Source organism: Neorhizobium sp. SOG26, from assembly GCF_003491345.1.
Taxonomy (GTDB): domain Bacteria; phylum Pseudomonadota; class Alphaproteobacteria; order Rhizobiales; family Rhizobiaceae; genus Neorhizobium; species Neorhizobium turbinariae.
Window position 1 is genome coordinate 3026361 of record NZ_CP025512.1, and the last position, 93640, is coordinate 3120000.

80 protein-coding genes (2 of these 80 only partly in view) are annotated in these 93640 nt (G+C 61.6%); 38 read left to right on the plus strand and 42 right to left on the minus strand.

Features of this window, described 5'->3' with window-relative positions:
- Positions 1-170: the start of a pyridoxal kinase PdxY gene (pdxY, locus tag CYG48_RS14925; protein WP_118851094.1), read on the minus strand. 706 nt of this gene lie to the left of the window's left edge; the window shows 170 of its 876 coding nt (coding positions 1-170); its start codon is at positions 168-170; its stop codon lies off the left edge, out of view.
- Between the two features lie 190 nt (positions 171-360).
- Here pdxY and CYG48_RS14930 point away from each other — a divergent pair, with 190 nt between their 5' ends.
- Entirely contained in the window at positions 361-5121 is a 4761-nt protein-coding gene (locus tag CYG48_RS14930) for an NAD-glutamate dehydrogenase (protein ID WP_118851095.1), read from the plus strand.
- Positions 5122-5155: 34 nt separating this feature from the next.
- Positions 5156-6541 carry an MFS transporter gene (locus CYG48_RS14935; RefSeq protein WP_118851096.1) on the plus strand — a complete coding sequence of 462 codons (1386 nt, stop codon included), beginning with the start codon at positions 5156-5158 and terminating at the stop codon, positions 6539-6541.
- 43 nt (positions 6542-6584) lie between these two features.
- Here the strand turns inward: CYG48_RS14935 and purH are convergent, their stop codons facing one another.
- The 4 genes from purH to htpX form a co-directional block, all read right to left on the minus strand.
- On the minus strand, positions 6585-8204 hold the full coding sequence (gene purH, locus CYG48_RS14940; RefSeq protein WP_118851097.1) for a bifunctional phosphoribosylaminoimidazolecarboxamide formyltransferase/IMP cyclohydrolase: 1620 nt from the start codon (positions 8202-8204) through the stop codon (positions 6585-6587).
- An 86-nt stretch (positions 8205-8290) separates the two neighbouring features.
- Entirely contained in the window at positions 8291-9973 is a 1683-nt protein-coding gene (locus CYG48_RS14945) for a heparinase II/III family protein (RefSeq protein WP_118851689.1), read from the minus strand.
- A 98-nt stretch (positions 9974-10071) separates the two neighbouring features.
- Positions 10072-11475 (minus strand): RsmB/NOP family class I SAM-dependent RNA methyltransferase, encoded by a 1404-nt coding sequence (locus tag CYG48_RS14950; RefSeq protein WP_445304341.1) that lies wholly within the window; start codon positions 11473-11475, stop codon positions 10072-10074.
- Complete coding sequence (gene htpX, locus CYG48_RS14955; protein WP_118851690.1) at positions 11466-12455, minus strand: zinc metalloprotease HtpX; 990 nt, start codon at positions 12453-12455, stop codon at positions 11466-11468. The genes CYG48_RS14950 and htpX overlap by 10 nt, the downstream gene beginning before the upstream one ends.
- A 119-nt stretch (positions 12456-12574) precedes the next feature.
- On the opposite strand from htpX, the gene CYG48_RS14960 reads away from it, so the two are divergent.
- Positions 12575-12793, plus strand: coding sequence for a DUF1674 domain-containing protein (locus CYG48_RS14960; RefSeq protein WP_118851691.1), 219 nt, complete (start codon positions 12575-12577; stop codon positions 12791-12793).
- Between the two features lie 52 nt (positions 12794-12845).
- Positions 12846-13292 (plus strand): thermonuclease family protein, encoded by a 447-nt coding sequence (locus tag CYG48_RS14965; protein ID WP_118851099.1) that lies wholly within the window; start codon positions 12846-12848, stop codon positions 13290-13292.
- 35 nt (positions 13293-13327) lie between these two features.
- On the opposite strand, the gene acs is transcribed toward CYG48_RS14965, so the two are convergent.
- Positions 13328-15280, minus strand: a complete 1953-nt coding sequence (acs, locus tag CYG48_RS14970) for an acetate--CoA ligase (protein WP_118851100.1) — start codon at positions 15278-15280, stop codon at positions 13328-13330.
- A 229-nt stretch (positions 15281-15509) separates the two neighbouring features.
- On the opposite strand from acs, the gene CYG48_RS14975 reads away from it, so the two are divergent.
- Positions 15510-16220 carry a DUF1013 domain-containing protein gene (locus CYG48_RS14975; RefSeq protein ID WP_118851101.1) on the plus strand — a complete coding sequence of 237 codons (711 nt, stop codon included), beginning with the start codon at positions 15510-15512 and terminating at the stop codon, positions 16218-16220.
- A 60-nt stretch (positions 16221-16280) separates the two neighbouring features.
- Here CYG48_RS14975 and CYG48_RS14980 read toward each other — a convergent pair whose 3' ends face one another.
- Together CYG48_RS14980 and CYG48_RS14985 are read right to left on the minus strand one after the other, a co-directional pair.
- Positions 16281-18212 carry a propionyl-CoA synthetase gene (locus CYG48_RS14980; RefSeq protein WP_118851102.1) on the minus strand — a complete coding sequence of 644 codons (1932 nt, stop codon included), beginning with the start codon at positions 18210-18212 and terminating at the stop codon, positions 16281-16283.
- A 93-nt stretch (positions 18213-18305) separates the two neighbouring features.
- A complete protein-coding gene (locus tag CYG48_RS14985) occupies positions 18306-18965 on the minus strand; it encodes a YggS family pyridoxal phosphate-dependent enzyme (RefSeq protein ID WP_118851103.1) in 660 nt (219 codons plus the stop codon).
- A gap of 174 nt (positions 18966-19139) precedes the next feature.
- Between CYG48_RS14985 and leuS the strand changes: the two genes are divergently transcribed.
- From leuS to holA, 3 genes are read left to right on the plus strand one after another with little or no spacing between them, the layout of a single operon-like run.
- A complete protein-coding gene (leuS, locus tag CYG48_RS14990) occupies positions 19140-21770 on the plus strand; it encodes a leucine--tRNA ligase (protein WP_118851104.1) in 2631 nt (876 codons plus the stop codon).
- Complete coding sequence (locus tag CYG48_RS14995) at positions 21760-22314, plus strand: hypothetical protein (protein WP_118851105.1); 555 nt, start codon at positions 21760-21762, stop codon at positions 22312-22314. Before leuS ends, CYG48_RS14995 begins: the two co-directional genes overlap by 11 nt.
- Positions 22302-23333 carry a DNA polymerase III subunit delta gene (holA, locus tag CYG48_RS15000; protein WP_118851106.1) on the plus strand — a complete coding sequence of 344 codons (1032 nt, stop codon included), beginning with the start codon at positions 22302-22304 and terminating at the stop codon, positions 23331-23333. Before CYG48_RS14995 ends, holA begins: the two co-directional genes overlap by 13 nt.
- Before the next feature lies 1 nt (position 23334).
- On the opposite strand, the gene CYG48_RS15005 is transcribed toward holA, so the two are convergent.
- The 8 genes from CYG48_RS15005 to hemE form a co-directional block, all read right to left on the minus strand.
- Positions 23335-24216 (minus strand): ParB/RepB/Spo0J family partition protein, encoded by an 882-nt coding sequence (locus CYG48_RS15005; protein WP_118851107.1) that lies wholly within the window; start codon positions 24214-24216, stop codon positions 23335-23337.
- A gap of 27 nt (positions 24217-24243) precedes the next feature.
- Positions 24244-25035: a ParA family protein gene (locus CYG48_RS15010; protein ID WP_118851108.1), complete on the minus strand. Its 792-nt coding sequence runs from the start codon at positions 25033-25035 to the stop codon at positions 24244-24246.
- A 19-nt stretch (positions 25036-25054) separates the two neighbouring features.
- On the minus strand, positions 25055-25666 hold the full coding sequence (gene rsmG / locus CYG48_RS15015; RefSeq protein ID WP_118851109.1) for a 16S rRNA (guanine(527)-N(7))-methyltransferase RsmG: 612 nt from the start codon (positions 25664-25666) through the stop codon (positions 25055-25057).
- Complete coding sequence (gene mnmG, locus CYG48_RS15020; protein ID WP_118851110.1) at positions 25666-27546, minus strand: tRNA uridine-5-carboxymethylaminomethyl(34) synthesis enzyme MnmG; 1881 nt, start codon at positions 27544-27546, stop codon at positions 25666-25668. Before mnmG ends, rsmG begins: the two co-directional genes overlap by 1 nt.
- 34 nt (positions 27547-27580) lie before the next feature.
- A complete protein-coding gene (gene mnmE, locus CYG48_RS15025) occupies positions 27581-28876 on the minus strand; it encodes a tRNA uridine-5-carboxymethylaminomethyl(34) synthesis GTPase MnmE (protein ID WP_118851111.1) in 1296 nt (431 codons plus the stop codon).
- 93 nt (positions 28877-28969) lie between these two features.
- A complete protein-coding gene (gene rho, locus CYG48_RS15030; RefSeq protein WP_118851112.1) occupies positions 28970-30235 on the minus strand; it encodes a transcription termination factor Rho in 1266 nt (421 codons plus the stop codon).
- Between the two features lie 179 nt (positions 30236-30414).
- Entirely contained in the window at positions 30415-30969 is a 555-nt protein-coding gene (gene hemJ, locus CYG48_RS15035) for a protoporphyrinogen oxidase HemJ (protein WP_118851113.1), read from the minus strand.
- The gene (gene hemE, locus CYG48_RS15040; RefSeq protein WP_445304342.1) at positions 30957-31919 is read right to left on the minus strand and encodes a uroporphyrinogen decarboxylase; all 963 of its coding nucleotides are present in this window, start codon (positions 31917-31919) and stop codon (positions 30957-30959) included. Before hemE ends, hemJ begins: the two co-directional genes overlap by 13 nt.
- A 471-nt stretch (positions 31920-32390) precedes the next feature.
- Here hemE and CYG48_RS15045 point away from each other — a divergent pair, with 471 nt between their 5' ends.
- Genes CYG48_RS15045 through dnaQ form a run of 5 tightly spaced genes read left to right on the plus strand, consistent with a single transcriptional unit; the run spans position 32391 to position 36017 of the window.
- Entirely contained in the window at positions 32391-33212 is an 822-nt protein-coding gene (locus CYG48_RS15045; protein ID WP_118851115.1) for a pyruvate, water dikinase regulatory protein, read from the plus strand.
- 29 nt (positions 33213-33241) lie between these two features.
- Positions 33242-33850, plus strand: coding sequence for a Maf-like protein (locus CYG48_RS15050; RefSeq protein ID WP_256371643.1), 609 nt, complete (start codon positions 33242-33244; stop codon positions 33848-33850).
- On the plus strand, positions 33843-34700 hold the full coding sequence (locus CYG48_RS15055) for a shikimate dehydrogenase (RefSeq protein ID WP_118851117.1): 858 nt from the start codon (positions 33843-33845) through the stop codon (positions 34698-34700). Before CYG48_RS15050 ends, CYG48_RS15055 begins: the two co-directional genes overlap by 8 nt.
- Entirely contained in the window at positions 34700-35305 is a 606-nt protein-coding gene (gene coaE, locus CYG48_RS15060) for a dephospho-CoA kinase (RefSeq protein ID WP_118851118.1), read from the plus strand. The genes CYG48_RS15055 and coaE overlap by 1 nt, the downstream gene beginning before the upstream one ends.
- Positions 35298-36017 (plus strand): DNA polymerase III subunit epsilon, encoded by a 720-nt coding sequence (gene dnaQ / locus CYG48_RS15065; RefSeq protein WP_118851119.1) that lies wholly within the window; start codon positions 35298-35300, stop codon positions 36015-36017. The genes coaE and dnaQ overlap by 8 nt, the downstream gene beginning before the upstream one ends.
- A gap of 31 nt (positions 36018-36048) precedes the next feature.
- On the opposite strand, the gene secB is transcribed toward dnaQ, so the two are convergent.
- Positions 36049-36525 (minus strand): protein-export chaperone SecB, encoded by a 477-nt coding sequence (gene secB / locus CYG48_RS15070; protein WP_118851120.1) that lies wholly within the window; start codon positions 36523-36525, stop codon positions 36049-36051.
- 75 nt (positions 36526-36600) lie between these two features.
- A complete protein-coding gene (locus CYG48_RS15075) occupies positions 36601-37146 on the minus strand; it encodes an FxsA family protein (protein WP_118851121.1) in 546 nt (181 codons plus the stop codon).
- A 125-nt stretch (positions 37147-37271) separates the two neighbouring features.
- Here CYG48_RS15075 and CYG48_RS15080 point away from each other — a divergent pair, with 125 nt between their 5' ends.
- The 5 genes from CYG48_RS15080 (at position 37272) to gyrB (ending at position 42602) form a co-directional block, all read left to right on the plus strand.
- Positions 37272-37967, plus strand: coding sequence for a Tim44/TimA family putative adaptor protein (locus CYG48_RS15080; protein ID WP_118851122.1), 696 nt, complete (start codon positions 37272-37274; stop codon positions 37965-37967).
- Positions 37964-39082 carry a murein transglycosylase A gene (gene mltA / locus CYG48_RS15085; protein ID WP_118851123.1) on the plus strand — a complete coding sequence of 373 codons (1119 nt, stop codon included), beginning with the start codon at positions 37964-37966 and terminating at the stop codon, positions 39080-39082. The genes CYG48_RS15080 and mltA overlap by 4 nt, the downstream gene beginning before the upstream one ends.
- Positions 39079-39678 carry a Smr/MutS family protein gene (locus tag CYG48_RS15090; protein ID WP_118851124.1) on the plus strand — a complete coding sequence of 200 codons (600 nt, stop codon included), beginning with the start codon at positions 39079-39081 and terminating at the stop codon, positions 39676-39678. The genes mltA and CYG48_RS15090 overlap by 4 nt, the downstream gene beginning before the upstream one ends.
- The gene (locus CYG48_RS15095; protein WP_118851125.1) at positions 39675-40040 is read left to right on the plus strand and encodes a helix-turn-helix domain-containing protein; all 366 of its coding nucleotides are present in this window, start codon (positions 39675-39677) and stop codon (positions 40038-40040) included. Before CYG48_RS15090 ends, CYG48_RS15095 begins: the two co-directional genes overlap by 4 nt.
- A 126-nt stretch (positions 40041-40166) precedes the next feature.
- Entirely contained in the window at positions 40167-42602 is a 2436-nt protein-coding gene (gyrB, locus tag CYG48_RS15100) for a DNA topoisomerase (ATP-hydrolyzing) subunit B (RefSeq protein WP_118851126.1), read from the plus strand.
- Between the two features lie 91 nt (positions 42603-42693).
- Here gyrB and CYG48_RS15105 read toward each other — a convergent pair whose 3' ends face one another.
- A complete protein-coding gene (locus tag CYG48_RS15105) occupies positions 42694-43293 on the minus strand; it encodes a nitroreductase family protein (RefSeq protein ID WP_118851127.1) in 600 nt (199 codons plus the stop codon).
- Positions 43294-43442: 149 nt separating this feature from the next.
- Between CYG48_RS15105 and CYG48_RS15110 the strand changes: the two genes are divergently transcribed.
- The 9 genes from CYG48_RS15110 (at position 43443) to CYG48_RS15150 (ending at position 52817) form a co-directional block, all read left to right on the plus strand.
- A complete protein-coding gene (locus tag CYG48_RS15110) occupies positions 43443-44285 on the plus strand; it encodes a fumarylacetoacetate hydrolase family protein (RefSeq protein WP_118851128.1) in 843 nt (280 codons plus the stop codon).
- 266 nt (positions 44286-44551) lie between these two features.
- Entirely contained in the window at positions 44552-45790 is a 1239-nt protein-coding gene (locus CYG48_RS15115; RefSeq protein ID WP_118851129.1) for a polyhydroxyalkanoate depolymerase, read from the plus strand.
- Between the two features lie 153 nt (positions 45791-45943).
- Positions 45944-46366 carry a DUF2852 domain-containing protein gene (locus CYG48_RS15120; RefSeq protein ID WP_118851130.1) on the plus strand — a complete coding sequence of 141 codons (423 nt, stop codon included), beginning with the start codon at positions 45944-45946 and terminating at the stop codon, positions 46364-46366.
- Positions 46367-46474: 108 nt separating this feature from the next.
- Positions 46475-47236, plus strand: a complete 762-nt coding sequence (locus CYG48_RS15125) for a M48 family metallopeptidase (RefSeq protein ID WP_118851131.1) — start codon at positions 46475-46477, stop codon at positions 47234-47236.
- A gap of 531 nt (positions 47237-47767) precedes the next feature.
- On the plus strand, positions 47768-48424 hold the full coding sequence (locus CYG48_RS15130; RefSeq protein ID WP_118851132.1) for a phosphoribosylanthranilate isomerase: 657 nt from the start codon (positions 47768-47770) through the stop codon (positions 48422-48424).
- Between the two features lie 12 nt (positions 48425-48436).
- Positions 48437-49657, plus strand: coding sequence for a tryptophan synthase subunit beta (gene trpB / locus CYG48_RS15135; RefSeq protein WP_118851133.1), 1221 nt, complete (start codon positions 48437-48439; stop codon positions 49655-49657).
- A 1-nt stretch (position 49658) separates the two neighbouring features.
- Positions 49659-50498, plus strand: a complete 840-nt coding sequence (gene trpA / locus CYG48_RS15140; protein ID WP_118851134.1) for a tryptophan synthase subunit alpha — start codon at positions 49659-49661, stop codon at positions 50496-50498.
- Positions 50499-50539: 41 nt separating this feature from the next.
- The gene (accD, locus tag CYG48_RS15145) at positions 50540-51436 is read left to right on the plus strand and encodes an acetyl-CoA carboxylase, carboxyltransferase subunit beta (RefSeq protein ID WP_118851135.1); all 897 of its coding nucleotides are present in this window, start codon (positions 50540-50542) and stop codon (positions 51434-51436) included.
- Between the two features lie 28 nt (positions 51437-51464).
- Positions 51465-52817, plus strand: a complete 1353-nt coding sequence (locus tag CYG48_RS15150; RefSeq protein WP_199925155.1) for a bifunctional folylpolyglutamate synthase/dihydrofolate synthase — start codon at positions 51465-51467, stop codon at positions 52815-52817.
- Positions 52818-52881: 64 nt separating this feature from the next.
- Here CYG48_RS15150 and trxA read toward each other — a convergent pair whose 3' ends face one another.
- The 12 genes from trxA to CYG48_RS15210 all read right to left on the minus strand — a co-directional run bounded on the left by trxA (position 52882) and on the right by CYG48_RS15210 (position 70554).
- A complete protein-coding gene (gene trxA / locus CYG48_RS15155) occupies positions 52882-53202 on the minus strand; it encodes a thioredoxin (RefSeq protein WP_118851136.1) in 321 nt (106 codons plus the stop codon).
- A 70-nt stretch (positions 53203-53272) separates the two neighbouring features.
- Positions 53273-56830: a double-strand break repair helicase AddA gene (addA, locus tag CYG48_RS15160; protein ID WP_118851693.1), complete on the minus strand. Its 3558-nt coding sequence runs from the start codon at positions 56828-56830 to the stop codon at positions 53273-53275.
- The gene (addB, locus tag CYG48_RS15165; RefSeq protein WP_118851137.1) at positions 56823-60032 is read right to left on the minus strand and encodes a double-strand break repair protein AddB; all 3210 of its coding nucleotides are present in this window, start codon (positions 60030-60032) and stop codon (positions 56823-56825) included. The genes addA and addB overlap by 8 nt, the downstream gene beginning before the upstream one ends.
- 4 nt (positions 60033-60036) lie before the next feature.
- The gene (locus tag CYG48_RS15170; RefSeq protein WP_118851138.1) at positions 60037-60768 is read right to left on the minus strand and encodes a nucleotidyltransferase family protein; all 732 of its coding nucleotides are present in this window, start codon (positions 60766-60768) and stop codon (positions 60037-60039) included.
- Between the two features lie 12 nt (positions 60769-60780).
- Positions 60781-62292, minus strand: coding sequence for a tRNA (adenosine(37)-N6)-threonylcarbamoyltransferase complex ATPase subunit type 1 TsaE (gene tsaE, locus CYG48_RS15175; protein WP_118851139.1), 1512 nt, complete (start codon positions 62290-62292; stop codon positions 60781-60783).
- A complete protein-coding gene (locus tag CYG48_RS15180; protein WP_118851140.1) occupies positions 62289-64868 on the minus strand; it encodes a PAS domain-containing sensor histidine kinase in 2580 nt (859 codons plus the stop codon). Before CYG48_RS15180 ends, tsaE begins: the two co-directional genes overlap by 4 nt.
- A gap of 229 nt (positions 64869-65097) precedes the next feature.
- On the minus strand, positions 65098-66498 hold the full coding sequence (gene ahcY / locus CYG48_RS15185; protein ID WP_118851141.1) for an adenosylhomocysteinase: 1401 nt from the start codon (positions 66496-66498) through the stop codon (positions 65098-65100).
- A 157-nt stretch (positions 66499-66655) separates the two neighbouring features.
- Positions 66656-66934, minus strand: a complete 279-nt coding sequence (locus CYG48_RS15190; protein WP_118851142.1) for an HPr family phosphocarrier protein — start codon at positions 66932-66934, stop codon at positions 66656-66658.
- 13 nt (positions 66935-66947) lie between these two features.
- The gene (locus CYG48_RS15195; RefSeq protein WP_118851143.1) at positions 66948-67349 is read right to left on the minus strand and encodes a PTS sugar transporter subunit IIA; all 402 of its coding nucleotides are present in this window, start codon (positions 67347-67349) and stop codon (positions 66948-66950) included.
- A 122-nt stretch (positions 67350-67471) separates the two neighbouring features.
- Positions 67472-67936 carry an HPr kinase/phosphorylase gene (locus tag CYG48_RS15200; protein WP_118851144.1) on the minus strand — a complete coding sequence of 155 codons (465 nt, stop codon included), beginning with the start codon at positions 67934-67936 and terminating at the stop codon, positions 67472-67474.
- Complete coding sequence (locus CYG48_RS15205) at positions 67933-69741, minus strand: sensor histidine kinase (RefSeq protein WP_118851145.1); 1809 nt, start codon at positions 69739-69741, stop codon at positions 67933-67935. Before CYG48_RS15205 ends, CYG48_RS15200 begins: the two co-directional genes overlap by 4 nt.
- Positions 69742-69822: 81 nt before the next feature.
- A complete protein-coding gene (locus CYG48_RS15210; protein ID WP_118851694.1) occupies positions 69823-70554 on the minus strand; it encodes a response regulator transcription factor in 732 nt (243 codons plus the stop codon).
- A gap of 330 nt (positions 70555-70884) precedes the next feature.
- Between CYG48_RS15210 and CYG48_RS15215 the strand changes: the two genes are divergently transcribed.
- The 3 genes from CYG48_RS15215 to CYG48_RS15225 all read left to right on the plus strand — a co-directional run bounded on the left by CYG48_RS15215 (position 70885) and on the right by CYG48_RS15225 (position 73674).
- Positions 70885-72498 (plus strand): phosphoenolpyruvate carboxykinase, encoded by a 1614-nt coding sequence (locus CYG48_RS15215; RefSeq protein ID WP_118851146.1) that lies wholly within the window; start codon positions 70885-70887, stop codon positions 72496-72498.
- Positions 72499-72612: 114 nt separating this feature from the next.
- Entirely contained in the window at positions 72613-73047 is a 435-nt protein-coding gene (gene arfB, locus CYG48_RS15220) for an alternative ribosome rescue aminoacyl-tRNA hydrolase ArfB (protein ID WP_118851147.1), read from the plus strand.
- A 15-nt stretch (positions 73048-73062) separates the two neighbouring features.
- Positions 73063-73674, plus strand: coding sequence for an alpha-ketoglutarate-dependent dioxygenase AlkB (locus tag CYG48_RS15225; RefSeq protein ID WP_118851148.1), 612 nt, complete (start codon positions 73063-73065; stop codon positions 73672-73674).
- 31 nt (positions 73675-73705) lie between these two features.
- Here CYG48_RS15225 and coaA read toward each other — a convergent pair whose 3' ends face one another.
- Genes coaA through hisB form a run of 7 tightly spaced genes read right to left on the minus strand, consistent with a single transcriptional unit; the run spans position 73706 to position 78375 of the window.
- Complete coding sequence (gene coaA / locus CYG48_RS15230) at positions 73706-74695, minus strand: type I pantothenate kinase (RefSeq protein ID WP_118851149.1); 990 nt, start codon at positions 74693-74695, stop codon at positions 73706-73708.
- A gap of 13 nt (positions 74696-74708) precedes the next feature.
- Positions 74709-75029, minus strand: a complete 321-nt coding sequence (locus CYG48_RS15235) for a phosphoribosyl-ATP diphosphatase (protein ID WP_118851150.1) — start codon at positions 75027-75029, stop codon at positions 74709-74711.
- Between the two features lie 15 nt (positions 75030-75044).
- Positions 75045-75821: an imidazole glycerol phosphate synthase subunit HisF gene (gene hisF, locus CYG48_RS15240; protein WP_118851151.1), complete on the minus strand. Its 777-nt coding sequence runs from the start codon at positions 75819-75821 to the stop codon at positions 75045-75047.
- Entirely contained in the window at positions 75818-76561 is a 744-nt protein-coding gene (gene hisA, locus CYG48_RS15245) for a 1-(5-phosphoribosyl)-5-[(5-phosphoribosylamino)methylideneamino]imidazole-4-carboxamide isomerase (protein ID WP_118851152.1), read from the minus strand. Before hisA ends, hisF begins: the two co-directional genes overlap by 4 nt.
- Before the next feature lie 32 nt (positions 76562-76593).
- Positions 76594-77244, minus strand: coding sequence for an imidazole glycerol phosphate synthase subunit HisH (hisH, locus tag CYG48_RS15250; protein WP_118851153.1), 651 nt, complete (start codon positions 77242-77244; stop codon positions 76594-76596).
- Positions 77244-77720 carry a DUF2628 domain-containing protein gene (locus CYG48_RS15255; RefSeq protein WP_118851154.1) on the minus strand — a complete coding sequence of 159 codons (477 nt, stop codon included), beginning with the start codon at positions 77718-77720 and terminating at the stop codon, positions 77244-77246. The genes hisH and CYG48_RS15255 overlap by 1 nt, the downstream gene beginning before the upstream one ends.
- Positions 77721-77754: 34 nt before the next feature.
- Positions 77755-78375: an imidazoleglycerol-phosphate dehydratase HisB gene (hisB, locus tag CYG48_RS15260; RefSeq protein ID WP_118851155.1), complete on the minus strand. Its 621-nt coding sequence runs from the start codon at positions 78373-78375 to the stop codon at positions 77755-77757.
- A 207-nt stretch (positions 78376-78582) separates the two neighbouring features.
- On the opposite strand from hisB, the gene hslV reads away from it, so the two are divergent.
- The 7 genes from hslV to CYG48_RS15295 all read left to right on the plus strand — a co-directional run bounded on the left by hslV (position 78583) and on the right by CYG48_RS15295 (position 87865).
- Positions 78583-79110, plus strand: coding sequence for an ATP-dependent protease subunit HslV (gene hslV, locus CYG48_RS15265; protein WP_118851156.1), 528 nt, complete (start codon positions 78583-78585; stop codon positions 79108-79110).
- The gene (locus tag CYG48_RS15270) at positions 79103-79618 is read left to right on the plus strand and encodes a GNAT family N-acetyltransferase (protein WP_118851157.1); all 516 of its coding nucleotides are present in this window, start codon (positions 79103-79105) and stop codon (positions 79616-79618) included. The genes hslV and CYG48_RS15270 overlap by 8 nt, the downstream gene beginning before the upstream one ends.
- On the plus strand, positions 79618-80925 hold the full coding sequence (gene hslU, locus CYG48_RS15275) for an ATP-dependent protease ATPase subunit HslU (protein WP_118851158.1): 1308 nt from the start codon (positions 79618-79620) through the stop codon (positions 80923-80925). The genes CYG48_RS15270 and hslU overlap by 1 nt, the downstream gene beginning before the upstream one ends.
- Before the next feature lie 207 nt (positions 80926-81132).
- Positions 81133-82068: a DUF1402 family protein gene (locus tag CYG48_RS15280; protein WP_245450351.1), complete on the plus strand. Its 936-nt coding sequence runs from the start codon at positions 81133-81135 to the stop codon at positions 82066-82068.
- 58 nt (positions 82069-82126) lie between these two features.
- Entirely contained in the window at positions 82127-83545 is a 1419-nt protein-coding gene (locus CYG48_RS15285; RefSeq protein WP_118851159.1) for a cytochrome P450, read from the plus strand.
- A gap of 52 nt (positions 83546-83597) precedes the next feature.
- Positions 83598-85601, plus strand: coding sequence for a hydantoinase/oxoprolinase family protein (locus tag CYG48_RS15290; RefSeq protein WP_118851696.1), 2004 nt, complete (start codon positions 83598-83600; stop codon positions 85599-85601).
- A gap of 92 nt (positions 85602-85693) precedes the next feature.
- Positions 85694-87865 (plus strand): malate synthase G, encoded by a 2172-nt coding sequence (locus tag CYG48_RS15295; RefSeq protein ID WP_118851160.1) that lies wholly within the window; start codon positions 85694-85696, stop codon positions 87863-87865.
- A 107-nt stretch (positions 87866-87972) separates the two neighbouring features.
- Here the strand turns inward: CYG48_RS15295 and CYG48_RS15300 are convergent, their stop codons facing one another.
- Positions 87973-88638 carry a L,D-transpeptidase gene (locus tag CYG48_RS15300; RefSeq protein ID WP_118851161.1) on the minus strand — a complete coding sequence of 222 codons (666 nt, stop codon included), beginning with the start codon at positions 88636-88638 and terminating at the stop codon, positions 87973-87975.
- Between the two features lie 177 nt (positions 88639-88815).
- On the opposite strand from CYG48_RS15300, the gene CYG48_RS15305 reads away from it, so the two are divergent.
- Positions 88816-89304: an MmcB family DNA repair protein gene (locus CYG48_RS15305; protein ID WP_118851162.1), complete on the plus strand. Its 489-nt coding sequence runs from the start codon at positions 88816-88818 to the stop codon at positions 89302-89304.
- Here the strand turns inward: CYG48_RS15305 and CYG48_RS15310 are convergent, their stop codons facing one another.
- From CYG48_RS15310 to hrpB, 3 genes are all read right to left on the minus strand, one after another.
- Entirely contained in the window at positions 89305-89880 is a 576-nt protein-coding gene (locus CYG48_RS15310; RefSeq protein WP_118851163.1) for an ActR/PrrA/RegA family redox response regulator transcription factor, read from the minus strand.
- Between the two features lie 43 nt (positions 89881-89923).
- The gene (locus tag CYG48_RS15315; RefSeq protein ID WP_118851697.1) at positions 89924-91264 is read right to left on the minus strand and encodes an ActS/PrrB/RegB family redox-sensitive histidine kinase; all 1341 of its coding nucleotides are present in this window, start codon (positions 91262-91264) and stop codon (positions 89924-89926) included.
- 80 nt (positions 91265-91344) lie between these two features.
- Positions 91345-93640 carry the 3' portion of an ATP-dependent helicase HrpB gene (gene hrpB / locus CYG48_RS15320; RefSeq protein WP_118851164.1) on the minus strand. The gene runs 179 nt beyond the window's last position, so 2296 of the gene's 2475 nt are visible here — the last part of the coding sequence; its start codon lies beyond the right edge, outside the window; it ends in the stop codon at positions 91345-91347.

A 93640-nucleotide genomic window follows, 5' to 3' on the forward strand; every position in this document is an offset into this window, starting at 1 on the left:
GTCAACCGAGTAGAAGGTCCATGACCGGGATGCCACGGAAGAACCACGGTCGGCATTGCCCAGACGGGAAAACCAAGCGTTTCCAGCGCGAAAACGGCTGCGCGATTTCCCACCGAACCTCGCACCACATGGCTGGAAATGACGATGACGGCCTTGCTGCTGTCTTGCATGTGTTTCGCTTCCGGCTTGGCTGGAATGTCAGCTACGTAGGGCCGTTGATCGGTTTTTCGCCTCGGCATGTCAACACGACATCAACGAGGGAGGCAAAGGTTCGCGCTCCGCCCAAGAGCGGCCACCTTGCCACCGCATAAGCAAGACTGCACAAAAGCAATACGACGATAGACCGACCGGGAGGAAAAAGTGGCGGCCAGACAGAATCCGAAGCGGGAAAAGCAGCTCGAAAAGGCACGCCAGCTTTTGGCGGGCAATGAAGGGCCAAGCCTCGACCCCGTCATCCTGTTCGGTCGCGCCAGCGAGGATGACCTGGAGAACTACCCGCCGGAAATGCTGGCGCTGGCTGCCAGGCATGCCGGCAAGAGGCTTCAGGCCTGGAGCCGTATCAATCCCGACGTGACGGTCGAAACCGTCGAAGGTGTCGAGCCGAACGGCCAGCAGGTCTGCATCCTCACGGTTGTAGACCGGAACATGCCGTTCCTGTTCGATTCGGTGATGGGCGAAGTCGCCGCGAGCCACCGCGACCTGCTGATGGCGGTCCACCCGATCCTCACCCTTGAGCCCGGCAAGGAGCCGGTGCTTCGCTCGAAGGAAAAGCCGAGCAATCCGGCCCACCATGTCAGCCTGATCCAGATTCACATCGCTCTTCTGGGTGAGGAGCAGGCGAACCATCTCGTCGAGCGGATCCGCTACATTCTCGACCAGGTGCATCTGTCGATCACCGACTGGTCCTCCATGCTGGAGGTTCTCGACGGCGCACAAAAGCAGCTTTCCAGCGCCAAGGGCCGCCGCCAGACCGACCGTGATGAGGCGCTCGCCTTCCTCGACTGGCTGCGGGACGACAACTTCACCTTCCTTGGCATGCGGGAATATGTGTATTCCGGCAAGGGTGCCAACGCCACGGTCGAGCGAGGCAAGGGTCGCGGCCTCGGCATCCTCTCCGACCCGGATGTCCTGGTTCTGCGCCTCGGCAAGGATCAGGTAACAACGACGCCGGAAATCCTGGAATTCCTGGATGGTCCGGATTTCCTCATCGTTACCAAGGCGAACGTCAAGTCCGTCGTCCACCGGCGCGTCTACATGGACTATGTCGGCGTCAAACGCTTCGACGAGAAAGGCAATGTCGTCGGCGAGTTGCGGATTGTCGGCCTGTTCACGGCAACGGCCTATACCCATTCGGTCCGCGAAATCCCGCTGCTGCGCGCCAAGGTTTCCCGTGTCGAGAGCCATTTCGGCTTCGACCCAGACAGCCATTCCGGGCGCATGCTGCAGAACACGCTGGAATCCTATCCGCGCGACGACCTCTTCCAGATCGACACCGACCTGCTTGCCCGCTTCTGCGAGCAGATCATGGAATTGAGCGAGCGCCCGCGGGTCCGCGTCCTGCCGCGCATCGACCATTTCGACCGCTTCGTGTCGGTTATCGTTTATGTCCCTCGTGAGGACTACAATTCCATCGTCCGCGAGAAGATCGGCACCTATCTGGCCGACGTGTTCGACGGTCACGTCTCAGCCTATTACCCGGCCTTCCCGGAAGGCACGTCCGCGCGCGTCCACATGATCATCGGTCGGCGCGGTGGCAAGACACCGCGCATCCCGCAGCCAAAGCTTGAGGAAGCGATCCGGCTGATCGCCACTCCGTGGGAGGAACGCTTCGCAGCGCTTGCTGACGCTGGCCCGCGACTTTCCGTGACCAACGCCTTCCAAGAAGCCTTTACGCCGGAAGAAACCTTCGAGGACCTGCCGGACATCGCCGCCTGCGCGGATGGTGAAACGATCCGCATCAATTTCTACCGTCGTCCGACCGATGCCGCCGATACGATCTCGCTGAAGATCTTCCATGCCGAGCGCCACCTGTCGCTGTCGCGCCGCGTGCCGCTTCTCGAAAATCTCGGTTTCCATGTCGTCAGCGAGCAGACCTTCGAGATCCATGTCGGGCCCGAGGCCCGGCTTGTCGTCCTGCATGACATGGAGCTGCAGCTCGGCAACGAGCGCGCCGTCGATCTCCTGCGCGATGGGCCTCTGCTGGAGGAAGCCTTCCTCTCGGCCTTCAATGGCCTCATCGATAACGACAGCCTCAACCGGCTCGTGTTGCTCGCTGGTCTTTCCGCCCGCGAGATCACGGTGCTGCGCGCTTATTCACGATACCTTCGCCAGACGGGCATCGTGTATTCGCAGACCTATATCGCGGACGTCCTCAACAAGTACCCGGGCATCTCTGCCTCGATCTTCCAGCTCTTCCGCGAAGGCTTCGACCCCAAGATCGCAGAGAAGGCACGTACAAAGAAGCTGACCGAACGCCACGCCGAGATAGAGGAAGCGCTCGGCCAGGTGCCGAATCTCGATGAGGACCGCACGCTGCGCCGTTTCGTTAATGCGGTGGATGCCACGCTACGCACCAACTACTTCCAGCACGACGAAAACGGCCAGCCGAACAGGATGCTGGCCTTCAAGCTCGACCCAAAGCTGCTCGATGGCCTGCCCGAACCCCGGCCGTTCCGCGAGATCTATGTCTATGGCACGGAGGTCGAAGGCGTGCATCTTCGCTTCGGCAAGGTGGCGCGCGGCGGCCTGCGCTGGTCGGATCGCGGCGAAGACTACCGCACCGAGATCCTCGGCCTCGTGAAGGCACAGCAGGTCAAGAACGCCGTCATCGTTCCCGTCGGCGCCAAGGGCGGCTTCTTCCCCAAGATGCTGCCGGTGGGCGGCTCGCGCGATGCCTTCTTCAACGCCGGCAAGGAAGCCTACAAGACCTTCATCCGCACGCTTCTTTCGATCACCGACAACATCGTCGGCACCGAGGTTGTCGGCCCGGACAACACCGTCCGCATCGATGGCGACGATCCGTATTTCGTCGTCGCGGCCGACAAGGGCACCGCAACCTTCTCCGACACCGCCAACGGGCTGGCGCAGGAAGCTGGATTCTGGCTCGATGACGCCTTCGCCTCTGGCGGTTCGGCCGGTTACGACCACAAGAAGATGGGCATCACCGCCCGCGGCGCCTGGGAGGCGGTCAAACGCCACTTCCGGGAGAAGGACATCGACATCCAGACGACGCCGTTCACGGTCGCCGGTGTGGGCGACATGTCCGGCGACGTTTTTGGCAACGGCATGCTGCTGTCGCGCAAGATCCGCCTTATCGCCGCCTTCGACCACCGCGATATCTTCATCGATCCCGATCCGGACATGGAGAAATCGTTTGCGGAGCGCGAGCGGCTGTTCAACCTGCCGCGCTCGAGCTGGCAAGATTACGACCGCTCGGCCCTCTCCGACGGCGCGATGATTATCTCCCGGACGGAAAAGTCGGTGAAGCTGACGAGCCAGGCCGCTGCCGCAATCGGACTGGAGAAGACGGCCGCCACCCCGTTTGAGATCATGACAGCGATCCTGAAGGCCCCGGTCGACCTGCTCTGGTTCGGCGGCATCGGCACCTATATCAAGGCCGCATCGGAAACCGATGCGGAAGTCGGCGACCGCGCCAATGACGCGATCCGTGTCAACGGCACCGAAGTTCGCGCCAGCGTCATCGGCGAAGGCGCCAATCTCGGCGTTACCCAGAAGGGCCGCATCGCCTATTCGCTGAATGGCGGGCGCTGCAATTCCGATGCGATCGACAACTCCGCAGGCGTCAACTCCTCTGACGTCGAGGTCAACATCAAGATCGCCCTGAACCGGGCGATGCAGGACGGCCGCCTGACGCGCGAGAAGCGCAACCAGTTGCTTGCTTCGATGACCGATCAGGTTGCCAATCTGGTGTTGCGCAATAACTACCTGCAGCCGCTTTCGATCTCCCTCGCGGAAAAGAAGGGCACCGGCAATCGGGAAGAACTATCGCGCCTGATGTCCGTGCTGGAGTCCCAGGGCCAGCTGAACCGCCTGGTGGAAACGCTTCCCGATGACGCGGAACTGGCCGAACGCTACCAGTCTGGCCGGCCGCTGACCCGGCCGGAGATCGGCGTGCTCTTGTCCTATTCGAAGATCGTCCTCTTCGACGCCCTCATCGACAGCACCGTCCCGGATGATCCCTACTTCTCAGCCGTCCTGAAGGATTACTTCCCGGCCAAGATGCAGAAGGCGCATGCGGCCGATATCGAAAACCATCGATTGCACCGCGAGATTATCGCCACGACGCTTGCCAACGAAGCTATCAACCGCGGCGGACCCGGCTTCGTGCAGCAGATCAGCGACATGACCGGCGCTACCGCTGCCAATGTCGTGAAGGCTGCCTTCATTGCCCGCGACGGCTTCGACCTGCCCGCCCTCTGGTCTGCGATCGACACGCTCGATGGAAAGATCTCAGGCCAGGTCCAGAACGACCTTTACGCCGCCGTCAGCCGTGTCTTCGTTGGCGCAACCTATCTCATCCTGCAGACCCAGGCGGGTGCCGGCGCCATGGCCGAAACCATTGCCCGGCTGAAGGCGGCACTCAAGGGCATGCGCAGCGCGATCGGCACCCGGGAGATGGTGGAGAATGCCGCCCGCGCCTCCGAACTCGAAGCCCAGGGGGCTCCGGCCGAGCTTGCCCGCGAGATCCTGCTCCTGCCGACCCTGGTACTGGTGCCGGAAATCATGCTGATCGCCGAACGTACGGGCGAAACCTTGGCACGCGCCGCCGACAGCTACTTCGCCGTCACCGAGAAGCTCCGGGTCGATCGCCTGATCAGTGCCGGCGAGCGCATCACGACCTCCGAACACTATGAAAGCCTGGCGCTCTCCCGCAGCCTGCAGCAGATCGGTTCAGCACGCCGCGACATAGTCATCGCCGCCTTGTCCAGCCATCCGAAGGAAAAGAAGCCGGTGGAGGCATGGCATGCGGCGGACCGCATCCGCGTCAATCGCCTCGGTGCCGAGATCGTCGCGTTGAGCGACGGAAGCGACCTCACGCTGCCGAAGATCACCGTCGCCGCCGGCCTTCTCAACGATCTTGCGCACCGAACGGCGATGTAGGACAAGAGCCGCACAAGCACGGCTGGAGGGTGGGATGGTCGCTCGCGTTGAGGATGTGCCGACGACCGCAAGCCGGCGCGGCATCTGGGGCTGGATGTTGTTCGACTGGGCAGCCCAGCCCTTCTTCACCGTTGTCACCACCTTCATCTTCGGGCCCTATTTCGTGGCCCGCCTCACCGAGGATCCAGTCTCCGCGCAGGCAGCGTGGAGCAACATGGCGACGATCTCCTCGATCATCATCGCCGTCTTCTCGCCGATCCTTGGCTCGATCGCCGACCAATCCGGCCCGCGCAAGCCATGGATCGCCGCCTTTGCGGTGGTGAAGATCACCTGCCTTGCCGCCCTCTGGTTCGCCGAACCCGGCTCGCCGATCATCTGGCCGATGATCTTCATGATCCTCGCCTCGATCGCCGCCGAGTTCTCGACCGTCTTCAACGATTCCATGATGCCGCGCCTCGTGTCGAAGGATGAGGTCGGCCGGATCTCCAACGTTGCCTGGGGGCTGGGTTACCTTGGCGGCATGATCGTGCTGATCGCCGTTGTGACGCTGCTCGCCGCCAACCCGGATACCGGACGGACGCTGATCGGCATTCCGCCGCTCTTCGGGCTCGACCCCGCCCGAGGCGAGGATGCACGCATCACCGGCCCGCTCGCGGCCGTATGGTTCTTCCTGTTCATCCTGCCGATGTTTTTCTTCACGCCGGATGCCAAGCAGGGCCTGCCGCTGGCCAAGGCCGTGCGCAGCGGCCTTTCCGAGCTCAAGGGCACGCTGGACGAGTTGCGCCAGCGCAGCAGCATCACTAGGTTTCTCATCGCCCGCATGTTCTACCAGGATGGCGTCAACGGCGTGCTGATCCTCGGTGGCGCCTTCGCGGCCGGCATGTTCGGCTGGGCGACAATCGAGATCGGCATCTTTGGCATTCTGATCAATGTCGTGGCGATCTTCGGCTGCATCGTCGCCGGCGCGCTCGATCGCCGGATGGGCTCAAAGACGGTCGTTGTCATCAGCCTGGTGATCCTGGTCGCCGCGACGCTCGGCATCGTCTCCACCGGACCGGGCTATACCTTCTTTGGCCTGTGGCAACTGCCCGGCGCGGACGCCGGCGGGCTGTTCGGCACTGCCGCCGAAAAGGCCTATGTCGTGTTTGGGTTGCTGATTGGCCTATCGTTTGGGCCAGTGCAGGCGTCGTCGCGGTCCTATCTCGCCCGCAGCGTCGCGCTGGATGAAGCCGGGCGTTATTTCGGCATCTACGCCCTGTCAGGTCGGGCAACAAGTTTCCTCGCCACCCTCGCCTTTTCGGCCGTCACCTATGCGACCGATTCAGCCCGCCTTGGAATGTCGACCCTGCTGGTCTTCCTCCTCGGGGGGCTGCTGCTCCTGCTTGCAACACCCTATCCCGCGGATCGTCCCGCGAGATAAATCCTTCTCCCCGCACCCGGGGAGAAGCTGGCTTGAGAGGCGCTTAGTGCCGGAAGTGGCGCATGCCGGTGAAGACCATCGCCACGTTGTGTTCGTTGGCAGCGGCGATCACCTCATCATCGCGCATCGAGCCACCCGGCTGGATGACGGCCGTGGCGCCCGCAGCAATGGCGGACAAGAGGCCGTCAGCGAAGGGGAAGAAGGCTTCCGAAGCAACTGCCGAGCCCTTGGTGAGCGGCTGCGCCCAGCCCATGGCCTTGGCCGCTTCCTCGGCCTTCAGGCCGGCGATGCGTGCGGAATCGATGCGGCTCATCTGGCCGGCGCCGATGCCGGCCGTCTGGCCATCCTTGGCGTAAACGATGGCGTTCGACTTCACATGCTTGGCAACCTTGTAGGCGAACTTGAGGTCGGCGAGTTCGGTTTCGGTCGGTGCACGCTTGGTAACCACGCGAAGATCGATGTCCTCGATCATGCCGTTGTCACGGGTCTGCACCAGCAGGCCGCCGGCAACGGTCTTGGCGGTGAGGCCGCGCGAGCGCGGGTCAGGCAGGCCACCTGTCACCAGCAGGCGCAGGTTCTTCTTGGCTGCGATGATTCGCTGCGCCTCAGGCGAGACGTCGGGCGCGATGATGACTTCGGTGAAGAGCTTGACGATCTCTTCAGCCGTTTCGGCATCCAGCAACTGGTTGAGCGCGATGATGCCGCCGAAGGCCGAGGTGGAATCGCAGGCCAGCGCCCGCAGATAGGCGTCCTTCAGCGTCGGCCCGACAGCCACGCCGCAAGGGTTGGCATGTTTGATGATGGCGCAGGCCGGACCACTGGTTTCCGGCGCAAACTCGCCGATCAGTTCGAAGGCGCCATCCGTGTCGTTGATGTTGTTGTAGGAAAGCTGCTTGCCCTGCAGGAGCCTCGCCGTCGCAACGCCCGGGCGGTTTTCGCCCGTCACATAGAAGCCGGCGCTCTGGTGCGGGTTCTCGCCATAGCGCATTTCTTCCTTCAGGATACCGCCGATGGTGCGGTAGCGCGGGATCTCGATATCGAGCGCCTCGGCAAACCAGTTGGAGATCGCCGTGTCGTAAGCGGCCGTGCGGGCATAAGCCTTGGCGGCAAGCTTCTGGCGGAAAGCATACGCCGTCTGGCCGTCGTTGGAACGCAGCGCTTCGATGAGCGACGGATAGTCGGAAGGATCGGTGACGATCGTCACGTAGGCATGGTTCTTGGCTGATGCGCGGATCATCGCCGGCCCGCCGATGTCGATGTTCTCGACGGTCGTCGGGTAATCTCCGCCCGCTGCACGCACTTCCTCGAACGGATAGAGGTTGATGACGGCAAGATCGATGCCTTCGATGCCGTGCTCCTTCATCGCCGCAACATGTTCGGCATCATCACGGATCGACAGCAGGCCGCCATGCACGTTCGGATGCAGCGTCTTGACGCGCCCGTCCATGATTTCCGGGAAACCGGTGACCTCCGAAACGTCGGTTACCGCAAGGCCCGCCGCCGCAATCGCCTTGTGGGTGCCGCCGGTCGACAGCAGCTTTACGCCCTGCTCGATCAGCGCCTGCGCCAGTTCAATGATGCCGGTCTTGTCCGAAACGGAAAGCAGGGCGGTGCGAACTTTCACATGATCGGGAGCGGGGATTTTTTTGGAAGCGACAGCCATTGCTCTCTCCTGAAAGGCACGGGGCAATATCCGTGCGCGAGCTACGATGGGGCCGGTTACCATAGCTTGGGGAAAGAGGAAACGCCCTATTCGCCGCGGCGCAGCATCCAGCGGATGTCGGTGGTCTCCGGAAGCGTCAGCTCGATCACCAGTTGCTGGCTCGGCCGCACGCCGGAAACATCCGCAAAGAAGATATCCTCATCGATCATCACATGCAGCCCGGGCGCGGTGAAGATCCAAGTCTCGCCGTCCGGCGCGCGCATGCGAACGCTCTCGTTGTCCTGGCGGGAAAGAGCGATTGCTGGATGGATATGGAAGCGTGCTGCAGCGCTCAGGATCTCGTCGCACTGAGGTTTTCCTTCCGGCACGAGAAGCCGGTCATGTCCCTTGATCTTGTTGCCCTTGGCAGCCAGCCCGATCTCGCGTTGATGGAGATATCCGAACTCGTTCAGGTAACCGTCGTGGCTTGCCCGCAGCCAGTCGTTACCGTGTGGATCCTCCCATCGCTCGACCTGCACGTCCGACACGCCGCCGATGATCAACGGGCCCGTGAGACGTGACTTTGAGAAACGGCTCGACGAGGTTTCGTTCAGCGTGACGGTGGAATGCGCCGCCGTGGAGCGAGCCGCGTCGCGGTAGCTGCGCGAGCCATTTTTCGGCGTGCCGGAATTGATGATGAAGCGGTGCCGGCCGGACGACATCTCGAACGACAGGCAGCCGGCATTGGCGCCACGTGACAGGTCGCTCGAGGAGGGGTGGCCGGTATCGACGATGATCGTCGTTCCTTCGGTCGACAGGCGCTGGTAGTTCATGTGCGGCAGCGCCTTGAACGGCTTGCCTGCCGTCTCGTCGTAACGCAGCACGGAGATGAGCTCGCTGGCTGGCGTCGCCGTCGCCCCGTTGAACAGGGCAAGATCGCCGCCCTGGTGGCGGAAGAAGCGCAGCGCCGGATACATGCGGTCGATCGCTGGTATCAGCTTCTGCGGCAGGTCGTGCCCGAGATTGATATAGGTCTGGCGCAACGGCAGCAGGTCGATCAACAGGTCGAGAATGGCGCGCGGATTGCGCGAAACATGACCGCCATCGGCAAGGATCTGCCGCTCCAACTCGCGGTCCAGCCGGTTGCCCTCGCGGCGGATATAGGCGGCGCGCGTCGGCATGGAGATCGACGCCATCGCAAGTGCGATGCGCATGCGCAGCCGCGCTTCCCCCGCTGGCGTGCATCCGATCAGCTTTCTCAAGTACCGCACCTGGTAAGCGAGGCTTTTCATGAAGCGGCGATAGAAGCCGGCCTCGGCCCCCTGCAGGATCACGGTGGAATGCGACAGCCAGGCGATCACCCGCTCGGCAAGCACGTTGGCCTCCCAGGCCACACCCCGGCGGCGTTTCCCATGCCTGGCGATCCATTCGCCAACCAGCTGGCGGGCGTGTGCACAGGCCGCTTCCGTCTTGTTGGCACGGATATGCCTCAGCCATGCGAAGGAATGCAGCCGTTCGGCGAAGGAATGCGATGGCAAGTCGACGGTAAATGGCGAATGGCCAAGGGTTTCGAGCACGCGTCCGGCCAGCAGGTAGCGCCCTTCGAGCATCTCTTCGGCCACGAAGGGATCAAGCGCCCTCAGGTCCGTCGGCGCAACGATCAGCCGGTCGGGCACCTGGAGCATGGAGGAAGTGACGGCCAGCCGAAATCCGACGCTGCGCCGACAAAGGCGCCGTCCGATCTCCCGCAGGCCGGAAGAGAACATCCTCCGGCGGTCGGCGAGCCGCATCATCAATCTGAATCACTCCACGATGGCTCGACCGGAGGCCGAGACCGGAATCAATTTTAGCTAAAGCGAAATGGTGCGCTCTTATGGTGAATAAAAGCTTACGAAGCGACCCAGATGACGCTGGCGAAGAAGCCGTCCATGCCACCGGCAAAACGCTCGTCGCCCGGCAGCATGGCCGGCGTTGTGCGGAATTCCCCAAGCTCGGTGACCGCCGTCTCAAGGCCCGGCCAGTCCTTTGCGTCCACCGGCACGCGCTGCAGGTGCGGGTTGTCGGCAAGCACCCGTTCGACCAGGTCCTCACCTTCGGCCGGATCAAGCGAGCAGTTGGAAAACACCACCACACCCCCCGGTTTTACCAGCGTCACCGCATGGCGCAGCATCCGCTCCTGGAGCGCGGCAAGCTTGGCGATATCCTCCGGACCCTTCGTCCAGAGCACATCCGGATGCCGGCGCGTCGTTCCGGTCGAAGAACAGGGCGCATCGAGCAGCACGCCGTCGAGAAGCGTGTCCGGCTTGTAGTTGAAGAGGTCGCCACCAATCAGTTCTGCCTGCATGCCGAGGCGCGCGAGATTCTCCTTCAGGCGCGCAAGACGGTTGGGCGACTGCTCCACGGCGGTGACTTTAGCACCACCGGCGATCAGCTGTGCCGTCTTGCCGCCGGGTGCGGCGCAAAGGTCGGCAATCCGCTTTCCCTTGAGCTCGGCAAACAGCTTGGCGGGAATGGACGCGGCTGCGTCCTGCACCCACCATTCACCGTCACCATAACCTTCCAACCCCGAGACGGCCCCCTCGAAGGATGCGAGGCGTACGCTGCCGGTCGGCAGCACCTTTCCGTCCAGCTTCTCTGCCCAGCCCTGTGGGTCCGACTTGACGGTGAGGTCGATCGCAGGCGGCACGAGCTGCGCCTCGGCAATCCGCGCTGCTTCATCTACGCCATAGGCAGCCGTCAAACGCTTGGAATACCAGGCCGGCACCGGAGAAACAGCGGCCGTCGCTGCCAGCACCTCATCCTTCTCGCGCACCAGCCGGCGCAGTACGGCGTTCACGAGCTTGGCGAAACGCCGGTTGCGCGGATCACGGTTCGCCTGTTCGACCGCCAGGTCGACGGCGGCATGCGACGGCACGTCGAGATGCAGGATCTGCGCGGCCGCCACGACCAGCACATGATGCAGCGCCCGTGCGCCTTCCGGCAGCGGCGAACCGATCAGCGAGGCTATGGCTGCTTCCAGACGCGGAAGGTGGCGAAGCGCCGTCGTCAGGATCGCGCGCGTCAGCGCCCGATCCGCGTCACTCAGCGCTTTATACGCAGGGTTACCGTGGGTGAGGTCCAGCATGCCGTCGAGGGAAATCTTCCGCTCGACAACGGCGGCCAGCAGCTTGGCGGCCGTTGCCCGCACTTCGAGGCCGGGCTTGAGCGCCGGCCGGTCTGGCCGAGCACCCTCGGTCTTCTTTTTCGGCTTGAAGTTGGACGAGGTGTTGTTTTTCTTTTCGTTCAAGACCAGGGCCCTTTGCGCGGTTCATCCCGACCGCGGCCCCAGGGTGAGTTGTCACCCGTATTTGGTACGGAACGCGCAGTGCGCTGCGGTCTAGCAGCACGGCGGCTTCCCGTCGACCCACCGCCTCCAAAGCCGCTGGAGAAGCCGCCAGCCATCTGCTGGAGCGCCGCGATACGGTTTTCCGTGTTGGGATGGGTCGAGAACAGGTTGTCCATGCGCTCGCCTGAAAGCGGATTGATGATGAACATATGCGCCGTGGCCGGGTTACGCTCCGCCTCGTAGTTCGGGATCACCTGAGCCGAGCCGGCAATCTTGGCAAGCGCCGAGGCAAGCCACAGCGGGTTGCCGCAAATCTCCGCGCCACGACGGTCGGCCGAATACTCGCGCGTGCGGCTGATCGCCATCTGCACCAGCATCGCGGCAAGCGGCGCCACGATCATCGCCACAAGCACACCGATGAAACCGAGCGGATTGCCGTTGTTCTCGCGGTTGCCGCCGAAGAAGAAGGCGAAGTTGCCGAGCATCGAGATGGCACCGGCAAGCGTCGCCGTGATCGTCATGGTCAGCGTGTCGCGGTTCTGGATGTGCGCCAGCTCATGCGCCATTACGCCCGCCACTTCCTCATGGCTCAAGCGCTGCAAGAGCCCGGTCGACGCCGCCACCGCCGCGTTCTGAGGGTTGCGGCCGGTCGCGAAGGCGTTCGGCTGAGGGTTGTCGTAGATATAGACCTTCGGCATCGGCAGGCCGGCATTGGCAGCCAGGTCGCGAATCATGTTGTAGAATTCCGGTGCCGTGCGCGCATCGACCTCCTGCGCATGATAGGCCGACAACACCATCTTGTCGGAATTCCAGTAGGAAAACAGGTTCATGCCCGCCGCAATCAGCAGCGCGATCATCATGCCGCCCCTGCCGCCGATCAGGAAGCCAACGCCCATGAACAGGGCCGTCATGAAGGCCAGAAGCATGGCGGTGCGCATTACATTCATCGTCATCTCTCCTATGCCGGTCTTCAAGAAATCGTCAGGGGTTTTCTGAAGGTCGGGAACGTCCTAAATATGTGGTCTGATCCATCATCCTTTTCAATAAACTTCCAGTGATCTTGACCATGCAGAACGCAGACAATGATAACGGCGCCACGGCTCAAGACCAGGCCGCAGAGCCAAAGGTCCTGTCACCGGCTGCGCAGCGTGCGCTGAAGGAAGCGGAAGAACGTCGGCAGGCCGAAGCCAAGACCGCCATGCCGGAAGAATTCGGCGGACGCGGCGGTGCAGATCCGGCCCGCTTCGGCGATTGGGAAATCAACGGCCGCGCCATCGATTTCTGAGAAGGCATAAATTCCTATTGACGTGATCTCATAATTGGAATTTATTCCTTGCATGACTCGCGCCCTGCTGCTCGCACTCGTCCTTGTTGGCGTTGCCTCCGCCCCTGCCTTGGCGCGGGAGGAAGTGGCAGGTCCCGTCGCCGCCGAGATCCTGCGCGTAATTGACGGGGACACTCTGCTGGTGGAGGCCCGGCCCTGGCCGCAGCAGAAGATGGAGGTCTATGTCCGCATCCGCGGCATCGACGCGCCGGAGATCAAGTCGAAGTGCGCGCGGTTTAGCGAGGCCGGCATGAACGCCCGCCAGGCGCTGGAGATCCTTGCCTCGGCCTCGCCGCAGATCCAGCTCACCCATATCTCCGGCGACAAGTATTTCGGGCGGATCGTCGCCGATGTCATTCTCTCGGATGGGCGCAGCGCCGCCGAAGGCCTTCTGCGCGCCGGTTTGGTCAACGCCTATGACGGCGGGCGCAAGCCACGCGAAGCTTGCCCTGTCAACTGAAAAGGCCACCCGTTTTTCCCGGATGGCCTTTCTTGTTAGCTGGTCTTGTTCTGCCGATTGGCGATCAGGTCATCCACCACCGCCGGATCGGCAAGCGTGGACGTGTCGCCGAGAGAGCCGAAATCGTCCTCGGCGATCTTGCGCAGGATACGCCGCATGATTTTGCCGGAACGTGTCTTCGGCAAGCCCGGCGCGAACTGGATCTTGTCCGGCGCAGCGATCGGGCCGATCTCCTGGCGCACATGCTTGATCAGTTCCTGGCGCAGCGCATCGTCGCCCTCATGGCCTGACATCAGCGTGACATAACAATAGATGCCCTGCCCCTTGATGTTGTGCGGGTAACCGACCACCGCGGCTTCCGAGACCAGGTTGTGCGAAACCAGCGCCGACTCCACTTCGGCCGTGCCAAGCCGGTGGCCGGAAACGTTAAGCACGTCGTCGACGCGACCGGTGATCCAGTAATAGCCGTCTTCATCGCGGCGGCAGCCGTCACCGGTGAAATACTTGCCCTTGTAGGTGGAGAAGTAGGTCTGGATGAAGCGCTCGTGGTCACCATAGACGGTGCGCATCTGGCCCGGCCAGGAGTCGGCAATGCAGAGATTCCCGTCTGCCGCACCCTCCAAAATCTTGCCCTCGGCATCAACCAGCTCCGGCTTAACGCCGAAGAACGGCTTGGTGGCCGATCCTGGCTTGAGGTCGGTCGCGCCCGGCAGCGGCGTGATGAGATGGCCGCCGGTTTCCGTCTGCCACCAGGTATCGACGATCGGGCAACGGGCGTCACCCACCACGTTGTAATACCATTCCCAGGCTTCCGGGTTGATCGGTTCGCCGACCGTGCCGAGAAGCCGAAGGCTGGCACGCGAGGACCGCTTCACGAACTCGTCGCCGGCACCCATCAGCGAACGGATCGCCGTCGGTGCGGTGTAGAAGATGTTGACCTTATGCTTGTCGATGATTTCCCAGAACCGACCCTGGTCCGGGAAGTTAGGCACGCCTTCGAACATCAGCGTCGTGGCGCAGTTCGCCAATGGTCCGTAGACGATATAGGAATGGCCGGTGACCCAGCCGACATCGGCCGTACACCAGTAAATGTCCCCGTCATGGTAATCGAAGGTGTATTCGTGCGTCATGGCCGCGAACACCAGATAGCCACCGGTCGTATGCAGCACGCCCTTAGGCTTGCCCGTCGAGCCGGAGGTGTAGAGGATGAACAGCGGGTCTTCCGCCTTCATCTTCACCGGCTCGCAATGCGGTTTCACCGTTGCGATTTCCTCGTGATACCAGAGGTCGCGGCCGGTGGCCCAGTTGGTCTTGCCGCCGGTGCGGCGAACCACCAGCACCTTGTTGACGATGACATGCTGGCGCGCCGCGATATGGATCGCCTTGTCGGTGTTTTCCTTCAGTGGCACCGGCTTGCCGCCGCGCACGCCTTCATCGCAGGTGATCACGAAGGTCGATTGGCAGTCAACGATACGCCCGCCAAGCGCTTCGGGTGAAAAGCCGCCGAACACGACCGAATGCACGGCGCCGATGCGGGCGCAGGCGAGCATCGCGTAAGTGGCTTCCGGGATCATCGGCATGTAGATCGTGACGCGGTCGCCCTTCTTCACGCCATGCTTCTTCAAGACGTTGGCGAGGCGGCAGACCTGCTCATAGAGCTGGTTATAGGTGATCTTCTTGTCGATATACGGATTGTCGCCTTCCCAGATGATCGCCGTGCGCTCGCCATGGGTCTTCAGGTGACGGTCGATGCAGTTATACGAAACGTTGAGGAGCCCGTCCTCGAACCATTTGATCGATACCTTGCCCTTGAACGAGGTGTTCTTGACCTTGGTGTAAGGCCTGAACCAATCGATGCGCTTGCCGTGCTTGCCCCAGAACTTGTCCGGATCCTCGATGCTCTCCTCGTACCATTTCTCGTACTTGTCCTTGTCGATCAGGGCTTTGGCACGAGCGGACTTGAGAACCGGATACACTTTTTCGGACATTAACTCCTCCTTGTGACAAGCAACTGGCGACTCCACCCGTCAGCAGCTTATCGCCCATACAACAGGAGGAACAAGGTCCACAATTAGACGAAGGGGCAATTTGAGACGCCGACACAACGGAAGATTTACATTCTGTGTCATTTCGATTATACGGCGGTGAATTCCCGGAAATTGTGGTTGATACCCACGGCCCGCGACACCGGCGCGGACGGACAGAGGAACTATACCCATGGCCCAACAATTGCTGATGCCGAAAGCCACCGCCGTCTGGCTTGTCGATAACACCGCACTTTCGTTCGACCAGATCGCGCAGTTCTGCAAGCTTCACCCGCTTGAGGTGAAGGCAATCGCTGATGGCGAAGCGGCCCAGGGCATCAAGGGCCTCGACCCGATTGCCACCGGCCAGCTTTCCCGCGATGAGATCCAGCGTGGCGAAAAGGACGTCAACTACAAGCTCAAGCTGCTTGAGCCGAAGGTGCGCGTGCCGGAAACCAAGCGCCGTGGCCCGCGCTACACGCCGGTTTCCAAGCGCCAAGACCGCCCGAACGCCATTCTCTGGCTGGTTCGCAACCATCCGGAACTGAAGGACGCCCAGATCTCGCGTCTCGTCGGCACCACCAAGTCGACGATCGAGCAGATCCGCGAGCGTACCCACTGGAATTCCACCAACCTGACGCCGATGGACCCCGTGACGCTTGGCCTCTGCAGCCAGATCGATCTCGATCTCGAAGTGGAGAAGGCATCCAAGGGCCGTCCGCTGCCGACCGCTGCCGAACTCGGCGCATCGTTGCAGCCGGCAACCGAGACCGAAAACCTCGACTTCAGCTACCGCAGCCCGCGTGAAGAAGAAAAAGAAATCGATGCGGATGCCGTCTTCGCGAAGCTCTCTTCGCTCAAGTCGACCCGCCGCGACGAGGATGAAGACGAAGATCGCTTCTAAGCACCGTCTCCAGGATCATACGAAAGCCGCGGGATCAGCTGATCCCGCGGCTTTTTTGTTTCAGGCGCTCTGCTTCAGGCTGCCGCCGTCCTTCGCATAACCATTTTCCTTCAGGATCGTCGTGATCTCGTCGAGCACCGTCGGATCCTCGATGGTTGCCGGCATCTTCCACGGCATGTTGTCGGCGATCTTCTGCATCGTGCCACGCAGGATCTTGCCTGACCGCGTCTTCGGCAGCTTGTGCACCACCATCACCGTCTTGAAGGCCGCCACAGGTCCGATCTCGCTCCGAACCATGTTGGTCACTTCCTTGGCGATATCAGCTGTTTCCCGTGAAACATGGTTCTTCAGCACCAGGAAACCGCAGGGAATCTGCCCCTTGGTGGCATCGTGGACGCCAATGACCGCACACTCGGCAACATCGGGATGTTTGGCGCAGACCTCCTCCATGGAGCCGGTGGAAAGCCGGTGGCCTGCGCAGTTGATGATGTCATCCGTGCGCGCCATCACGAAGAGATACCCCTCCTCGTCGATCACGCCGGCATCCGCTGTCTTGTAATAGCCGGGAAACTCTTTCAGGCAGGCGTCGCGGAAGCGATCATCCGCGTTCCAGAAGCTGACCAGGCAGCCGGGAGGCAGCGGCAGCTTGATGACGATGTTGCCAAGCATGCCGCGCGGCACCGGCTTGCCCTCGTCATCCAGCACGTCGAGCGCATAGCCTGGCATCGGCTGTGTCGGCGAACCATGCTTGACCGGCATGAGGCCCAATCCGACGGTGTTCGCAACGATCGGCCACCCGGTCTCGGTCTGCCACCAGTGGTCGATCACCGGCACCTTCAGCTTCTCCTCGGCCCAGCGCAGCGTTTCAGAGTCTGCCCGTTCACCGGCCAGGAACAGCGCCCGCATGCCGCTGAGGTCGTAATGCTGAATGAGCTCGCCATCCGGATCATCACGGCGAATTGCCCGGAAGGCGGTCGGTGCCGTGAACAGCACCTTCACGTCATGATCGCGGACGACGCGCCAGAAGGTACCGGCATCGGGCGTGCCCACCGGCTTGCCTTCGAAGATGACGCTGGTATTGCCCGTCAGCAGCGGCGCATAGACGATGTAGGAATGGCCGACGACCCAGCCGATGTCGGAAGCGGTCCAGAAAACCTCGCCCGGCTTCATGCCGAAGATGTTGAACATGCTCCACTGCAGCGCCACCATGTGCCCGCCATTGTCGCGCACGACCCCCTTGGGCTGGCCAGTGGTGCCGGATGTGTAGAGAATGTAGAGGGGATCAGTTGCCTTGACCGGCACGCAATCGACCTGCTGGCCGCGCGCCTTGGAAACGGTTTCTGCAAAATCGAGCTCGCCTCGTTCGGCGCTGAGTTCCGCCTGGAGCTGCGGTCGCTGCAGGACGAGGCAGTTCTTCGGCTTGAGGCGCGCCATCTCCACCGCCTGGTCGAGAAGTGGCTTATAGGCAACCACCCGCCCCGGCTCGAGGCCGCAGCTCGCGCTGATCACCAGTTTCGCTTCCGAATCGTCCAGGCGGGCGGCGAGCTCCTGCGCGGAAAACCCGCCAAAGACGACGGAATGCACCGCACCAATTCGAGCGCAGGCCAGCATGGAAAACACCGCCTCGGGCACCATCGGCATGTAGATGACGACGCGGTCGCCCTTTTGAATGCCGAGGTCAAGCAAGGTGGCAGCAATCGCCTGAACCTCGACAAGCGTTTCCGCATAGGTGAAGGTGCGGGTCTCACCTGTCATGGCGCTGTCGTGGATGAAGGCCCGGTGGTTGCCGCGGCCGGCGGCCACGTGCCTGTCGAGACAGTTATAACAGGTATTGGTTTCGCCCCCGACGAACCAGCGCCCATAAACGCCTTGCTCGGGATCGAAGATCTTCTCCGGCTGCTTGAACCAGTCGATTGCCTCGGCGGCTTTCCCCCAGAACCCTTCCGGATCCTGCTGCCAGCCACCGTACACCTCGAAATAGCGGCTCTGCATCTGCTCCTCCCGTTACACTGCGCTGCCTAGATGCAGCTAATCTAAAGTGTCTAGAAGGGCGGGGGAAGCCCGACCAAGGGCTAGTAGCTCGCGTCAGCGCGACCCGAAGATAGCCGAACCGACGCGCACACTGGTTGCGCCGAACTCAACAGCTGTTTCAAAGTCGCCCGACATGCCCATTGAAAGCTTCTCCACGCCACACTCTTTGGCGAGCTTCTGCAGCAGCGCAAAATGTGGTCCAGGGTTCTCTTCGGCCGGGGGGATGCACATCAGCCCTTCGATCGCGAGCCCCAGGTCCTTGCGGCAAAATTCCATGAACTGCACGGTTTCCTTGGGATCAATCCCCGCCTTCTGCGGCTCAAGCCCGGTGTTCACCTGCACGTAGAGCTTCGGCGCCCTGCCCTGCTTCTTGATCTCCTCACCAAGTGCCCGGGCGATCTTCTCGCGGTCCACCGTTTCGATGACGTCGAACAGCGCCACGGCATCGGCTGCCTTGTTGGATTGCAACGGGCCGATCAGGTGCAGCTCGATATCCGGCGTCTCCGCCTTCAGCTCCGGCCACTTGCCCTGGCTTTCCTGCACGCGGTTTTCGCCGAACACGCGCTGGCCGGCGGCAATGACCGGCCGGATGGCATCGCCGTCGAAGGTCTTTGACACCGCCACAAGACTCACCGAACCTGCTGGACGCTTTGCGTATCTCTCCGCCTTTGCGATCCGCGACCTGACATCCTGTAGCCGTTCTTCGACGCTCATGATCAACCGCCTTCCACTATTTCTTGCAAGCTGCGGGCTTAGCGCTCATATAGGCTGGTGCCAAGGGTCTTTGCCTTGAACCTGCCGCTCTCCCGCCCTCAAAACTTGACGCTTGCAGGGTTTCGTGGTGAAGGTCACCCAACTTTTTCCTGCTTTTCCCGGAATTTCATCGAAATGGCGACTGAACGTTATAACCCGCGCGATGCCGAACCTCGTTGGCAGCAGAAGTGGAACGAGGCGAAGGTTTTCGAAACCGACAACAGCGACCCGCGCGAGAAGTACTACGTCCTCGAGATGTTCCCGTATCCGTCGGGCCGCATCCACATGGGCCATGTGCGCAACTACGCGATGGGTGACGTCGTTGCCCGTTACAAGCGCGCCCGCGGCTATAACGTCCTGCATCCCATGGGTTGGGACGCTTTCGGCATGCCAGCCGAAAACGCCGCACGCGATAACAAGACCCACCCGAAGTCCTGGACCTACCAGAACATCGAATCGATGAAGAAGCAGCTGAAGGCCATGGGTCTTTCGCTGGACTGGTCGCGCGAATTTGCTACCTGCGATGTCGAATATTACCAGCGCCAGCAGCACCTCTTCCTGGAAATGATGGAAAAGGGCCTGGTCTACCGCAAGCAGTCGAAGGTCAACTGGGACCCGGTCGACCAGACGGTTCTGGCCAACGAACAAGTTATTGACGGCCGCGGCTGGCGCTCTGGCGCGCTGGTTGAACAGCGCGAACTGGTGCAGTGGTTCTTCAAGATCACCGAATTCAGCCAGGATCTCTTGGACGCGCTGGATGATCTGGACCAGTGGCCGGAAAAAGTGCGGCTGATGCAGAAGAACTGGATCGGTCGCTCCGAGGGTCTGACGATCCGCTGGGAAGTCGTGCCATCCACCGCGCCCGCCGACGAAAGCGAGATTACCGTTTATACCACGCGGCCGGACACGTTGTTCGGCGCCTCCTTCCTGGCGATTGCCGCCGATCATCCGATCGCCAAGGCAGCCGCGGCGAAGAATCCGGCTATCGAAGAGTTCGCGGAAGAATGCCGCCGCCAGGGCACCTCGCTTGCCGCGCTTGAAACGGCTGAAAAGAAGGGCATCGACACCGGCATTCGGGTCAAGCATCCGCTGGATCCCTCGTGGGAACTGCCGGTATATGTCGCAAACTTCGTGCTGATGGACTACGGCACGGGGGCCATCTTCGGCTGCCCCTCGGGCGACCAGCGCGACCTGGACTTCGCACGCAAATATGGCCTCCCGGTCGTACCGGTTGTGATGCCGGCCGATGGTGATGCGGCAAGTTTCACGGTGGGCGACACCGCCTATACCGACGACGGCGTGATGATCAACTCGCGCTTCCTGGACGGCAAGACCACCGACGAAGCCTTCCAGATCGTCGCCGACAAGCTGTCCGGGACCATGCTCGGCAACATGCCGCAGGGCGAGCGCAAGGTGAACTTCCGCCTGCGTGACTGGGGTATCTCGCGCCAGCGTTACTGGGGTTGCCCGATTCCGGTCATCCATTGCGATGACTGCGGTGTTGTGCCGGTGCCGAAGAAGGATCTGCCGGTTCAGCTGCCAGACGATGTCACGTTCGACCTGCCCGGCAACCCGCTCGACCGCCACCCGACCTGGCGCCATGTGGCCTGCCCGCAATGCGGCAAGGACGCCCGTCGCGAAACCGACACCATGGACACCTTTGTCGATTCGAGCTGGTACTTCACCCGCTTCACGGCGCCGTGGCAAGATGATCCGACGGATCCGGCCGCTGCCAACCATTGGCTGCCGGTGGACCAGTATATTGGCGGCATCGAGCACGCGATCCTGCACCTGCTTTATTCCCGCTTCTTCACCCGCGCGATGCGCGAAACCGGCCACGTGGACGTCAAGGAGCCGTTCAAGGGCCTCTTCACGCAGGGTATGGTGGTTCACGAGACCTACCGCCGTGGTGCAGGGCAAGCGGGCGAGTGGGTTTCTCCAGCCGAAATCAAGATCGAGGAGGTTGACGGCAAGCGCCGCGCCACGATGTTGAACACCGGCGAGGAAGTCACCATCGGCTCGATCGAGAAGATGTCCAAGTCGAAGAAGAACGTGGTCGACCCCGACGACATCATCGCCTCCTATGGCGCCGATACGGCTCGCTTCTTCGTGCTGTCGGATTCGCCGCCGGATCGTGACGTGATCTGGTCGGAAGCTGGTGTTGAAGGGGCGCACCGCTTCACGCAGCGCCTGTGGCGCCTGATTTCGGAAGCCTCCGCAAACCTGAAGACGGTTGAGCGCAAGCCGGCTAAGGAAGGCGAGGGGCTTGCCATCTCGCAGTTGGCCCACAAGACGCTGAAGGCCGTCCAGGCCGACTTGGACAAGCTTGCCTTCAACAAGGCCGTGGCACGCATCTATGAACTGGTGAACGCGCTGGCCGCCCCGCTGACGGACGTTGCTGCAGGCAAGGGTGACGAGGCCTACCGCGCCGCTGTTCGTGACGCAGCCGAGATCCTCATCCAGATTGTGGCACCAATGACGCCGCATCTGGCCGAGGAGTGCTGGGCGGCGCTTGGCAACCAGAACATGCTCGCGCATGCCGCATGGCCGCAGTTCGATGAGGCGCTGACGGTTGAAAACGATGTAACGGTGCCTGTGCAGATCAACGGCAAGAAGCGCGCTGAATTGACAATCGCACGCGACGCGGATCAAACTGCTGTGGAAGCGGCGGTTCTCGCGCTGGATGCGGTAAAGGCGGTTCTTGAAGGCCGCGCGCCGAAGAAGATCATCGTCGTCCCACAGAGGATCGTGAATATTGTCGTCTGACCGTTCGTTCCGCCGCCTCGGGCTCGCCGCTGGTCTTGCCGTTCTGACGCTTCTGGGCGGCTGCCAGGTTCGGCCGCTTTATTCCGAATCAGCCGGCACTGGCGAGCGCCTTGCTGCGGTGAGCTTCGCGGCGCCGAAGGGCAGGGTGGAGCAGGTGGTTCGCAACCACCTCGTTTTCCTCAGCACCGGTGGTTCAGGCCCGGCCGAACGGCCGGCCTATAACGTCACACTCGATGTCACGAGCACCGCCTCGAGCATCATTGACGACGAGGATGAAGACAACGTCTCGCCGAGCGGCATTCCTGTACCCGGGCGTGTCCAGGTGTCGGGCACCTATACGCTTACCCGGATCAGCGACGGTCAGGTCCTGAAGTCGGCCAAGCGCGAAGTCGTGGCGCAGATGGACGTCTCCGGTCAGGGTTTTGCCAAGGTTCGCGCCATTCGTGACGCAGAAAACCGCGCCGCGCGGGAACTGGCGGAATTCATCCGCGCGGAGATCGCCATCGTTCTGGCACGTGAGTCCCAGGCGGCATGGTCGAAATAAAGTCCCACGAGTTCGACCGCTTCGCCGAGCGGAGCAGCGATCTCTACCGGATTTTCGTGATCTACGGGCCCGACCGTGGGCTCGTCTCCGAACGCGCGAAAGTCATTGCCGGCAAGACGGGTGTCTCACAGGACGACCCGTTTGCGATGCTGAAGCTTGATGTTTCCGATCTCCAGGGCGATCCCGGGCGGCTGCTTGACGAGGTGAACTCGCTTGGGCTGTTTGGCGGCTCGAAACTCGTTTGGCTTCGGGGCGCGGCGAACGAAAAGCCGCTGCTGGACGCCGTCCAGGTGCTCGCATCCGGCCCATCACCCGCCAACATCCTCATCATTGAGGCGGGCGACCTGAAGAAGGGCAGTGGCCTGCGCAAGATTGCCGAGCCCGCCAAGGGTATCGCCGTCATTCCCTGTTACGCAGATGACATCCGCTCGCTCAACGCCCTGATCGATACGGAACTGGCGGGGGAGGGGCTTCGCATCAGCGCCGATGGGCGCGAACGGCTGCTTGAATTGCTTGGGGGCGACCGCGTCGCCTCACGCAACGAGATCCGCAAGCTGGCTCTCTACTGCCGCGGAGCCGGGGTGATTGAGGAACAGCATGTCGATGAGATAATCGGCGATGCCAGCGCCATCTCCGCGGACGAGGCCGTTGACGCAGTGCTGACCGGTGATCTGGCCGCGCTTCACCGCACGATGCAAAAGATTTCGACATCCAAGACGCCGCTCTTCCTGGTGCTCCAGTCCTGCCTCAAGCAGTTCCAGCTTCTCGACTTGATGAAGTCCGAGATGGAGGAAAAGAAGCTGCCGCCGGCGCAGGTGATGATGACGCTCGGCCGGCATATCCACTTCAAGCGGAAGCCGCTGGTCGAGAAGGCTCTGCGGACTTGGAACACGACCGCATTGGCGCGCGAGACCGAGCGGCTGCAGAACGCCATCCTCTCAAGCCGCCAGAAGCAGAGCCTGGAAGCAAGTGTGGTTTTTCACGCGCTTCTGGCCGTCGCGGTGCAGTCGGGCCGGTAGGTTATCGGCGCTCCAGCAACCGACAAACCTCTTCCAATTGTTCCAAGCTGCGGTAACCGATTCGGATGTGACCGCCACCGTTCTTGTGGTTGATGCGGACATCAAGGCCCAGTGCGTCAGACAGCGTACGCTCCAGCGCCAGGGTATCCGAATCCTTTTCCTCCTTGCGGGAGGCGGAAGCGGGTTCGGATTGAGCTTTGATGTCGTTCTGGGCTAACCGCTCGGCATCACGCACCGACATTCCCTTGGCAACGATGGTGCGCGCCAGCGCTGCGGGGTCGGAGGTAGTGATGAGCGCGCGGGCATGACCGGCGGAGAGACTGCCTGCCGCGACCATATCCCGCACGGGCTCTGGCAGCTTCAACAGACGCAGGCTGTTTGCCACATGGCTACGGCTCTTGCCGATAATCTCGCCTAAATCGTTTTGCGTGTATCCGTGCTCCGCTATCAACTGCTCGTAGCCAAGCGCTTCTTCGAGCGGGTTGAGGTCAGCACGCTGGACGTTCTCGACTATGGCGATCTCGAGCGCCGTGCGATCGTCCACATCACGAACGATAACCGGGATCTCGACCAGTCCAGCCAACTGCGCCGCACGCCAGCGACGTTCGCCGGCGATGATTTCGTATTGGTCACCGCCCTTGTTGCGCACCACGACCGGCTGCACAATCCCATGCTGGCGTATCGAGCTTGCCAGATCCTGCAGGTCGCTTTCGACGAAGTTGCGGCGCGGGTTGCGTGGGTTGCGCGAGATATGCTCGATCGGCACCATCCGGTCAGGATTGACGGTCGGCGCCGGAGCATTCGCCGGCACCGGCTGGTCCATCTCGCCGATCAGCGCGGCAAGACCGCGCCCAAGCCGTCGCTTCGATAGATCATCACTCATTGCTCAACCCTGTGTTTTAGAAGCGCATCAGGCGGCTTTACGCCGACGCTCTCTTTGAATGACTTCCGATGCCAGCTGAAGATAAGCCTGGCTACCGGCGCATTTGAGATCATACAAGATCGCTGGTTTACCATGAGACGGCGCCTCGGAAACCCGCACATTGCGCGGGATCAGCGTATGGTAAACCTTCTCGCCTAGATAGGTGCGTACATCACTGACGACCTGCTGGGCAAGGTTGTTACGGGCGTCGAACATGGTCAGGACGATGCCCTGGATATCGAGCGACGGGTTCACTGTCCGACGAACTTGGTCCACCGTCTCCAGAAGCTGGCTCAGGCCTTCCAGCGCAAAGAACTCGCATTGCAGCGGCACAAGCACGGAATGCGCCGCTGCCATGGCGTTCATTGTCAACAGGTTGAACGACGGCGGACAATCAACGAGAATGTAAGAATAAGCGCGTGCCTCTTGGCTTTGCAGCGCGCGCCGGAGCTTGAATGCACGGTCGGTATCCTGGGCGATCTCCATCTCGAAACCGAGCAGGTCCATTGTCGACGGCACGATCGACAGGTTCGGTACGGCGGTTGCCTGCACAGTCTCCGGAATGGAGTTGAAGCCCATCAACAGGTCATAGGAGGAGAGCTTTCGATCCCGGCGTTCGATACCCAACCCGGTGCTCGCATTGCCCTGCGGGTCCAAGTCGATGATCAGCACCTGCTCGCCGATGGCGGCAAGGGCAGTCGCCAGATTGATCGCTGTTGTGGTTTTACCAACGCCGCCCTTTTGATTGGCGATCGTAATGATCCGGTTCTTGTCGAACATGCTGCACCTTAGTTCAAGGTTACCTGCGCGTCAGGTTGCTGATCTCAAGGATCACCGAGTCCTGCTCAACCGCGCTTCGATGTTCTACCAGATCAAAAGTCCACCGACCATGCGCTTTCTGAATCTCGCTCGCGTAATCCCGCCCTTTATGGAAGAAGGCTTTGGTCGGATTCCCTTTCATCCAAGGTTCCGAAAGCTCCAGAAGCATGTCCAAATCCGCTAGAGCCCGTGCCGAAATCGCATCCGCAGTGGGAATGATGGCGTGTGCGGCATCGATGCGCATGGGTTGAACCGAGCCGCGGGCGCCCGTCTCATTCAGCGCAACCCGCAAAAAGGCGCATTTCTTCTGGTTGCTCTCCACCAGATTCACCCATCCATCTCCCAGTTCCGCAAGAAGAATAGCGGTGATCACACCAGGAAAGCCGCCGCCAGAGCCGAGATCGACCCACTGCTGTGGCTGGGGTGACAGCTGGAAGATCTGCGCACTGTCAGCGATGTGGCGGTTCCAGAGTTCGTCAAGCGTGGACGGCGCCACGAGGTTGATCGTGCGGGCCCATTTAGAAAAAAGCGCCGCAAAATGCTCAAGCCTCTGTTGCGTTTCACGTGAAACACTTCTTCCGTTTAACTTCATCAGGAGACTCGTTTAAGGCGACTATCGGCGCTTTCGCGCTTTTTAAGAAGTGCGAGGATGAGGGCGAGAGCAGCCGGTGTCATTCCATCCACACGAGCGGCTTGGGCGAGATTGGCCGGTGCAGCCTTTCCAAGCTTGAGCTTCAACTCATTGGACAGGCCCGGCAGCGATGAGAAGTCAAAATCGCCCGGGATGATACGCGCTTCATCCTTACGCGTCGCCGAAATGTCCGCAGCCTGCCGCTCCATATAGACCGCGTAAGACGCCTCAATCTCCAGCGCCTCGGCAACCTTTGGAGCCAAGTTGCCCAGCTCAGGCCATACCTTGGATAGACCGGGAAGAGATTGCTCCGGATAAGACAGTAGCTCATATGCCGAGCGACGCTGGCCGTCCTGGTTGATCTTGATACCGTGCAGCTTTGCTTCGTTCGGCGTCAGTGTCATAGTCCGAAGCAATTCGCGGCCTTGTTCAAGATCACGTTGATACCTTTGAAAACGCAGTTCACGTTCAGGTCCGACACAACCGAGCTCGATACCAGCGCCAGTCAAACGGATATCGGCGTTGTCCGCCCGGAGCGAAAGCCTGTACTCGGCGCGCGAGGTGAACATTCGGTATGGTTCCGTAACCCCTTTAGAGGTGAGGTCATCAATCATGACGCCGATATAGGAGTCTGCACGTCCAAAGACGTAAGCCTCTGCGCCACTTGCTTGACGAGCGGCATTTAAGCCGGCAATAAGCCCTTGCGCGGCTGCTTCTTCATAACCGGTCGTGCCATTGATCTGGCCCGCGAGAAACAAGCCATTGATCTTTTTCACTTCCAGCGCCGCCGTTAGCTCGCGCGGATCAACGTGGTCATACTCGATCGCGTAACCAGGCTGGAAGATCTCGACACGTTCCAAACCAGGAATGGTCCTAATAAAAGCTTCCTGAACTGCGGCGGGCAGTGATGTCGAAATGCCATTTGGATAAACAGTCGGATCATCCAGACCTTCCGGCTCGAGGAAGACCTGATGCCCATCGCGCTCGCCGAAGCGGACGATCTTGTCCTCGATGGAGGGGCAATAGCGCGGACCGACGCCCTCAATCTGCCCGGAGTACATCGCCGAGAGACGGATATTGTCGGAGATGATCTTGTGCGTCGCGTCCGTGGTACGCGTAACCCCACATTCGATCTGCGGCGTCGTGATGCGATCAGTCATGAAAGAAAAGGGAACCGGATCTTCATCCGCAGCCTGGCTTCCGATGCTCTGCCAGTCAATCGTCCGTCCGTCGAGACGTGCCGGCGTTCCGGTTTTCAAACGCCCGAGTTTCAATCCGAAGCGCGAAAGGGTGTCGGACAGACCCATCGATGGCGCTTCGCCAACGCGGCCAGCCGGAATCTTTTCGCTGCCGAGATGGATTAACCCACGTAGGAAGGTACCAGTCGTCAAGACAACCGTTACGCATGCGAATCGACGGCCGTCCTTCATGACGACCCCAGCGATGCGATCGTTCTTTATGTCGAGATCAAAGGCATCGCCCTCGATGACATCGAGGTTCGGATGTCCCTCAATCTCACGCTGCATCGCCAGACGGTAAAGCTTTCGGTCCGCCTGCGTGCGTGGTCCGCGAACAGCTGGGCCCTTCTTCCGGTTCAGCAGACGAAACTGGATCCCGGCAGCATCAGCGACACGTCCCATCAATCCATCGAGCGCATCGACTTCACGAACAAGATGGCCTTTCCCCAATCCACCGATGGCCGGATTGCAGGACATGACCCCGATAGTATCGCGGTTATGGGTAACGAGGGCAGTTCTGGCACCAAGACGTGCAGCGGCGCTCGCTGCCTCGCATCCAGCATGACCACCACCGATCACGATAACATCGTAACTCATCTTCATTCCTGTTCGATGAAACCCAAAGGTTTCACGTGAATCACTTCCCGATGCAGAACTGAGAGAATATGACGCCGAGAAGTTCCTCGACATCCACGCGACCCGTAATGCGTCCAAGGGATGTCGCAGCACCCCGCAAATTTTCTGCCCGGACGTCGAGTTCTGTGCCGTTTAGCGCGTCCTGAATAAAATGGGAAGCCTCTTTGAGGTAGCGGACGTGGCGTTGACGACCGGGGACAAGGCCGCCGGACCAGGTTTGTTTCACCTTCGTGGCGATGAGATTGCGGAGTTCGTCCAGGCCGTCGCCTATCTTTGTCGAGATGCAGAGGTCGTAAGCCGTCCGAGGCTCATGCCGATCCAGTTTGGTCCCAACCTTCAAAACTTCAGCATCGCCAGTCGTCGCGAACTGTTGCGGATCCGAATCGATCTCCTGAAGAAGCAAGACAAGATCTGCTTGTTCGAGCGTATCCTTCGCACGCCGCACACCTTCACGTTCCACGACGTCTTCTGTTTCCCGGATACCGGCCGTGTCAAAGAAGCGCACGAGATAGCCATCGATATCAAGATCAACGTGCAGCACATCACGCGTCGTGCCTGCGATGTCCGTAACAATCGCAACATCGCGCTTGGCCAAGGCGTTGAGCAGGCTGGACTTTCCAGCGTTTGGTGGGCCAACGATCGCCACCTTGTAACCGTCGCGGATGATCTCGCCCGCCTTCGCTTCCGCGAGATGTTGTTCAATCTCTAGATAAAGATCCCCGACCTCAGCCCAGACCTGATCCGATACCGAGCCTGGTACATCTTCCTCATCCGCAAAATCGAGTTCGGCCTCGATCAACGCGCGCGCTTTCGTCAGCCGCTGCGCCCATTCCATGTAAAGGGCTGATTGACCGCCAAAACTCTGCTCGACCGCCAAGCGCCGCTGCATTTCCGTCTCGGACGCTACGAGATCTGCCAGCGCCTCGGCTTCCACCAGATCGAGCTTACCGTTCTCGAAGGCCCGCCGGGTGAACTCCCCAGCTTCAGCAAGTCGCAGACCCGGCAGTGCCTCCAGCGCACGATAAACAGCGGCGACAACCGCGCGGCTGCCATGCAGATGAAGTTCGACGCAGTCTTCGCCGGTAAAGGAGGCAGGGGCCTGGAAAACCAGGACGAGCGCCTGGTCGATCATCTGGCCTTGAGCATCCCGAACCGTCCTCAGAACCGCCTTACGCTGCTCCGGCAGAGTGCCAATGAGTGCCACTGCAGCATCGAGTGCTTTAGGACCACTGATTCGCAACACCGCGACGCCGGCTGGAAGCGCTCCGCTGGACAAGGCATAGATCGTATCAGTCATGGCGTGTCCCTTGGCATCTCCATTTATACCGGTCCACCAAACAAAAAACGCCCGGTCTTGCCGAGCGTTCTTCATCTGGAATCCGGCTAAGGATCAAGTGTTCATCGAGTCGAAGAAGTCGCCGTTCGTCTTGGTCTGCTTCAACTTGTCGATGAGGAACTCGATTGCATCCGTGGTACCCATCGGCGCCAGGATACGACGTAGCACGAAGATCTTCTGGAGATCCTGGCGCGGAACAAGCAGGTCTTCCTTGCGCGTGCCGGACTTGAGAATGTCCATGGCCGGGAAGATGCGCTTGTCGGCCACCTTACGGTCGAGCACGATTTCCGAGTTACCCGTACCCTTGAATTCTTCGAAGATAACTTCATCCATGCGGCTGCCGGTATCGATGAGCGCGGTCGCGATGATCGTCAGCGAACCACCTTCTTCGATGTTACGGGCGGCGCCGAAGAAACGCTTCGGGCGCTGCAGGGCGTTGGCATCCACACCACCGGTCAGAACCTTGCCGGAGGAGGGCACAACCGTGTTGTAGGCGCGTCCGAGGCGCGTGATCGAGTCGAGCAGGATCACCACGTCGCGTCCATGTTCAACCAGGCGCTTTGCCTTTTCGATCACCATTTCGGCGACCTGCACGTGACGAACGGCCGGTTCATCGAAGGTGGAGGAGACGACTTCACCGCGCACCGAGCGCTGCATGTCCGTCACTTCTTCCGGACGCTCATCGATCAGAAGAACGATCAGGTAGCATTCCGGATGATTGGCGGTGATCGAGTGAGCAATGTTCTGCAGCAGAACGGTCTTACCCGTCCGTGGTGGAGCGACGATCAGGCCACGCTGGCCCTTGCCGAGCGGTGCCACGAGATCGATGACACGCGGCGAAAGATCGCGGGAGGTCGGAACCTCGAGCTCCATCTTGAAACGCTCATTCGGATAAAGCGGCGTCAGGTTGTCGAAATGAACCTTGTGGCGGATTTTTTCCGGGTCATCGAAGTTGATCGTGTTGACCTTGAGAAGCGCAAAATAACGTTCGCCTTCCTTCGGGCCGCGGATCGGGCCTTCCACCGTATCGCCGGTCTTCAGCGAGAAACGGCGGATTTGCGAGGGCGAAATGTAGATATCGTCCGGGCCCGGCAGGTAGTTGGCATTGGCCGAACGAAGGAAGCCGAAGCCGTCCTGCAGTACTTCCACAACGCCTTCACCGATAATCTCCACATCCTGGCTCGCCAGAACCTTGAGGATCGCGAACATCAGCTCCTGCTTGCGCATCGTGCTGGCATTCTCGACCTCCAGCGATTCCGCGAAGGTCAGCAAATCGGTTGGAGATTTGCTTTTGAGTTCTTGAAGCTTCATTTCAGCCATGAAGGGGACCACACAAGTATTTCGGGGAGATGTAGGCGTGAGGGTGAAATTCGCTACCGCGGAAGATGATCCGGGACGAGGGAAAATACACGCATGCCACGAGATGAGGTGGACGCAAAATAGCGACTCACTTGAGACACCGCAAGAGGCAATTGCAGGTCAGAGGACAAGAAACGGCGTCAGAACGGCTTCACGATCACCAGAATGACGATCAGGATCATCAAAAGCGTCGGCATTTCGTTCATCAGGCGCCAGTAGCGGGCGGTCTTGCGCGGACCATCGGCGGCAAAGCTGCGCACCGCCTTGCTGAACAGCATGTGCACGCCGGTCAGCAACACCACGAGCAGGATCTTGGCGTGCAGCCATCCGCCCTGGAAACCATAGGCTTCGGAGGCGAGGTAAAGGCCGAGCAGCCAGGTGATCATCATCGCCGGGTTCATGATGATCTTCAGCAGTCGCTGCTCCATCATCTTGAAGGTTTCCGACTGGGCTGAACCGGGCTCGGCATCGGTGTGGTAGATGAACAGCCGCGGCATGTAGAGCATCCCGGCCATCCAGGAGATCACGGCGATCACGTGAAACGCCTTGATGTAGAGCAGGAAATTGTCCGGCTGCGCGAGATAGACGCAAAGCAGGATCGCCAGGAACACGCCGAGCGCCACGAAGGCTCTCAGCGCCGATTTGCGGCCGGCAACGGGTCCGGCCTGCTTGTTTTCCGGCTTCACGCCTTCCATCCGCGCACCCGTTCGATCAGCCGCGTCACGTTATCCGGATCCGCTTCCGGCGTAATGCCATGACCGAGGTTGAAGATCAGCGGTCCTTGCCCCAACACCTGCAGGATCGCGTCAACGCCATCATCCAGCGACTTGCCGCCAGCGACGACACGCATCGGATCGAGGTTGCCCTGAACCGGCCCATCCTTCTGCAGTTCCTGCGCAAAGGAAAGCGGCACGGACCAGTCGAGCCCGATCGCATCCGCCCTGGTTTTCTGGCGGTAGGTCTTCAGGTTCAGCCCGGCACCCTTCGCAAAAGCGATGACCTTGGCGCCCGGCCGCGCCTGGCGCACGATCTCGATCATCCGCGCCACCGGCTTTGCGGCAAAAGCATCAAACTCTGTTTCACCCAGCACGCCGGCCCAGGAATCGAAGATCTGCACGGCGTCGGCACCGGCATCGATCTGAGCAATCAGGTACTGCGCCGAAACTTCTGCCAGGAACGACAGGAGCTTTTCGAAAGCTTCCGGATGCCGATAGGCGAAAAGCCGCGCCGGCGCCTGGTCGCTCGTGCCGTGACCGGCGATCATATAGGTCGCAACCGTCCAGGGAGCGCCACAGAAGCCCAAGAGGGTCGTTTCCTGGGGCAGCGCCCCCCGAAGCCGCCGAACCGTCTCCAGCACCGGCTGCAGGTGCGGCAGCACGCCATCGTCCTTCAGCGCCAGGATCTCGCTGACATCGATCGGGTCCATCTGCGGACCCTCTCCCTGCACGAAGCGGACATTACGCTTCAAGGCATCGGGAATGACGAGGATGTCGGAAAACAGGATAGCCGCATCAAAGCCATAACGCCGGATCGGCTGCAGCGTCACTTCGACGGCAAAGTCGGGGGTGTAGCAGAGATCAAGGAAACCACCGGCTTTGGCACGCGTTTCCCGGTACTCGGGCAGATAACGTCCCGCCTGCCTCATGAGCCAGATCGGTGGTGGCGAGACAGTCTTGCCTTCAAGGACGCTCAGGATCCTCCGGGGGGTGCCGGTCAATGGGTTCTCCCTAAACAAAGAAATGATTTTAAAAGAGTTTCTATTTCTTAGAGTCGGTGGGTAGCAAGGATTAAAGTCAAATCACAGGCACGCATCGAAACCGCTGGATATCCCGCAGATGCGCAGATCCAAATGCCGCCCTTTGCCGCATCTGTGGATCATCGCGATTCTGCAAGCCAAATCAGCCACATCTTCCTCCGCAGGATCGGCGTTCGTCTGTGGATATTGGGTGGACGGTGATTCTCTTGTAGTGGTTATCCCCAGAGCCCACAACACGCTTGGAATCCTGTCCGGCTGATCACCGAATGTGGAAAACCCGGCAGTTTTCCCGACCCCCTCCGGCCGCAGCACCCGGGTCGTCATTCTCTCCCCAGTTATCAACAAAGGACCAAAAACAGCGTGGAGAACAAAAGAAACTTCTTCCATCTGCACCTGATATCTGACTCAACGGGCGAGACTCTCATTTCCGCCGGCCGCGCCGCAGCCGTGCAATTCCAGGGCTCGCTGCCGGTCGAACACGTCTATCCCCTGATCCGAAATCGCAAGCAGTTGCTGGCTGTTCTGGAAGCCGTGGATCGGGAACCTGGCATTGTTCTCTACACGCTTGTCGACGAGGAACTCGCAAGCCTCATCGATGAACGCTGCCGCGAGATAGGGCTGCCGAGCGTCAATGTTCTTGAGCCGGTGCTGACAGTTTTCCAGACCTATCTTGGCGCCTTGTCGCGCCGCCGGGTCGGCGCCCAGCACGCGCTCAATGCCGAATATTTCAAACGCATCGAAGCCCTGAACTTCACCATGGATCATGATGATGGGCAGATGCCGGAAGATTATGATGACGCCGATGTCGTGCTGATCGGCATCAGCCGCACCTCGAAAACGCCAACAAGCATCTACCTCGCCAACCGCGGCATCAAGACCGCCAATATCCCAATCGTGCCAGGCGTCGACCTGCCTGAGAGCCTGTACCGCGCCACCCATCCACTCATCGTCGGTCTGGTGGCAACGACAGATCGCATCAGCCAGGTGCGTGAGCATCGCGAGCTTGGCGTGACTCAAGGGTTTGACCGACGTCATTACACCGATCGTGCCACCATCCATGAAGAGCTGAAATACGCCCGCGCGCTCTGCGCCCGCCATAACTGGCCGATCATCGACGTCACGCGGCGATCGATCGAGGAGACGGCGGCGGCGATCGTTGCACTGCGCCCGAAGCTGCGTTAAGCCGATTCACCTGCTTTGGAGCTTTCCTCGTGTCCGTTTCTGCTGAACAAGTCCCCCTCGTTCTCGCGTCATCCAGCCCGTTTCGCCGCATGCTGATGCAGAATGCCGGACTGACGTTTCAGGCCCGGGCGGCGGACATCGACGAGCGCCGCATCGAGGCAGGGTTGGAAGGTGCAGCGCCCGATGAGGTGGCACTGACCCTCGCCGCCGCAAAGGCGATGGAAGTCAGCAACCATTTTCCAGATGCGATCGTCATCGGCTCGGACCAGACCATGTCGCTCGGCAAGCGTGTCTATCACAAGCCGAAGAGCCGTCAGGAGGCGAAGGAAAACCTCCTTTCTCTCTCCGGAAAAACGCATCGGCTGAACAGCGCGATTGCGTTGGCGCGTGGTGGCGATGTCCTTTGGGAGCATGTGTCGCATGCCGATCTCACGGTGCGCACACTCAGTGAGGAGTATGTAGATCATTATCTCGATCGCGTTGGTGAAGCGGTTTTCAGCAGCGTTGGCGCCTACCAATTGGAGGGGGAGGGCATCCAGCTCTTCTCCCGGATCGATGGCGACTATTTCACCATTCTTGGCCTGCCCATGCTGCCTCTGCTGGAAAAGCTTCGCCAGTTAGGAGCCATCCGTGGCTGATTCACGTGAAACATTTGTGGTTAATGCTTTCGTAACGGGCTGGCCCGTCAAGCACTCACGCTCGCCATTGATCCACGGTCACTGGCTGAAGCAGCTCGGCATTGCCGGCAGCTATAGGGCAGAACCAGTTGCCGAGGATGCATTCGCTGCCTTCATCCAGAGCCTGAAAGACGGCAGGTCCAGTTATCGCGGCGGCAATGTTACCATTCCGCATAAGGAGCGCGCCTGCGCGCTGGCAGATCGCCTGGACGATCTGGCGGAAGAGCTGGGTGCCGCCAATACACTCTGGATGGAGGAAGGTCGTCTCCATGCGACCAATACTGATGGCCATGGTTTTACCGCCAACCTCGACCATCAACATCCCGGCTGGGACAAGGCCGATCGCGCCGTGGTATTCGGGGCAGGCGGCGCCAGCCGCGCCGTCGTCCAATCGTTGCGCGATCGCGGCTTGAGCGAAATCTACGTCGTCAATCGCACGGTGTCGCGGGCACAGGAACTGGCGGATCGTTTTGGCGCAAAGGTGACGGCGCATCCGACGGAAGCACTGGCTGAAGTCATGACCAGCGCTGGCCTTTTCGTGAACACGACCTCGCTTGGGATGGACGGTAGCGAAGCGCCACGGATCGATTTCAGCCGCCTGGCCGCTGGCGCGGTTGTCACCGACATTGTTTATGTACCCCTGAAAACGCCGCTCCTCCTCCAGGCTGAACAGCAGGGTTTCGCGACTGTCGATGGGCTCGGCATGTTGCTGCACCAGGCAGCGCCCGGTTTTGAAAAATGGTTCGGCCGCCGTCCGACCGTGGACGATACGCTGCGCAACCTCGTCATCGCCGACATGGACAAACACTGATGATCGTGATCGGCCTCACCGGCTCCATCGGCATGGGCAAATCGACCACGGCCGAGATGTTCTCCGAGGAAGGCATACCGGTCAATGATGCCGATGCCGTGGTGCATGATCTTTATCGCACCGAAGCGGTTGAGCCTGTGGCCAAGGCTTTCCCCGGCACCGTCCGCGATGGCGTCATTGACCGCGGGGAGCTGTCGCGGCAACTCGCAGCCGCGCCTGAAAGGTTTCGCGAACTCGAGGCAATTGTTCATCCGCTGGTACGAGAGCGCGAAAAGCAGTTTCTCGAGCATCATCGAAAGCAGGGCCGTGACCTGGTGCTTCTCGATATCCCGCTGCTTTTCGAGGTGAAGGGCGAGGATCGCGTCGATGTGATCGTCGTCGTGACCTGTGATCCACAGATACAACGGGCGCGGGTGCTTGCACGGCCCGGCATGACGGGCGAGAAGTTGGACATGATTCTTTCCCGGCAGATCGCGGATGCGGAAAAGCGCCGGCGCGCCGACTTCATCATCGATACCGGCCTTGGACTTGAGGCAGCACGGGAAAGGGTTCGGCAGGTCATTGCCGCAATCAGGTCCGGAACCATGGGCGACAATCATGCGTGAGATCATCTTCGATACGGAAACGACGGGTCTTGAAACCAAGCTCGACCGCATCATCGAGATCGGCGGCGTCGAGCTCATCAACAACTTCCCGACCGGCAGGACGCTACATCTCTACATCAACCCGGGCGATCGCAAGGTTCACCCGGATGCGCTTGCCGTGCACGGCATTACCGATGAGTTCCTGAAGGACAAGCCAAGCTTCGCCGACGTCGTCCAGGAGATCATCGACTTCTTCGATGGCGCCAAGTGGATCGCTCATAACGCGACCTTCGACATGGGCTTCATCAACGCCGAGTTTGAACGCCTCGGCCTGCCGCCGGTGCAGTCGGACCGCGTCGTTGATACGCTCGCCATGGCGCGCCGCAAGCATCCGATGGGCCCGAACTCGCTCGATGCTCTGTGCCGTCGTTACGGCATCGACAATGCGCACCGCACCAAGCACGGCGCGCTTCTCGACTCCGAACTTCTTGCCGAAGTCTACATCGAGATGACGGGTGGTCGCCAGGCAGCCTTCGGCCTGACCGACAACGATCGTTCATCGACCGTCATTTCCGTTGAAGAAACGGTGGTAACGATCAGCGGTCGTCCGCGTCCTCTCGCCCCGCGCCTCACACAGGCTGAACTTGAAGCCCACGCCGCGATGGTGGCGACGATGAAGGGCAAGTCCCTCTGGCTTCGTTATGACGAGGCACAACAAAAAAGCCCGGCATGACCGGGCTTTTTTTCTGTCGGAAAGGTCAGAGTTAGCTGTTGAGAGCCTGGACCTTGGCGCGGGCCTGTTCTTCGGCCATGCGCTGCGTGAACATCTGCGCGAAATCGATCGGGTCGATCATCAGCGGCGGGAAGCCGCCGTTGCGCGTCACGTCAGCCACGATCTGGCGCGCGAACGGGAACAGCAGGCGCGGGCATTCGATGAACAGCACCGGCAGCATATGTTCCTGAGGGAAACCTGCAATCCGGAAGACGCCGCCGTAAACCAGCTCGGCCGCGAATACGATCTTCTCGCCTTCGGTCGCCTTGGCTTCGAGCGTCAGGACAACATCGAAATCCGTATCCGAAAGCGGATTGGCGTTGACGTTCACGTTGATGTTGATCGAAGGCGCCTTGTCACGCGACTGAAGTGAGCGAGGCGCACCGGGATTCTCGAAGGAGAGATCCTTGGTGTACTGCGCCAGGATATTGATCGACGGCGCTACCGCCTGTGTCTGTTCGTCTGCCATGAAGATTTCCTCGAACCTTGGAGTTGCTTGGCCTCTAACACTGACGAGCAGGGAGATTCAAGGCTTAATGGCTTTTCAGGACTTGTTGTTTCCGTTCGGGCCGATCCACGGCGAAGATGGATTGCCGCGATTGCCCGGCTCTTCCCGGTGAAAATCCTCCTCGTCGAGATCGACTACCTGACCGCCCGGATTGCCCGGACGGACGGGGCCTCCCGGCTGTCTTGTGTGACTTTCGTAACGATACGTCTGGCTACTGCCTGACCGCACCACCACGACGCGGCGGCCGACAAGCTTCCAGATCGCGCGTCGGATGGAGGGAATGAACAGCGCGATCCCGACGATGTCGGTCAGGAAGCCGGGAAGCAGCAGAAGGATGCCGGCCACCACAATCATTGCGCCATCGACAAGCGCCAGGCCCGGCACGCGTCCTTCGCGGCTTTCGGTCGAGATCTTCTGAAGGATATGCATGCCCTGGCTTCTGAGCAGGATCGTACCCAGCACCGCCGTGCCAATCACCAGCCCAAGCGTCCACCACAGGCCGAATGTGCGGCCCACCAGAACAAATCCGGCAATCTCGGCAAGTGGCCAGAGCAGAAGAAGCGGAAGAAAGAAGAGGCGCATGATCTATTCCCTGCTTGATCGAGCCCGGCGACCGTTGCGCTGACGCCTTCGCTATTTGAATGATGAACGGATGCGGACTATATGAGAAGCTGCAACAAAAAATTAAACGGCAATTGCGGGTTAAGATGGGTTCCAACGACTTGATAACGCTTTTTTTCCTCGTCGCCGCAGTGCTGATCTTCCTGCAATTGCGCAGCGTGCTCGGACGGCGGACCGGTAACGAAAAGCCACCGTTCGATCCCTACAGCCCGCGCGACGTCATGAAGAACCCTGCAGACGACGGCAAGGTGGTGACGCTTCCGCGCCGCGATGTGCAGGACGACGAGCAGCGTTATGCCGATATCGACGCGGTGGCCAAGCCTGATACGCAGCTCAATACGGCCCTTCGCGATCTCCTGAAGTCGGACCCGTCATTCAGCCCCAAGGAATTCCTGAACGGCGCCAAGATGGCCTATGAGATGATCGTCATGGCCTTTGCCGATGGCGACCGAAAGACACTGAAGGGCCTGCTTTCCAAGGAAGTCTTTGAAGGTTTCGATGCAGCGATCACCGAACGCGAAGCCCGCGGCGAAGTCGTCAAATCCACCTTCGTTGGCATCGACAAGGCAGATATCACCCATGCGCTGGTCAAGGGCTCGGAAGCCCAGGTAACGGTGCGCATCGTCAGCCAGTTGATCTCTGCCACCTTCGACAAGGCCGGCGCGATTATCGACGGCGACCAGGAAACGGTGGCCGAGGTCATCGATATCTGGACCTTTGCCCGTGACACGCGCTCGCGCGATCCGAACTGGAAGCTGATCGCCACCGAATCCGAGCAATGACCGAGGCGGCGCCGCAATACCGGCTTCAACGCAAGGAGTTTGCAGATCTTCCGGGCTGGCGGGATGATGATCCGTCAGCCCTTTTCCATGGCATGCGCGCCTGCCTTCGCCAGATCCGCGATGTGAAGCCGTACAAGACGGGCGCTCTCGGTCTGACGGCCGCCGAGCTGGCGGACTTCATCGAAAAAGCCCCGGCAGGTGATCTTGACGCCACCACGGCGCGCGAATTCTTCGAAGCCCACGCCACGCCTTCCCTTGTCTCCCGCACCGATGGCAACCAGGGTTTTGTCACGGCCTTTTATGAGCCGGAGATCGAAGTTTCCCCCACGCGTGACGAAGTCTGGAAGTATCCCTTCTATCGCCGACCGCGGGACTTGGTGGACCTGGACGACCGGAACCGCCCGCCCGGCCTGGATTCCTCCTACATGTTCGGCAGGAAGACCGCCGACGGCATCACGACCTATCCGGAACGCCGTGAGATTGATGAAGGTCTCCTGGAGGGGCAGGGGCTCGAGATCGCCTATGCGCGCTCCAAGGTGGATGTGTTCTTCGTGCATGTGCAGGGCGCGGCCCGGCTGCGGTATCCGGATGGAGCTATCCGCCGCATCACCTACGCCGCCAAGGCGGGCCATTCCTTCTCGGCCATCGGCAAGCTGTTGATCGATCGTCGCGACCTCGATCCCGCCACGGTTTCCATGCAAAGCATCCGCGCATGGCTTGCTTCGAATCCGGCTAAGGTTGATGAAGTCCTCTGGCATAACCGCTCCTATATCTTCTTTCGCGACGCCGAGGTTACGGACGCGGCGCTCGGGCCGATCGCTGCCGCCAAGGTGCCGCTGATCCCGGGGCGGTCGCTTGCCGTTGACCGGCAGATCCACACCTTCGGGTTTCCCTTCTTCATCCATTCGGAAACATTGACGCATCTCGATGACGGCAAGTCCTTCGCGCGGCTGATGCTCGCGCTCGACACCGGTTCGGCGATTGTCGGGCCTGCGCGGGGCGACATCTTTACCGGGTCTGGTGACGTTGCCGGTGAACGTGCTGGAACAGTCCGCAACCCTGCCGACTTCTACATCCTGATCCCGAACACGGCAGCGGGCAGGTACGGCGCATGAAGGGTGGCCGAAAGTTAGATCCCGAAGAACGGATCCTCTGGGGGAAGGTCGCGAAGTCGACCCGCGCCATCCCTGGGCGGATGAAGGAAATCCTGGAGTTCGAAAAGCAGGAAGAAGAGCGGCTGGCGGCCGAGGAAGCGGCCCAGAAGGCAGCCAGGGAAGCCTTGAAGCCGAAGCCGCCACCGCGCCTCATCACGCAGGTCGTGGAGCCGCAGGCTCCGGCGCCGAGCTACCGTCCGCCTGTGCAACATCACCCCTTGGAAAAGCCGGTCAAGAAGAAGCTCGCCAAAGGCCGCCTGCCGATCGAAGCGCGGCTTGACCTGCACGGGCTTTACCAGGACGAGGCGCATGATCTGCTCCTCGATTTCCTGCTGCGTGCGCATGAGCGCGGTCTTCGCCATGTGCTGGTCATTACTGGCAAGGGCAGTTCGATGGGCAGCGAAGGCGCCTTGCGCCGCGCCGTGCCCCTGTGGTTCTCCAAGGCCGAGTTCCGTTTCCTCATTTCATCCTATGAATGGGCGGCGCGCCATCACGGCGGGGAGGGCGCGATGTATGTCCGCCTCGCTCGAAGCCGTACGGGCGGAGGCCTGGAATGACGCCCTTCGGCCACGCGCTTCGCGAGCTGCGCCGGCGCAAGGGGATCACCCAGCGGCAGCTGGCGGAGGCAATCGGTGTCACGCCCGCTTATCTCTCGGCGCTCGAGCACGGCAAGCGCGGCCGCCCCACGTTCGAGCTGCTGCAGCGCATCGCCGGCTACTTCAATGTCATCTGGGATGATGCCGATGAGCTTTTCGAGCTTGCCCATTCCTCCCATCCCAAGGTGGTGCTCGATACCTCCGGTCTTCCACCCGCTTATACCGCCTTTGCCAACCGTCTTGGCAGGGTGATTCGCACTTTGCCACCGCATGTGATAGAAGAACTCGACACGCTTCTGGAGAAAGCCTCCACTCCGACCTGATTTGGGCTTGCATCCACCGCTTTTGCAGGGCTCAAGCTTTAGAATCGGCCTCGGTTTACCTATATATTCGAGGACGAATGGCTGGTGATTCGCTCAACCGGCTCTTGAACGAATTGGAAGATACTGATGACCGATACACCCGTCAGCGAGAATGGCGCGAGTGCCGAATATGGTGCAGACTCGATCAAGGTTCTGAAGGGTCTGGACGCCGTCCGCAAACGCCCCGGCATGTATATCGGCGACACTGACGATGGCTCCGGCCTTCATCACATGGTCTACGAAGTCGTTGACAACGCAATCGATGAAGCGTTGGCCGGCCATGCTGACCTGGTGACGGTTACCCTCAACGCGGACGGTTCGGTTAGCGTCACCGACAACGGTCGCGGCATCCCCACCGACATCCATACCGGCGAGGGCGTATCAGCCGCCGAAGTTATCATGACCCAGCTGCATGCCGGCGGAAAGTTCGACCAGAACTCTTACAAGGTCTCCGGTGGTCTGCATGGCGTCGGCGTCTCGGTTGTCAACGCGCTCTCCGTCTGGCTGAAGCTGCGCATCCGCCGCAATGGCAAGGTGCACCAGATCTCGTTCACTCACGGCGTGGCCGATGCCCCGCTGGAAGTGGTCGGCGAATATGAAGGCCGCTCTGGTACGGAAGTCACCTTCCTCGCAAGCCCCGAAACCTTCACGATGACCGAGTATGACTACAACACGCTCGAGCATCGCCTGCGTGAACTGGCTTTCCTCAATTCGGGCGTTCGAATCCGGCTAACGGACAAGCGCAAGCCCGACATACGCGAAGAAGAAATGCTCTACGACGGCGGTCTGGAAGCCTTTGTGCGTTATCTCGATCGCTCCAAGAAGCCGCTCGTTGACAAGCCCGTCGCGATCCGTGGCGAAAAGGACGGGATCACCGTCGAAGTCGCGATGTGGTGGAATGACAGCTACCACGAGAACGTGCTCTGCTTCACCAACAACATCCCGCAGCGCGATGGCGGCACGCATATGGCCGGCTTCCGTGGCGCCCTGACGCGCCAGGTGACCTCCTATGCCGACACCTCCGGCATCACCAAGAAGGAAAAGGTGACACTGCAGGGCGAAGACTGCCGCGAAGGCCTCACCGCCGTTCTCTCCGTAAAGGTTCCGGATCCGAAGTTCTCATCGCAGACCAAGGACAAGCTTGTGTCCTCTGAAGTGCGTCCCGTCGTGGAAAGCCTCGTCAACGAAGCGCTGAGCACCTGGTTCGAGGAACACCCGACGGAAGCCAAGATCCTCGTTGGCAAGGTTGTCGAAGCCGCCGTAGCCCGCGAAGCGGCCCGCAAGGCGCGTGAACTGACCCGCCGCAAGGGTGTGCTCGACATCGCCTCGCTCCCGGGCAAGTTGGCGGACTGCTCCGAACGTGACCCGGCCAAGTCCGAACTCTTCCTTGTGGAGGGTGATTCGGCTGGCGGGTCGGCCAAGCAGGGTCGTTCGCGTGAAAATCAGGCCATCCTTCCGCTGCGCGGCAAGATCCTTAACGTGGAGCGCGCCCGCTTCGACAAGATGCTGTCCAGCCAGGAAATCGGCACGCTGATCACCGCGCTCGGCACCTCGATCGGCAAGGACGAGTTCAACGCCGACAAGCTGCGCTATCACAAGATCATCATCATGACGGATGCTGACGTCGACGGCGCCCACATCCGCACCCTGCTGCTCACCTTCTTCTTCCGCCAGATGCCGGAACTGATTGAGCGCGGCCATATCTATATCGCCCAGCCGCCGCTCTATAAGGTCAGCCGCGGCAAGTCGGTGCAGTACCTCAAGAACGAGGCGGCGCTGGAAGAATACCTGATCAGCATGGGTCTTGAGGAAGCGACGCTGACCGTCGGTTCCGGCGAAACCCGCGCCGGCCAGGACATGCGTGAAGTCATCCATGACGCGCTGCGCCTGCGCTCGCTGCTCGATGGCCTGCATTCGCGCTACAATCGATCGATCATCGAGCAGGCGGCGATCGCTGGCGCGCTCAACCCGGAACTCACCGACAATCCCGAGCGCGCCCAGCAGACGGCAGACGAAGTCGCTCGTCGCTTGGATATGATCGCCGAAGAGACCGAACGCGGCTGGACCGGTCATGTCACCGGCGAAGGTGGCCTCCGTTTTGAGCGCATGGTTCGCGGCGTCAAGGAAGTCGCCTTTATCGACGTCGCGCTGATAGGTTCTGCTGACGCCCGCTACATCGACCAGATGGCAGGCCGGCTGCAGGAAATCTACCGCACGCCGCCAGTCCTCAGCCGCAAGGAAGGCGACATCGAAGTCTCGGGTCCGCGCGCACTGCTCGACGCGATCTTTGCCTCCGGCCGCAAGGGTCTTTCGATGCAGCGCTACAAGGGCCTTGGCGAAATGAACGCCGAGCAGCTCTGGGAAACGACGCTTGATCCGAACGTTCGTTCGCTGCTGCAGGTGAAGGTCAACGACGCCACAGATGCCGATGGTCTCTTCTCACGCCTCATGGGCGATGAAGTCGAGCCGCGTCGCGAGTTCATCCAGGACAACGCGCTGAGCGTCGCCAACCTCGACATTTAAGCTCAAAGGGCGGCCGTCAGTGCCGCCCTTTCCGTTTCACGTGAATCTCCTGTGGACAGGATTCACGTGAAACACTTTGGTAAGACGTTCGTCAGGCTTCGCTGGTGAAACGGCCTTCGAAGGCGATCTCCGCCACCGGCTTTCGGTTGTTCGGCCTCTCCCGCTCCGCCAGATCCTCAGGCAACAGGCTCCGGTCGCCGATCTTGCCGATTGCCGCTGCCGCTTCTACCCGGTAGCCGTCCGGGATCCCGAGCAGTTCGACCGCCTTCTCCTTGTCGAAGCCTTCCATTCCATGCGCGTGGTAGCCGAGCTTCATCGCCTGGCAGATCACGGAGAACCAGGCAGCACCCGTGTCATAGGAATGAGTATAGGCGGTGCGGCGCTCGCCCGTACTCGTCAGCCGGTAAGTCTTGGAGATGACGAAGAGCAGCGCGCCCGCATTCTTCGCCCAGCGCTGGTTACCTTCTGTCAGGATCCCAAGCAGCACATCGAAAGCCGGTGTGCCGCGCAGGCCATAGACAAACCGCCACGGCTGGTTGTTGCCGGAGGAGGGCGCCCAATGCGCCGCATCCAGGATCGTCAGCATCGTCTCGCGGCTGACCGGCTCCCCGGTGAAAGCGCGTGGCGACCAGCGGTCGAGGAAGAAGGCATCAATCGGAAATTCTGAAACGCGCGTGTTGCTGCTGGTCATGCCGGTCCTCGCTCACTGGTGGTGCAAGGAAAAGGATAAGCCCGGCGTACCGCTTGGCAAGAGATGCGGGTTGCGCGACAGGCTTTGACGCGCGACAAGGAGGGGAGCATGTCCCATTCTATTTTTCGACGCAAGTGGAGGAACATCCTGTGAAATTGATGCGTGTAGGTCCAGCTGGACAGGAAAAGCCGGCAGCACTCGATAGCGACGGCAAGGTGCGCGACCTGTCGGGTCATGTGCCGGATATCGCCGGTGCGGCCATTTCGCCTGAAAACATCGCCAAGCTCGCGGCTTTGGATCTGAAGAGCCTGCCGGAACTGCAGGTTGATCGCATCGGCCCCTGCGTTGCCGGCACCGGCAAGTTCATCTGCATCGGCCTCAACTATTCCGACCACGCTGCCGAGACCGGCGCGACCGTTCCACCGGAGCCGATCATCTTCATGAAGGCCACCTCGGCCATCGTCGGTCCCAACGATGATGTCGTCATTCCGCGCGGCTCCGAAAAGACCGATTGGGAAGTCGAACTCGGCGTCGTCATCGGCAAGACTGCAAAATATGTCTCGGAAGACGAGGCGATGGATTACGTCGCCGGTTATTGCCTCACCAATGATGTGTCCGAGCGCGCCTATCAGTCGGAACGCGCCGGGCAGTGGACCAAGGGCAAGTCCTGCGACACCTTTGGCCCGATCGGCCCCTGGCTCGTCACCAAGGATGAAGTCGCCGATCCGCAGAACCTTGCCATGTGGCTCACCGTCAATGGCGAGAAGATGCAGAACGGCTCGACCAAGACCATGGTCTACGGCGTCCGCCACCTCGTTTCCTACCTCAGCCAGTTCATGTCGCTGCATTCGGGCGACATCATTTCCACCGGAACGCCCCCCGGGGTCGGCCTTGGCATGAAGCCGCAGCGCTTCCTGAAGCCCGGTGATGTCGTCGAGCTTGGTATCGAAGGCCTCGGCACACAGAAGCAGACTTTCGTCGCCGATCGATAAGATGAACACTCACCTGCCGGTAGCGGACGCCATCGGCAGGTCCTGCATCTCATTTTGCCCAGATGCATGTTGCGGAACCTTAAGCTCTGCATGCGATTGTAGAACTGACCGGTAGCTCTGGTTCAGTCCTGGAGGCAAAGCCGCCTCTGCTTCAATTTGCACTGCACAATAAAATGATGTTAGCCTCACAGTCGCCCGCTGCTGAACCGGTAGGTACAACCTCACCGTTCAATCCATTCCAAGAACTGGCAAAGGGTGGCACATCCATGTTCTACCAGCTTTACGAGATGAACCATGCAGCCGTCGCGCCTTTCCGGGCAGCGGCAGATGCCATGAAGTTCTTCTACAAGAACCCGCTCAATCCGCTGTCGCAGACGGAGTTAGGCCGCAGCATTTCCGCGTCGCTGGAGCTTTTCGAACGCGTCACCCGGCGTTACGGCAAACCCGAATTCGGTCTCCCGCAAACCGTTGTTGATGGCCAGCCCGTTGCCGTTACGGAAGAAATCATCTGGGCAAAACCCTTCTGCAATCTCCTGCACTTCCGCCGCGACCTGCCGGCCTCGCGACCGGCTGATGAAAAGATCCTCATCGTCGCGCCGATGTCTGGCCACTACGCGACGCTCCTGCGTGGCACGGTGGAAGCGCTTCTTCCACATGCCGATGTCTACATCACCGACTGGATCGACGCCCGCATGGTGCCGGTGGGGGAGGGCAGCTTCGACCTCGATGACTATATCGACTACCTCATCGAGATGTTGGCTGTGCTCGGCCCCGGCGCGCATGTGGTGGGCGTATGCCAGCCTTCGGTTCCGGTTCTGGCGGCCGTTGCCGTCATGGAAGACAGCAAGGATCCCGCGCTCCCGGCGACCATGGCGCTCATGGGCGGGCCGATTGATACCCGCATCAATCCAACTGCCGTCAACCAGCTGGCACAGGAACATCCGCTGGAATGGTTCCGCGACAACGTCATCATGACAGTGCCGTGGCCGCAGCCGGGCGTCATGCGCCACGTCTACCCTGGCTTCCTGCAGCTCTCTGGTTTCATGTCGATGAACCTCGACCGCCACCTCACGGCGCACCAGGAATTCTTCCAGCACCTCGTCAAGAACGACGGCGAGTCGGCAGAAAGGCACCGCGATTTCTATGACGAATATCTCGCCGTCATGGATCTCACGGAAGAGTTCTATCTTCAGACTGTGGACACCGTCTTCATCAAGCACGCGCTGCCGAAGGGCGAGATGATGCACCGTGAGACACGGGTCGACACGACCGCGATCCGCAACGTCGCACTGCTCACCATCGAAGGCGAAAACGACGACATCTCCGGCCTCGGCCAGACCAAGGCAGCGCACACCATCTGCACCAACATCCCGGATGAAAAGCGCATGCACTACATGCAACCGGATGTCGGGCATTATGGCGTGTTCAACGGTTCGCGCTTCCGCCGCGAGATCGCGCCGCGCATCATCGAGTTCACCCGCCGGCATGGCGTGAGCAGGACGTAAGCCGCGCGCACCATCCAAGGCCTGAAAACCTCTCCTATTTCAGCATCTTCTTGAATTTAATGTTCCGCCGTCTTGAACGCGGATCGTCGGCTCACCAAATCGAAAATAGTCGGGCTGGCATGAGGCCTTCCCGCTCTAGAACGAGGGTGACCTATGAATCAGTCTGCATTGATCCGTCCGGAATGGACGCCGGCCACCATTGCGCTCATGGTGCTTGGTTTCGTGGTATTCTGGCCTCTGGGCCTGGCCATGCTCGCCTACATCATGTTCGGCGACAGGCTCAACGGCTTCAAGCGCGATGCCAACAACAAGGCCGACCGCTGGTTTGCCGGCTGCCGCCGCGCGACCTCCCGCTACAACACGCATTTCACCACTGGCAACGTGGCTTTCGATGACTGGCGCAAGGCCGAACTCGATCGCCTCGAAGAAGAGCGCCGCAAGCTGGACGAAATGCGCGAGGAGTTCGACAACTACGTGCGCGAGCTTCGCCGCGCCAAGGACCAGGACGAGTTCGACCGCTTCATGCGTGATCGCAAGAACCGTCCCAGCGGCCAGAACCCGGTCGTTGACGTCTGACGGAAGTTGGATTCACGTGAAACAGGCGGAGTCTCTTCGCCAAGCCACCCCCGCCGGCGTTCTTGAACGCCGGCTTTTTTCTGCCCGTGAATCAGCTAAAACACATCCATGTTCGCGCTTCTCAAAAAACCGGTCCGTGCCAAGTCGAAACCGCCTGAAACGGTAAAGCGCACCCTGGACATTGGCAGCCGCACGATGCCGCTGACGATCCGCGAAAACCGCCGCGCCACGCGCATCACGCTGCGCATCGAGCCCGGCGGACGGGCACTTGCCCTGACCGTGCCAGCTGGTCTGCGCAAGCGCGAGATCGATGACTTCCTTGACCGCCACCAGGGTTGGCTGCTCACCAAGCTTGCCAAATTCTCCAGCGACAACGCCTTGAGCGATGGTGGCTTCATCCCGCTGCGCGGCGTTGCGCACCGGATCGAGCATACCGGAAACCTGCGCGGCTTGACCGAAGCGGTTTTGGTCGATGGCCAGCCGGTGCTGAAGGTCAGCGGCATGACGGACCATATGGGCCGGCGCCTCTCGGCTTTCCTGAAAAAGGAGGCCCGTCAGGACCTGGAGGCACTGGTGGCACGACATGCCGCTTCGATCCGCAAGCCGGTGAAGTCGCTCAGCATGAAGGATACCCGCAGCCGTTGGGGTTCCTGTTCCTGGGATGGCAATCTCAGCTTTTCCTGGCGCATCGTCATGGCGCCACCGCTGGTTATCGACTATCTCGCGGCCCATGAAGTGGCGCATCTCAAGGAAATGAACCACGGCCCGCAGTTCTGGGCACTCTGCGGTGAGCTCTGCCCACGCATGGACGAGGCCCGCAAGTGGCTGAAGCAGAACGGCTCGCAGTTGCACGCGATCGACTTCGGGTAGCGAGACTTTTGGACGGATCGCCGGCAGAAAGAGGGGCATCTGCCCCGCAAACATGACCATCCGACCCGTGGAAAATTTCGCATCCTGCCTCCAGCAACCTCAACCACTTAACGGAAAAACACCCCTCGGTTTTCCACGCCTCAACAACCCCCGCCTATAATGGCCTCGTTCCGCTTCGGCTACACCGGTCCGCATAACCGGCGAGGCGGGACCGGTGGTCCGGGAAGGCGCCCTTATGCAGGCGCCCGCCCGGAAGCTGCGCAGAAAATGGTCTGCCCCTGAACAAGGCGTGCGTGTGTCGCACACAACCCGGCCCACCAAGAACAACAAGAGGGGCCGCCGCAGACGGACCGGAGTTGCGCGGAAAAACACACTGAACGGGGCGCTGAGAGGTGTCACATAAAACTAAAACTTAAGAGGCAGCTTTCAGCGCCCCGGCCGAAATCAAAAATCCGAGATCGCCAAGGGTGGAGTCCGCCTGCCGCCTGATTTGCCTCGACTCCAACACGATTTCGTGCCACTCCGACGCCCATGAAGCCCGAAATCAAGATTTGTGGTTTGAAGACGCCCGACGCTGTTGAACGTGCCGTTGCTCGTGGAGCGTCCCACATCGGTTTCATCTTTTTCCCCAAGAGCCCACGCAACATTTCCCCCGAGGATGCGGCAGAACTCGCTGACCGGGTGCGCGGCCAGGTGAAGATCGTGGCCGTCACAGTGGATGCCGGCGACGAGGAACTCGATGATATTGTCTCGCTGCTACGGCCCGACATTCTGCAGCTCCACGGCCATGAAAGTCCGGAGCGGATCCTGCACTTGAAGGCGCTTTACGGCCTGCCGGTCATGAAGGCGTTTTCCGTCCGCGAAGCGGGCGATCTCGACCGGGTGGATCCCTTCATCGGCGTTGCCGATCGCTTTCTTTTTGACGCCAAGGCCCCGGCCGGTTCCGAACTGCCGGGCGGCAACGGCGTTTCCTTTGACTGGAGCCTCATGGCATCGCTTGACGAGAGCGTGGAATACATGCTTTCCGGAGGGCTGAACAAGGACAATGTCGCGTCTGCGCTCAGCTCCACCCGTGCAAGAGGTCTCGACATATCCTCCGGCGTGGAAAGCGCGCCGGGCGTCAAGGATCTTGGCATGATCGATGCGTTCTTTGACGCCGTAAACAGTTCGCGCCGCCAAAGCGCCTGAAGGAGATTGACAGTGAACGAGACGCCAAAACCGAACTCTTTCCGGTCAGGTCCGGACGAAGACGGCCGCTTCGGCATTTTCGGTGGCCGCTTTGTTGCGGAAACCCTGATGCCGCTGATCCTTGATCTCCAGGGCGAATGGGAAAAGGCGAAGAACGACCCGGCCTTCCAGTCGGAACTGGCCGAACTCGGCAAGCACTATATTGGCCGCCCGAGCCCGCTTTATTTCGCTGAACGCCTGACCGAACATCTTGGCGGTGCGAAGATCTATTTCAAGCGCGAAGAGCTGAACCACACCGGCTCCCACAAGATCAACAACTGCATCGGCCAGATCCTGCTCGCCAAGCGCATGGGCAAGACCCGCATCATCGCTGAAACCGGTGCCGGCCAGCATGGCGTTGCCTCGGCAACCGTTGCGGCGCGCTTCGGTTTCCCCTGCGTCGTCTACATGGGCGCAACCGATGTCGAGCGCCAGGCGCCGAACGTGTTCCGCATGAAGCTGCTCGGTGCCCAAGTGGTGCCGGTGAGTTCCGGCAACGGAACGCTGAAGGATGCGATGAACGAGGCCCTTCGCGACTGGGTCACCAATGTCGACGACACCTATTACCTGATTGGCACAGCGGCCGGCCCACATCCCTATCCGGAACTCGTTCGCGATTTCCAGTCTGTGATCGGCAAGGAAGCTCGCGAGCAGATCCTGGAGGCCGAAGGCAAGCTGCCCGACCTGGTGGTCGCAGCCGTTGGTGGCGGCTCCAACGCAATCGGCATCTTCCATCCGTTCCTGGATGATGATGGCGTCCAGATCGTTGGCGTCGAAGCCGGTGGCCGTGGCTTGCAGGGCGTTGAACACTGCGCCTCGATCACCGCCGGTGCGCCGGGCGTGCTGCATGGCAACCGCACCTATCTGCTGCAGGACCACGACGGCCAGATCCTCGAAGGCCACTCCATTTCGGCGGGTCTCGATTACCCGGGCATCGGCCCGGAACACTCCTGGCTGCACGATATCGGCCGCGTCCAGTATGTGCCGATCATGGACCAGGAGGCGCTCGATGCCTTCCAGCTCCTGACTCGCCTCGAAGGCATCATCCCGGCGCTGGAGCCGAGCCATGCGCTTGCCGAAGTGATCAAGCGTGCAGCCAGCATGCGCAAGGACCAGATCATCGTGATGAACCTCTCCGGTCGCGGCGACAAGGACATCTTCACCGTCGCCAAGATCCTCGGAATGGATATGTAATATGACTGCTCGTATGGATGCACGTTTCGCGGCGCTCAAGGCAGAAGGCCGCCCCGCTCTGGTCACCTATTTCATGGGCGGCGATCCGGATTTCGAAACCTCGCTCGGCATTATGAAGGCGCTGCCGGAAGCCGGTTCCGACATCATCGAGCTCGGCATGCCGTTCTCCGATCCTATGGCCGATGGGCCGGTGATCCAGATGGCTGGCCAGCGTGCGCTCGCAGCCGGCCAGACGCTTGCCAAGACGCTTGAGCTCGCCCGCGAATTCCGCAAGACCGACAACGACACGCCGATCGTGATGATGGGTTACTACAACCCGATCTATGTTCACGGTGTCGACAAGTTCCTGGATGACGCTCTGGCAGCCGGCATCGACGGCCTGATCGTTGTCGACCTGCCGCCGGAAATGGACGACGAGCTCTGCATCCCGGCGCTCGAAAAGGGCATCAACTTCATCCGCCTGGCGACGCCGACGACCGATGACAAACGTTTGCCCGCGGTTCTGAAGAACACCTCCGGCTTCGTCTATTACGTCTCGATGAACGGCATTACCGGTTCGGCCCTGCCGGATCCCTCGCTCGTGTCGGGCGCCGTCAACCGCATCAAGAGCCATACGGACCTGCCGGTCTGCGTCGGCTTCGGCGTCAAGACGGCTGAGCATGCAAGAGCGATCGGTGCTGCAGCCGATGGCGTCGTCGTCGGCTCGGCTATCGTTGCCCAGGTTGCCGGCAGCCTCACCAAGGACGGCAAGGCTGGCCCGGATACGGTCGCCTCTGTCGCCACCCTCGTACGTGGCCTTGCCACCGGTGTTCGTGCCGCACGTCTTGTCGCGGCTGAATAACCGGCCAACATAAAGCTAGAACAACAATCGGAGTAGAACCAGTGAACTGGATCACCAATTACGTCCGGCCGCGCATCAACTCCATGCTTGGCCGCCCCAACCGGGATGTTCCTGAAAATCTTTGGATCAAATGCCCGGAAACGGGCGAGATGGTTTTCCATAAGGATCTGGAAGAGAACAAGTGGGTCATTCCCGCCTCCGGTTTCCATATGAAGATGCCGGCCAAGGCGCGGTTGAAGGACCTGTTCGATGGTGGCGAATACGAAAGCCTGCCGCAGCCGAAGGTCGCCCAGGACCCGCTGAAGTTCCGTGACTCGAAAAAATACGTCGATCGCCTGAAGGACAGCCGCCTGAAGACCGAGCAGGAGGATACGATCCTTGCCGGTCTTGGCACCGTCGAGGGGGTGAAGCTCGTTGCCGTCGTGCACGAATTCAGCTTCATCGGCGGTTCGCTTGGCATGGCCGCCGGCGAAGCGATCGTAAAGGCCTGCGAACGCGCGCTTGCTGAAAAGTGCCCGCTGGTCATCTTCCCGGCCTCTGGTGGCGCCCGCATGCAGGAAGGCATCCTGTCCCTGATGCAGCTGCCGCGCACCACGGTTGCCGTCGACATGTTGAAGGAAGCAGGCCTTCCCTATATCGTCGTGTTGACCAACCCGACCACCGGTGGCGTCACCGCCTCCTACGCCATGCTCGGCGACATTCATATCGCGGAACCTGGCGCCGAGATCGGTTTTGCCGGCAAGCGCGTGATCGAGCAGACGCTGCGCGAAAAGCTGCCGGAAGGCTTCCAGACGGCGGAATACCTGCTGGAGCACGGCATGGTGGACATGGTTGTGAAGCGCCACGACATCCCGTCGACGCTTGCCCGCATCCTGAAGATGCTGATGCGCCAGCCGGCCGAGCAAGTAGCTCCGGCTCCGGTCGCCGTGAGCGCCTGAGCGAACGGCGAGATAGGCGGGCGGCGGAATGACGACCATGGGTGAAGCCGCGACGAGCGAAGCCGAACTGGAAATCGAAAGGCTGATGACCCTTCACCCGAAGGGTTTCGATCTTTCACTCGACCGCATCACGCGGCTTCTCGAGGTCCTCGGCAACCCGCACAGGAAAATGCCGCCGGTCATTCATGTGGCCGGCACCAACGGCAAGGGCTCTTTCACGGCCTTCTGTCGTGCGTTGCTTGAGGCGGGTGGATATGCGGCGCATGTCCACACCTCACCGCATCTCGTGCATTGGCACGAACGCTACCGGATCGGCGTCAAGGGCGGCCGCAGCCAGATCGTTGATGATGCGCTTCTGGCAGATGCGCTGCGTCGCATCGCAGCCGCCAACGCTGGCCAGGAAATCACGGTCTTTGAAATCCTGACGGCCGCGACCTTCCTGCTCTTCTCAGAACAGCCGGCCGATGTGGTGATCCTGGAAGTAGGTCTCGGCGGCCGCTTCGACGCCACCAATGTCATCACCGATCCCGCCGTTTCGGTCATCATGCCGATCTCGCTCGATCACCAGGCTTACCTCGGCGACCGCGTTGAACTGATCGCTGCCGAAAAGGCCGGCATCATGAAGCGCGGCCGTCCCGTGGTGATCGGCCAGCAGGAATTTGATGCCGCGCTCGATGTGCTGGTCTCCACCGCCGAACGGCTCGGTTGCCCGATGGTGGTCTATGGCCAGGACTTCTCGGCGCATGAGGAATTCGGCCGACTGATCTACCAGGACGAGTTCGGTCTCAACGACCTGCCGCTGCCGCGCCTGCCGGGCCGCCATCAATATGCCAATGCTGCCGCCGCGATCCGCGCCGTCAAGGCCGCCGGCTTCCCGGTGACCGAGGCGATGATGGAAGAAGCGATGGCGACGGTCGAATGGCCGGCACGCCTGCAGCGGTTGACCGAGGGCAAGCTCATCCAGCATGCCCCCGAAGGCGCCGAGATCTGGCTTGATGGCGGGCATAACCCGGCCGGCGGGGAAGTCGTGGCGGAAGCGATGGCCGCTTTTGAGGAACGCCAGCCGCGGCCGCTTTACCTCATCACCGGCATGATCAACACCAAGGATCCGGTTGGTTATTTCCGCGCCTTCGCGGATCTCGCCGAACATGTCTTCACCGTTCGCATCCGCGACAGCGAAGCAGCCCTTGATCCGGTGGCGTTGGCGCAGTCGGCTTTCGATGCGGGTCTGGTGGCGGAACCTGCCGCATCGGCCGAAGAAGCGCTGAAGGAAATAACCCGTCGCCAGCTGCCGGACGCCATGCCGCCGCGCATCCTGATCGGCGGCTCGCTTTATTTCGCCGGCAATGTGCTGGCAGACAACGGAACGCCGCCAACCTGACGGCACAAAAAAGCCCGGCTACCGAAAGGCAGCCGGGCTTTTTTGATTCGGAAGTCTTGCCTGATCAGGCAGCGTTGGAAATCCACGCAGAAAGCGCGGTCTTCGGAGCGGCACCAACCTTGATGTCAGCCACTTCACCGCCCTTGAACATGGCGAGCGTCGGGATCGAGCGGACACCGTACTGGGCGGCCAGATCCGGGTTCTCGTCGATGTTGAGCTTGACCACCTTCACCTTGCCGGCGAGTTCGGTGGAGATTTCCTCCAGGCTCGGGCCGATCATCTTGCACGGACCGCACCATTCAGCCCAGAAATCCACCACAACAGGCTCGGCGGAATTCAGGACCTCAGCCTGGAAATTGTTGCTGTCGACTTTCACGGTAGCCATGGGGCTCTCCTTAACAATTCTGTTGACCCAAATGTGAGACCGAGCCCCACGCATTTCAATGACCGTCATCTCACTTTGTTTTGAGTTCGGCAAGCGAGCGCGCCATGAGCTCCGGCGAGAGCGATATCACTCCACCGGTTTCGGTATAGACCAGCAGGCATTCGATGTCCTTGCCCGGGTAAAGGGGGCGCAGGATCTCCCGGTAGATCGCAAGCTGTGCCCGATGCGCCAGCGGCACCTGTTCGGCATCGCGCGGCGGCGTGCGATTGGTCTTGTAGTCGAGCACGATCACCCGATCGTCGGTGACCACCAGCCGGTCGATCCGTCCCGAAATGGCGTAATCGCGGCCTTCAAGCGCAAGCGTGCCCATGATCGAGACTTCCGCTTGCCCGCGTTCGGAAAACACCAGGTGAAGCGCCGGGTTGGAGAGCACCGACAGCACGCATTGAACGAGCGTTTCCCGCTCGGCCGCAGGCCAGAAACGCGCTGCCCGTTCCGCGTAACGATAAGCTGCGGCTTCGCGCTCGGCATGGGGGAACTCGGCCAGCATCTGCAGCATGCGGTGCACGAGCCGGCCCTTCTGGGCCGCAAGTCCCGCACGTTCCTTGGTGCTGAACAGCGGCGAGGCGTAGACCAGATCATCCGGCTCGTCATCGATCATGGTGCCGGCACCGGAAGGGCTCAGCGGCCTCGGCAACATCTTCTGCGGCGGCAGCGGCCGAGACAGTGCTGCCGGCAGGGGTGGCGCCGTCACCGGTGCCGTCTCCCTGCTTTCGGCCTTGCTTGCCCGTGTGTCGGATGAAGCCGGGAGCCGCCACTTGAAGCCGCTCCACTGGCCGTCCTTGTCGGTGAAGTCGGTCGGGCTGCAGCGGTACTCGTCCGCCGCCAGGGCCTTCGAGATCATCGACTGCCAGGTGCCCGGATTATCGGTCTTGCCGCGGTAACCGCAAACGATCAGCCGGTCGGCCGCCCGCGTCATGCCGACATAAAGTAGTCGGCGATATTCCTCTTCGGTGGCGGAGCGTATGCGGGTGTCGTCGGCTACGGTGAGTGCATTCGTCAGCGTCTTGCCCGGCACCCAGGCTGGCACTTCCTGCCCATCGATCCGCAGCAGCCGAAGCTTTGCGACATGCGAGGAGATGAAGGCCTTCGAACCGCTGTCGACCAGGAATACCACTGGCGCCTCAAGCCCCTTCGAGGCATGCACGGTCATGATCCGCACTTCGTTGCGGCCGGCATCCTGCTCGCGCTTCACCTCCGGTGATTCGATCTCGAGCGTCGAGATGAAGGCCTGCAGCCCGGGCAAGCCGCTGGTTTCGTGGTCGAGCGCGAAGGTGAGGAACTCATCGAGAATGTCGCCGGCTTCCGTGCCAAGCCTTCCTAGGAATTTGCGACGCCCGCCGTATTGACCAAGAATCCGGGCAAAGAGATCGTGCGGACTGAGCTGCCGCGACAGCGCCAGCAGGTGCTGAAGCCGCTCTGCGGCATCTCGAAAACGCAGCGGCTGATCTTCCGCCAAGCGGTTCAGCGCCTCCCAGGCGCTGGTCTTGTCCGGACGCCGCGCTGCAACCTCGAAGACATCCTCTTCCGACAAGTTGAAGAGGGGGCTCTTCAGCAGGGCGGCGAGCGAAAGATCATCCTGCGGCAGGAGCAGGAAGCGGCCAAGCGCCAGCAGGTCTTGCACCGCGATATGGCTCGTCAGCCTCAAGCGGTCGGCACCGGCCACGGGAATATTGTCGCGCCGTTTCAGCGCCCGCGTCAGCGCATTGACGAAGGCATCGCGCTTGCGAACCAGCACCAGGATGTCACCAGCCTCGATCGGCCGCTCGACACCCTTCTCGATGATCGTCTCGTTTCCGATCATCTCGCCGATGCGGTTGGCGATGCGGGACGCAAGGATCGCGGAGGGCGCCTTGTCGGGCGTTGCGTCGAAGGGTGCGGTCCAGTCTTCGTCCTGGTCGGATGCTTCGGGAACGATGACATCCCAGAGATCCACCGCACCGGGATGACCCATGCGGTTCGAACGGTGCTGCACCGGGTCGCCGGTGGCGCTCAGTCCACGGGCATTGTCCTCCAGCGCAAAAACCTGGTCGACGGCGGCGAGCACATCCGCCGTGGAGCGGAACGAAAGCGGCAGGCGGACAGGATGGAAGGCTTGACCGCTGGCCCGCACCCGTTTTTCTGTCTCGCTCCGCTCTTCGGCAAACCGCTCCGGCCGGGCACCCTGGAAGGAATAGATCGACTGCTTTTCATCCCCGACGGCGAAGATCGTGCGGCGCGTGTTGCGAGCGCTGGCGCCGGAATAGAAGTCTTCCGCAAGCGACTTGATAACGGTCCATTGGACCGGGCTCGTGTCCTGAGCCTCGTCAACCAGGATATGGTCGATGCCCTGGTCGAGCTTGTAATGGACCCAGGCACCAACGCCGTCACGGGTCAGCAGATCGGCCGTTCGGGCAATCAGGTCCTCGAAGTCGAGCAGGCTGCGCTGCTTCTTCAGGTCCTCGTAGTCGTCGTTGAGGCGCTGCGCCAGCGTCAGCGCCGCCTTTGTGGCGCCGAACATGCGGATCAGGCGCAGGCGATCGCGGCAGCCGACCACGTGGGATCGGGCAGCGTCCACGGCATCCGCCAGTTCGGGCGCCATGGTCAGCATCGCCTTGGCAACAAGCGAGGAATCCGCCTTTGGTTTGCCTTCACGGGTAAGGAAGATCTGGTCGAGGTGTTGTGCGCGCTTGAACACGTCAGGCTCGCGCATCACCAGTCGCAGGCCGTATGCAACCTCGGTCGCCTTGGCGCCGCCCTTCTGGTCGGCAAGCGAAAGATAAAGATCAAGCGTGATGCCGGAAAGGCCGGGCAGGGGCCAGTAGGAGGCCGCGACGCTATCTTCGGTGTCGGCCGGATCAAGACCGTAGGCGCGCTTCAGCTCGACGCCCAGACCGCCCTGCTGCTCCGCCTGCGCAATGAAATGTCGCAGCGCGGTGCGGTTGGCGATGATGTCGGAAAGCAGGGTTTCGAGCCCGAACTCATCGCCGAGATCCAGCACATGCGCAAAGGCTTCCGCAAGTTCCGGGTCTTCCTCGGCGGACGAGGCAGTCAGCAGCGAACGCCGCGCTTCGGCGAGAAGTGCTGCCGCGGCGCGATCATCCAGCACCGAGAAATGCCCGGCGACGTTGGCCTCGAGCGGAAACTGGTGCAGCAGCGCTTCGCAAAAGGCGTGGATGGTCTGGATCTTCAGCCCGCCTGGCGTCTCCAGCGCCTTGGCAAACAGCCGCCGTGCTTCGGCAAGCTTTAGCGAATCCGGCTCAATACCTTCAATATCCTTGATCCGCTGCCGCAGCTCTGCATCCGAAAGCACCGTCCATTCCGACAGCCGCTGGAAGACGCGGTTGGACATTTCCGACGCTGCGGCCTTCGTATAAGTGAGGCACAGGATCGCCGAGGGACGGCAGCCCGAGAGCAGAAGGCGGATGACGCGCTGGGTCAGCACATGCGTCTTGCCCGAGCCGGCATTGGCCGACACCCAGGCGGAGCTTGCGGGATCAGAGGCGAGCGACTGCTGCCGCGTCGTCCAGTCGATCCAGCGGATCGGATCATCGTCTTCGGGAAGCGGGGGAGGTGGAAGCTCACTCATCGGCATCAACCTCATTGTCCTCGTCTGCTGTCGACCATTCCGCGACGCGGGCAAGGTGATCATATTCGCCGCCGAAATCGCCTTGCGCGAAGGGTACGAGGCGCGATGCGAATCCGGCTTCGCCGCTCCGAAGCGTCACGACGAAGCGCGTCAGCTGCTCGAGCGATTCCTGCGCGAGGTCGAGCGCCGATTTCGGCTGGCGTTTGGCGGTGGCAGAGGCGCCCTCGTTGTTGACCTTGTCCTCCCGGAACCGGTCTCCCGGACGAAGGCGCACGTAGATGAGGTTTTCCGGCGTCAGCGCGTCCAGGTTCCGGAAGGCACCGGCGCGCAGAGCGGCTGCTTCAAGCGCAAGCTGCGGATCGAGCAGCGACCGCGCCTGGGAAACCGAGGGGCTGAGGCCGGTCTTGTAATCAACGATATCGACAAGACCGGAACCCTTGATGTCGATGCGGTCGGCGATACCGGTGACGCGGATGCCGGCGACGGGCACATCCCAGCCGGCGCCGACTTCCGTCAGCGTCCGCCGAATGTCGTGGGCTCGAGCGGCTTCCCAATCAAGGAAGGCGCGAGCGACTTCCCAAAAACGTGGTCGCCAGACCCGGTCGATATGAATCGGCAACTGTTCGGCGTCGAAGAGCTCTTCCATGATCTCCCGCATCGCCTCCTTCGCCGCCGGCGTGCCTGGCTTGTGGCCCTGCCGGGTATAGCGGTCGATGATGGCGTGATAGAGCGTGCCGCGTTCCGAGGCGCCGGGGTCGGAATTGAACGGGTCGATTGGGTCGAGCTTCAGGATGCGGCGGGCATAGATGGCATAGGGGTCGCGCCGCAGGCGTCCGACCTCGCTGAAGGAGTATTTCACCGGCTGCAGATCAGCCGGCGGCTTTGGCGCCGGTCGCTTGGCGCCGGGCTGGTTTTCACCGGCATCGACCGCTGCCGCCCAATGCCGGTACTGCTCGCCACGGCCCTTGAGTTCGTCGGCAAAGGTTTTGCCGCCAAGCGCCAGCAAGCGCTGCAGCCAGCGCGACGCGACCGTTGGTGTCGAGCCTTGGCGCAGCGCTCGCGACAGGATGAGCCGTCGCATGCCGCACGCCATTTCGAAGTCATGCGCCAACTGCCCGATGCGCCGTTCGGGTGGCTCAAGGCCGATATCGGTCTTCATCGTGCGTGACAGGAACGGGTTGTTGACCGTCTGGCCCGGCCAGGAACCTTCGTTCAACCCGCCGAGGATCATCGTGTCGACGGTCTGCAGCCGCGCTTCAAGCGTGCCGAAGATGAACACACGCGGATGGCTGAGCGCGCGTGGTTTCACCGCTTCGCCCGTGGTCAGCGCCATGACGATGTCGATCCATTGCGGACCGTCTGCCTCGATCTGCCCATCGGTCTCGATGACTTCGGCAAGCATGCCGGCCAACCGTTCGCCGGCCTCTCCGGACCACAGCGCGGCAAGGCTGCCGTTCTCATCGATGCAAAGCGCCTCCAGCGCCCGGCCCGTGCGCTCGGCCCATTCCGACAGCGTCAGCTTGGTCGTCAGTCCCCGGCCATCGGGGCGGCGGGTGACAAGCGCGGAGATCAGTGGTTCGGCGGCAGCAGCTAGGCGCCTGGCAAGATCGCGCGCCCGTGCCGGCGCTTCTTCATCTAGAGCCAGCCGCCATTGCGGCGTGTGCCGGTCGGTCTTCTGCTGGGCAAGCCGTGTCTCCAGCAGCGGCTCCAGCGTGCCGAGATCCATGTCGCCCAAACCGCCGCGCAGCGCGAGGATTTCAAGCGCTTCGACGGCCGGGCAGATCGCGTCAGCAGGCAGGCCAACCCGCAGCAGCGGATGCTTCATGAGCGCAACGATCGCCACTGGATCACCGGGGCGCAGTGCTGCTTCGAGAAGCAGCTGCACCAGAGTCCCCTGTGGCGTGCCGGACAGCGGTGAACCGGCGGTATCGTCGGCGACCACGCCGAAACGGGCAAGTTCAGCCGTGACGCGCCGCGCGAGCGCGCGGTCAGGGGTGATCAACGCCGCTCGCGTTTCGCCGCCATCGGCGCCCGGTTCCTCAAGCGCCAGCCGAAGCGCAATGGCGATGGCAACGGCTTCCTCGCGTTCGTTGGCCGCCTCGATCAGCGATACATCGGCGAAGGCTGCGCGAAGCTTCTCGAGATCGACGTCGTCGCGCCAGGTGCTCCAGCGATCCGTTGCCTTGGCGGGAACCAGCGCCTGCGAGATGGTCTCTGCGCGGAATTTCAGATCGGAAGGGACGTCGCCCAGCAGCACAACCTCGCTGCGATCGACGCCAAGCCGGGTCAGGAGGCGCCAGAGCCCGAACTGGGGGTGGCTGCGGCTCGGTGGCTCGGCGCGCCCGTCCAATGTCTCCTCGCCGATCAGCGCCCACTGATCGGCCGGCATGGCGAGATCAAGCCCGGGAAGCACGACTGCGCCTTCCGGCAGCCGGGAGATCGCCGCGATCAGCTCAGCCGCCGCCGGGATGGAGCCGGTGGAGCCGGCCACGATTATTGGGCCCTTATGCGTTTTGGTCGCAATGCGGCGTGACTCACCGCGCAGAATTGCCGCCTGGTGCCGAGCCGGCGAGGAGCGGCGCAGCTCTTCCAGGCGCGCCGGCCAAAAGGCGCTGGCGATCGACAGGAATTCGGCCGTCAGCTGCCACCAGAGGGCATGCTCCTCTGTGTTGAGGTTCTTCAGGTCCGCCCAGTCGCGCTCTTCGGTTTCGATCGCGTCTATGAGTTCGGCAAGCGCCCGCGCAAGCCAGATGGCGTCGGCCGGACTGGCCGGTGCGATCAGCGGTGACTGCGAGTGGATGTCGAGGACGACCTGGGGAAGCTGGTTGCGCCAGGCAAGAATCAGGCGGCCAAGCTCGAGCAGACGGGCCGTGCCACCGATCGGCAGGGCAAGATCCATCTCTTCCGGCGCGACCAGGTCGAAATAACCGCTGTCGTCATCGGTTTCACCGAGCGGCCGGATGACCGGCAGGATCGCGGAGCGGCCGCCGAGGAGATCGACAAACTCCGAGCGCAGCACGCGGGCCGCGCGCCGGGTCGGCACGAAGATCGTGACATCGGCCAAGGAAAGCGGATCGGCCGGATCATAGTGGAAGGTTTCGACAAGCTCGCCGTTGCAGAGCGTGGCGGCGAGCGTCTTGAGGAAAGGCGCGCCTGGCGGAATGGTGAAAACGCGGGGAAGGTGTCTCGTCGCCTCGGCCATCAGGTCACGCTGACGCCCGGAGCCGCCGGATCGTCGCCTCCGCTTCGTCCACGGCTTCGGGCGTGCCGACCGTCAGCCAGTGGCCATCCATCATCATGCCGTAGAGGCGGCCGCGGGCGATCGCCTTGTCAAAATAAGTGTTGATGTTGAACGGCTCGCGTGGCGCGTCATCGAGGAATTCCGGCTTCATGGCGAAGGCACCGGCATAGACCACCGGGTTCGACGGGTCGTCGCGAAAGCGGGTGAGCTTGCCATCCGGCCCCATGCTGAAATCATTGACGCCGTTGTGACCAGTGGTGTTTTCGATGCGGATGCAGAGCATCGCCATGTCCATGCGGTCCGGGTCGAAGAATTGCGCCAGCCGCTGCAGGTTGCTTGGACCCTCTTCCGGCTCGCCAACCCAGAACAGGTCGGCATTCATCACGAAGATGGTGTCGCGGCCAAGCTGGGTGATCCCCTTGACGATGCCGCCGCCGTTGTTGAGCAGCGCGTCCCGTTCGTCCGAGATCAGGATCTCCAGCCCCTCATACGCCTTGAGGTGCGCCTCCATCTGGTCCGCGAAATGGTGGACGTTGACCACCGCCCGTTCCACGCCCGCCTGCTTCAGCGAATCGAGCACGTAGTCGATCATCGGCTTGCCGCCGATCTTCACCAGCGGCTTCGGCATCGTATTGGTGATCGGGCGCATGCGGGTCCCAAGACCTGCGGCCAGCACCATGGCTTCTTTGATGATCATCGAACTCAGCGTCTATGATTCGGGAAGTTGTATTCCAGACCTGAGACACCAATCCCGCAAGGGGGCAAGCACTTCATGGCGAAGGGCTGTGGATAGATGGCGAAGCGTCCGGGGCATGTGCTTCAGGTAGCCCGGTTTGCCGTCGCGCTGCAAGAGCCGCACCCAGAGGCCCGCGAGCTTGCAGTTTCGCTGCGCCGCCATGATCGCCCAGGCCTTCATGAATGTCTTTTCGTCGAAAGGGCCAAGCGAGCGGCGTAGCGCCACGTAATCGACCATCAACTGGTCGGCGAGCGGCTTCGGGATATCGACACGGGCGTCCTGAACAAGCGAGGCGAGGTCATAGGCCGTTGGGCCGATCATCGAATCCTGGAAATCGATGAGGCCGACGCGCCGCACGCCGGATTCGTTCGGGCGCCATATGATGTTGGGGGAATGGAAGTCGCGCAGCAGCAGGTTCTTTTCCGTATCGGCCAGCTCTGCGATCAACCCGTCCCAGATCGAAAGGTATTCGGCACGTTCCTCCTCAGTCGCCGGGGCGCCACGTTTCCAGGGCAAGTGCCAGTCAAGAAGGAGGCGCGCCTCCATCTTCATCGCCGTGGCGTCGAAATTGGGGATATGGTGCACATGCCCGTCGCCGACTGGCAGATCCTGCTGCATTTCGTGGCTGTGCAGGTAACCGAGACAGACCACAGCTTCGCGGTAACGATCGGCGATCGGCTGGCCAGCTTCATCCACCACGCCCTCGTCGCCGAGGTGCTCCATCAGCAGGATGCCTTGCGCGTAGTCGGTATGGAGTATTTTAGGCGCCGCGAGCCCCAGTTCGCGCAGGTATTCATCGACTGCCACGAAGGGATAGGGGTCGAGCGCCAGATGCACGACCTTGGGGTAAGGCTTGCCATCAAGCACGGCGGGCCCTTCCGGCGGGTGCGGCCAGTCCATCAGGACCAGCGTTTCGCCAGCCTCCGTGGTGATCGTCTCGTAGGCGCGGGTGGATGCGTCGCCGGTAAGGAAGCGGCGCCTAGCGTGTGCGTAGCCGTGCTGCTCAAGGAAGGCGCGGATCGCCAGCACCCGGCGGATGCGCTTCATCTGCGCGTCAGGCGCCGTGATCGTCGCGACCCTTCCGTTAGCCTGGTGCTCCAGCTTCAGGGAGATGCGTGCTGCAGGCAGAAGCTCGTCCGCCATTTCCGGCCATTCGATCAGGCAGATGCCAGAGGAGAGGGCTTCATCGAAGCCCAGCTCATCGAGTTCCGACGCGTCGCCCAGCCGATAAAGGTCGAAATGGGCGACCGGGAGCCGCAGGTCATAGGCCTGGACCAGGGTGAAGGTGGGGCTCGGAACCTCAAGCTCCAGATCGTCGGCCAGCGCCCGCAGGAAGGCGCGCGCGAAGGTGGATTTGCCGGCGCCGAGATCACCCGACAGGGCGATCCAGTCACCCTTGCCGAGTGCAAGCGCCAAGTCCTCGCCCAGGCGAATGGTCTCGGCCTCGTCGGCGAGAAAAAGCGAAAGAGGCTCAGCGTCGGTCATTCGGCGGCGATGGAGCGCACCGCGGCGCCGCTCGGGATCCGGCAGGTGACGGTGGTGCCCTGGCCGGGCTTGCTGTCGATGACCACGTCGCCGTTATGCAGGTGCACAAAGCTTTCAACGATCGAGAGACCCAGACCGGCGCCGCTGCGCTTGCCGCCGCGACTGTTGGCGGAGAAGCGGTTGAACACCGTCTTCAGCATGTCTTCGGACATGCCGGGGCCCTTGTCGGTCACCGAGAAATAGACTTCCTTCGGGTTGCGCCAGCAGTTCAGCGTGATGGTCGACCCTTCCGGCGCGAAATTGGTCGCATTCGTCAGGAGCTTCAGCAGGATCTGCTTGAGGCGCTGCTCGTCCGCGACGATCATGCCGAGGCCCGCCTGGGCAGTGATCGCAAGATTGACCCCGTTTTCGTGCAGCCGGTCGGCGATCTGCATGGCGACATCATCGAGCAGGTCGTCGATCGCCATCTCGGATAGCTGAAGTTCCATGATGCCCGCATCGACCGTCGCAAGGTCGAGGATGTCGTTGACGATGGTGAGCAGCACCGAGGACGAGGTCGAGATATGGTCGATATATTCGGCCTGGCGCTCGTTGAGCGGGCCGACGCCTGGCGTCTTCAGGAGGTCCGTGAAGCCAATGATGTTGGTGAGCGGAGAGCGCAACTCGTAGGAGACGTGCTGTACGAAATCGTTCTTGATCTCGTCGGCCTTCTGCAGCGCCTCGTTCTTTTCCTTCAGCGCCCGTTCGGCGCGTGCACTCGCCGTCGTGTCGACGAAGGTCAGCATGGTCTGCGCATTTGGCAGCGGGATCGCGGCGTAATCGAGGATCAGGCCGGAATACAGCTCGAACGTACCCTGCAGCGGGATGCGCGCATCGTTGAACGTCGTCAGCATCTGGCCGAAGCGGCGCCAGCCGTCCGGCTGGTCGTAGGACGGCGCGCAGGCGGCTTCGATCGCCTTGATATGGGTGCCGGGCTTGGCCTGTTCCGCCGTGATGCCCCAGAGCGCCCTGAAGGCGGGGTTGGAAAGGCGGATGCGTCCGTCCGGACCGAACACGGCGACACCTTCGGACAGGTGGTCGATCGTTTCGCCCTGGACCTGCACCAAGGTGTTGTAGCGCGTTTCGAGATCCACCTGTTCGGTGAGGTTTTCGAACACCCACGTTGCGCCACCTTGCGGATGGGCGGTGGCGATGACACGCAGCGTCTGGCCGTTGGGGAGGTGCCAGAGGTCGGTCTGGGTTTCGGTCGAGCGATAGACGGAAAGGGCGGAATCCTTCCAGCTGCGCCAGTTCAACTGTTCCGGCAGCTTTCCGTCGCTGCGCAGCTTGTCGAGAAGCTCGCCGTTGTCAGGCCTGGAATCGAGGAAGGGCAGTGTCAGCCCCCAGAGCTGTACGAAAGCCTGGTTGTAGAATTGCAGCCGGCGTTCGCCATCAAAGATCGCGACAGGCGTGCCCAGGTGATCGAGCGTCTCCGCGTGGCTTTTCAGCGTGCGCTTCAGCTCCTCGCGCACGGCTTCCGCCTCGGAGACATCAGTTGCCATGCCAGCCGAGCCGCCCGGCACCACGACATCGATGACGTCGAAGACGGTGCGGTTGCCATGCACTACGGTCGACACGCGATCATGGAAGGGCGAAGCCGGGGTAGCGGTCGCCTTGATCTTCTCGCGGGCGATCGTGCCGAGGAATTCGCGGCCCTCTTCGATGACATGTTCGGGCGTGGATGCTTCCACCGCTTCGCCATAGGCATGGTTGACCCAGGTCAGCTTGCCCTGTGCGTCACGCCGCCAGACCGGCTGTTCGATCGCGTCGAGCAGGGAGTGGAACATGGAGATGGAGGTGGTGAGCCGCTCGCGCTCGATCTTCAGTTCGGCCAGTTCGGCGCGAAGGTTGTTGAGCGCCAGGAAGCGCACGAAAGCCTTACCGCCGGAAACGCGGCCCTGAACTTCGAGGATTTCGTCACGGTTCGTCTCAACGACGGTATCGAAGGTGCGGGCTTCGTTGCGCAGCGCCTCGATCAACTTCTCCAGTTCGCCCGCCGATGCAGGGCGCAGCCAGCGACCAAAAGCCAGGAAATCGCGATCGCTCTGCGGCGCACCGGTTTCAACCGGCAACTGGCCAAGGAATTCGGGCTTCGAGGAGCCGCTTTCCCACACGACGATGCGCCGGTTCTTGTCTGCGATAAGAGCCTCGTACTTGGAGATCCGCTGCTGAGCGTCGGAAAGCGCGCTGCGGATTTCCTGGCTTTCGGCGGTGAGATTGCCGCGCTGACGCACCAGCCAGACCGACGAAAGCAGGGCAGCACCCAATGCGCCGAGCACGACGGAGGAGACGATGACTTCGGTAGAGGAGAAAAGGCGGACAGCGGCGCTGCCGGACTGCTGCGCGAGCGCCCCCGTCGCCAACCCGGAAAAAGCCGTACCTGATAGAAAGGCGCTGGCAAACAACGCCAGACGCTTTGCCTTGCCGCTCACCGAGCCCTCAACCGTGTCGCCACAGGAAGGTCCCGTTGTCTTCGCGCTAGCGTCCCCGCAAGAAGGATCGGCCTGCTGAAACAGGCTCATTTTTTTTACCGACATACCGGTCTGTCTCCGTCCAATTGCCGCTCATCGACAAGACATACCATACCGTGCCTTGCCCCGAGCCGGACGACCGAAGGTTTCGGACGTCGATTTCAGGAAAGTCACGAATCAACGTGAAAAGGATAACTGCTGAGGAAAAAGCCGGGAAGGGAGGCGGCCAAAAAAGAAGCCGCAGCTTTTGTCAAGGCTGCGGCTGTCTATATGTTGTGGATTAACCGGCTAGCGATTAGTACCGGTAGTGTTCAGCCTTGAACGGACCTTCCGGCGAGACGCCGATATAGGCGGCCTGCTCCGGCGAAAGTTCGGTCAGCTTCACGCCGAGCTTGGCGAGGTGGAGGCGAGCGACCTTCTCGTCGAGGTGCTTCGGCAGGATATAGACCTCGTTCTTGTACTGGCCCTGCTTCGTGAAGAGCTCGATCTGGGCGAGCGTCTGGTTGGTGAACGAAGCAGACATGACGAAGGACGGGTGGCCGGTGGCGTTGCCGAGGTTCAGCAGGCGGCCTTCAGACAGCAGGATGATGCGGTTGCCCTTCGGAAACTCGATCATGTCAACCTGCGGCTTGACGTTGGTCCACTTGAGGTTCTTGAGAGCCGCAACCTGGATCTCGTTGTCGAAGTGGCCGATGTTGCCGACGATCGCCATGTCCTTCATCGCGCGCATGTGCTCGATGCGGATGACGTCCTTGTTGCCGGTGGTGGTGATGAAGATGTCGGCGGTCGAGACAACGTCTTCCAGAACGACGACTTCAAAACCGTCCATGGCGGCCTGCAGGGCGCAGATCGGGTCAACTTCCGTGACCTTGACGCGTGCGCCGGCGCCGGCGAGCGAAGCGGCCGAACCCTTGCCCACGTCACCGTAACCGCAGACGACGGCAACCTTGCCGGCCATCATCACGTCGGTGCCGCGGCGGATGCCGTCAACCAGCGATTCCTTGCAGCCGTACTTGTTGTCGAACTTCGACTTGGTGACGGAGTCGTTGACGTTGATTGCCGGGAACGGGAGGAGGCCCTTCTTGGAGAGCTCGTACAGGCGGTGAACGCCGGTGGTGGTTTCTTCGGTCACACCCTTGATGGCGTCGCGCTGCTTGGTGAACCAGCCGGGCGAGGCCTGGAGGCGCTTCTTGATCTGCGCAAACAGGATTTCTTCTTCTTCCGAACCCGGGTTCGACAGCACGTCTTCGCCGGCTTCGGCGCGGGCGCCGAGCAGGATGTACATGGTGGCGTCGCCGCCATCATCGAGGATCATGTTGGAGAAGCCGCCGTCGGACCACTGGAAAATCTTGTCGGTGTATTCCCAATATTCGGTGAGCGACTCGCCCTTCACGGCGAAGACCGGGATGCCCGCAGCAGCAATCGCAGCGGCAGCGTGATCCTGGGTGGAGAAGATGTTGCACGAGGCCCAGCGGATATCGGCGCCGAGTTCCTTCAGCGTCTCGATCAGGACCGCTGTCTGGATGGTCATGTGAAGCGAACCGGAGATGCGAGCACCCTTGAGCGGCTTCGATTCACCGAATTCGGCGCGGCAGGACATCAGGCCCGGCATTTCTGTTTCGGCGATATCCAGTTCCTTGCGGCCGTAGTCGGCAAGGCTGATATCGGCGACGATGTAATCTTTTTCTGCGCTCATAAAGCTCTCCTTGTTCAGTTGCCGCACGAGGCTGGCAGCCGAGAAACCGCACGACCCGCCGTCAGCGGCGGAAGCTGGAGGCGGTTTAGCAGGGTTCCCGCCAACTGGCAACGGGACATAAAGAGGTCTTTATATGTTTATGTAGTGGCGAGAGAGGTCAGGCTTCTTCGCCAAACTTGTTGGCGACAAGGTCCTGCAGGGCATCGAGCGCCTCGGACGCCTGGACGCCGTCGGCCGCGACCTCGATGGTACAGCCGGGGCTCGCGGCGAGCATCATCAGACCCATGATCGATGTGCCGTTGACGGTGGTGCCGTCGCGCGAAACGGTGATCTGGGCGTCAAAACGCTCCACCATCTGCACGAACTTGGCGGAAGCGCGCGCGTGCAGGCCCCGCTTGTTGACGATCAGGAACTCGCGGGACGTGGGGGACGACATGCGTGGGGAAATCTCACTTACCGCTCAGGACGCGGCTTGCCACATTGATGTACTTGCGGCCGGCTTCGGAGGCTTCCGCCAGCGCCCGGTCCATGTTGTTGTCACTGCGCACGCCGGCGAGCTTGATCAGCATGGGCAGGTTGACGCCCGCGATGACTTCCGTCTGGCCGCTCTCCATGACCGAAATCGACAGGTTGGACGGCGTGCCACCGAACATGTCGGTGAGGATGATGACGCCATGGCCATCGTTTGCCTTTGCAACGGCGTCAACGATGTCCTGGCGCCGCTGGTCCATGTCGTCTTCGGGGCCGATGCAGACTGTCTCGATGCACTTCTGAGGTCCGACGACATGCTCCACAGCATGACGAAATTCCTCAGCCAGCTTGCCATGAGTGACAAGCACAAGTCCGATCATGAAAACTGCCCTCTGCTGCAAAAACTCGGCGCCATTATCGCATCGCAATAAACTGGTCCAGCGGTGGGAGCCCATCTTCTCCATGTTAAGATGAACTTCAAGTCAAAAATCCGCCAGCTTGATTAGCAAAACGGCACGTGTGCGGCGAATTGCGGGTGGAAGGCGGCGATGATCGCCAGGGGATCGGGTGCCCGATTCCAGATGCGCAGCAGCGGAAGCGAACCCAACCCGCCAACCTCGAACCGTTCGTTTTCTGGCGGAAGCCGCTCGGCCTGCGGAAAGGATACGGGGGACACGGCAAGCTCCAACGCTGCCTGCGGAACGCTGTCGATCCTGGCAATGCCGCTGCCGCGGATCTCGATGAGCCCGGCGATGGTTTCCGGGCGCGATGCAATGATCTGCGCGCCATCGCGTGACACGAACACCTGGTCGTCGGCCACCAGCGCCGCAGACATCCCCTGCCGCCGAGCGGCAGCAAGGCAGGTGAAGGCGAGCATCGACTTGCCGCTTCCCGAGGGTCCGGTAAAAAGAATGCCTCTCGTCCCGATGACGATCGCCGTTGCGTGAATGTTGACCGGCGCGGTCACTGGGTTTCACCAGCCGGCAGCGACAGGATGAACCGGGCGCCCAGAGGAGCGCCCGTCTTCGGGTCGTGGAGGTTTTCCGCCCGCAGCGAACCGCCATGGGCTTCGGCAATCTGCCGGCTGATCGACAGGCCGAGGCCTGAATTCTGGCCGAAGCTCTCGCCTTCGGGACGGTCGGTGTAGAAGCGCTCGAAGATCCGATCGATGTCTTCCGCCTGGATGCCGGGCCCGTTGTCATCGACGGTGATGACGACGCGGTCCTTGTTGCGCGTTAGCCGCAGCGCGATGCGGCCGCCCTTGTCCGGTACGAAGGAGCGGGCATTTTCGATCAGGTTGGTAATGATCTGGCCGAGACGCAGGTCATGGCCGTTGATGACATAAGCCGACTTGTTGCCGCCCTTGTTGTCGATGCTGAGCTCGATATCCACCGGCTTGCGCCCGGTGCGAATCTGGCGGGAAATGTCGACGAGATTGCCGAGCAGGTTCTCCAGATCAACCGGCGAGGAGTCGGTGCGGGCCAATTCCGCATCCAGCCGCGAGGCGTCGGAAATGTCGCTGATCAGGCGGTCCAGACGGCGCACATCGTGGAAGATGATCTCGGTCAGCCGCTGCTTCGATTCCTCCGACTTGGCGAGCGGCAGGGTCTCCACCGCGCTGCGCAGCGAGGTCAGCGGGTTCTTGAGTTCATGGCTGACGTCTGCCGCGAAGCTTTCGATCGCATCGATGCGGTCATAAAGCGCGTTCGTCATCTCGCGGAGCGCGATCGACAGGTTGCCGATCTCGTCCTGGCGATAGGCGAAATCCGGGATCTCCTCGCGCTGCTTGGCGCCGCGCCGCACGCGGATGGCCGCTGCCGCAAGCCGGCGCAGCGGATTGGCGATGGTGGACGACAGAAGCAGCGACAGGAGGATGTTGACGAGTGTCGCGACCCCGAACACCCGCATGATGGCAAGGCGCTCGGCATGCACGATCTTGTCGATGTCGCCGGCCTGGGTAGAAAGAAGCAGCACGCCGAGCACGGCGCGGAAACGCTGGACGGGAACGGCAACGGAAACGATCAGTTCGCCGCGTTCGGTGACGCGCACCAGCGCGCCACGCACACCGGTCAGCGCGTTCATCACTTCAGGGTAGATCGACCCGTCACCGCCGGGCGCTTCCTTGTAGACAGGGAGGTTGCCCGGCTGGAGCATGCGGTTGAAGAGGCTCGCGAACCATTCGCTCCAGGTCTGCTGCGTGTTTTCAACCGGCGGCAGGTCGTAGCGCAGAACCTGGCCACGGGAATAAAGGTGGCGCGAGTCGAGCAGCAGGTTGGCGTCCGCATCAAAGATGCGCGCGCGGGTGCGCGTCGGCGAGATCAGCCGCCGCAGCACGGGCGCCACCCGCTCCGGGTCGATCGGGAAATCGAGATCTTCGTCGTTCGGCACCGGCGTGATGCTCTGGCCGGCCTGCAACTCGAGCAGTTTCTGCGGGTCGATGGTGATCGAGTTCGTATCGACGGAGGCGGAGGCGGAAATTGCGCCAGCGATGATCTCGCCCTGCGTCAGAAGGCTTTCGACGCGCGCATCGATCAGCCCCTCGCGGAACTGGTTAAGGTAGAGAATGCCGGCAACCAGGACCACGGTCGCGGCAATGTTGAAGAACAGGATGCGCCGCGTCAGGCTGGAGAACACCGCATGGCCGAAGACGCGACGGATCAGCGTGAAGGAGCGCGACCAGAACCGCCGCGGAGCGCGACGGGTCTCGGCCTTGTCGGTGCCAGTCGCTGCGCTGTCGCCGGCTACTTCGTTGTCGAATGTTCGATCTGCCACTGCAGTCCTTCCACCGGGCATCTTCTAGCCCCGGATGGGGGTGGCCTCAAGTCAAGCTTTCGCAAGCTGGCATGAACAGGGTCAAGCCGCCTCGCGGAAGCGATACCCGACGCCATAGAGCGTCTCGATCATGTCGAAGTCGGTATCCACCATCTTGAACTTCTTGCGCAGCCGCTTGATGTGGCTGTCGATCGTGCGGTCGTCGACATAAACCTGCTCGTCGTAAGCGGCGTCCATCAGGGCGTCGCGGCTCTTCACCACGCCGGGGCGCTGCGCCAGCGAATGAAGGATCAGGAATTCGGTGACGGTCAGCGTTACCGGCTCGCCCTTCCAGGTGCAGGTATGGCGCTCCTGGTCCATGGCAAGCTGGCCGCGTTCCAGCGTGCGCGCGGCCTGTGCGTCGGCCGCGGCCTTGGTGCCGACACCGCCGCCGGCAGCCAGAGCTTCGCGTGCACCGGCACGACGCAGGATCGCCTTGACGCGCTCCACCAGCAGCCGCTGCGAGAACGGCTTGGTGATGAAGTCGTCGGCGCCCATCTTCAGACCGAACAATTCGTCAATTTCCTCATCCTTGGAGGTGAGGAAGATCACCGGCAGGTCCGACTTCTGGCGAAGCCGGCGCAGAAGTTCCATGCCGTCCATGCGCGGCATCTTGATGTCGAAGATGGCCAGCTGCGGCGGACGGGCGATCAAACCGTCCAGTGCGGATGCACCGTCGGTGTAGGTCTCGACCTTGTAACCTTCAGCTTCCAGTGCAATCGACACCGAGGTCAGGATGTTGCGGTCGTCATCCACGAGGGCGATTGTCTGCATTCTCTCCGTCTCCATGAACATCTTATGCGCATCTCCTGGAATCATCCCCCCGCCCGAGAAGTTCCGTGATGCGCCTTCTGGGGATAAAGGTGGAACAAATTGTGGCAAAGTTAAAGGGGCGGCGGTGCTTCCGTGGTCAGAGATGACGCTTCCGCATGTGGTGCCGCACTAGTTGGAATCCACTCTTAAACCGATTTAATCAGGAATAAATTTTTTTAAATCGATTAATTGATTGATATCATTGGTTAATTCCAAATTCGACTATTGCTCTTTCACGCATCTGCCACTAGTTTCGCGACACGTTTCCACGGTCACGGAAGGAGTGCGCGAATGGAAGAGCTTGGACTTCGCAACCCGAACAACGGGTTAGCCGCGATCGGCATCAGCGGCGCATCGCGCGTCTTTTATAATTCCTCCGAGGTCGAGCTTTATGAAGAAGCCATTCGTCGCGGCGAAGCTGACCTGACGGTCGATGGCGCCTTGCGGGCCATCACGGGCCAGCACACCGGTCGTTCGCCCAAGGACAAGTTCATGGTGCGCGACGCCGAGACCGAAAAGCGGATCTGGTGGAGCAACGAGAACAAGGCGATGTCCCCGGAGCACTTCGCGGTGCTGAAGGCAGACATGATCGCGCATGCCGCGGGCAAGGAGCTTTTCGTCCAGGATCTGGTTGGCGGCGCCGACGCGGAATACGCCCTGCCGACGCGCGTTGTCAGCGAATACGCATGGCATTCGCTCTTCATCCGCAACCTGTTGATCCGTCCGAAGCGCGCCACGCTGTCGACCTTCCAGCAGAAGCTGACGATCATCAACCTGCCAAGCTTCAAGGCGGACCCGGCGCGCCACGGCTGCCGTTCGGAAACGGTCATTGCCTGCGATTTCACCAACGGGCTGATCCTCGTCGGCGGCACGTCCTACGCGGGTGAAAACAAGAAATCGGTCTTCTCGGTGCTGAACTACTTCCTGCCGGAAAAGGGCGTCATGCCGATGCACTGCTCGGCGAATGTCGGCCCGAACAACGACACGACGCTGTTCTTCGGCCTCTCCGGCACCGGCAAGACAACGCTTTCGGCAGACCCGAACCGCACGCTGATCGGCGACGACGAGCACGGCTGGGGTGAAAACGGCGTCTTCAACTTCGAAGGCGGCTGCTACGCCAAGGTGATCAATCTGTCGGCCGAAGCCGAGCCTGAAATCTATGCCGCGACCCGTCGTTTTGGCACGGTCGTTGAAAACGTCGTGCTCGATGAGAACCGCGTGCCGGACTTTACCGATGGCTCGCTAACGGAGAACACCCGCAGCGCCTATCCGCTCGATTTCATCCCGAATGCCTCGCGCACGGGTCTCGCACCCCATCCGAAGACGATCATCCTGCTCACGGCCGACGCCTTCGGTGTCATGCCGCCGGTTGCCAAGCTGACGCCGGAACAGGCGATGTACCACTTCCTGTCCGGTTACACGGCCAAGGTTGCCGGCACCGAAAAAGGCGTGACCGAACCGGAAGCCACCTTCTCGACCTGCTTCGGCAGCCCGTTCATGCCGCGCCATCCGGCTGAATACGGTAACCTGCTCAAGGACCTGATTGCAAAGCATCAGGTTGATTGCTGGCTGCTAAACACCGGCTGGACCGGTGGCCAGTATGGTGTTGGTCATCGTATGCCGATCAAGGTCACCCGCACCCTCTTGACCGCTGCACTCGACGGCAGCCTGAAGAACGCCGAGTTCCGCACGGACGCGAACTTCGGCTTCGCGGTGCCGGTTGCCGTTGAAGGCGTCGACAGCAAGATCCTCGACCCGCGTTCCACCTGGGCTGATGGCGCCGCCTTTGACGCCTATGCCCAGAAACTCGTGTCGATGTTCATCCAGAACTTCGAGCAGTACGAGGATCACGTCGACAGCAAGGTGCGCTCTGCCGCTCCTGGCGTCCTCGCCGCGGCAGAATAAGCGATACCTTTAAGGATTCACGTGAAACCGCCGGTGCCGGGCCATGCCTGCATCGGCGGTTTTCTTTTAGCCACCTTTCTGGACAAGCCGTCTCGCCAAGACATATGGAGATGCATGGCCAGCAACCCGCTTCAGATCAACAGCCGCATCACCATCGCCGGGTGGGAACTGACCGAGCAGTTCGTGCTGGCGGGTGGTCCCGGTGGTCAGAACGCCAACAAGGTCTCGACCGCCGTCCAGTTGTTCTACGATATCCTCAACTCGCCTTCGCTGCCGGAGCGCGTCAAGCAGAACGCCATCAGGCTCGCCGGAAAACGGGTGTCGAAGGACGGCGTGCTGATGATAGAAGCCAATCGTTTTCGCAGCCAGGAGCGCAACCGTGAAGAGGCGCGCGAGCGGCTGAAGGAACTGATCCTTGAAGCGGCAAAGCCACCGCCGCCGCCGCGCAAGGCAACCAAGCCGACCCGTGGCTCGGTCGAGCGGCGCCTGAAGGAAAAATCCGGCCGTTCCGAAGTGAAGAAGATGCGCGGCAGGCCAATCGGCGACTGAGATTGGAAGACGATCGTGGCGACACTCCCAAACGGCATCCGGCACCTGCCGGAGTATCTCGACCGGGCGGCACAGGAGCATCTGGTCGAAGTGGTGCGCGCGGTCGTCGCTGAGGCGCCGCTTTATACGCCGGAAATGCCAGGCACTGGCAAGCCGATGTCGGTGCGCATGACCAATTGCGGTCCGTTGGGCTGGGTTACGGACAAGGTGCGCGGTTATCGCTACCAGCCTGAACATCCGGTGACGAAAAGGCCGTGGCCGGCAATCCCGACCGAATTGCTGGAGCTTTGGGAAAAGCTCTCCGGCTATCCGAAGCCGCCGCAAGCCTGCCTGATCAACTTCTATGTCGATGACGCAAAGATGGGCCTGCACCAGGACAAGGACGAGAAGGCGTTCGACGCACCCGTCCTTTCCATCTCCCTCGGCAATACCTGTTTGTTTCGCGTCGGCGGTTTGAGCCGCCAAGACCCGACCGGTTCTTTCCGCCTGTCGAGCGGCGATGTCGTGATTCTCGGCGGTGAGGGGAGGCTCGTCTTCCACGGCGTCGACCGGATCTATCCCGGTACCTCGACGCTTTTGAAGAATGGCGGGCGCATCAACCTGACGCTGCGCCGCGTCCATAGCTGACGATCCTAATCCAGCCTCTACGATAGATCGCCTACAGTTTTCTGAGCGAAACCGTTTCCACGAAGTGGTTGCGGCCCTTGCGCAGGATGAGGTCGGCACGCGGGCGGGTCGGTAGGATGTTCTGCCGAAGGTTCTTCAGGTTGATGTTTTCCCAGAGGTTCTCGGCAACGGCCATGGCCGCTTCACGATCGATGGCCGCGTACTTCTTGAAAAACGAGGTCGGGTCGCGGAAGGCGGTTTCACGCAACCGCATGAAACGCTGCACATACCACTGGTGGATCTGCTCTTCCTCGGCGTCAATATAGATCGAGAAATCGAAGAAATCGGAAACGATTGGCACGATCTTGCCGTCCGCCGGCAAGGCCCGCGACTGCAGTACGTTGATGCCTTCGAAGATGAGGATGTCCGGACGGTCCACCAGCGTGAATTCGTTCGGCAGTACGTCATAGGTCAGGTGCGAATAACGCGGCGCCTGCACATTCGGCTCGCCCGCCTTGATGGCCGACAGAAAGCGCAGAATGGCGCCGATGTCGTAGCTTTCCGGAAAACCCTTGCGCTCCATCAGGTTTTCGCGCTGGAGCACCGCATTCGGATAAAGGAAACCGTCTGTGGTGATGAGGTCGACCTTCGGGCTGGAGGGCCAGCGCGCCAGGAGCTCCTTCAGGATACGAGCCGTTGTTGACTTTCCGACGGCGACCGAGCCGGCGATGCCGATGATGAACGGCGTCTTGGTGACGTCCGACAGGCTCAGGAAGCGGTTGCGCTGCTGGAACAGCAGCTGCGATCCTTCCACGTGGGTGGAAAGCAGGCGCGACAGCGACAGGTAGATCCGCCGCACTTCGTCGAGGTTGATCGGGTCATCCAGCGATCGCAGCCGCTGCACTTCGTCGGCTGTCAGCGTCAGCGGCGTGTCGGCGCGAAACTTCGCCCATTCCTCAGCCGTGAAGGAGTGGTAGGGCGAATAATAATCTGCCGCACCGGCGGCGTCTGCGGGCTCGGCAGTCTGGGCTGCGATGGTCATGACGCAAATCTCATCACTGGGGCCGGCTCGCCTTTTCCTGAAGCCCGGATTGGCCGGTCCTCCGCTGCAGTTCGTCAAGCACATCCTGCAACGGAATGCCCGCGATCTTCAACACGACCAAAAGATGATAGAGCAGGTCGGCGCTCTCGGCGGTGAGGTTCTGCCGGTCCTGCGAGATCGCCGCAATGACGGTTTCGACCGCTTCCTCGCCGAGTTTCTTGGCGGCCCGTTCCTGCCCGGCTGCAACAAGCTTTGCGGTCCAGGATTCGTCGGGTGACGCTTCTGCACGCTTGGCGACGATCGCCTCGAGTTGCTCAAGGGAAAACTTGCTCAAGATCACTCTCCCCGGTCAATCGAGCCGCATGGCAATGCCGTGCTCGGACATATAGCGCTTGGCTTCGCTGACGGTATAGGTGCCGAAGTGGAAAATAGAAGCGGCGAGAACGGCCGTGGCGTGGCCTTCCTTGATGCCGGCGACCATGTCGTCGAGGTTGCCGACGCCGCCAGATGCGACGACCGGCGCACGGACGCTGTCTGCGATGGTGCGGGTCAGTTCCAGGTCATAGCCGCTCTTCGTGCCGTCGCGGTCCATGGAGGTGACGAGAAGTTCGCCTGCGCCACGCTCTACCATCTTCACGGCAAACTCCACCGCGTCGATGCCGGTCGGCGTGCGCCCGCCATGGGTGAAGATCTCCCACCGGTTCGTTTCGCCGGCTACCGAAACCTTCTTGGCGTCGATCGATACCACGATGCATTGGTTGCCGAACTTGTCTGCCGCCTCGGCCACGAAATCCGGGTTCTTCACCGCCGCCGAGTTGATCGAAACCTTGTCGGCGCCGGCGAGCAGCAGCTTGCGGATGTCGCCGACCGCGCGGACGCCCCCACCGACGGTCAATGGCATGAAGCAGTGATCGGCCGTGCGGGCCACGACGTCGAAGATCGTATCGCGGTTGTCGGAGGATGCCGTGATGTCGAGGAAACAGAGCTCATCGGCACCGGCGGCGTCATAGGCCTTGGCTGCTTCCACCGGATCACCGGCATCGATGAGGTCGACGAAGTTGACGCCCTTGACGACACGGCCGTCTTTCACGTCGAGGCAGGGGATGACACGGGCCTTCAGGGTCATGCCGCACGTCCTTGTCTGCTGCGGATCAGCGCCAGCGCTTCCTTGGGGTCGATGCGACCATCGTAAAGCGCGCGGCCGGAGATCGCACCTTCCAGCCGGGCCGCATCCGGCTCGAGCATGCGGCGGATATCGTCAAGCGAGGCAAGCCCGCCCGAAGCGATGACCGGAATGGAAACGGCGTTCGCAAGCTCGAGGGTGGACGCCCAGTTGATGCCGGCCAGGATGCCGTCCCGGTCGATGTCGGTGTAGATAATCGCTGATACGCCGGCGCCCTCAAACTTCTTGGCAAGCTCGATCACGCCAAGTTCGGAGGCTTCGGCCCAGCCTTCGACGGCTACCTTGCCGCCCTTGGCATCGATGCCGACCGCGACCTTGCCTGGAAATTTCTTGCAGGCTTCGATGACAAGCGCCGGATTGCGCACCGCGACGGTGCCCAGGATCACACGCGCCAGCCCTCGGCTCAGCCAGTTTTCGATATGGTCGAGCGTGCGGATGCCGCCGCCAAGCTGCACCGGGTTCCTTGTCGCCTTGAGGATCGCGTCGACGGCTGCGCCATTGACGCTCTCGCCGGCAAAGGCGCCGTTGAGGTCCACCACATGCAACCACTCGAAACCCTGGTCTTCGAAGGCCTTGGCCTGGGCGGCGGGGTCGGGATTATAGACGGTGGCCTGGTCCATGTCGCCTAGCTTCAGGCGCACGCACTGACCGTCTTTCAAGTCGATGGCAGGAAAAAGGATCATCTTTCAAAGGTCCTGTAGATGCGCGAGCCGTTTTAAGGCTTCCAGCGCAGGAAGTTGGCGATCAGGGCAAGTCCAAGCGTCTGGCTCTTTTCCGGGTGGAACTGCGAGCCCGCCATGTTGTCGCGTCCGACAAAGGCCGTCATGGCGCCGCCATAATCGGTGGTGGCGATGACCTCCTGCCGGTTTTCAGCAGCAAGGTGGTAGGAATGGACGAAATAGGCGTGCAACCCGTCCTTGCCGGTCGGGATGCCATCAAACAGCGGGTGCGGATGTGCGAGATCGAGCGTGTTCCAGCCGATCTGTGGGATCTTCAGGCTCGGGTCGCTCGGCGTCATCTCCACCACGTCGCCCTTGATCCAGCCGAAACCTTCGGTCGTGGTCTTCTCCAGCCCGCGGGACGACATCAGCTGCATGCCGACGCAGATACCGAGAAACGGTCGGCCCTTGCTTTCCACCACATCGATGATGGCTTCCTTCATGCCGGGAACGGCATCAAGGCCGGCGCGGCAGTCGGCATAGGCGCCAACTCCGGGAAGAACGATGCGGTCAGCCGTGGCGACGGCATCCGCCTTGTCGGTGAGATCGATCGTGGCATCGATGCCGGCCTCGCGGGCGGCTCGTTCGAAGGCCTTGGTCGCGGATCGGAGGTTGCCGGATCCATAGTCGATGATTGCAACGCGCATCAGCGTGCTCCGTGTTCAAATAGCCCCATCGGGGGAGCCTGCCAGCCGGCAGGGGACTTTGCGTCCCTGGCCCAATCGGCGGAAGCCGGCATCGGTTGTGTCTGTGGTTCTGGAAGGCCGGCGAAGAATGTTTCTTCTGCCGTGTCCAGATCGGGTGCGGGTATCACGGCTTCAAGCGTCCAGCCGCGACGGATCAAGGATTCGGAGCGATAATGTCGGCCTTCGAGTGCGACGAGCAGGCTGAGGGCAAAACCAAACAGGCCACCGGCAAGTTCAAGGCCGGCAAAACCCATCAGGAAGCCGCTGAGCCCCTGCAGCAGGAAGACAACGATCGCGGCGATCCAGAGCCGGTTCCAGAGGAGCCAGGCCCAGGGGAAAAACAACGCCGGCCAGGAAAACCCGTCACGCATGATCAAGGTCGAGCGATGATCGCGATCAGGGCCGCCGGGCGGTGTCAGGACGAGATAGCTTCTCATGTTTCGCTTTCACAGGGATGTGCTCCCGGAAGCGTCAGACCAGCATGCCCTTCGTGGAAGGAACGCGATTGGCCTGTCGCGGATCGATTTCGGTTGCAACGCGGAGGGTCCGCGCCACGGCCTTGAAGCAGGTCTCGGCGATATGATGGTTGTTGGCGCCGTAATGGTTCAGCACATGCAGGGTGATCCCGGCATTCTGCGCGAAGGCCTGGAAGAATTCCCGCACGAGCTCGGTGTCGAAAGTGCCGATCTTCGGGGCGCTGAAGGCGACGTTCCACACGAGGAACGGCCGGCCGGAGACGTCTATCGCAGCCTTGGTCATGGTCTCGTCCATGGCAAGATCGAGCGACGCATAGCGGTTGATGCCGCGACGGTCGCCGAGCGCCTTGGAAATCGCCTGTCCCAGCGCGATGCCAGTGTCTTCCACCGTATGGTGGTCATCGATGTGAAGATCACCCTTCACGTCGATTTCCATGTCGATGAGCGAATGTCGCGAAAGCTGGTCGAGCATATGGTCGAAGAAGCCAACGCCGGTCGAGATCTTGGCTGCGCCCGTGCCGTCGAGATTGACGGAGACGTTGACCGAGGTCTCGTTGGTCTTGCGGGAAATGCTTCCCGTGCGTGTACCGGTGCTTGCGACTGTCGTTTCACCCATATGGGGTCTCTCCATGCTCGGAGCGTCTCCCGCTCCTTTTAATCCGGGCTGCATATCAGGCAGTTCGGCAAATATCCAGTAAAAGCCGGCCAGAATGCTGCAGCGCGCAAGCGGTTTGCATTCGCCTTGCTCCATCTTACATAGGAGCCAACGGAGCGGTTTGCTCCCCTAAATGTAACGCCCGCGGTGCGGGCCAGAAGGTGCTGAATGACAACAATCATAACTGTGCGGAAGGGCGGCAAGGTCATCATGGCCGGTGACGGGCAGGTCAGCCTTGGTCAGACGGTGATGAAGGGCAATGCGCGCAAGGTGCGCCGCATCGGCAAGGGCGAGGTGATCGCCGGATTTGCCGGCGCCACGGCCGACGCCTTTACGCTGCTCGACCGGCTTGAAAAGAAGCTCGAACAATATCCCGGCCAGCTGATGCGCGCTGCCGTCGAGCTCGCCAAGGATTGGCGCACCGACAAGTATCTGCGCAATCTCGAAGCCATGATGCTGGTCGCCGACAAGTCGATCACGCTTGCGGTCACTGGCAATGGCGATGTGCTGGAGCCGGAACATGGCACGATCGCCATCGGATCCGGCGGCAATTTCGCTTATGCCGCGGCACGCGCCATGATGGATTCGGACAAGTCTGCCGAGGAGATCGCCCGAACGGCTCTCGATATCGCCGCTGACATCTGCGTTTATACCAACCACAATCTCGTGGTGGAGCAGTTGGACGCGGATGCCTGACCGGTCGCCTCGATACGCGCTGCGCGACGTGACCCGCGATGACTTTCCACTGCTGCGGCAGTGGCTCGCGGAACCGCATTTGGCGGAGTGGTGGGGCGGTGTCGAGGAGGAACTGGCAGGCATCGAAGAGGCGATGGAAAGCGTCGAGACGCGGCCGATGATTGCGGAGCTGGATGGCAGGCCGATCGCCTACCTCCAGTATTATGATCCTCATCTTGAAGAGGATCATCCGTACCAGGACCAGCCGAAGGGCACGCTCGGGATCGATATCTCGATCGGCCCGCCGGAACTGCTAGGGCTTGGGCACGGCAGTGCGATCATTCGCCAGCTGGCGCAGGAGCTTTTCGCAAGCGGCGTGCCAAGGCTCGTCATCGACCCGGATCCGGACAACATCCGTGCGATCCGGGCTTACGAGAAAGCCGGCTTCCGCTACGTCGATTCCAGAACAACCATATACGGTCCGGCCCATTTCATGGCGCTGGACGCAAACCAGGAAACGGATTTGTAATGACCAATTTTTCTCCCCGAGAAATTGTTTCCGAGCTGGACCGGCACATCATCGGCCAGCACGATGCCAAGCGTGCCGTGGCGATTGCGCTGCGCAACCGGTGGCGGCGCCAGCAGCTCGACGAGAGCCTGCGCGACGAAGTCATGCCGAAGAACATCCTGATGATCGGCCCGACGGGTGTCGGCAAGACGGAGATTTCCCGTCGCCTGGCCAAGCTCGCCGGCGCGCCCTTCATCAAGGTCGAAGCCACGAAGTTCACCGAAGTCGGTTATGTCGGCCGTGACGTCGAGCAGATCATCCGTGACCTCGTGGAAGTCGGCATCGGTCTTGTTCGCGAAAAGAAGCGCGCCGAGGTACAGGCCAAGGCGCATATGAGTGCCGAAGAGCGCGTGCTTGATGCGCTGGTGGGCGCTACGGCCTCTCCGGCAACACGCGACAGCTTCCGCAAGAAGCTCCGCAGTGGCGAACTGGACGACAAGGAAATCGAAATCGAGGTTTCCGACACCGGCTCGGGTATGCCCGGCTTCGAGATCCCAGGCATGCCGGGCGCCAATATCGGCGTGCTGAACCTGTCGGAAATGTTCGGCAAGGCGATGGGCGGCCGCACCAAGAAGGTCCGCACCACGGTTTCAAAATCCTATGGCGAGCTGATTCGCGACGAATCCGACAAACTGATCGACAACGAAGTCATCCAGCGCGAGGCCGTGCGGGCAGTGGAAAACGACGGCATCGTCTTCCTCGACGAGATCGACAAGATCGCAGCCCGCGACGGCGGCCTGGGTGCCGGTGTTTCACGTGAAGGCGTCCAGCGTGACCTGCTGCCGCTAGTGGAAGGCACCACGGTTTCGACCAAATATGGTCCGGTGAAGACCGACCACGTGCTGTTCATAGCCTCAGGCGCCTTCCATGTCGCCAAGCCGTCCGATCTCCTGCCCGAGCTTCAGGGCCGCCTGCCGATCCGCGTGGAACTGAAGCCGCTCACCAAGGAAGACTTCCGCCGGATCCTGACGGAAACCGAGGCAAGCCTCATCCGCCAGTACAAGGCACTGATGGAAACGGAAGAACTGACGCTCGACTTCACCGACGACGCGATCGATGCGCTCGCCGATGTCGCCGTGCATCTCAACTCCTCCGTCGAGAACATCGGGGCCCGCCGGCTGCAGACGGTGATGGAACGCGTGCTGGACGAGATCTCGTTCAACGCGCCAGACCGCGGCGGCTCGTCGGTCACAATCGATGCGGAATATGTGCGCAAGCACGTCGGGGATCTCGCATCCGATACCGACCTGTCGCGTTATATTCTCTGATGACGGTCGTGGCAGCCGCGCAACGTGGGGCTGCCACGCCTTCGCCTCTGACGGGTTTTTGATCCCTCCCGTCTCGACAGGCCGCGCAGCGCTGGCGTAAGGGAGGCACATTGCAAAGTTGATCGGCACCTTGCGGAACAGGAGCGGCCGGAACAGCTTTGATCAGCATGCCACGAACGGCGTGACGCACGCCCCAGGACCTGCATCTTGAAGCGCATTCTCTTTTCCCTCATGATTGCTGTTGCCGCGATCGGCGCTGCGCCCGATTTCGCCGCCGCCATGACGCTCGTGCCGGAGGGAAACAGGAATGCCGAGCAGCCGAAGATCCCCGGTGCCTCGGTTCGCCGTACCAAGGCTGGCCGCACCACCTTTGATGACAAGTACGACAAGATCCGCGACCTGCTGGCGAGCGACAAGAAGCTGATCGGCAAGATCAAGTCGACTGCAGCCGCTTACGGCATAGACCCGATCCATATCGTCGGCGCGATCGTCGGGGAGCATACCTACAATGTCGACGCCTATGACCGCCTGCAGACCTATTACGTGAAGGCGGCGGCCTATGCCGGCAACAAGTTCCGCTTCGGCTATGGTGACGAGACCATCACCCAGTTCGTCAGCCGCGAAGAGTTTTCCCGCTGCGCCAAGTTCAGCGATTCCTACGATCTGTGGAACTGCCGCGAAGACATCTGGGAAAAGACCTTCCGCGGCCGCAAGGTCGGCGGCAAGGGTTACCCGGACAACCGTTTTAGTGCGGTTTTCTTCCAGCCCTTCTTTGCCGGGCAGACATTCGGGCTTGGCCAAGTCAATCCGCTGACGGCGCTGATGCTTTCTGACATGGTGTCACGAGTTTCCGGTTTCCCGAAGCTCGATGAGACGAGGGCGGCCGAGGTTTATGACGCGATCATGGATCCTGACAAGTCGCTCGCCTTCATGGCGGCAAACATCCGCCGTTCGATCGACGACTACAAGACGATCGCCGGCGTCGATATTTCCCGCAACCCCGGCATCACCGCAACACTGTACAACACGGGTGGATCGGTGCAGCGCGCGGCTGCGCTGAAAGCGCGCGGCGGACTCCCCCAGGAAAATTATTACGGCTGGCTGGTCAACGACAAGCTCGCGGAATTGCGATCCCTGCTCTAGTTGAAACCCAAGGTGTCGAGACTGATATCTCCTTGAGCAACCTCAAGGAGAGCAGTTCATGGACATGCGCCCGGAACCCTTCGTACCGCCCGCGCCTGTGCCGCGGCAGCGCCAGCTGACGCCGCCCGAAATCATCTGGACCGCGCTTCGCAACCCGCTCGAGCTGTGGAGGAAGGACGCTTATCGCCTGCCCTGGATGGACTCGAAGTTCTTTCGCGAACGGACGATCGTCGCCAACCATCCGGACCTCATCCGCCATCTGCTTGTGGAGAATGCCGCCAACTACCGGATGTCGGAGGTCCGCCAGCTGGTGCTGAGGCCGATCCTGAAGGACGGCCTGCTCACCGCCGAAGGACCCGTCTGGAAACGCTCGCGCAAGGCAATGGCGCCGGTCTTCACGCCGAAACATTCCCGCGGTTTTGCGGGGCAAATGCTGGCCATGTCTGAGCAATTCATCGAACGTTATGCTTTGATCGGCAGCGAAGGCCGGGTGAGCGACATTTCCGCCGACATGACCGACCTGACCTATGCGATCCTGGCAGAAACGCTGTTTTCGGGAGAACTGGCGGGCGACAAGGACACCATTTCCAATGATGTCGATGCACTTCTTCACCGCATGGGGCGCGTCGACCCGATGGACATGATGCGTGCGCCACCGTGGGTGCCGCGGCTGACGCGTTTTGGCGGGCGGCGCATGCTGGAGAAGTTCCGCCAGATGGTGTCAGATACCATGGCGGCGCGGCAGGAGCGGATGCGCGAGGCGCCGGATGACGTGCCGCAGGATTTTCTCACCCTGTTGTTGCAGTTGGCCGGTCCAGACGGGCTGACCATGGAGGAGATCGAGGACAATATTCTCACCTTCATCGGCGCCGGCCACGAGACCACGGCGCGGGCGCTGGCCTGGACCCTTTATTGCGTCGGCCATTCGCCGCATGTGCGCGAGCGGATGGAAGAGGAGATTGACCGCGTGCTGGCGGAGGGCGCCGAACCGGTCGAATGGGTAGAGCGGATGCCTTGGGTACGGGCCGCTTTCGAGGAAGCGCTGCGTCTTTATCCGCCCGCACCATCCCTCAATCGCGAAGCGATCGGCGCTGACTCCTGGACGAGCCCGGAAGGCGAAACGATCCATATCGATCCCGGCGTCACCGTGCTCGTCATGCCGTGGACGCTGCACCGCCACGAGCTTTATTGGGACAAACCCGACGCCTTCATGCCGGAACGCTTCTTGCCGGAGAACCGTGGCTCCATCAACCGCTTCCAGTACATCCCCTTCGGTGTCGGCCCACGCACCTGCATCGGGGCAACCTTCGCGCTTCAGGAAGGGGTGATCGCGCTTGCCGTGCTGATGCAGAGCTACCGGTTTGATCCGGTGCCGGAGAGCCGGGTTTGGCCGGTGCAGAAGCTGACAACGCAGCCGCGCGACGGCATGCCCATGAAGGTCAGTCCGCGACACGGGACGTCTCGTGCGGTGAATTGATCTTTGCCCGGCATCGGCTAATGATCCCGTGACCAATCCTCGGGATCTTCGCGTGGCATCTCCTTATCTTCTCGGCATCGATACCGGCGGCACCTACACCGATGCGGTGCTGTTCCGTGAGGAAGAAGGCGTTGTCGCCAAGGCGAAGTCGCTGACGACGCGGCATGACCTTTCGGTCGGCATCGCCGGTGCGGTGGATGCGGTGTTGGCGCAGGCCGGGCTTTCTCCCTCGCGGATTGGCCTCGTGTCGATCTCGACGACGCTTGCAACCAATGCGCTGGTGGAAGGGCAGGGTAGCCGTACCGCGCTGGTGATGATCGGTTTTGCTCCGGACGATCTGGCGCGCGGCGGCCTGGCGGAAGCGCTGGGCAGCGACCCGGTGATCTTCCTGCGCGGTGGGCATGACGCCCACGGCAACGGAACGCCGCTCGATCTCGAACCGCTCGAGCAGGTTGCTGCGGGACTTTCCACCGATGTCACCGCCTTTGCCGTTGCCGGCTATTTTGCTGTTCGCAATCCCGCGCACGAAATCCGGGTGCGCGATCGACTGCGCCAACTGACGCATTTGCCGGTTACCTGCAGTCATCAGCTGTCGTCGAAGCTCGGTGGACCAAGGCGAGCGCTGACGACGCTTTTGAACGCGCGGCTCGTTTCCGTGATCGAGCGGCTGGTCAGCGCTTGCGAAGGTTTTCTCCAGGCACGGCAGATCCACGCGCCGCTGATGGTGGTGCGCGGTGACGGCGCCCTCATTTCGGCAACGGAGGCGCGGCTGCGGCCGATCGAAACCATTCTATCGGGGCCGGCCGCAAGCCTTGTCGGGGCGCGTTACCTGACGAAGCTCGACCAGGCGGTGGTGTCGGACATTGGCGGCACCACGACCGATGTCGCCGTGCTGCATGAGGGGCGGCCGAAGCTTGCGGAGGAGGGGGCGGTTGTCGGTGGGCACCAGACCATGGTGGAGGCGGTCGCGCTACGCACCTATGGGCTCGGCGGTGATTCGGAAGTTCATGTCGATGAGCGCGGGCTTGAGGCGCGGATTTCGCTTGGGCCCCGCCGCATCCTGCCGCTCAGCCTGCTGGCGGTTTCCCGCAAGCAAGAGGTTCTTGACTCTCTGGAGAAACAGCTGCGCGCGACGCATGCGGGGCGGCATGACGGACGCTTTGCCGTCCGCACCGGCGTGCCGGAAGCGCTGGCGCAGGGGCTGGCCTCTGCCGACCGTTCCCTCTACGACCGCATCACCGAACGGCCACTGGCGCTGAACGATCTGCTGACGATGACGTCGCAGAAGGCGGTTCTAGATCGGCTCGTGGCGCGTGGCCTGGTTCATATCGGCGGCGTTACGCCGTCGGATGCGCTGCATGTGCTGGGGTGGCAGAACCAGTGGAATGCCGACGCGGCACGTCTTGGCCTCACACTCCTCGCGCGTCGCAAGGATGGGGCAGGACGTGAGGTCGCCGCCTCTGCAGAGATGCTGGCGACAAGGATCGTCGACGGGACGACGCGCCAGTCGGCAGAGGCGGTGCTTGCGACCTGTCTGGCCGAAGATGGGGCGGGCGCCATCGACCCGGCCACCTCGCTTGCGGTCGATCGCGCCCTAAAACGGACGCCCGGCATCGCCTGTTTCTCCGTCTCGCTCGACCGCCCGCTGGTCGGTCTTGGTGCGTCGGCTGCCGTTTATTATCCGGCCGTGGCGACCATGCTCGGCGCGCAGCCGGTCATTCCCGCCGATGCGGATGTGGCAAACGCCATTGGTGCCGTCGTGGGCCAGGTGCGGGCGTCCGCCACGGTTGTCGTCACCTCACCCGAGGAGGGACGCTTCATCCTTTCTGGTGCTGGCGAGCGGCTTCTGCTGGCGGGCGAGGCGGAAGCGCTAGCAAAAGCACGGGAGCTGGCATCCGATGCCGCGCTTGCCCAGGCCCTGTCCGATGGCGCGGCCGGAGCGGTTCTGGCGGTCACGGAAGAGGTCGATGCCGCAGAGGTCGAAGGCGCGCGAAAGCTTATGGAAGCCCGAATCGCCGCCACTGCCACCGGCCGGCCGCGGGTCGCCGTCGGCTGAATGTGGTCCTGCTTGCCCTTCGTTGCATTGACAGCTTGCCTTGCCCGCGCAATGTGACAAGCAGTTTTCGCAATAGGTTCAAGGGGAGGCACATGGCCCGCATCGAAAAGAACGGTCTCGCAATCGACGAGACGCTCTACAATTTCCTGGTCGAGCAGGCACTTCCCGGCACCGGCGTGGATGCGAACCACTTCTTCTCCGAGTTTTCCAAGATCATCCATGATCTCGCCCCGAAGAACCGGGCGCTGCTGGCAAAGCGTGACGAGTTCCAGGCGAAGCTCGATGACTGGTACCGGCAGAACGGCGCTCCCACGGATCTTTCAGTCTACGAAGCCTTCCTGCGCGAGATCGGCTATCTCCTGCCGGAAGGACCGGACTTCACCGTCTCTACCCAGAATGTCGACCCCGAGATCGCAGAAATTGCTGGCCCGCAGCTTGTCGTGCCCGTGATGAACGCCCGTTATGCGCTCAATGCCGCCAACGCCCGCTGGGGCTCGCTGTATGACGCGCTCTACGGCACCGATGCGATTCCCGAAACGGATGGTGCCGACAAGGGCAAGGGCTACAACCCGGTGCGCGGTGCCAAGGTGATCGCCTGGGCGCGTGACTTCCTTGACCAGTCCGTGCCGCTCTCTGGCGCGAGCTGGACCGGTGTCACCTCCTTCGTCATTGCCGATGGCGGGCTGAAGGCCGCCGCGCAGGATGGCCAGACGGTCGAGCTTGCTGATCCGACCCAGTTTGCCGGCTACCAGGGTTCGCCCACGGAGCCGACGCATATCCTGCTTAAGAAGAACGGGTTGCATATAGAGATCCTGATCGATGCGACGACGGCAATCGGCAAGGATGATCCGGCCAAGATTTCCGACGTCTGGGTCGAATCCGCCATCACCACGATCATGGACTGCGAAGATTCGATCGCAGCCGTCGATGCCGAGGACAAGGCTGCCGTCTACGCCAACTGGCTCGGGCTGATGAAGGGAGATCTTTCGGAAGAAGTGTCGAAGGGCGGCAAGACCTTCACCCGCCGCCTGAACCCCGACACCGACTACACGGCGCCGGATGGATCGAATTTCGTGCTGAAGCGCCGTTCCCTGATGCTGATCCGTAATGTCGGCCACCTGATGACCAATCCGGCAATCCTCGACCGGGATGGCAACGAGGTTCCGGAAGGCATCATGGATGCCATGATCACGGCATTGATTGCCATCAACGACATTGGCCCTAGCGGTCGCCGCCAGAACTCCCGCACCGGCTCCATGTATGTGGTGAAGCCGAAGATGCACGGGCCGGAAGAAGTGGCCTTTGCCTCGGAAATCTTCTCGCGCGTCGAGCAGGCGCTGGGGCTTCCGGTGAACACGATCAAGATGGGCATCATGGACGAGGAGCGCCGCACCACGGTCAACCTCAAGGAATGCATTCGCCAGGCGCGCGAGCGGGTGGTGTTCATCAATACCGGCTTCCTGGATCGCACCGGTGACGAGATCCATACCTCGATGGTAGCTGGCCCGATGATCCGCAAGGGCGACATGAAGCAGGCTGCCTGGATCGCAGCTTATGAAAACTGGAACGTCGATATCGGTTTGCAGTGCGGCCTGTCGGGCCACGCGCAGATCGGCAAGGGCATGTGGGCGATGCCCGACATGATGGCGGCGATGCTGGAGCAGAAGATCGCCCATCCGAAGGCGGGGGCAAATACCGCCTGGGTCCCGTCGCCGACTGCGGCAACCTTGCACGCGACGCACTACCACAAGGTGGATGTTGCCTCCGTTCAGGCGGGGCTGAAGAGCCGCGAGCGCGCGAAGCTTTCAGACATCTTGTCGGTTCCGGTTGCTTCGCGGCCGAACTGGACCGCGGACGAGATCCAGCGCGAACTCGACAACAATGCGCAAGGGATCCTTGGTTACGTCGTCCGCTGGATCGACCAGGGCGTCGGTTGCTCCAAGGTGCCGGATATCAACAATGTCGGGCTCATGGAAGACCGCGCAACGCTGCGCATCTCGGCCCAGCACATGGCAAACTGGCTTCACCACAAGCTGGTCAGCGAAGAACAGGTCGTGTCGACGATGAAGCGCATGGCCGCGGTCGTTGATGGCCAGAATTCTGGCGATCCGCTCTACCGGCCGATGGCGACCGACTTCGACAACTCCGTTGCCTTCCAGGCGGCGCTCGACCTGGTGCTGAAGGGCCGCGAACAGCCGAACGGTTATACCGAGCCAGTGCTGCACCGTCGTCGCCAGGAGCTGAAGGCGAAGCTGGCGGGGTGATCCCCCATACCGGAATGCCCCCTCGCGAGGGGGCAATCACAAGCGACAAAAAGGCCGCCGGAGAAACTCTCACGGCGGCCTTTCTAATTCCTGCGCGGATGCTGCGTTTACTGGATCACCACGACCTTGGTCTGGCGACCGGGGCGAACGCGGCTGTAGAGGTCGATTACGTCCTGGTTCATCAGGCGGATGCAGCCCGACGATGCCGCGGTGCCGATGGAAGCCCATTCCGGCGTGCCGTGCAGGCGGAACAGCGTGTCCTGGCCCTTCTCGTTGAAGAGATACATGGCGCGCGCGCCAAGCGGGTTGTTGAGACCGGGGCCCATGCCGGCCTCGACATAACGAGCGATGTCCGGCTTGCGGGCTGCCATCTCCTTCGGCGGGTGCCAAGTCGGCCATTCCTGCTTCCAGGCGACGTAAGCCGTGCCTGACCAAGCGAAGCCCTGCTTGCCGACGCCGATGCCATAGCGCACCGCCTTGCCGTTCGGCAGGATGTAGTAGAGATGCCGTTCGCGGGTGTTTACCACGATCGTGCCGGGCTTCTCGTTCGTCTGGTAGCTCACGATCTGGCGGACGAACTTCTTGTCCATCCGGTTGATCGGGATCGCCGGCAAGGTATATCCGGCGTCCTGCACCGAGCCGTAGGAATCGGTGAAGATCTGCTCGGTATAGCTGACGCTTTTGGTTTCGGAGCTGGATGTCACGGTGGAGCAGCCGGCCAGGGCGACAGACGCCAGAAGGCCGAGTGCAAGCATGCTGTTGCGGACGCGCATGGAAGTCTCTTGATGATTGGGCAGATGAATTAGGTGGACGACCACCTTCGTCAGGGGTTATTTTCGATAAGATTCGTCTTGGCAAGCGCTGCAGCGCATCAAAACAGAGCCGGCGTATGATTGAAAAAGGGCATGGTGTTTTTGCAACATCATCTTGGTCCCTAAGTCGTAGAGCCCATGACTATACTGAATGTCGTCAGCAACAACCCCTTGATCGATGGGCGCCAATCGGCCCGCGCCATGATGGTGCGCAAAGGCGTGCAGATCCTGCTGCATGACATGCGCCATGCGCTCCTGCCGGAAATGGTGCTATCCAGCGGACGACGCGCCGATTTGATGACCCTGACAGAGAAGGGCGAGATCTGGATCATCGAGATCAAGACATCGGTGGAGGATTTTCGCGTCGACCGTAAATGGCCCGATTACCGTGCCTGCTGTGACAGGCTGTTCTTCGCTACCCACAAGGATGTGCCGCTCGATATCTTCCCGGAAGACTGCGGGCTGATCCTGTCAGACGGCTATGGCGCACATCTGCTGCGCGATGCGCCGGAGCACAAACTGGCGCCTGCGACGCGCAAGGCCGTCACGCTCAGCTTTTCGCGGGCGGCAGCACAACGGCTGATGATGGCCGAATGGGCGACGGGCAGGAACTTCGACGAGATGTAGTTATTTCGGCGCGCGCTTGGCGAGAATGCGCTGCAGCGTGCGGCGATGCATATTGAGCCGGCGTGCCGTTTCGGAAACGTTGCGTTCGCACATCTCATAAACGCGCTGGATATGCTCCCAACGCACGCGATCGGCCGACATCGGGTTTTCCGGCACGTCGGCGCGCTCCCCCGGCCGCTGCGTCAGCGCGCTGAAGATGTCGTCGGCATCAGCGGGTTTCGAAAGATAATCAAGCGCGCCAAGCTTCACCGCCGTCACGGCTGTTGCGATGTTGCCGTAGCCGGTGAGCACGATCACCTTGGTGTCTTCGCGGCTCTGGTGGATCGCCTCGACCACGTCGAGCCCGTTACCGTCACCCAGCCGCAGGTCCACCACCGCATATTTCGGCGGATGCGCCTTGGATTTTGCCACACCTTCGGCCACCGATTCGGCCGTTTCCACCACAAAGCCTCGCGCTTCCATGGCGCGCGCCAGGCGCCGCAGGAACGGGCCGTCGTCATCCACGATGAGCAGCGATGGGTCCGGGCCGAGATCCGGATCAACCGGCCCTGAGGGCTGTTCCAGGTGTGTTTCCATAGCGTTTCTTCTCCGCAGGCTGCTGTCACCTGCCTTGTGCAATCTATATGGGCATTACCGTTGATGGAGCCAAATCATTTTTATCCGCCACGTCCATCACAGAACGTGGCCATTCGACATGAATACGCGCGCCGAGCGTGCTGCCTTCACTGTTCCCGAAGCGGATCGAAGCGCCTGAGCGCTCCAGGAGCGTCTTGGCAATAAACAGGCCAAGGCCGAGGCCCCCGGCGCGCTGATCCTCGCGCGGTCGCCGCGTCATATAGGGCTCCCCAATGCGGGAAAGAACCTCCGGGCTGTAACCCTGGCCATCGTCCTCGATGGTGATCGAGACCCGCGAGGCGTCATGGGCAACGGTCACGGTCACCTTGCTGCGTGCATAATCCACCGCGTTCTCGATCAGGTTGCCAAGGCCGTAAAGGATCGCAGCATTGCGGTTGCCGACCGGTTCGGTCGCCCGGTCCCCCTTTTCGATGAGGGCGATCTGGATGCCGAACTGGCGATGCGGCGCAAGCACTTCCTCAATCATCGAGGACAAGGGGAGGCGACGCATATGCTCCTCGCTCTCCGCCGAAAGCGAGGTGAGCCGGCGCAGGATGTCACGGCACCGCTCGCTCTGGCTGCGCAAAAGCTGCACGTCTTCCCGGAAGCGCTCGTCACCGCCGAGTTCTCGTTCCATTTCCTTGGCAACGACGCTGATGGTGGCAAGCGGTGTGCCGAGTTCGTGGGCCGCGGCCGCCGCAAGTCCGTCGAGTTGCGACAGGTGTTTTTCCCGCTCCAGCACCAGTTCGGTGGCTGCCAGCGCATCGGCCAGCAGCGTCGCCTCATGGCTGACGCGGTAGGCGTAAAAGGCAGCAAACATCATCATTGAAGCGATCGAGCACCAGACGCCAAGCTGCATGATCGGCTGGATGCGCAGCGTCTCACCTTCGTACCAGGGCACTGGATAGGGGGAGAGGGCAAGCGCCGTGGTGCCAGCGAGCGCCACAACGATCAGCACCAGCGAGTGGCGAAGCGGCTGCGATGCAAAGGCAATGATGACCGGCACGCAGATGAGCGGCGCAAACGGATTGGCAAGACCGCCGGTGATGAACAGCAATGCGGCCATCTGCAGCAAGTCGAAGGCGAGCAGCGCCAGCGCCGCTTTTGGTTCAAGCCGGTGGGTCGCCGGAAACCAGGCGGAAAGCGCAAGGTTTGCCACCGCCAGCGCGCCGATCAGGATCGCCGCCTCCTGGAACGGCAGTGGAAACCGCAACACGACGCCGACGATCAGCACGGTGATCGTCTGGCCCGCCACCGCCAGCCAGCGAAGCCGCACCAGGGTCTGCAAGCGAATGCGCCGACTGGAGGGGCCGAATTGTGCAAATCGCACCGATGGGCTGTCCATGCTCACAATCCGTCCTTCACCTTGGCTTGTGTTCGGCACTGTCATACCGTTCCTCCGCTGGTGCGCGAGGCGGCATTCTGTCACGTACCGCGCGGTTTGGCACGCGTCGTCGGTTGCGCCTGCGCCGGATCTTCCGGCCACGGATGTTTCGGATAGCGCCCGCGCATCTCGGCACGCACGTCCTTCCAGGATCCGGCCCAGAAACCGGGCAGGTCGCGCGTCGTCTGTATCGGCCGGTGCGCCGGCGATGTCAGTTCGAGAAGCAGCGGCAATCGCCCGCCGGCGATCGCCGGATGTTTCGTCAGCCCGAACAGTTCCTGGACGCGGATCGCCAGAACCGGTTCTTCCCCGTCGTAACGGATCGGATGCCGCTCTCCCGTCGGCGCCGTGAAGTGCGTGGGTGCAAGCTTGTTCAGGTCCTGCGCCACCTCATGCGGCACAAGCGAACGCAACCCTTCCGACAAGCTGCCGGGGTTGATCGCATCAAGCCCTGACGTATTTCCCTGGAAGGGAACGAACCAGTCCTCGAGCCGCGCAAGCAGCGCTTCGTCGCTCATGTCCGGCCAAGGTTCGCCGATCGTGCGGTGAAGGAAACCGATCCGATCGCGCAACTGCGCCCCTTCCTTGGAAAAAGGCAGCACCTGGAGTCCAAGCTCGCGCACTCCTTGCGCCAGAGCCCGCGCCGCCTGGTCGCCGCTCGGGCGCGGCAAGGGCCGCTCCTCGAAGATGATCGCACCAAGCCGGGTTACCTTGCGTGCCCGTACCTGTCGGCTGGCGCGGTCGAAGAAACATTCGTCGCCTTCGATTATGGCATGTTGAAGCTCTGCTTCCACATCGGTGCGGCTGATTTCAGCTGCTGCCAGAATGCGTGCCGCCGCCGCGCGCCCGGTCAGGTCGGCGATCACCAGCATCCTGGAGGCCGACAGCCGCTCGGTTTCCGGCAGCTCGGCGCCACGTCCATTCGCCATCACGAAGCGGCCACGACCGCCACGCTGCAGGGCGATCCGGTCAGGATAGGCATGGATGAGGAGGCGCCCGGCCGTTGCCGGTTCAGGTGAACGGCTCGTCTTCGGCAGACTTGCGGCGATCCGCTGTGCAAGCTTGCGGGCAGCGTCAGCCCGGTCTCCGCGTTCGTGCCGGAAGCGCTTCAGCCGCTCGTCGAGATCGACATCATTGCCGCCCAACCCCTGTTCGGTCAGCAGTACGCCGAGAAGACAGGCCTCATGGCCCAGTCCCTCCTCTGCCGCCGAGATCGCCATGGCCGCAAGTCGTGGCGGCAGCGCGAGATCGCGCATCAGCTTGCCTTTGTCGGTCAGGCTTCCGTTTTCTTCCAGCGCGCCGAGCTGAACGAGCAACCCCTTGGCTTCATTGAAGGCCGCGGCCGGCGGCGGATCGAGAAAGGAAAGTGTCGCCGGGTCCTGAACGCCCCAATGCGCCAGGTCGAGCACAAGGCCGGACAGGTCGCTCGCCAGGATCTGCGGCGGGGTAAAGGCGGGCAGTGCCGCCGTCTGCCCCTGGTGCCAAAGGCGAATGGCGATGCCCGGTTCGGTACGTCCGGCACGTCCGGCGCGCTGATCGGCAGAGGCGCGCGACACCCGGACTGTTTCGAGCCGGGTGATGCCGGTTGAAGGTTCAAACACGGGCAGGCGCTGCAAGCCGCTGTCGATGACGATTCGAACGCCGTCGATGGTGATGGAGGTTTCGGCGATCGATGTCGCCAGCACCACCTTGCGCTTGCCGGCAGGTGCCGGCTTGATCGCGAGGTCCTGCTCCTTTTGCGACAGGTTGCCATAAAGCGGCACCACGGTTGTCTCCGGGCCAAACCGCCCCTGCAGCCGCTCGACGGTGCGGGTGATTTCCGCTTGGCCGGGGAGAAATGCGAGGATGGAGCCTTGCTCGCTGCGGTGTGCTTCGATGATGGTGGCCGCCATCACATCCTCGATCCGCTCGGCTGCAGACCGGTCACGATAACGGATCTCGATCGGGAAGGTTCGGCCCTCACTCTTGATAATCGCCGGATCACCCAGCAGCGCCGCCACCCGCTCCACATCCAGCGTCGCCGACATTACCAGCAGGCGAAGATCTTCGCGCAGCACAGACTGCACATCGAGCGCCAGGGCCAGGCCGACATCGGCATCCAGCGACCGTTCATGATATTCGTCGAACAGCACCGCGGAGACGCCTGCAAGCTCAGGATCTTCAAGGATCATCCGGGCAAACACGCCTTCCGTCACCACCTCGATCCGCGTCCGGGCAGAAACGCGGTTGTCGAGGCGCATGCGATATCCGACGCGTTCCCCGACAGGTTCGGCAAGCAGCGACGCCATGCGGGACGCTGCGGCCCGCGCGGCGAGCCGGCGCGGCTCGAGCAGAATG

What these genes read in the sequence shown, in the direction of transcription:
- hslV (WP_118851156.1), top strand. Translation starts at nt 78,583, where the DNA reads ATGACAACAATCATAACTGTGCGGAAGGGCGGCAAGGTCATCATGGCC.
- hemJ (WP_118851113.1), bottom strand. Translation starts at nt 30,969, where the DNA reads ATGGAAGGCGTGAAGCCGGAAAACAAGCAGGCCGGACCCGTTGCCGGC.
- mltA (WP_118851123.1), top strand. Translation starts at nt 37,964, where the DNA reads ATGACCGAGGCGGCGCCGCAATACCGGCTTCAACGCAAGGAGTTTGCA.
- CYG48_RS15195 (WP_118851143.1), bottom strand. Translation starts at nt 67,349, where the DNA reads ATGATCGGACTTGTGCTTGTCACTCATGGCAAGCTGGCTGAGGAATTT.
- CYG48_RS15180 (WP_118851140.1), bottom strand. Translation starts at nt 64,868, where the DNA reads ATGTCGGTAAAAAAAATGAGCCTGTTTCAGCAGGCCGATCCTTCTTGC.
- CYG48_RS15090 (WP_118851124.1), top strand. Translation starts at nt 39,079, where the DNA reads ATGAAGGGTGGCCGAAAGTTAGATCCCGAAGAACGGATCCTCTGGGGG.
- secB (WP_118851120.1), bottom strand. Translation starts at nt 36,525, where the DNA reads ATGGCAGACGAACAGACACAGGCGGTAGCGCCGTCGATCAATATCCTG.
- CYG48_RS14960 (WP_118851691.1), top strand. Translation starts at nt 12,575, where the DNA reads ATGCAGAACGCAGACAATGATAACGGCGCCACGGCTCAAGACCAGGCC.
- CYG48_RS15305 (WP_118851162.1), top strand. Translation starts at nt 88,816, where the DNA reads ATGACTATACTGAATGTCGTCAGCAACAACCCCTTGATCGATGGGCGC.
- mnmG (WP_118851110.1), bottom strand. Translation starts at nt 27,546, where the DNA reads ATGAAGATGAGTTACGATGTTATCGTGATCGGTGGTGGTCATGCTGGA.
- CYG48_RS15115 (WP_118851129.1), top strand. Translation starts at nt 44,552, where the DNA reads ATGTTCTACCAGCTTTACGAGATGAACCATGCAGCCGTCGCGCCTTTC.
- CYG48_RS15105 (WP_118851127.1), bottom strand. Translation starts at nt 43,293, where the DNA reads ATGACCAGCAGCAACACGCGCGTTTCAGAATTTCCGATTGATGCCTTC.
- CYG48_RS15130 (WP_118851132.1), top strand. Translation starts at nt 47,768, where the DNA reads ATGAAGCCCGAAATCAAGATTTGTGGTTTGAAGACGCCCGACGCTGTT.
- addB (WP_118851137.1), bottom strand. Translation starts at nt 60,032, where the DNA reads ATGGCCGAGGCGACGAGACACCTTCCCCGCGTTTTCACCATTCCGCCA.
- CYG48_RS15010 (WP_118851108.1), bottom strand. Translation starts at nt 25,035, where the DNA reads ATGTTCGACAAGAACCGGATCATTACGATCGCCAATCAAAAGGGCGGC.
- CYG48_RS15270 (WP_118851157.1), top strand. Translation starts at nt 79,103, where the DNA reads ATGCCTGACCGGTCGCCTCGATACGCGCTGCGCGACGTGACCCGCGAT.
- CYG48_RS15095 (WP_118851125.1), top strand. Translation starts at nt 39,675, where the DNA reads ATGACGCCCTTCGGCCACGCGCTTCGCGAGCTGCGCCGGCGCAAGGGG.
- arfB (WP_118851147.1), top strand. Translation starts at nt 72,613, where the DNA reads ATGGCCAGCAACCCGCTTCAGATCAACAGCCGCATCACCATCGCCGGG.
- CYG48_RS15300 (WP_118851161.1), bottom strand. Translation starts at nt 88,638, where the DNA reads ATGCGCGTCCGCAACAGCATGCTTGCACTCGGCCTTCTGGCGTCTGTC.
- CYG48_RS15215 (WP_118851146.1), top strand. Translation starts at nt 70,885, where the DNA reads ATGGAAGAGCTTGGACTTCGCAACCCGAACAACGGGTTAGCCGCGATC.
- CYG48_RS14935 (WP_118851096.1), top strand. Translation starts at nt 5,156, where the DNA reads ATGGTCGCTCGCGTTGAGGATGTGCCGACGACCGCAAGCCGGCGCGGC.
- CYG48_RS15125 (WP_118851131.1), top strand. Translation starts at nt 46,475, where the DNA reads ATGTTCGCGCTTCTCAAAAAACCGGTCCGTGCCAAGTCGAAACCGCCT.
- dnaQ (WP_118851119.1), top strand. Translation starts at nt 35,298, where the DNA reads ATGCGTGAGATCATCTTCGATACGGAAACGACGGGTCTTGAAACCAAG.
- hisF (WP_118851151.1), bottom strand. Translation starts at nt 75,821, where the DNA reads ATGACCCTGAAGGCCCGTGTCATCCCCTGCCTCGACGTGAAAGACGGC.
- rho (WP_118851112.1), bottom strand. Translation starts at nt 30,235, where the DNA reads ATGGCTGAAATGAAGCTTCAAGAACTCAAAAGCAAATCTCCAACCGAT.
- CYG48_RS15080 (WP_118851122.1), top strand. Translation starts at nt 37,272, where the DNA reads ATGGGTTCCAACGACTTGATAACGCTTTTTTTCCTCGTCGCCGCAGTG.
- CYG48_RS15315 (WP_118851697.1), bottom strand. Translation starts at nt 91,264, where the DNA reads ATGGACAGCCCATCGGTGCGATTTGCACAATTCGGCCCCTCCAGTCGG.
- leuS (WP_118851104.1), top strand. Translation starts at nt 19,140, where the DNA reads ATGGCGACTGAACGTTATAACCCGCGCGATGCCGAACCTCGTTGGCAG.
- CYG48_RS14975 (WP_118851101.1), top strand. Translation starts at nt 15,510, where the DNA reads ATGGCCCAACAATTGCTGATGCCGAAAGCCACCGCCGTCTGGCTTGTC.
- rsmG (WP_118851109.1), bottom strand. Translation starts at nt 25,666, where the DNA reads ATGAAGTTAAACGGAAGAAGTGTTTCACGTGAAACGCAACAGAGGCTT.
- mnmE (WP_118851111.1), bottom strand. Translation starts at nt 28,876, where the DNA reads ATGACTGATACGATCTATGCCTTGTCCAGCGGAGCGCTTCCAGCCGGC.
- CYG48_RS14945 (WP_118851689.1), bottom strand. Translation starts at nt 9,973, where the DNA reads ATGCGGCTCGCCGACCGCCGGAGGATGTTCTCTTCCGGCCTGCGGGAG.
- CYG48_RS15310 (WP_118851163.1), bottom strand. Translation starts at nt 89,880, where the DNA reads ATGGAAACACACCTGGAACAGCCCTCAGGGCCGGTTGATCCGGATCTC.
- CYG48_RS14980 (WP_118851102.1), bottom strand. Translation starts at nt 18,212, where the DNA reads ATGCAGAGCCGCTATTTCGAGGTGTACGGTGGCTGGCAGCAGGATCCG.
- hemE (WP_445304342.1), bottom strand. Translation starts at nt 31,919, where the DNA reads ATGAGGCAGGCGGGACGTTATCTGCCCGAGTACCGGGAAACGCGTGCC.
- CYG48_RS15120 (WP_118851130.1), top strand. Translation starts at nt 45,944, where the DNA reads ATGAATCAGTCTGCATTGATCCGTCCGGAATGGACGCCGGCCACCATT.
- gyrB (WP_118851126.1), top strand. Translation starts at nt 40,167, where the DNA reads ATGACCGATACACCCGTCAGCGAGAATGGCGCGAGTGCCGAATATGGT.
- hisB (WP_118851155.1), bottom strand. Translation starts at nt 78,375, where the DNA reads ATGGGTGAAACGACAGTCGCAAGCACCGGTACACGCACGGGAAGCATT.
- CYG48_RS15075 (WP_118851121.1), bottom strand. Translation starts at nt 37,146, where the DNA reads ATGCGCCTCTTCTTTCTTCCGCTTCTTCTGCTCTGGCCACTTGCCGAG.
- trpA (WP_118851134.1), top strand. Translation starts at nt 49,659, where the DNA reads ATGACTGCTCGTATGGATGCACGTTTCGCGGCGCTCAAGGCAGAAGGC.
- trxA (WP_118851136.1), bottom strand. Translation starts at nt 53,202, where the DNA reads ATGGCTACCGTGAAAGTCGACAGCAACAATTTCCAGGCTGAGGTCCTG.
- ahcY (WP_118851141.1), bottom strand. Translation starts at nt 66,498, where the DNA reads ATGAGCGCAGAAAAAGATTACATCGTCGCCGATATCAGCCTTGCCGAC.
- tsaE (WP_118851139.1), bottom strand. Translation starts at nt 62,292, where the DNA reads ATGACCGACGCTGAGCCTCTTTCGCTTTTTCTCGCCGACGAGGCCGAG.
- CYG48_RS15295 (WP_118851160.1), top strand. Translation starts at nt 85,694, where the DNA reads ATGGCCCGCATCGAAAAGAACGGTCTCGCAATCGACGAGACGCTCTAC.
- CYG48_RS15005 (WP_118851107.1), bottom strand. Translation starts at nt 24,216, where the DNA reads ATGAGTGATGATCTATCGAAGCGACGGCTTGGGCGCGGTCTTGCCGCG.
- CYG48_RS15210 (WP_118851694.1), bottom strand. Translation starts at nt 70,554, where the DNA reads ATGCAGACAATCGCCCTCGTGGATGACGACCGCAACATCCTGACCTCG.
- hisH (WP_118851153.1), bottom strand. Translation starts at nt 77,244, where the DNA reads ATGCGCGTTGCAATCATCGACTATGGATCCGGCAACCTCCGATCCGCG.
- coaA (WP_118851149.1), bottom strand. Translation starts at nt 74,695, where the DNA reads ATGACCATCGCAGCCCAGACTGCCGAGCCCGCAGACGCCGCCGGTGCG.
- hisA (WP_118851152.1), bottom strand. Translation starts at nt 76,561, where the DNA reads ATGATCCTTTTTCCTGCCATCGACTTGAAAGACGGTCAGTGCGTGCGC.
- hslU (WP_118851158.1), top strand. Translation starts at nt 79,618, where the DNA reads ATGACCAATTTTTCTCCCCGAGAAATTGTTTCCGAGCTGGACCGGCAC.
- htpX (WP_118851690.1), bottom strand. Translation starts at nt 12,455, where the DNA reads ATGAATGTAATGCGCACCGCCATGCTTCTGGCCTTCATGACGGCCCTG.
- CYG48_RS14985 (WP_118851103.1), bottom strand. Translation starts at nt 18,965, where the DNA reads ATGAGCGTCGAAGAACGGCTACAGGATGTCAGGTCGCGGATCGCAAAG.
- addA (WP_118851693.1), bottom strand. Translation starts at nt 56,830, where the DNA reads ATGAGTGAGCTTCCACCTCCCCCGCTTCCCGAAGACGATGATCCGATC.
- CYG48_RS15285 (WP_118851159.1), top strand. Translation starts at nt 82,127, where the DNA reads ATGGACATGCGCCCGGAACCCTTCGTACCGCCCGCGCCTGTGCCGCGG.
- holA (WP_118851106.1), top strand. Translation starts at nt 22,302, where the DNA reads ATGGTCGAAATAAAGTCCCACGAGTTCGACCGCTTCGCCGAGCGGAGC.
- CYG48_RS15170 (WP_118851138.1), bottom strand. Translation starts at nt 60,768, where the DNA reads ATGATCATCAAAGAAGCCATGGTGCTGGCCGCAGGTCTTGGGACCCGC.
- CYG48_RS14965 (WP_118851099.1), top strand. Translation starts at nt 12,846, where the DNA reads ATGACTCGCGCCCTGCTGCTCGCACTCGTCCTTGTTGGCGTTGCCTCC.
- CYG48_RS15190 (WP_118851142.1), bottom strand. Translation starts at nt 66,934, where the DNA reads ATGTCGTCCCCCACGTCCCGCGAGTTCCTGATCGTCAACAAGCGGGGC.
- CYG48_RS15255 (WP_118851154.1), bottom strand. Translation starts at nt 77,720, where the DNA reads ATGAGAAGCTATCTCGTCCTGACACCGCCCGGCGGCCCTGATCGCGAT.
- coaE (WP_118851118.1), top strand. Translation starts at nt 34,700, where the DNA reads ATGATCGTGATCGGCCTCACCGGCTCCATCGGCATGGGCAAATCGACC.
- purH (WP_118851097.1), bottom strand. Translation starts at nt 8,204, where the DNA reads ATGGCTGTCGCTTCCAAAAAAATCCCCGCTCCCGATCATGTGAAAGTT.
- CYG48_RS15150 (WP_199925155.1), top strand. Translation starts at nt 51,465, where the DNA reads ATGACGACCATGGGTGAAGCCGCGACGAGCGAAGCCGAACTGGAAATC.
- acs (WP_118851100.1), bottom strand. Translation starts at nt 15,280, where the DNA reads ATGTCCGAAAAAGTGTATCCGGTTCTCAAGTCCGCTCGTGCCAAAGCC.